General features: G+C 70.1%; 99 protein-coding genes and 2 pseudogenes (1 of these 101 running past the window's edge). 30 read left to right on the top strand and 71 right to left on the bottom strand.

The window, feature by feature from the left end; translation table 11 throughout:
• Together ACYVLQ_RS08365 and gap are read right to left on the bottom strand one after the other, a co-directional pair.
• A protein-coding gene (locus ACYVLQ_RS08365) for a phosphoglycerate kinase (RefSeq protein ID WP_460696816.1) crosses the window boundary here: on the bottom strand, positions 1 to 1,145 show its 5' portion. The gene continues 67 nt to the left of window position 1, outside the view; the window shows 1,145 of its 1,212 coding nt (coding positions 1-1,145); its start codon is at positions 1,143 to 1,145; its stop codon lies off the left edge, out of view.
• A gap of 4 nt (positions 1,146 to 1,149) precedes the next feature.
• Positions 1,150 to 2,169 (bottom strand): type I glyceraldehyde-3-phosphate dehydrogenase, encoded by a 1,020-nt coding sequence (gene gap / locus ACYVLQ_RS08360; RefSeq protein WP_460696815.1) that lies wholly within the window; start codon positions 2,167 to 2,169, stop codon positions 1,150 to 1,152.
• A gap of 272 nt (positions 2,170 to 2,441) precedes the next feature.
• Between gap and ACYVLQ_RS08355 the strand changes: the two genes are divergently transcribed.
• Complete coding sequence (locus ACYVLQ_RS08355; RefSeq protein ID WP_460696814.1) at positions 2,442 to 3,044, top strand: GNAT family N-acetyltransferase; 603 nt, start codon at positions 2,442 to 2,444, stop codon at positions 3,042 to 3,044.
• Between the two features lie 144 nt (positions 3,045 to 3,188).
• Here the strand turns inward: ACYVLQ_RS08355 and whiA are convergent, their stop codons facing one another.
• The 4 genes from whiA to uvrC form a co-directional block, all read right to left on the bottom strand.
• Positions 3,189 to 4,172 carry a DNA-binding protein WhiA gene (whiA, locus tag ACYVLQ_RS08350; protein WP_068018539.1) on the bottom strand — a complete coding sequence of 328 codons (984 nt, stop codon included), beginning with the start codon at positions 4,170 to 4,172 and terminating at the stop codon, positions 3,189 to 3,191.
• On the bottom strand, positions 4,163 to 5,257 hold the full coding sequence (locus ACYVLQ_RS08345) for a gluconeogenesis factor YvcK family protein (protein ID WP_460696813.1): 1,095 nt from the start codon (positions 5,255 to 5,257) through the stop codon (positions 4,163 to 4,165). The genes whiA and ACYVLQ_RS08345 overlap by 10 nt, the downstream gene beginning before the upstream one ends.
• Positions 5,254 to 6,231 carry an RNase adapter RapZ gene (rapZ, locus tag ACYVLQ_RS08340; RefSeq protein WP_460696812.1) on the bottom strand — a complete coding sequence of 326 codons (978 nt, stop codon included), beginning with the start codon at positions 6,229 to 6,231 and terminating at the stop codon, positions 5,254 to 5,256. Before rapZ ends, ACYVLQ_RS08345 begins: the two co-directional genes overlap by 4 nt.
• Before the next feature lie 132 nt (positions 6,232 to 6,363).
• Complete coding sequence (uvrC, locus tag ACYVLQ_RS08335; protein WP_460696811.1) at positions 6,364 to 8,433, bottom strand: excinuclease ABC subunit UvrC; 2,070 nt, start codon at positions 8,431 to 8,433, stop codon at positions 6,364 to 6,366.
• 180 nt (positions 8,434 to 8,613) lie between these two features.
• On the opposite strand from uvrC, the gene ACYVLQ_RS08330 reads away from it, so the two are divergent.
• A complete protein-coding gene (locus tag ACYVLQ_RS08330) occupies positions 8,614 to 9,516 on the top strand; it encodes a sigma factor (RefSeq protein ID WP_460696810.1) in 903 nt (300 codons plus the stop codon).
• A 13-nt stretch (positions 9,517 to 9,529) separates the two neighbouring features.
• On the opposite strand, the gene ACYVLQ_RS08325 is transcribed toward ACYVLQ_RS08330, so the two are convergent.
• A complete protein-coding gene (locus ACYVLQ_RS08325) occupies positions 9,530 to 10,387 on the bottom strand; it encodes a LysR substrate-binding domain-containing protein (RefSeq protein WP_460696809.1) in 858 nt (285 codons plus the stop codon).
• A 71-nt stretch (positions 10,388 to 10,458) separates the two neighbouring features.
• Here ACYVLQ_RS08325 and ACYVLQ_RS08320 point away from each other — a divergent pair.
• Positions 10,459 to 11,418: pseudogene (locus ACYVLQ_RS08320) on the top strand (bile acid:sodium symporter family protein); the annotation flags it as partial.
• Between the two features lie 5 nt (positions 11,419 to 11,423).
• Here the strand turns inward: ACYVLQ_RS08320 and ACYVLQ_RS08315 are convergent.
• The 3 genes from ACYVLQ_RS08315 to ACYVLQ_RS08305 form a co-directional block, all read right to left on the bottom strand.
• A complete protein-coding gene (locus ACYVLQ_RS08315) occupies positions 11,424 to 11,870 on the bottom strand; it encodes a hypothetical protein (RefSeq protein ID WP_460696808.1) in 447 nt (148 codons plus the stop codon).
• 49 nt (positions 11,871 to 11,919) lie between these two features.
• On the bottom strand, positions 11,920 to 13,857 hold the full coding sequence (locus ACYVLQ_RS08310; protein WP_460696807.1) for a CocE/NonD family hydrolase: 1,938 nt from the start codon (positions 13,855 to 13,857) through the stop codon (positions 11,920 to 11,922).
• A gap of 83 nt (positions 13,858 to 13,940) precedes the next feature.
• On the bottom strand, positions 13,941 to 15,188 hold the full coding sequence (locus ACYVLQ_RS08305) for a winged helix-turn-helix domain-containing protein (RefSeq protein ID WP_460696806.1): 1,248 nt from the start codon (positions 15,186 to 15,188) through the stop codon (positions 13,941 to 13,943).
• A 126-nt stretch (positions 15,189 to 15,314) separates the two neighbouring features.
• Between ACYVLQ_RS08305 and ACYVLQ_RS08300 the strand changes: the two genes are divergently transcribed.
• Positions 15,315 to 16,985 carry an FAD-binding dehydrogenase gene (locus ACYVLQ_RS08300; RefSeq protein WP_460696805.1) on the top strand — a complete coding sequence of 557 codons (1,671 nt, stop codon included), beginning with the start codon at positions 15,315 to 15,317 and terminating at the stop codon, positions 16,983 to 16,985.
• 26 nt (positions 16,986 to 17,011) lie between these two features.
• On the opposite strand, the gene ACYVLQ_RS08295 is transcribed toward ACYVLQ_RS08300, so the two are convergent.
• Complete coding sequence (locus ACYVLQ_RS08295; RefSeq protein WP_460696804.1) at positions 17,012 to 17,698, bottom strand: HAD family hydrolase; 687 nt, start codon at positions 17,696 to 17,698, stop codon at positions 17,012 to 17,014.
• Positions 17,699 to 17,774: 76 nt separating this feature from the next.
• On the opposite strand from ACYVLQ_RS08295, the gene ACYVLQ_RS08290 reads away from it, so the two are divergent.
• Positions 17,775 to 18,575, top strand: a complete 801-nt coding sequence (locus ACYVLQ_RS08290; protein WP_460696803.1) for an ABC transporter ATP-binding protein — start codon at positions 17,775 to 17,777, stop codon at positions 18,573 to 18,575.
• Between the two features lie 34 nt (positions 18,576 to 18,609).
• On the opposite strand, the gene ACYVLQ_RS08285 is transcribed toward ACYVLQ_RS08290, so the two are convergent.
• Positions 18,610 to 20,073 carry an amino acid permease gene (locus tag ACYVLQ_RS08285; protein WP_460696802.1) on the bottom strand — a complete coding sequence of 488 codons (1,464 nt, stop codon included), beginning with the start codon at positions 20,071 to 20,073 and terminating at the stop codon, positions 18,610 to 18,612.
• Between the two features lie 223 nt (positions 20,074 to 20,296).
• Here ACYVLQ_RS08285 and ggt point away from each other — a divergent pair, with 223 nt between their 5' ends.
• The gene (gene ggt, locus ACYVLQ_RS08280) at positions 20,297 to 22,234 is read left to right on the top strand and encodes a gamma-glutamyltransferase (RefSeq protein ID WP_460696801.1); all 1,938 of its coding nucleotides are present in this window, start codon (positions 20,297 to 20,299) and stop codon (positions 22,232 to 22,234) included.
• Positions 22,235 to 22,255: 21 nt separating this feature from the next.
• Here ggt and ACYVLQ_RS08275 read toward each other — a convergent pair whose 3' ends face one another.
• From ACYVLQ_RS08275 to ACYVLQ_RS08260, 4 genes are all read right to left on the bottom strand, one after another.
• Positions 22,256 to 22,786 carry a PH domain-containing protein gene (locus ACYVLQ_RS08275; RefSeq protein WP_460696800.1) on the bottom strand — a complete coding sequence of 177 codons (531 nt, stop codon included), beginning with the start codon at positions 22,784 to 22,786 and terminating at the stop codon, positions 22,256 to 22,258.
• 4 nt (positions 22,787 to 22,790) lie between these two features.
• Positions 22,791 to 23,276, bottom strand: coding sequence for a 6,7-dimethyl-8-ribityllumazine synthase (gene ribH / locus ACYVLQ_RS08270; RefSeq protein WP_460696799.1), 486 nt, complete (start codon positions 23,274 to 23,276; stop codon positions 22,791 to 22,793).
• 46 nt (positions 23,277 to 23,322) lie between these two features.
• Positions 23,323 to 24,573 carry a bifunctional 3,4-dihydroxy-2-butanone-4-phosphate synthase/GTP cyclohydrolase II gene (locus ACYVLQ_RS08265; protein ID WP_460696798.1) on the bottom strand — a complete coding sequence of 417 codons (1,251 nt, stop codon included), beginning with the start codon at positions 24,571 to 24,573 and terminating at the stop codon, positions 23,323 to 23,325.
• A gap of 81 nt (positions 24,574 to 24,654) precedes the next feature.
• Positions 24,655 to 25,263, bottom strand: coding sequence for a riboflavin synthase (locus ACYVLQ_RS08260; RefSeq protein ID WP_460696797.1), 609 nt, complete (start codon positions 25,261 to 25,263; stop codon positions 24,655 to 24,657).
• A 676-nt stretch (positions 25,264 to 25,939) separates the two neighbouring features.
• On the opposite strand from ACYVLQ_RS08260, the gene ACYVLQ_RS08255 reads away from it, so the two are divergent.
• Entirely contained in the window at positions 25,940 to 26,308 is a 369-nt protein-coding gene (locus ACYVLQ_RS08255) for a hypothetical protein (RefSeq protein WP_460696796.1), read from the top strand.
• 70 nt (positions 26,309 to 26,378) lie between these two features.
• Here the strand turns inward: ACYVLQ_RS08255 and rpe are convergent, their stop codons facing one another.
• Complete coding sequence (rpe, locus tag ACYVLQ_RS08250; RefSeq protein ID WP_460697008.1) at positions 26,379 to 27,038, bottom strand: ribulose-phosphate 3-epimerase; 660 nt, start codon at positions 27,036 to 27,038, stop codon at positions 26,379 to 26,381.
• 129 nt (positions 27,039 to 27,167) lie between these two features.
• Between rpe and ACYVLQ_RS08245 the strand changes: the two genes are divergently transcribed.
• The 3 genes from ACYVLQ_RS08245 to ACYVLQ_RS08235 all read left to right on the top strand — a co-directional run bounded on the left by ACYVLQ_RS08245 (position 27,168) and on the right by ACYVLQ_RS08235 (position 30,657).
• Positions 27,168 to 27,590, top strand: a complete 423-nt coding sequence (locus tag ACYVLQ_RS08245; RefSeq protein WP_460696795.1) for an ATP-binding protein — start codon at positions 27,168 to 27,170, stop codon at positions 27,588 to 27,590.
• 191 nt (positions 27,591 to 27,781) lie between these two features.
• Positions 27,782 to 28,558, top strand: coding sequence for a SigB/SigF/SigG family RNA polymerase sigma factor (locus ACYVLQ_RS08240; protein WP_460697007.1), 777 nt, complete (start codon positions 27,782 to 27,784; stop codon positions 28,556 to 28,558).
• A 26-nt stretch (positions 28,559 to 28,584) separates the two neighbouring features.
• Positions 28,585 to 30,657, top strand: a complete 2,073-nt coding sequence (locus tag ACYVLQ_RS08235) for an NAD(+) synthase (protein ID WP_460696794.1) — start codon at positions 28,585 to 28,587, stop codon at positions 30,655 to 30,657.
• 146 nt (positions 30,658 to 30,803) lie between these two features.
• Here the strand turns inward: ACYVLQ_RS08235 and ACYVLQ_RS08230 are convergent, their stop codons facing one another.
• From ACYVLQ_RS08230 to ACYVLQ_RS08195, 8 genes are all read right to left on the bottom strand, one after another.
• Entirely contained in the window at positions 30,804 to 32,150 is a 1,347-nt protein-coding gene (locus ACYVLQ_RS08230; protein ID WP_460696793.1) for a M1 family metallopeptidase, read from the bottom strand.
• A complete protein-coding gene (locus ACYVLQ_RS08225; RefSeq protein WP_460697006.1) occupies positions 32,150 to 36,019 on the bottom strand; it encodes a Pls/PosA family non-ribosomal peptide synthetase in 3,870 nt (1,289 codons plus the stop codon). Before ACYVLQ_RS08225 ends, ACYVLQ_RS08230 begins: the two co-directional genes overlap by 1 nt.
• Before the next feature lie 344 nt (positions 36,020 to 36,363).
• Positions 36,364 to 37,920, bottom strand: a complete 1,557-nt coding sequence (locus tag ACYVLQ_RS08220; protein ID WP_460696792.1) for an RsmB/NOP family class I SAM-dependent RNA methyltransferase — start codon at positions 37,918 to 37,920, stop codon at positions 36,364 to 36,366.
• A gap of 199 nt (positions 37,921 to 38,119) precedes the next feature.
• Entirely contained in the window at positions 38,120 to 39,043 is a 924-nt protein-coding gene (fmt, locus tag ACYVLQ_RS08215) for a methionyl-tRNA formyltransferase (protein WP_460696791.1), read from the bottom strand.
• Positions 39,043 to 39,633, bottom strand: coding sequence for a peptide deformylase (gene def, locus ACYVLQ_RS08210; RefSeq protein ID WP_460696790.1), 591 nt, complete (start codon positions 39,631 to 39,633; stop codon positions 39,043 to 39,045). Before def ends, fmt begins: the two co-directional genes overlap by 1 nt.
• Before the next feature lie 77 nt (positions 39,634 to 39,710).
• On the bottom strand, positions 39,711 to 40,751 hold the full coding sequence (locus ACYVLQ_RS08205; RefSeq protein ID WP_460696789.1) for an esterase/lipase family protein: 1,041 nt from the start codon (positions 40,749 to 40,751) through the stop codon (positions 39,711 to 39,713).
• A gap of 81 nt (positions 40,752 to 40,832) precedes the next feature.
• Positions 40,833 to 41,489, bottom strand: a complete 657-nt coding sequence (locus ACYVLQ_RS08200) for a PadR family transcriptional regulator (protein WP_460696788.1) — start codon at positions 41,487 to 41,489, stop codon at positions 40,833 to 40,835.
• Between the two features lie 122 nt (positions 41,490 to 41,611).
• Complete coding sequence (locus ACYVLQ_RS08195; protein ID WP_460696787.1) at positions 41,612 to 43,039, bottom strand: carotenoid oxygenase family protein; 1,428 nt, start codon at positions 43,037 to 43,039, stop codon at positions 41,612 to 41,614.
• A gap of 70 nt (positions 43,040 to 43,109) precedes the next feature.
• Here ACYVLQ_RS08195 and ACYVLQ_RS08190 point away from each other — a divergent pair, with 70 nt between their 5' ends.
• Positions 43,110 to 43,805, top strand: coding sequence for a TetR/AcrR family transcriptional regulator (locus tag ACYVLQ_RS08190; RefSeq protein ID WP_460696786.1), 696 nt, complete (start codon positions 43,110 to 43,112; stop codon positions 43,803 to 43,805).
• 28 nt (positions 43,806 to 43,833) lie between these two features.
• Here ACYVLQ_RS08190 and ACYVLQ_RS08185 read toward each other — a convergent pair whose 3' ends face one another.
• Both ACYVLQ_RS08185 and ACYVLQ_RS08180 read right to left on the bottom strand, forming a co-directional pair.
• Positions 43,834 to 44,511 carry a response regulator gene (locus ACYVLQ_RS08185; protein ID WP_460696785.1) on the bottom strand — a complete coding sequence of 226 codons (678 nt, stop codon included), beginning with the start codon at positions 44,509 to 44,511 and terminating at the stop codon, positions 43,834 to 43,836.
• Positions 44,508 to 45,662, bottom strand: coding sequence for a sensor histidine kinase (locus tag ACYVLQ_RS08180; protein ID WP_460696784.1), 1,155 nt, complete (start codon positions 45,660 to 45,662; stop codon positions 44,508 to 44,510). Before ACYVLQ_RS08180 ends, ACYVLQ_RS08185 begins: the two co-directional genes overlap by 4 nt.
• 163 nt (positions 45,663 to 45,825) lie before the next feature.
• On the opposite strand from ACYVLQ_RS08180, the gene ACYVLQ_RS08175 reads away from it, so the two are divergent.
• Positions 45,826 to 46,509 (top strand): VC0807 family protein, encoded by a 684-nt coding sequence (locus ACYVLQ_RS08175; RefSeq protein WP_460696783.1) that lies wholly within the window; start codon positions 45,826 to 45,828, stop codon positions 46,507 to 46,509.
• 175 nt (positions 46,510 to 46,684) lie between these two features.
• Here ACYVLQ_RS08175 and ACYVLQ_RS08170 read toward each other — a convergent pair whose 3' ends face one another.
• The 15 genes from ACYVLQ_RS08170 to pyrR all read right to left on the bottom strand — a co-directional run bounded on the left by ACYVLQ_RS08170 (position 46,685) and on the right by pyrR (position 63,112).
• Complete coding sequence (locus tag ACYVLQ_RS08170) at positions 46,685 to 47,122, bottom strand: DoxX family protein (protein WP_460696782.1); 438 nt, start codon at positions 47,120 to 47,122, stop codon at positions 46,685 to 46,687.
• 125 nt (positions 47,123 to 47,247) lie between these two features.
• Positions 47,248 to 49,422 (bottom strand): primosomal protein N', encoded by a 2,175-nt coding sequence (locus ACYVLQ_RS08165; RefSeq protein WP_460696781.1) that lies wholly within the window; start codon positions 49,420 to 49,422, stop codon positions 47,248 to 47,250.
• Between the two features lie 79 nt (positions 49,423 to 49,501).
• Complete coding sequence (gene metK, locus ACYVLQ_RS08160; protein ID WP_460696780.1) at positions 49,502 to 50,716, bottom strand: methionine adenosyltransferase; 1,215 nt, start codon at positions 50,714 to 50,716, stop codon at positions 49,502 to 49,504.
• Between the two features lie 268 nt (positions 50,717 to 50,984).
• On the bottom strand, positions 50,985 to 52,202 hold the full coding sequence (gene coaBC, locus ACYVLQ_RS08155; RefSeq protein ID WP_460696779.1) for a bifunctional phosphopantothenoylcysteine decarboxylase/phosphopantothenate--cysteine ligase CoaBC: 1,218 nt from the start codon (positions 52,200 to 52,202) through the stop codon (positions 50,985 to 50,987).
• 50 nt (positions 52,203 to 52,252) lie between these two features.
• Entirely contained in the window at positions 52,253 to 52,528 is a 276-nt protein-coding gene (gene rpoZ, locus ACYVLQ_RS08150; protein ID WP_040708326.1) for a DNA-directed RNA polymerase subunit omega, read from the bottom strand.
• A gap of 135 nt (positions 52,529 to 52,663) precedes the next feature.
• Positions 52,664 to 53,245, bottom strand: coding sequence for a guanylate kinase (gene gmk, locus ACYVLQ_RS08145; protein WP_460696778.1), 582 nt, complete (start codon positions 53,243 to 53,245; stop codon positions 52,664 to 52,666).
• A gap of 7 nt (positions 53,246 to 53,252) precedes the next feature.
• Positions 53,253 to 53,570, bottom strand: a complete 318-nt coding sequence (gene mihF, locus ACYVLQ_RS08140; protein WP_068018717.1) for an integration host factor, actinobacterial type — start codon at positions 53,568 to 53,570, stop codon at positions 53,253 to 53,255.
• Positions 53,571 to 54,091: 521 nt separating this feature from the next.
• Positions 54,092 to 54,916 (bottom strand): orotidine-5'-phosphate decarboxylase, encoded by an 825-nt coding sequence (gene pyrF / locus ACYVLQ_RS08135; RefSeq protein ID WP_460696777.1) that lies wholly within the window; start codon positions 54,914 to 54,916, stop codon positions 54,092 to 54,094.
• Entirely contained in the window at positions 54,913 to 55,164 is a 252-nt protein-coding gene (locus ACYVLQ_RS08130) for a hypothetical protein (RefSeq protein WP_460696776.1), read from the bottom strand. The genes pyrF and ACYVLQ_RS08130 overlap by 4 nt, the downstream gene beginning before the upstream one ends.
• 98 nt (positions 55,165 to 55,262) lie before the next feature.
• Positions 55,263 to 58,592 (bottom strand): carbamoyl-phosphate synthase large subunit, encoded by a 3,330-nt coding sequence (carB, locus tag ACYVLQ_RS08125; protein WP_460696775.1) that lies wholly within the window; start codon positions 58,590 to 58,592, stop codon positions 55,263 to 55,265.
• Positions 58,592 to 59,689 (bottom strand): glutamine-hydrolyzing carbamoyl-phosphate synthase small subunit, encoded by a 1,098-nt coding sequence (carA, locus tag ACYVLQ_RS08120; protein WP_460697005.1) that lies wholly within the window; start codon positions 59,687 to 59,689, stop codon positions 58,592 to 58,594. The genes carB and carA overlap by 1 nt, the downstream gene beginning before the upstream one ends.
• A gap of 11 nt (positions 59,690 to 59,700) precedes the next feature.
• Entirely contained in the window at positions 59,701 to 60,210 is a 510-nt protein-coding gene (locus ACYVLQ_RS08115) for a PH-like domain-containing protein (RefSeq protein ID WP_460696774.1), read from the bottom strand.
• The gene (locus tag ACYVLQ_RS08110) at positions 60,211 to 61,512 is read right to left on the bottom strand and encodes a dihydroorotase (RefSeq protein ID WP_460696773.1); all 1,302 of its coding nucleotides are present in this window, start codon (positions 61,510 to 61,512) and stop codon (positions 60,211 to 60,213) included.
• Positions 61,509 to 62,474, bottom strand: a complete 966-nt coding sequence (locus ACYVLQ_RS08105) for an aspartate carbamoyltransferase catalytic subunit (RefSeq protein ID WP_460696772.1) — start codon at positions 62,472 to 62,474, stop codon at positions 61,509 to 61,511. The genes ACYVLQ_RS08110 and ACYVLQ_RS08105 overlap by 4 nt, the downstream gene beginning before the upstream one ends.
• Positions 62,471 to 63,112: a bifunctional pyr operon transcriptional regulator/uracil phosphoribosyltransferase PyrR gene (gene pyrR / locus ACYVLQ_RS08100; RefSeq protein WP_460696771.1), complete on the bottom strand. Its 642-nt coding sequence runs from the start codon at positions 63,110 to 63,112 to the stop codon at positions 62,471 to 62,473. Before pyrR ends, ACYVLQ_RS08105 begins: the two co-directional genes overlap by 4 nt.
• A gap of 241 nt (positions 63,113 to 63,353) precedes the next feature.
• Here pyrR and ACYVLQ_RS08095 point away from each other — a divergent pair, with 241 nt between their 5' ends.
• The 3 genes from ACYVLQ_RS08095 to ACYVLQ_RS08085 all read left to right on the top strand — a co-directional run bounded on the left by ACYVLQ_RS08095 (position 63,354) and on the right by ACYVLQ_RS08085 (position 65,723).
• Complete coding sequence (locus tag ACYVLQ_RS08095) at positions 63,354 to 64,268, top strand: alpha/beta fold hydrolase (RefSeq protein ID WP_460696770.1); 915 nt, start codon at positions 63,354 to 63,356, stop codon at positions 64,266 to 64,268.
• 32 nt (positions 64,269 to 64,300) lie between these two features.
• Positions 64,301 to 64,927 carry an alpha-ketoglutarate-dependent dioxygenase AlkB gene (locus tag ACYVLQ_RS08090; RefSeq protein WP_460696769.1) on the top strand — a complete coding sequence of 209 codons (627 nt, stop codon included), beginning with the start codon at positions 64,301 to 64,303 and terminating at the stop codon, positions 64,925 to 64,927.
• An 82-nt stretch (positions 64,928 to 65,009) separates the two neighbouring features.
• Positions 65,010 to 65,723, top strand: a complete 714-nt coding sequence (locus ACYVLQ_RS08085) for an HD domain-containing protein (RefSeq protein WP_460696768.1) — start codon at positions 65,010 to 65,012, stop codon at positions 65,721 to 65,723.
• Between the two features lie 230 nt (positions 65,724 to 65,953).
• On the opposite strand, the gene ACYVLQ_RS08080 is transcribed toward ACYVLQ_RS08085, so the two are convergent.
• On the bottom strand, positions 65,954 to 66,511 hold the full coding sequence (locus ACYVLQ_RS08080) for a DUF4334 domain-containing protein (RefSeq protein WP_460696767.1): 558 nt from the start codon (positions 66,509 to 66,511) through the stop codon (positions 65,954 to 65,956).
• Between the two features lie 136 nt (positions 66,512 to 66,647).
• Here ACYVLQ_RS08080 and ACYVLQ_RS08075 point away from each other — a divergent pair, with 136 nt between their 5' ends.
• From ACYVLQ_RS08075 to ACYVLQ_RS08065, 3 genes are all read left to right on the top strand, one after another.
• The gene (locus ACYVLQ_RS08075) at positions 66,648 to 67,097 is read left to right on the top strand and encodes an SgcJ/EcaC family oxidoreductase (protein ID WP_460696766.1); all 450 of its coding nucleotides are present in this window, start codon (positions 66,648 to 66,650) and stop codon (positions 67,095 to 67,097) included.
• Between the two features lie 94 nt (positions 67,098 to 67,191).
• Complete coding sequence (locus ACYVLQ_RS08070; protein WP_460696765.1) at positions 67,192 to 68,331, top strand: serpin family protein; 1,140 nt, start codon at positions 67,192 to 67,194, stop codon at positions 68,329 to 68,331.
• A gap of 47 nt (positions 68,332 to 68,378) precedes the next feature.
• Positions 68,379 to 68,561, top strand: coding sequence for a nuclear transport factor 2 family protein (locus ACYVLQ_RS08065; RefSeq protein ID WP_460696764.1), 183 nt, complete (start codon positions 68,379 to 68,381; stop codon positions 68,559 to 68,561).
• A 196-nt stretch (positions 68,562 to 68,757) separates the two neighbouring features.
• Here ACYVLQ_RS08065 and ACYVLQ_RS08060 read toward each other — a convergent pair whose 3' ends face one another.
• From ACYVLQ_RS08060 to ACYVLQ_RS08045, 4 genes are read right to left on the bottom strand one after another with little or no spacing between them, the layout of a single operon-like run.
• Positions 68,758 to 69,015, bottom strand: coding sequence for a YciI family protein (locus tag ACYVLQ_RS08060; protein WP_460696763.1), 258 nt, complete (start codon positions 69,013 to 69,015; stop codon positions 68,758 to 68,760).
• Positions 69,015 to 69,521, bottom strand: a complete 507-nt coding sequence (gene nusB, locus ACYVLQ_RS08055) for a transcription antitermination factor NusB (protein WP_460696762.1) — start codon at positions 69,519 to 69,521, stop codon at positions 69,015 to 69,017. Before nusB ends, ACYVLQ_RS08060 begins: the two co-directional genes overlap by 1 nt.
• Positions 69,522 to 69,531: 10 nt before the next feature.
• Positions 69,532 to 70,095, bottom strand: a complete 564-nt coding sequence (gene efp / locus ACYVLQ_RS08050; protein ID WP_068018782.1) for an elongation factor P — start codon at positions 70,093 to 70,095, stop codon at positions 69,532 to 69,534.
• A gap of 48 nt (positions 70,096 to 70,143) precedes the next feature.
• The gene (locus ACYVLQ_RS08045; protein ID WP_460696761.1) at positions 70,144 to 71,265 is read right to left on the bottom strand and encodes a M24 family metallopeptidase; all 1,122 of its coding nucleotides are present in this window, start codon (positions 71,263 to 71,265) and stop codon (positions 70,144 to 70,146) included.
• A gap of 198 nt (positions 71,266 to 71,463) precedes the next feature.
• On the opposite strand from ACYVLQ_RS08045, the gene ACYVLQ_RS08040 reads away from it, so the two are divergent.
• From ACYVLQ_RS08040 to aroB, 4 genes and pseudogenes are all read left to right on the top strand, one after another.
• Complete coding sequence (locus tag ACYVLQ_RS08040; RefSeq protein ID WP_460696760.1) at positions 71,464 to 71,907, top strand: prepilin peptidase; 444 nt, start codon at positions 71,464 to 71,466, stop codon at positions 71,905 to 71,907.
• 93 nt (positions 71,908 to 72,000) lie between these two features.
• The gene (gene aroC, locus ACYVLQ_RS08035; protein WP_460696759.1) at positions 72,001 to 73,206 is read left to right on the top strand and encodes a chorismate synthase; all 1,206 of its coding nucleotides are present in this window, start codon (positions 72,001 to 72,003) and stop codon (positions 73,204 to 73,206) included.
• A pseudogene (locus ACYVLQ_RS08030) lies at positions 73,203 to 73,721 on the top strand (shikimate kinase); the annotation flags it as partial. The gene aroC and the pseudogene ACYVLQ_RS08030, both read left to right, overlap by 4 nt.
• Before the next feature lie 1,004 nt (positions 73,722 to 74,725).
• Positions 74,726 to 75,862, top strand: coding sequence for a 3-dehydroquinate synthase (gene aroB / locus ACYVLQ_RS08025; RefSeq protein ID WP_460696758.1), 1,137 nt, complete (start codon positions 74,726 to 74,728; stop codon positions 75,860 to 75,862).
• An 11-nt stretch (positions 75,863 to 75,873) separates the two neighbouring features.
• Here the strand turns inward: aroB and ACYVLQ_RS08020 are convergent, their stop codons facing one another.
• The 8 genes from ACYVLQ_RS08020 to ACYVLQ_RS07985 all read right to left on the bottom strand — a co-directional run bounded on the left by ACYVLQ_RS08020 (position 75,874) and on the right by ACYVLQ_RS07985 (position 84,988).
• Positions 75,874 to 76,347, bottom strand: coding sequence for a B-4DMT family transporter (locus ACYVLQ_RS08020; protein WP_460696757.1), 474 nt, complete (start codon positions 76,345 to 76,347; stop codon positions 75,874 to 75,876).
• 100 nt (positions 76,348 to 76,447) lie between these two features.
• Entirely contained in the window at positions 76,448 to 76,570 is a 123-nt protein-coding gene (locus ACYVLQ_RS08015) for a hypothetical protein (RefSeq protein ID WP_460696756.1), read from the bottom strand.
• A 48-nt stretch (positions 76,571 to 76,618) separates the two neighbouring features.
• Positions 76,619 to 77,449 carry a shikimate dehydrogenase gene (locus tag ACYVLQ_RS08010; RefSeq protein ID WP_460696755.1) on the bottom strand — a complete coding sequence of 277 codons (831 nt, stop codon included), beginning with the start codon at positions 77,447 to 77,449 and terminating at the stop codon, positions 76,619 to 76,621.
• On the bottom strand, positions 77,439 to 78,980 hold the full coding sequence (locus ACYVLQ_RS08005) for an endolytic transglycosylase MltG (RefSeq protein ID WP_460696754.1): 1,542 nt from the start codon (positions 78,978 to 78,980) through the stop codon (positions 77,439 to 77,441). The genes ACYVLQ_RS08010 and ACYVLQ_RS08005 overlap by 11 nt, the downstream gene beginning before the upstream one ends.
• Positions 78,973 to 79,587, bottom strand: a complete 615-nt coding sequence (gene ruvX / locus ACYVLQ_RS08000) for a Holliday junction resolvase RuvX (protein ID WP_460696753.1) — start codon at positions 79,585 to 79,587, stop codon at positions 78,973 to 78,975. Before ruvX ends, ACYVLQ_RS08005 begins: the two co-directional genes overlap by 8 nt.
• On the bottom strand, positions 79,587 to 82,253 hold the full coding sequence (alaS, locus tag ACYVLQ_RS07995; RefSeq protein ID WP_460696752.1) for an alanine--tRNA ligase: 2,667 nt from the start codon (positions 82,251 to 82,253) through the stop codon (positions 79,587 to 79,589). The genes ruvX and alaS overlap by 1 nt, the downstream gene beginning before the upstream one ends.
• Before the next feature lie 112 nt (positions 82,254 to 82,365).
• The gene (locus tag ACYVLQ_RS07990; protein ID WP_460696751.1) at positions 82,366 to 83,712 is read right to left on the bottom strand and encodes a replication-associated recombination protein A; all 1,347 of its coding nucleotides are present in this window, start codon (positions 83,710 to 83,712) and stop codon (positions 82,366 to 82,368) included.
• Positions 83,713 to 83,818: 106 nt separating this feature from the next.
• Complete coding sequence (locus ACYVLQ_RS07985) at positions 83,819 to 84,988, bottom strand: phosphotransferase family protein (RefSeq protein ID WP_460696750.1); 1,170 nt, start codon at positions 84,986 to 84,988, stop codon at positions 83,819 to 83,821.
• A 228-nt stretch (positions 84,989 to 85,216) separates the two neighbouring features.
• Between ACYVLQ_RS07985 and ACYVLQ_RS07980 the strand changes: the two genes are divergently transcribed.
• Positions 85,217 to 86,464: a DUF2189 domain-containing protein gene (locus ACYVLQ_RS07980; RefSeq protein WP_460696749.1), complete on the top strand. Its 1,248-nt coding sequence runs from the start codon at positions 85,217 to 85,219 to the stop codon at positions 86,462 to 86,464.
• A 133-nt stretch (positions 86,465 to 86,597) separates the two neighbouring features.
• Here ACYVLQ_RS07980 and aspS read toward each other — a convergent pair whose 3' ends face one another.
• Positions 86,598 to 88,388 (bottom strand): aspartate--tRNA ligase, encoded by a 1,791-nt coding sequence (gene aspS, locus ACYVLQ_RS07975; protein WP_460696748.1) that lies wholly within the window; start codon positions 88,386 to 88,388, stop codon positions 86,598 to 86,600.
• 165 nt (positions 88,389 to 88,553) lie between these two features.
• On the opposite strand from aspS, the gene ypfJ reads away from it, so the two are divergent.
• Both ypfJ and ACYVLQ_RS07965 read left to right on the top strand, forming a co-directional pair.
• Positions 88,554 to 89,471: a KPN_02809 family neutral zinc metallopeptidase gene (gene ypfJ, locus ACYVLQ_RS07970; RefSeq protein ID WP_460696747.1), complete on the top strand. Its 918-nt coding sequence runs from the start codon at positions 88,554 to 88,556 to the stop codon at positions 89,469 to 89,471.
• A 270-nt stretch (positions 89,472 to 89,741) separates the two neighbouring features.
• A complete protein-coding gene (locus ACYVLQ_RS07965) occupies positions 89,742 to 90,338 on the top strand; it encodes a hypothetical protein (protein WP_460696746.1) in 597 nt (198 codons plus the stop codon).
• 128 nt (positions 90,339 to 90,466) lie between these two features.
• Here the strand turns inward: ACYVLQ_RS07965 and ACYVLQ_RS07960 are convergent, their stop codons facing one another.
• The 4 genes from ACYVLQ_RS07960 to ACYVLQ_RS07945 all read right to left on the bottom strand — a co-directional run bounded on the left by ACYVLQ_RS07960 (position 90,467) and on the right by ACYVLQ_RS07945 (position 95,626).
• Positions 90,467 to 91,546, bottom strand: a complete 1,080-nt coding sequence (locus ACYVLQ_RS07960) for a 2-oxoacid:ferredoxin oxidoreductase subunit beta (RefSeq protein WP_460696745.1) — start codon at positions 91,544 to 91,546, stop codon at positions 90,467 to 90,469.
• Positions 91,546 to 93,456: a 2-oxoacid:acceptor oxidoreductase subunit alpha gene (locus ACYVLQ_RS07955; protein ID WP_460696744.1), complete on the bottom strand. Its 1,911-nt coding sequence runs from the start codon at positions 93,454 to 93,456 to the stop codon at positions 91,546 to 91,548. Before ACYVLQ_RS07955 ends, ACYVLQ_RS07960 begins: the two co-directional genes overlap by 1 nt.
• A 120-nt stretch (positions 93,457 to 93,576) precedes the next feature.
• On the bottom strand, positions 93,577 to 94,602 hold the full coding sequence (locus ACYVLQ_RS07950) for an Rv2578c family radical SAM protein (protein ID WP_460696743.1): 1,026 nt from the start codon (positions 94,600 to 94,602) through the stop codon (positions 93,577 to 93,579).
• Between the two features lie 31 nt (positions 94,603 to 94,633).
• Entirely contained in the window at positions 94,634 to 95,626 is a 993-nt protein-coding gene (locus ACYVLQ_RS07945) for an NAD-dependent epimerase/dehydratase family protein (protein WP_460696742.1), read from the bottom strand.
• Positions 95,627 to 95,838: 212 nt separating this feature from the next.
• Between ACYVLQ_RS07945 and ACYVLQ_RS07940 the strand changes: the two genes are divergently transcribed.
• From ACYVLQ_RS07940 to ACYVLQ_RS07930, 3 genes are all read left to right on the top strand, one after another.
• Positions 95,839 to 96,165, top strand: coding sequence for a type VII secretion target (locus tag ACYVLQ_RS07940; RefSeq protein WP_068018833.1), 327 nt, complete (start codon positions 95,839 to 95,841; stop codon positions 96,163 to 96,165).
• A gap of 3 nt (positions 96,166 to 96,168) precedes the next feature.
• Positions 96,169 to 97,815: a hypothetical protein gene (locus ACYVLQ_RS07935; protein ID WP_460696741.1), complete on the top strand. Its 1,647-nt coding sequence runs from the start codon at positions 96,169 to 96,171 to the stop codon at positions 97,813 to 97,815.
• 295 nt (positions 97,816 to 98,110) lie between these two features.
• Positions 98,111 to 98,983 carry a TIGR03619 family F420-dependent LLM class oxidoreductase gene (locus tag ACYVLQ_RS07930; RefSeq protein ID WP_460696740.1) on the top strand — a complete coding sequence of 291 codons (873 nt, stop codon included), beginning with the start codon at positions 98,111 to 98,113 and terminating at the stop codon, positions 98,981 to 98,983.
• 2 nt (positions 98,984 to 98,985) lie between these two features.
• Here the strand turns inward: ACYVLQ_RS07930 and ACYVLQ_RS07925 are convergent, their stop codons facing one another.
• The 3 genes from ACYVLQ_RS07925 to hisS form a co-directional block, all read right to left on the bottom strand.
• Positions 98,986 to 99,993, bottom strand: coding sequence for a malate dehydrogenase (locus ACYVLQ_RS07925; RefSeq protein WP_460696739.1), 1,008 nt, complete (start codon positions 99,991 to 99,993; stop codon positions 98,986 to 98,988).
• A gap of 318 nt (positions 99,994 to 100,311) precedes the next feature.
• Entirely contained in the window at positions 100,312 to 100,956 is a 645-nt protein-coding gene (locus tag ACYVLQ_RS07920) for a hypothetical protein (RefSeq protein ID WP_460696738.1), read from the bottom strand.
• Between the two features lie 97 nt (positions 100,957 to 101,053).
• Complete coding sequence (gene hisS / locus ACYVLQ_RS07915) at positions 101,054 to 102,331, bottom strand: histidine--tRNA ligase (RefSeq protein ID WP_460696737.1); 1,278 nt, start codon at positions 102,329 to 102,331, stop codon at positions 101,054 to 101,056.
• Between the two features lie 171 nt (positions 102,332 to 102,502).
• Between hisS and ACYVLQ_RS07910 the strand changes: the two genes are divergently transcribed.
• Entirely contained in the window at positions 102,503 to 103,372 is an 870-nt protein-coding gene (locus tag ACYVLQ_RS07910) for a peptidylprolyl isomerase (protein ID WP_460696736.1), read from the top strand.
• A gap of 428 nt (positions 103,373 to 103,800) precedes the next feature.
• Positions 103,801 to 104,367: a hypothetical protein gene (locus tag ACYVLQ_RS07905; RefSeq protein ID WP_460696735.1), complete on the top strand. Its 567-nt coding sequence runs from the start codon at positions 103,801 to 103,803 to the stop codon at positions 104,365 to 104,367.
• A gap of 109 nt (positions 104,368 to 104,476) precedes the next feature.
• Here the strand turns inward: ACYVLQ_RS07905 and ACYVLQ_RS07900 are convergent, their stop codons facing one another.
• The 8 genes from ACYVLQ_RS07900 to ACYVLQ_RS07865 form a co-directional block, all read right to left on the bottom strand.
• A complete protein-coding gene (locus ACYVLQ_RS07900) occupies positions 104,477 to 104,875 on the bottom strand; it encodes a DUF4913 domain-containing protein (RefSeq protein WP_460696734.1) in 399 nt (132 codons plus the stop codon).
• Complete coding sequence (locus tag ACYVLQ_RS07895; protein ID WP_460696733.1) at positions 104,872 to 106,716, bottom strand: type IV secretory system conjugative DNA transfer family protein; 1,845 nt, start codon at positions 106,714 to 106,716, stop codon at positions 104,872 to 104,874. The genes ACYVLQ_RS07900 and ACYVLQ_RS07895 overlap by 4 nt, the downstream gene beginning before the upstream one ends.
• Before the next feature lie 39 nt (positions 106,717 to 106,755).
• Positions 106,756 to 107,400 carry a hypothetical protein gene (locus tag ACYVLQ_RS07890; RefSeq protein WP_460696732.1) on the bottom strand — a complete coding sequence of 215 codons (645 nt, stop codon included), beginning with the start codon at positions 107,398 to 107,400 and terminating at the stop codon, positions 106,756 to 106,758.
• The gene (locus tag ACYVLQ_RS07885) at positions 107,400 to 109,112 is read right to left on the bottom strand and encodes a peptidoglycan DD-metalloendopeptidase family protein (RefSeq protein WP_460696731.1); all 1,713 of its coding nucleotides are present in this window, start codon (positions 109,110 to 109,112) and stop codon (positions 107,400 to 107,402) included. Before ACYVLQ_RS07885 ends, ACYVLQ_RS07890 begins: the two co-directional genes overlap by 1 nt.
• A 288-nt stretch (positions 109,113 to 109,400) precedes the next feature.
• Positions 109,401 to 109,709, bottom strand: a complete 309-nt coding sequence (locus ACYVLQ_RS07880) for a transposase (RefSeq protein WP_068032680.1) — start codon at positions 109,707 to 109,709, stop codon at positions 109,401 to 109,403.
• 118 nt (positions 109,710 to 109,827) lie between these two features.
• A complete protein-coding gene (locus ACYVLQ_RS07875; protein ID WP_460696730.1) occupies positions 109,828 to 111,642 on the bottom strand; it encodes a hypothetical protein in 1,815 nt (604 codons plus the stop codon).
• Between the two features lie 1,328 nt (positions 111,643 to 112,970).
• On the bottom strand, positions 112,971 to 113,132 hold the full coding sequence (locus tag ACYVLQ_RS07870) for a hypothetical protein (protein ID WP_460696729.1): 162 nt from the start codon (positions 113,130 to 113,132) through the stop codon (positions 112,971 to 112,973).
• A 445-nt stretch (positions 113,133 to 113,577) separates the two neighbouring features.
• Complete coding sequence (locus tag ACYVLQ_RS07865) at positions 113,578 to 115,071, bottom strand: SCO6880 family protein (protein ID WP_460696728.1); 1,494 nt, start codon at positions 115,069 to 115,071, stop codon at positions 113,578 to 113,580.
• Positions 115,072 to 115,343: the final 272 nt, after the last annotated feature.

The following is a 115,343-nucleotide window of genomic DNA, read 5'->3' as shown; positions in this document are numbered from 1 at the left end:
CCGGTGGAGATGTGCGAGAAGCCGTCCTCGGGCAGACCCAGGATACGGACCGCCGCCGCCGAATCTCCACCGCCCACAACGGAGAACGCGCCCTTACCGGTGGCCGCGACGATCGACTCGGCGACGCTGCGGGTGCCCGCGGCGAAGTTCTCGAACTCGAAGACGCCCATGGGGCCGTTCCAGAAGATCGTCTTCGCCTCGGTCAGCAGCGCCGCGAACCGCTTCGCCGACTCCGGGCCCACGTCCAGGCCCATCCAGCCGTCGGGAATCTCGTTGTCGGGCACCACCTTCGAGTCCGCGTCCGCCGCGAACCCATGGGCCACCACGATGTCGACCGGCAGGTGTATGACGTCGGCGTAGCGGTCCAGCAGCTCCTGGCAGGTGGCCACCATCTCCTGCTGCAACAGCGAGGTGCCCACCGAAAGACCCTGTGCCGCAAGGAAGGTGAAGCACATGCCGCCGCCGATCACCAGCGTGTCGACCTTCGGGGCCAGCGCCTCGATGACGGCCAGCTTGTCCGAGACCTTCGACCCGCCCAGCACGACCGCGTAGGGCCGCTCCGGATCGGCCGTCAGCTTCCGCAGCACCTCGACCTCGGCCGCCACCAGGGTGCCCGCGTAATGCGGCAGCAGCTCGGCGACGTCGTAGACCGACGCCTGCTTGCGGTGCACCACACCGAAGCCGTCGGAGACGAACGCGCCGTCGTCGCCGACCAGTTCGACCAGGGCGCGCGCCAGCTTGCCGCGCTCGGCGTCGTCCTTGCTGGTCTCGCGCGGATCGAAGCGGATGTTCTCCAGCAGCAGCACATCGCCGTCGGTCAGGCCCTCCGAACGCGCCAGCGCGTCCTGGCCCACCACGTCACCGGCGAGCTGAACGTTGCGGCCCAGTTCCTCGGCCAGCCGCGTGGCCACGGGGGCCAGCGACAGCGCCGGATCCGGTTCGCCCTTCGGGCGGCCCAGGTGCGCGGTGACGACCACCTTGGCACCGGCCTCGGCCAGCGCCTTGATCGTCGGCGCCGACGCGATGATGCGGCCCGGGTCGGTGATCCTGCCGTTGTCGAGGGGGACGTTCAGGTCGGAGCGCACCAGCACGCCCCGGCCCTCGACACCCTCCGCCAGCAGATCCTGAAGTGTCTTGACCGCCATGGGTTTACAGCGACTTGCCGACGAGGCCGATGAGGTCGGCGAGGCGGTTGGAGTAGCCCCACTCGTTGTCGTACCAGGAGCTGACCTTGACCTGGCCGTCGATCACCTTGGTCAGCGGCGCGTCGTAGATCGACGAGTGCGGATCGGTGACGATGTCGCTGGAGACGATCGGGTCGACGTTGTACTTCAGGATGCCCTGCAGCGGCCCCTCGGCGGCGGCCTTGAACGCGGCGTTGATCTCGTCGACCGAGGCCTGCTTGCGCAGGTCGGCGGTCAGGTCGGTGATCGAGCCCGTCGGGACCGGGACGCGCAGGGCGTAGCCGTCCAGCTTGCCGTTGAGCTCGGGCAGCACCAGGCCGATGGCCTTGGCCGCGCCGGTGCCGGTGGGCACGATGTTCAGAGCGGCGGCGCGGGCGCGGCGCAGATCCTTGTGCGGCGCGTCCTGCAGGTTCTGGTCCTGGGTGTAGGCGTGGATGGTGGTCATCAGGCCACGCTCGATGCCGAAGTTGTCGTGCAGCACCTTGGCCAGGGGGCCGAGGCAGTTGGTGGTGCACGACGCGTTGGAGATGATGTTCTGGCTGCCGTCGTACTTGTCGTCGTTGACGCCCATCACCACGGTCAGGTCCTCGCCTTTGGCGGGCGCGGAGATGATCACCTTCTTGGCGCCGGCGGCCAGGTGGCCCTTCGCCTTGGTGGCGTCGGTGAAGATACCGGTCGACTCGACGACCACGTCGACGCCCAGATCGCCCCAGGGCAGTGCGGCCGGGCCCTCCTTGATGGCCAGCGCCTTGATCCGCTGGTCGCCGACCACGATGGTGTCGTCGCCGTCGAGCGAGACGTCCTTCGGCAGGCGGCCGAGGATGGAGTCGTACTTGAGCAGGGTCGCCAGCGTGGCGTTGTCGGTGAGGTCGTTGACCGCGACGATCTCGATATCCGTGGTGCCGAGCGCCTTCTGCGCCTCGACCGCCCTGAAGAAGTTACGTCCGATGCGGCCGAAGCCGTTGATGCCTACCCGGACAGTCACGTTATCGCTCCTCAGCTTTCAAGCGGATTCGTTCCGTTGCAGGTCCACCCTAATGCCCGCGTGTTGCATCACGGACATGCCCCTCCCACGGTGAGCATCGGTGTGGACCGCGTCGACCGACTATGTCATTGCGCGGCTCCCGGGGCACTCCGGCAGCTATGCCTGCCGCGGGGCGACGTGGGTTCGGTCGATCGCGTTGCGGTGCAGGGCAAGTCGGACAGACCTGCGAAATCGGTAGCATCGGTGGCGCGATAACAGACTAGGAGGTTCGAGTGACCGACAACGGTGTCAGGGTGCGGGCGGCCACGGCGGCGGATGTGCCGAGGGCGGTGCGGACGCTGGGGCGGGCGTTCGCCGACTACCCGTGGACGCGGCACACCGTGGCGGCCGACGACCACCGGGGGCGGGTGGAGCGGTTTCAGCGGCTGTTCGTCACGCGGATCGGGTTGCCGCACGGGCGGGTCTGGATCGCGGGCGAGGCCGACGCCGTGGCCGTGTGGACCACACCCGAGACCGATGCCGGGCCGGTGTTCGGCGAGCTGGCTGCGCTGTTCGCCGAGCTGGCCGGTGATCGCCTGGCCGCGAGCGAAGCCGCCGAGCACGCCATGGCGCCGCACCGCCCGGTGGAACCGGTGTGGTTCCTGGGCACGGTCGGCGTGGACCCCGACCGGCAGGGCCGCGGCCTCGGCCGCGCGGTGATCGAGCCGGGACTGCAAGCGGCACAACAGGATCGAGTGCCGGCCTTTCTCGAGACCTCGGACGAAGGCAACGTCCGCTTCTACGAACGCCTCGGCTTCACGGTGACCGCCGAGGTCGACCTGCCGGACAACGGACCCCGCACCTGGTCCATGCTCCGCCGCCCCACGGACGACTGACGGTCGGCTGGCCTCGTCGCCTCGGCGCGCCAACCGGGCGTACCCAATCCTGTAGGCGTGCCCGACCGTGTACTACCGGCGCGCCCCAACCTGGTATCCCCGGCGGGAGAGAACCGGAAGGGCCGGTCGTGCGACCGGCCCCCTTCACGCGTCTTCGAGCAGCTCCGCCGTGACCGCCGACTCCGTATCCGGAATGCCCAGTTCCTTCGCCCGCCGGTCGGCCATCGACAGCAGGCGCCGGATGCGGCCCGCCACCGCGTCTTTCGTCATCGGCGGGTCGGCCAGTTGGCCCAGTTCCTCGAGCGACGCCTGGCGGTGCTGGACGCGCAACTGACCGGCGGCGGCCAAATGGTCGGGCACATCGTCGCCGAGGATCTCCAGGGCACGCTCCACCCGCGCGGCGGCGGCCACCGCGGCGCGCGCCGAGCGGCGCAGATTGGCGTCGTCGAAGTTGGCCAGGCGGTTCGCCGTCGCCCGGACCTCGCGGCGCATGCGGCGCTCTTCCCACGTCAGCCGCGTGTCCTGGGCGCCCATCCGGGTCAGCAGCGCGCCGATGGCCTCGCCGTCGCGCACCACCACCCGATCGGTGCCGCGCACCTCGCGGGCCTTGGCCGAGATGCCCATCCGGCGGGCGGCGCCCACCAGTGCCAGGGCCGCCTCGGGACCGGGGCAGCTCACCTCGAGCGCCGAGGATCGGCCGGGCTCGGTGAGCGAGCCGTGCGCGAGAAACGCACCGCGCCACGCGGCTTCGGCATCGGGAATGCTGCCACCGACCACCTGGGCGGGCAGGCCCCGCACCGGACGGCCGCGCACATCCAGCAGCCCGGTCTGGCGGGCGAGCGCCTCGCCCTCCTTCGACACCCGCACGACATACCGGGAGGTCTTGCGTAGCCCGCCCGCACCGAGCACATGCACATCGGAGCCGTAGCCGTACAGCTCGAAGATCTCCCGGCGCAGCCGGCGCGCGATGGACCCCATGTCCACCTCGGCCTCGACGATCACCCGGCCACCGACGATATGCAGGCCGCCCGCGAACCGGAGTAGCGCCGACAGTTCCGCCTTGCGTGAACTCACCTGCGAGACCGACAGACGGCTAAGCTCGTCCTTGACCTCGGCTGTCATCGCCACGAGACCCGCTCCTTTCCACCCAACGCGGACCGCACCTGCTGGCCCATGTGCCGTCCTTCGACTCGAAGCCTTGCTGATTCCGGCCGAGGTTGCCGGATCACCTGATCCAGTGCGGCGGCTAGCTTTCCAGGGTGGTGCCGGTCCGTCCCTGCCTCGGCGACATCAGCGAAGGTTACTCGTGCACGCAGCTGTTCGGCAGCTCTTGCCACATGTTCGCGTTCTCTGCCCTCCGGAACGGACCCGGAATCCACCACCACATCCTCGACCGCGAAATCCGGTGCGTGCTGGGACAATACATGCAGGTGCCGCTCGGCGGAGAATCCGGCCGTCTCACCCGGCTCGGCAGCGAGATTGAGCACCAGCACTTTTCGTGCCCTGGTATGTACCAGTGCCTCGCGCAGGTCGGGCACCAGGACATGCGGAATCACGCTGGTGAACCAGGATCCGGGCCCCAGCACGACCACGTCGGCATGCTCGATCGCGGAGGTCGCCTCCGGGCTGGCGGGCGGGTCGGACGGGATCAGCCGCACCCGGCGCACCTTGCCGGGCGTGGTCGCGACCGCCACCTGCCCGCGGATGCAACGGCTCACTCGGGGATCGGCCTCCAGGCCCGACACGTCGGCCTCGATGGTCAGCGCGGTCGGCGACATGGGCAGCACCCGGCCGGTGGCGCCCAGAATCCGGCCCACCTCCTCCAGCGCCGCCACCGGGTCGCCCAGCACCTCGGCCAGGCCCGCCACGATCAGGTTGCCGACCGAATGCCCGGCCAGCGCCCCGGTGCCGCCGAATCGGTGCTGTACGGCGCGCGCCCACAGCCCGTCGGTGTCCTCGGCCAGCGCGGCCAGCGCCATGCGCAGATCGCCCGGCGGCAGCATACCCAGCTCGGCCCGCAGCCGCCCGGAGGATCCGCCGTCGTCGGCCACGGTCACCACGGCGGTGATGGTGCGGGTCAGCCGCCGCGCCGCCGTCAGGGTCGCGTACAGCCCGTGCCCGCCGCCGAGGGCGACGATCGCGGGACCGGATTCGCGGCCGTCCGCCGCGGTGTCCGGTGCACGGTCGGCCGCGGTGTCCTCGCCTGCGCTCATTCGCGCCCCAGATCCCGGTGCACCACCCGCACGACGTCGCTGGGGTCGGGTTCTCTGTCACGGAGCAGCTCGCCCAGCGCCTCCGCTATCGCCACGCTGCGGTGCTTGCCACCGGTGCAGCCCACGGCCACGGTCATGTATCGCTTCCCCTCTTGGCGGTACCCGTTCGTCGTCAGATCGATCAGATGGCAACAGGTCCGCAAGTAGTCCTCGGCGCCCGGACGGGACAACACATACTCGCTGACCACCGCGTCCTGTCCAGTGTGTTCGCGTAGTTCCGGCACCCAATGCGGATTGGGTAGGAAACGCAAATCAAACACCATGTCGGCGTCCAGCGGTACTCCGTACTTGAAACCGAACGATTGGATTGTGATCTGCAGGGCGGCCGCCGCGCCGCTGCCGTAGGCCTCCTCGAGCTTGCGGTGCAGCTGGTGCACCGACAGCGCCGTGGTGTCGATGACCAGGTCGGCGGCCGTCTTCATCTTCGACAGCCGGTTCCGCTCGGCGGCGATGCCCGCGGTGAGGGTACCGTCGGCGCTCTCGCTCTGCAGGGGGTGACGGCGGCGGGCGAAACCGAACCGGCGGATCAGCACGTCGTCGGAGGCCTCGAGGAACAGCACCCGGGTGCGGACCCCGGCGCCCCGCAGCTGCTCGGTCACCCCGGACAGATCGCCGGTGAAGAATCGGCTGCGCACGTCCATCACGAGGGCGAGCTTGCGGATGGGCGGATCCGCCGATCCGCCCAGCTCGACCATCCGCCCGATCAGCTCGGGCGGCAGGTTGTCCGCGACGTACCAGCCCAGGTCCTCGAGCACCCGGGCCGCGGTGCCGCGCCCGGCGCCGGACAGGCCGGTCACGATGACCACCTCGACCCGTCCGCCGTCGCCGGACGGCGCTGTGGGCGTGGCCTCGGCGCTGCCCGGCTGTGGCGGCGTGGAGGTCGCCGCGTTGCTGTTCGATTCGACGCTGGTCATGTCCTACCGGATCCGTGTCTGCCTGTCGTCCGATCATTCCGTCCCGCGGCCGGGCGTGTCGCCCGACACGCGGCGGGCGAAACCGAGCCGTGACCGTTTCCGTGCACCGGCGCCCCGGGCCCCGGGCGCCGGTCACCCACCGTTCGCCTCGCTCGCGTTCAGGGCCGCCAGCACGGCCTTCGCCGTGGCCACCCCGATCCCCGGGACCTCCGTGATCTCCTCCACCGTAGCGTCCTTGAGCCGCGCCACCGACCCGAAGTGGGTGACGAGGGCGGTGCGCCGGGACTCCCCGAGACCGCGCACCGAGTCCAGTGCGGACGCGGTCATGCGGCGCGAACGCTTGCTGCGGTGGAAGGTGATCGCGAAGCGGTGCGCCTCGTCGCGGACTCGCTGCAGCAGGTACAGCGACTCGCTGTTGCGCGGCATGATCACCGGGTCCGGCTCGCCCGGGACCCAAACCTCCTCCAGGCGTTTGGCCAGCCCGATCACGGCGACGTCGGTGATGCCCAACTCGTCGAGCACCTCGGCGGCGGCGTTCACCTGGGGTGCGCCGCCGTCGACGACGTAGAGGTTGGGCGGATAGGAGAATCTGCGCGGCTTGCCGGTCCTGGGGTCGATGCCGGGCGGGGTATTCGGTTCGGAATCGCCGGGAGTGTCGCCGTCGGACTCGGCCGGTGCGTCCGTGAGCGCCGCACCCGCGACCTCCCGGCCGCTCAGCTCCGCGGCCTCCATCGCGTCCAGATCGCGCCGCAGCCGCTGGAACCGGCGCCTGGTCACCTCGGCGATGCTGCCCACATCGTCGGAGCGGCCCTCCCCCGCGGCCTCCCTGATCGTGTAGTGGCGATACTCGGACTTGCGCGCCAGCCCGTCCTCGAACACCACCAGCGAGGCCACCACATCGGTGCCCTGCACGTGGCTGATGTCGACGCACTCGATGCGCAGGGGCGCGCTGTCCAGCTCCAGCGCGTCCTGAATCCCTTGCAGCGCGGCCGATCTCGCGGTCAGGTCGCCCGCGCGTTTGAGCTTGTGCTGGGCCAGGGCCTCGCCCGCGTTGCGCTGTACGGTCTCCATCAGCGCCTTCTTGTCGCCGCGCTGCGGCACCCGCAGCTGCACCGCGGAGCCGCGCAGCTCCGACAGCCAGCTCTGGACCTGCTCAGGATCGCCCGGCAGCGCGGGCACCAGCACCTCGCGCGGCACCACGGTCGCCGCGGTCTCGGTATCGGTGTGCTCGGCGAAGGCGGCCTGCTCGCCGTAGAACTGGGTGAGGAACTGCTCGACCAGGGCGGGCAACTCGCCCCCGGCCTCGACCACGTCGGCCGCGTCGCCGGATTTGTCGACCACCCAGCCGCGCTGGCCGCGCACCCGGCCGTCGCGCACGTGGAAGATCTGCACCGCGGCCTCCAGCTCGTCGGTGGCGAAGGCGATCACGTCGGCGTCGGTGCCGGTGCCCAGCACCACCGCCTGCTTCTCCAGCGCGCGCTCCAGCGCTTGGACGTCATCGCGCAGCCGGGCCGCGGCCTCGAAGTCCAAATCCTCTGCCGCCGACTGCATCTGGCGCTTGAGCTCGCGCACCATGCGGTCGGTCTTGCCGGAGAGGAAGTCGCAGAAGTCCTCGGCGACGCGGCGGTGCTCCTCGGCGCTCACCCGGCCGATGCACGGCGCGGAGCATTTGTCGATGTAGCCGAGCAGGCACGGGCGCCCGATCTGCCGGTGCCGCTTGAAGACTCCGGCCGAGCACGTGCGCACCGGGAAGACGCGCAGCAGCAGGTCGACCGTCTCGCGGATGGCCCAGGCATGGGCGTAGGGACCGAAGTAGCGCACCCCCTTCTTGCGCGCGCCGCGGTAGACGAACACCCGCGGATACTCCTCGTTCATGCTCACCGCGAGCATCGGGTAGGTTTTGTCGTCGCGGTAGCGGACGTTGAACCGCGGATCGAACTCCTTGATCCAGTTGTATTCCAGCTGCAGGGCTTCCACCTCGGTGGTCACCACCGTCCACTCCACGCTGGCGGCGGTGGTGACCATCTGCCGGGTGCGCGGATGCAGCGCGGCGACATCGGCGAAGTAGGAGTTCAACCGGTTGCGCAGGCTCTTGGCCTTGCCGACGTAGATGACCTGCCCGTACGAGTCCCGGAATTTGTAGACACCCGGTTCGAGGGGAATGGTGCCCGGCGCGGGCCGGTACGTCGCTGGATCTGCCACCCGACAAGCCTATCGACCGGCCCCGACATCCCCGGGAAAGCCGGGCCCCGCCCGCCCGCCGAGGCGGACAATCGGAGGCGAGGCCGCCGCGCGGCGACGACTTTCGGCGGCCGCGACGGTCGTAGATGTCGAAGGCGTTCCCTGTGCCGCAGCGGCACGCGACCCTCGAGGAGCCACCGCATGAATCCGACCCCCGCCCTCGCCCGCCCGTCACTGGAGCGGGAACTCGCCGAACTGCGGCAGCCGCTGCTGGCCTACTGCTATCGCATGCTCGGCTCGGTGCTCGAGGCCGAAGACGCGGTGCAGGAGACCATGATGCGCGCGTGGCGGTCCGCGGGGCGCCTGGCGGGCCCGGACGGACTGCGGCCGTGGATGTACCGCATCGCGACGAACGTCTGCGTCGACGCGGCGTCCGACCGCAAGCGCCGGGCACTGCCGATGGACCTGGTGACCGCCGCCGACCCGCGCGCCGGGCTGGGCGCGCCGCTGCCGGAATCGACCTGGGTACAACCGTTTCCGACCGCCGCCGGGACCGACCCCTCGGCTACTCGGCGCTGCGCACGGGCGTGGCGTACCTGGCCATCGCCGCGACCGCCGTGGTGGCGGCCGCCGGTCTCGCGCCCGCCGTCCTGTCCCGGCTCGGCGCCGGATGGGCGATCGTGCTGGCGCAGGTCTGCGCGGCGGCCGGACTGCTCTGGCTCGCCCGAGTTCCCGTGCGCGCCGCGTACTGGCCGGATCTGTTTCCGGGCTGGGTGGGCGTGGGACTGTCCCTGGTCTCCATCCAGGTGGCGGCGTTCATCGGCATCCCCGAGCGGGTCAGCGGCCTCGCGGGCGGCATGGTGGAAACCGCCCGCGAGATCGGTGGCGCGCTCGGCACCGCCGTCGTCGCGGCGGGTCGCCATCGCGGTCGCCCGGGGCGCCTCCGGCGGGGCGGCCACCGCGCTGACCGAGGGGTTCCGGCGTGGCTCCCTGATTGCGGCAGCGTTCAGCGTGGTCGCGGCGGTCACGGCACTCACGGTGGTGCGCCGCGCCGAACGGTCGGCGCGTGCGGTGGCGTCGGCGGGCGCGGAGGCGGGTCGATGACCTGCGGACCGAATCAGCCTCGTCGGAGGCGGCGGGCGCTGGCCGTGATCGCCTCGCAGAGAGCGCGTTCGGGTTCCGAGAGGCGGGTGCGGCGGCGCAGCAGGACGAATTCGAGGTCGCCCAGTTCCGGGAGGCTGGCGTCTTCGACGGTGAAAAGCCCTGCGGGCAGCAGGTTCTCGGCGTGCGCGATCACACCCAGGCCAGCGAGCACGGCGGCGCGCAGGCCGAGCTGGCTGTCGCTGGTGCAGGCGATGCGGCAGGCCCGGCCCTCGCGTTCCAATGCGCGCAGGGCAATGTGGCGGGTGAGGCTGGGTGGCGGATAGGTGACGAGCGGGACCGGATCGTCGAAAACCGTTGCGCCCGAACGGCCCGCCCACACCAGCCGGTCCCGCCACAGCAGTTCGCCGTGCCGCTCGCCCGGGAGCCGTTTGCCGACCACGAGATCCAGTTCGCCCGCGGCCATGCGCGTCTTCAGATTCTCGCTGAGCCCGACCGTCAGCTCCAGATCCACGCCCGGATGGCTGCGCTGGAACTCGAGCAGCACATCGGGCAGCTCACGGGCCATGACGTCGTCGGAGGCGCCGAGCCGGATCAGCCCCGACAGCCGCGAATCGGAGAAGTAGCGCTGCGCCCGCGCCTGCGCGTCGAGGATGGTGCGCGCGAAGCCGACCATGGCGGCGCCGTCCGCGGTGAGGGCGAGGTTGCGGGTGTCGCGGCGGAACAGCTCGCGGCCCGCCGCCTGCTCCAGCCGCGCGACGTGGCCGCTGACGGTCGACTGCCGCAGCCCGACAATGCGGCCCGCGGCGGTGAATCCGCCCGCGCGTTCGACGGCGAGGAAGGTGCGCAAGAGCTCCGGATCGAACACATTCATCACGATACGCGTTCGGAGATATCGCCTCCAACGGCTTCCGTGATCAGTTTGCCGGCCCGTACCGTGCACTGGTGAGGTTGTTCGCCAAACTCCGCATCGACGGTTTCATGCTCGGCATCCTGGCCAGCGTGCTGCTCGCCGTGGCGTTGCCCGCGCGCGGCACCGCCGCCGACGTCCTGGACTGGGCGACCAAGATCGCCATCGGGGTCTTGTTCCTGCTCTACGGCGCGCGCCTGGAGCCGCGGGAGGCGCTGGCCGGGTTGCGACACTGGCGCCTGCACGCGAGCGTGCTCGCCGTGACCTTCGTGGCCTTTCCGCTGATCGGCCTGGCACTGCGGCTGCTGGTCCCGTCGGTACTCTCCGACGAGCTGTATACCGGGATGCTGTTCCTGTGTCTGCTGCCGTCGACGGTGCAGTCGTCGATCGCGTTCACCTCGATCGCGCGGGGCAATGTGGCCGGTGCGGTCGTCAGCGCGTCGCTGTCGAATCTGGTCGGAGTGTTCGCGACGCCCCTGCTGGTCATGCTGCTCCTGCACACCGCGGGCGGCGCCGCGGTGTCACCCGGCGCCATCGTGATGATCGTGGTGCAGTTGCTGCTGCCGTTCCTGGCCGGGCAATTGCTCCGGCCGTGGCTGCGCGGGCTGCTGCGGCACGCCGCGATCACCCGGGTCGTGGACCGGGGGTCGGTGTACCTGGTGGTGTACGCGGCGTTCAGCGCCGGGATGTTGGAACACATCTGGAACGGCCTGTCGCCCTGGGCATTGCTGGCCGTGGCGGTCGTGTGCGCCGCCGTGCTGGGCGTGGTGCTCGGGCTGACCTCGGCCACCGGCAGACTGCTCGGCTTCGATCGCGCCGACCGGATCGTGATGATCTTCTGCGGATCGAAGAAGAGCCTGGCCACCGGCCTGCCGATGGCGACGGTGCTGTTCGCCGGGCATCCCGTGGGGCTGATCGTGCTGCCGCTGATGATCTTCCACCAGATTCAGCTGTTCACCTGCGCCGCCCTGGCCGGACGCTGGGGACGGACCGCCCGGGCTCAGAGCCCTCGCGCGTATCGGATCGATTCCTCGACCGCCGCCATGTCGACATCGAGGCTCGGATCGCGGTCCACCATCTCCCGGAGCTCCAGCATCTGTTCCTCGATCGTGCTGCGGCGCGCCAACGTGATCAACTCCTGGCGGACGTAGTCGCCGAGGGCGACCCCGGTCGCTCCGGCGCGGCGGCTCAGAACGCTCCAGGCGTCGGCCGGGAGATTGTAGGTGTCGATCAGGGTCATGGCGCCCTCATCGATCGACGGCGCCGGATAGTCCGGGCGCTCGGACTCCAGGAATTCCACCACCGAGTCGATGGGGACCCGCTTGGTCGTCAACGTTGTCAGTTCCCGGCGCACATAGTCGACCACCGGCAGTCCGGCATAGCGAGCGCGGCGGGACAGCACCTCGGCGGTATCGGCGGGTAGATCCTCGATCTCGATGCGCGACATGATCGCAACGGTAGGCGCGCGGTGATCGGTCGGCAAGCGTGCGGGGCGCTCACCGCGTCAACGGGAACCGGGGGCTCCCCTCGTCGCCCGCCGGGATGATCGGCAGCACCACCGACGACGGATGTTCGGGATCGTGGAAGATCGTCTGCGTGGCGCCCTGCGCGGCGGCGCTCGCGCCGAACGGTTCACCGGTGTTCGGATTCGGCGCGTACTGCGGATAGTCGCTGCTCGAGATCTCCAGGCGCAGACGAGATCCCGCCTTCACCTGGTAGCTGGTCGGCCAGATCTTGATCGTGTACTGGTACGGCCGCCCGGGCACGATGGGCGTCGGGTGCTCGAGCGAATCCCGGAACGCGGCACGAATGATGCCGTTGTTGAGGTTGACCGTGGACCCGTCTGGGGCGACGACCACCAGTTTCGCCGTGAAATCGGTGTCGGGGGCCGTCGAGGCCGCCCACAGTCGCACCTCGGTCGGCCCCGTGATCTCGGTATCGGACGGCATCGGAGCGGTGGTGTAGGTCAGCACGTCCGAGCGCTGTTCGACCACGCCCTGATCGAACGGTCCCTGCGGGCCACTCGACGCGCCGCAGCACGAATGCCCGCCCGCGCTGGGCACCGGGTTCAGCGGGTCGTAGTAGTACCGGTCCGGCGGTTGCGGATCCTTCGGGGCGTCCGCGACCAGCGCGCCCTTGCGGCCGCCGAGCCCGACGCCGCCCGGCCCGGACAGGTGGTAGGTGGTCCAGCGGGTATCGGGCAGCGGCCAGGCGGAGGCTGTCTTCCAGCGGTTGGCGCCCATCACGAAGTAGTCGACCGCGGGTAGCCCGGACACCTTGTTGTCGGCGCCCTTCAGGAAGTGGTCGAACCATTTCAGCATGAGTTCGTTGACCGGGCTGTTCCCCTCGGGACCGGCGGCGAGCAGCGGCGCCGTGATGCCCGTCCCGGGGCGGCCCCACCCCACGTGGTCCCACGGCCCGATCACCAGCCGCTGATTGCGGCGCGCGTGCTCCGATCCGCCCCGGCTGACCATGCCGGTGAAGTTCTCGATACCGCCGGAGAGGAAGGCGTCGTACCAGCCCTCGATACCGAGCACCGGCACCTCGACGTCCGGGTATCGGTCGCGGATGCTCCACTGCTTCCAGTAGTCGTCGCGCGTCGAATGCCGAATCCAGTCGTAGAACCACGGTGCGACCACCGGATCGTCCGGGTGCAATGGCGGGAACTGCTGGTACGGCCGATAGGTCAGCCAGCGGGTGTATTCCGCGCCGTCGGCCAGGAGTTGCTTGGCGGTCGCGGTGTCGCCGCGGTTCTCGGCGGCCGTGCGGCCGATCGTCTCCATCGCCCACGGTTCGACGAAGGCCAGCCGGAAGGCGCCACCCTCGTAGGTCCAGCCGTCGTAGTAGTCCGAGGAGGTGTTGGCCGGGACGATCGTGGCGAGGTGCGGCGGCGTGCGGACCGCCGCGAGCCACTGGGTCGCACCGACATACGACGAGCCGTACATGCCGACCTTGCCGTTCGTGCCGGGCAGCGCCGCGGCCCATTCCACCGAGTCGTACCCGTCGTCCAGGTCGGGGCCGAATTCGGTGAAGGTGCCGCCCGACTTCCCCTGTCCCCGAATGTCTTGTACGACAACCAGATAGCAGTGCGAGGCGAACCAGTCCGGCGACCGGTACCGGTAGGGCTGGATCTGCGCGGCCGCCTTACCGTACTGGGTGCGCATCAGGATCACCGGCACCGGATCGGCGGTCTGCGGACGGTACACATCGGACCGCAGCACCACGCCGTCGCGCATGGCGGCGGGCACGTTCTCCTGCTTGCTCACCGCGCAGTCGCCGCGGCCGTCGGCGGGCGGCCAGGGACCGGCCGACGGTTGCCCGCCCGCGGTGTCGCCGCTGCCGGATCCGCCGCAGCCGGACGCGATCAGCACCGCCGTGGCGACCAGCGCACAGACCCGGACAATTCGACTGCGCCGCAGACGATTCGACGACATCGGCCGAAGGTAGCACCGAACAGCGGCGGGCGCGACGCGATGTCCTGGGTACCCCTCGAACACGTTACCGCCCCCGTCCGGCTCTACCGCAAGGAATTTCGTGGTCCGCGTGCACCGCATGCGGCGCGCAGCGCGGCGGCGAGATCACCGCGGCGTCCCACCTCGATCGTGTCCAGCTCCAGCCAGTCGGCCATCTCTCGCAGCGAACGGGCCAATTCGGAGACGACATGGCTGCTCTCCCAACCGGTTTCGGCGAAGGCGCCGGGGGCCAGGAGGCGCCCGGTGGCGCGTTCCGCCCGCAGATCCACCCGCGCCACCAGCTCGCCGTCGAGCAGGAACGGGAACACGTAGTAGCCGTGCACCCGCTTGGGTTCGGGGGTGTAGATCTCGATGCGGTAATGGAAGTCGAAGATCCGCTCGGTGCGCGTGCGGAAGAAGATCAGCGGGTCGAACGGGCAGAGCAGGGCGGCGCCCTCGACCCGGCGCGGGGTGCGGGCCCCGGCGCGCAGGTAGGCGGGCCGGTCCCAGCCTGACACCTGTATCTGCTCCAGCTCGCCCGCATCGACCAGGTCGGCGATGGCGGGCTCGGTCTGGCTGCGGTGCAGCCGGTAGTAGTCGCGCAGATCCGGTTCGGTGGCGATGCCGAGCGCGGTCGACGCCCGGCGCACCAACTCCCGCACCGCATCCGGTTCCTCGATCTCGCGAGCGCGGACCTCGGGCGGGAGTACCCGCTCGGTCAAGTCGTAGTGGCGTTGGAAGCCGACCCGCTTGTCCACCGACAGCTCCCCGGTGGCGAACAGCACCTCGCACACCACCTTGGTGTCGCTGTAGTTCCAGCCCCAGTGATCCTTGCGGCGGGGACGGTCGAGCTCGAGATGCTTCTCCACCTCCCCCGCCGTGCACGCGCCGAACTCCCCGATCACCTCGAGCACATCCTTGGGCAGGGTGGGATTGCGCTCGAGCACCGATCGCGAACCACCCCAGCGCCCTTCGCGATAGCGGGCCATCCGCCAGCGCATCAGCGGCCAGTCCTCCACCGGGAGCAGCGCCGCCTCGTGCGCCCAGTACTCCACCAGCCGCCGCGGGCGACGGGCGTTGTGGCTCCACGCCATCTCGTCCAGCAGTGCGCGGTCGTAGCCGCCGATCCGGCTGAACACAGGAGCGTAGTGCGCCCGGACCACGGCCGACACCGAGTCCAGCTGCAGCAGCTGGGTCTTCTCCAGAACACGCTGCAGGGAGCGGCGGGTAGCGGGGGACGCCGGGCGCGGCGCGGCGAACCCCTGGGCGGCGAGCGCGGTCCGGCGGGCCGCGGCGGCGGTCATCGTACGCACACCCGAACCATGCCAGAACCCACCGACAAGTTTCGGCGTCACCGTCCCCGCACGTCGCCGATCTGCTACCTTGACAACCACCCGATACACTCGTGTATCCGAACGACCGAGCGCGAAGGAGTCCCCGTGGCGCCGTCCCAGCAGCCGGATGTCATCGTCGTCGGAGCCGGGCTGGCCGGACTGGTGGCCGCCTATGAACTCACCCGGGCCGGACGGCGGGTACTGGTCGTGGACCAGGAGAACCGCAACAACCTCGGCGGACAGGCGTTCTGGTCGCTGGGCGGGCTGTTCTTCGTGGACAGCCCGGAGCAGCGGCGCCTGGGGGTGAAGGACTCCTTCGAACTGGCCTGGCAGGACTGGCAGGGGTCGGCCGGATTCGATCGCGACGACGAGGATCACTGGGCGCGGCGGTGGGCGCGCGCCTACGTCGAGTTCGCCGCCACCGAGAAGCGGCGATACCTGCACGACCTCGGCCTGCGGGTGACGCCGCTGGTGGGCTGGGCGGAACGCGGCGGCGCCACCGCCGACGGGCACGGCAATTCGGTGCCCCGCTTCCACCTGACGTGGGGCACCGGGCCGGAGGTGCTGCGGGTGTTCCTGGACCCGGTCCTCGCCGCCGAGCGGCGCGGCCTGGTCGAATTCGCCTTCCGGCACCGTGTGGACGACCTGATCGTCGAGGACGATGCCGTGGTGGGTGTCCGCGGCGGCGTGCTGGAGCCCACCGATCTCGAACGCGGCCGGGCCTCGTCGCGGAATACGGTGGGCGAGTTCGAGTTCCGCGCCCCGGCCGTGATCGTGTCCTCCGGCGGCATCGGCCACGACCACGACCTGATCCGCCGCAACTGGCCCACCGATCGGCTGGGCCCGTGCCCGCGGACGATGATCTCCGGTGTGCCCGCGCACGTGGACGGGCGCATGCTCGCGATCACCGAGGCCGCCGGCGGCCGGATCGTGAACCGCGACCGCATGTGGCACTACACCGAGGGCATCCACAACTGGGACCCGATCTGGCCCGACCATGCCATCCGCATCATCCCGGGCCCGTCGTCGCTGTGGTTCGACGCCAACGGAAAACGTTTGCCCGCACCGTGTTTCCCGGGTTTCGACACCAACGCCACCATGAAGGCGATCCTCGGCACCGGCTACGATTACTCGTGGTTCGTACTCACCCAGTCCATCATCGAGAAGGAGTTCGCGCTCTCGGGGTCCGAGCAGAATCCCGACATCACGGGCAAGGATCTGAAGCTGACGCTCAAGAGCCGCGTCGCCAAGGGCGCCCCGGGCCCAGTGGAGGCGTTCAAGAAGCACGGCGTCGACTTCGTGGTCGCGAACACGCTGGGCGAGCTGGTGCAAGGCATGAACAAGATCTCGCGCGGCCCGCAGCTCGACCTCGCCGATCTCGAGCGTCAGATCGTGGCCCGCGACCGCGAGCTGGCCAATAACTACAGCAAGGACGCGCAGCTGATGGCGGTCGCCAACGCACGCCGCTCGCGCGGCGACAAGCTCGGCCGGGTCGCCACCCCGCACCGTATCCTGGATCCCGCGCACGGGCCGCTGATCGCCGTCCGGCTCAACGTGCTCACCCGAAAGACGCTGGGCGGCCTGCAGACGAACCTGGATTCCCAGGTGATCCGGCCCGACGGGACGCCGTTCCCGGGGCTCTACGCCGCCGGTGAGGTGGCGGGCTTCGGCGGCGGCGGGGTGCACGGCTACAACGCCCTGGAGGGCACCTTTCTCGGCGGCTGCATCTTCTCCGGCCGCGCCGCCGGTCGGGCGCTGGCCCGCACTCCGCGCTGACGGCACGGCGGGCCCGCTGGATTGGCTCAGACGCTCACACCGTGCTCGCGCAGCGCCGCGAGCAGCGCATCCGGTCGCTGGGCCGTGGGAAGCGGGTCCACCCAGGCGAAGCCGCAGCCGAGAACCGTTGCGCCGCCGTCGGCTTCGCGGCTGTCGCCTACCATCAACGCGGCCTCGGGGCGGACGCCGAGGCGGTCGAGCGCCCACTGGAAGATCCGCGCGTCCGGCTTCATCGCGCCGACCTCGTAGGACAGCGCGAACGCCGCGACGTCACGCTCCCAGCCGTGCGCGGCGAACGCCGGGCGCACGTCGAACGCGATATTGCTGACGATGGCGACCGGAATCCCCTGTGCCTCCAAGGATTTCAAGACCGCGCCGGTATCCGGATAGGGCGTCCACGCCAGCGCGTCCATCACGCGCGCGTAGAACCGCTCCGCGTTCGGCAGCGGCAGCCCGGATCGGCGCAGCACCTCCATGTACGCCTCGCGGTGCAGTTCCGGGCTCAGGTCGCGGTGCCGCCACGCGTAGAGTCCGCGCTCGTCGAACTGCACGACCTGTTCGACCGGTGTGGTCATCCGCCGCTGAATCTCGGCGGTCTCGTCCGCGTCCAGGGGTCGCCCGTCGGCGGTCACCAGATCCGCGGCCCAGCTCTCGTCGTCCTCGAGCCGAAACAGGGTTCCGGAGAAATCGAAAAGCACCGCCTCGATGGTCACCCGGCCAGGGTACACAGATCATCCCATGACATAGATCACCCATCAGCTTGTCTGAGGAGTTTGCTACCGTGGGCGCATGTCCGACACCCCCATCATCCAGGTAGCCGCCGTCGATTTCGTGCGCAACGGCAACCCGATCCTCGACGCGGTGTCGCTGTCGGTGCGCCCCGGCGAGCACTGGGCGCTGCTGGGTCCCAACGGCGCGGGCAAGTCCACGCTGCTGAAGATGCTGGGCGCCTTCGAACATCCCACCCGCGGCGCCGTCGAGGTGCTGGGCCATCGCCTCGGCCGCGTCGACATGCGGGAACTGCGCACCGCGATCGGTCACGTCGATCCGCGTCACGCCCCGCCCTATCCGCTCACCGCGCACGAGGTCGTGCTCACCGGCCTGACCAACACCGCCGATGTGAAGCAGCGCTGGAACCCCACCGCCGCCGAGATCGCGGAGGCCGACCGGCTGATCGAACTGCTGGGCCTGGCGCACCGCCGCGACGCCCGCTGGCCCACCATGTCCCAGGGCGAGCGCGGCCGGGCGCTGATCGCCCGCGCGCTGATGCCGAACCCGCGGCTGCTCCTGCTCGACGAGCCCACCACCGGCCTGGACATGGCCGGGCGCGAACAGCTCATCGACCGCATCGACCGGCTGCGGTCCACCCATCCGGAGCTGTCGTCGGTGCTGGTGACCCACCACCTGGAGGAACTGCCGCCGGGCACCACCCACGTCATGCTGCTGCGCGAGGGCCGCTGTGTCGCAGCGGGTTCCGTCGACGAGGTGCTCAGCAGCGAGAACATCAGCGCCTGCTTCGACCACCCGGTCCGGCTCACCCGCACCGACGGCCGCTGGCAGGTCCGCACCGATCACACCGTGCCCGCCTGAGCGCTACCGCGGAATCATTGCGGCGCAGGGCATCTCACTCGTCGAGCGGAATGTTGGCCACCACGGGGAATTCCCCGGTATACCCCGCCCGCTCACGGGCGATTGCCAGCACCCGCTTGCGCGCGGCGAACCAGCCGATGATCAACGCGGGGACGAGGACCGCGAGACTCGCCACCGTCCAGGTCCCGACCGGATAGTCGAAGCCCATCAGCACCACCACCACGAACAGGAAGACGAGCGTGGCGATGCCGGTGTAGGGCGCACCGAACATCCGGAACGCCGGGCGCTCGATCTCGCCCCGCCGCCACCAGCGCCACATCTGCAACTGGCACAGGACGATCGTGGCCCACGACGACAGGATGCCCAGCGACGCCACGCTCAGCACGATCTCGAACGCCCGCTCCGGCACGATGTAGTTGAGCCAGATGCCGAACAACGCGACCACACTGGTCAGCAGGATGCCGCCGTAGGGCACCCCACGCTTGTTCATCCGGCTGGTGAACTTGGGCGCGCTGCCGTTCATCGACATCGACCGCAGAATCCGCCCGGTGGAGTACAGCCCGGCGTTGAGACTCGAGAAGGCGGCGGTCAGCACCACGAAGTTCATGATCGAACCCGCGTTGCCCACACCGAGTTTCGCGAAGAACGTGACGAAGGGGCTCTGCGAGGCCGAGTAGGCCGTGTAGGGCAGCAGCAGCGCGAGCAGCACCAGGGAGCCGACGTAGAACACCGCGATCCGGAAGATCACCGAGTTGATCGCCCGCGGCATGATCTTCTGCGGATTCTCCGTCTCCCCCGCCGCGGTGCCGACCATCTCGACGGCCGCGTACGCGAACACCACGCCCGAGGTCACGGTGACCAGCGGCAGCACACCGGTCGGGAACCAGCCGCCCGCGTCGGCGACCATGCCGAACCCTGTCCGGTGCCCGTCGACGGTGAAGCGGCCCGCCAGGAAGAACGTGCCGATGCCGAGGAACGAGACCAGCGCGACGACCTTGATCAGCGCCGCCCAGAACTCCAGCTCGCCGAACCACTTCACCGAGATCAGGTTGATCCCGAGCACCAGCAGCAGCGCGATCAGCGCCAGCAACCACTGTGCGATCGATTGGAACCCGCCCCAGTAGTGCAGGTAGGTGGCGATGGCGGTGGTGTCGACGATGCCCGTCATCGACCAGTTCAGGAAGTACATCCACCCGGCGACGAAAGCGGCCTTCTCCCCGAAGAACTCGCGGGCGTAGGAGACGAACGAGCCCGACGACGGCCGGTGCAGCACCAGTTCCCCGAGCGCCCGCAGGATGAAGAACACGAAGACGCCGCACACCCCGTAGACCAGGAACAGCCCCGGCCCGGCGCTGAGCAGGCGGCCGCCGGCACCGAGGAACAATCCGGTCCCGATGGCGCCGCCGATGGCGATCATCTGCAGCTGGCGCGGTTTCAGGCTCTTGTGGTAGCCGCTGTCCTCCGCGCCGAGGAATGTTTGTCCCCGCACCTGGGTCATCTGCTGGTTGATCCTTCACACTCGGTCGGTGAACGTCCGACGTTACCTGGTCGATAGCCACCACCCGGACATCGGGCCGCCGTCACCTCGACCACGTGGAATGCACTGGTCCGTGCCGTCCTATATGTCCGCATAGAAGTAGCTGTGTGGATGCTTTCTGTCCTTCCCAGTCGCGGTACCCGAAAGCCCTGCCGGTGTCGGACTCGGGCGATAAGGTCCGATCATGAGGCGCACGCGACACATCTGGGCCGGGGCCACGGCCGCCCTGCTCGCCGCCGGGGTGATCACCGGCTGCTCTTCGGGGTCGGATCAACCGGCGCAGGCGTGCGCGGACATCCCGAACGGCACGGCGATCAAGGCCACGGGCCCCGCCGCGACCGGAACCGATATCGCGACCAATCCCGAGATCTCGTCGGGCTACCGCGGCGATATGACCCCGGTCCGCACCGGCGGCTACGCGGTGTCGGCCGCCAATCCCATTGCGACACAGGCGGCCTGCCGCGTGCTGGCCGACGGCGGCACCGCGGCCGACGCGCTCGTCGCGGCCCAGACGGTGCTGGGTCTGGTGGAGCCGCAGGCGTCCGGCATCGGCGGCGGCGCATTCCTGATGTACTACGACGCGGCGACCAAAACGCTGGACTCCTACGACGGCCGCGAGACCGCGCCCGCCGCCGCCACCGAGAACTACCTGCGCTGGGTCAGCGACACCGATCAGACCGCCCCGCAACCGAGTGCGCGCGCCAGCGGCCGCGCCATCGGCGTCCCCGGCGCACTGCGGCTGCTCGAGCTCGCTCACCGCGAGCACGGCAAGCAGTCCTGGCGCGAGCTGTTCGACCCGGCCATCACGCTGGCCGATCAAGGCTTCGCGATCAGCCCGCGACTGGCCGGGCAGATCGCCGAATCCGCCCCCGATCTCGCGCGCGACGAGAACGCCAAGGCGTACTTCCTGCAGCCCGACGGATCGCCCAAACCGGCGGGCACCAACCTCACCAACCCGGCCATGTCGAAGACGTTGAGCGCCATCGCCTCCGACGGTCCCGACGCGTTCTACAAGGGCGCCATCGCCCAGGACATCGTGGACGCCACCGCCAGCACCGCGGGCGGGCGCACGCCGGGGCAGCTCACCCTGGCGGACCTGGCCGGTTATCAGGCCAAGAAGCGCACCGCGCTGTGCACCAGCTACCGCGGCCACGAGATCTGCGGCATGCCGAACCCGTCGTCGGGCGGTATCGCGGTCGCGGCCACGCTGGGCATTCTGGAGAATTTCGACCTGGCCGCCCTGGCGCCCGAGGGCGTCGACAAGAACGGCGGCAAGCCGAGACCCGAAGCGGTGCACCTGATCTCGGAGGCCGAACGGCTCGCCTACGCCGACCGCGACAAGTACGTCGGCGACTCCGATTTCATTCCGCTGCCGGGCAATTCACCGGAGACCCTGCTGAACGACGACTATCTGAAACAGCGTGCGGCCCAGATCAAGCCGGACCGCAGCATGGGCGCCGCGCAGCCGGGCGACTTCGGCCCGGTCCCGCTCGGCACGGGCCCGCAGCAGCCCGAGCACGGCACGAGCCACGTCTCGGTGGTGGACAAGTACGGCAACGCCGCGGCGCTCACCACCACGGTGGAGTCGGCGTTCGGATCGTTCCACGTCGTCGACGGGTTCGTCCTCAACAACCAGCTCACCGACTTCAGCGCCGACCCCACCGCCGCGGACGGCGCCCCGCTGGCCAATCGGCTGCAGCCGGGCAAGCGGCCGCGCAGTTCGATGAGCCCCACGCTGGTGTTCGACAAGGCCGCCGACGGGTCGCGCGGACAACTGGCCTACGTCACCGGCTCCCCCGGTGGTTCGGTGATCATCCAGTTCGTGGTGAAAACCCTGGTGAATATGCTGGATTGGAAGCTCGACCCGCAGCAGTCCGTCTCCGGAGTGGCCTTCGGCGCCGCCAACACGCCGGTAACCGGTGTCGGCGGCGAGCACCCCGCGATCAACGCCGCCGACAAGGGCAACAACGACCCGCTGGTGCAGAAGCTGCGCGAGCTGGGCCACCAGGTCTCGGTGGACGCGCAGACCAGCGGCCTCAGCGCCTTGCAGCGCGACGGCAGCGGCTGGATCGGCGGTGCGGACCCGCGCCGCGAGGGCGCGGTGATGGGCGACACCAAGTAGGCAGCCCCGAAGTATTCCCGCCTACTCGCCCTGCGCCGCGGTGTATTTCGCGCCCAGTTCGCGGAAGCGGTCCATGGACTGCGCCGCGTACTCCTTGTCGTTGACCCTGATGGCCAGCATGGGCACGTATTCGTCGTCGACGAGTTCGAGGCGGGCCCAGGCCCGCTTGTCCGGGATCGACACGCCGCGAATGTCCCGCCACGGAAAGTCGTTGTCGCCCAGGATATTGCGCACCGAGACGCCCCGCGGCCCCACCCGCACCCGCGGGCGGGTGAGCAGCAGTACCGCCCCGGCGAGCAACCACCCGAAGCAGATGATCGCCACCTGGTCGGCGCCGCGGAAGTTCACCCCGGTCGTACTGTGCGACGACGCGACACCCGCGATGGTGAACAGCACCGCGAGAACCGCCGCAACGATCCGAGCGGTGCGCACCGCACGCCGCGGCCGCACCTCCAGATCCCATTCGGCCCCTTCGCTTCCCCGCTCGGCCCCTTTACTCCCCCGCGCCGGAGGCTGGGGGGCGCGCTTCCAGATCCGGACGACGGGCGACATCGGCTCAGACCGTCTGGGTCTGCGCGAGGGCACGCAGCGTCAGCGCGGTGTCCAGCGCCGCGGCGCACGCCTGCTCGCCCTTGTCCTCCACCGAATCCGGCAGCCCCGCCCGATCCAGGGCCTGGTGCTCGGTGTTCACGGTGAGCACGCCGTTGGTCACCGGGGTGCTCTCGTCCAGCGAGACCCGCGTCAGACCGGCGGTCACCGCATCGCAGACGTACTCGAAATGCGGTGTCTCGCCGCGGATCACGACGCCCAGCGCCACCACCGCGTCGTGGTCGCGGGCCAACGCCTGCGCCACCACCGGCAGCTCCATCGCGCCGGCACAGCGCACCACGGTGATCTCCTCGACACCGGCCGCCCGCGCCACCCGCTCGGCATTGGCCACCAGCGTGTCGCAGATCCTGGCATGCCACCGCGACGCGACGATGCCGAGCCTGAGCTCCTTGGCTTCCGCGAGCTCGAAGTCCGGGACGCCGGTACCGCTCATCTGTGAAGGCCCGCCTCTCTTGGTCTCATCTCGTTGCCCGCCGGAATCACCGCGCGGTCTCGCCCAGGTCCAGATCGTCCAGCCCGACCAGGTCGTGGCCCATGCGGTCGCGCTTGGTGCGCAGATAGCGCAGGTTCTCGGGGGTGGCGCGCACCGGCATCGGCACCCGCTCGGTGATGGACAGCCCGTAGCCGTCCAGGCCCACCCGCTTGGCCGGGTTGTTGGTCAGCAGCCGCATCGAGGAGATGCCGAGGTCGACCAGGATCTGTGCGCCGGTGCCGTAGTCGCGGGCGTCGGCGGGCAGGCCCAACTCGATATTGGCGTCGACGGTGTCGTGGCCGCTGTCCTGCAGTTGGTAGGCCTGCAGCTTGTGCATGAGCCCGATGCCGCGGCCCTCGTGCCCGCGCATATACAGCACCACGCCCCGGCCCTCGGTGGCCACCATCTCGAGAGCGGCCTCCAGCTGCGGGCCGCAGTCGCAGCGCAGCGAGCCGAACACGTCCCCGGTCAGGCATTCGGAATGCACTCGCACCAGCACATCCTCGCCGCCGTCGACCCCGATGTCGCCGCGCACCAGCGCGACGTGCTCGACATCGTCGTAGATGCTCTTGTAGCCGACCGCCCGGAACTCACCGAACCGGGTGGGAATGCGCGCCTCCGCGACGCGCTCCACCTGCTTCTCGTTCTTGCGCCGCCACGCGATCATGTCGGCGATGGAGATCAAAGCCAACTCGTGCTCGTCGGCGAAGACGCGTAACTCCTCGGTGCGGGCCATATCGCCCTCGTTCTTCTGGCTGACGATCTCGCAGATCACACCGGCCGGACCCAGACCGGCCAGCCGCGCCAGATCGACCGCGGCCTCGGTGTGCCCGGGGCGACGCAGCACGCCACCGTCCTTGGCGCGCAACGGAACCACGTGCCCGGGCCGGGTGAAGTCCTCGGGCTTGGCGGCCCGGTCGGCGAGCATGCGCATGGTGGTGGCGCGGTCGGCGGCGGAGATGCCGGTGCTGACGCCCTCGCGCGCGTCGACCGAGACGGTGTAGGCGGTGCCGTGCTTGTCCTGGTTCACCGCGTACATCGGCGGGAGGCCCAGCCGGTCGCAGTCGGCGCCGGTCAGCGGCACACAGATGTAGCCGGAGGTGTAGCGGATCATGAAGGCCACCAGTTCGGGCGTTGCCTTCTCCGCGGCGAAGATGAGATCACCCTCGTTCTCGCGGCCCTCGTCGTCGACGACGACAACCGCCTTACCGGCGGCGATGTCGGCGACTGCGCGCTCGATGGTGTCGAACCTGGTCACGTGTGCTGCGCTCCATCTCGATTAGGTGCCACTAACAGTACTGTGTCGGCGGCCCGCGGCCGCCGCGCGCCAGCGGGACGGCTATCCGCGCTGCCGCAGCCGCTCCACGTACTTGGCGATGATGTCGACCTCGAGGTTGACGGTGGTGCCGACCGGCGCGGTACCGAGGGTGGTGAGCTCGCGGGTGGTGGGGATCAGCGACACCTCGAGCCAGTCGCCGATCTCCGCGTCGCGGTCGAGCCCGGAGACCGTCAGTGAGATCCCGTCGATGGTGATCGAACCCTTCTGCACGACGTAGCGGGCCAGCTCGTCGGGCAGCGAGACGCGCACGACCTCCCAGTTCTCCTGCGGATCGCGCGACACGATGCTGCCCGTCCCGTCCACATGGCCCTGCACGATATGCCCGCCCAGCCTGCTGTTCACCGCGGCCGCGCGTTCCAGGTTGACCAGCGAGCCGACGCCGAGCCCGCCCAGGCTGGAGCGGTGCAGCGTCTCCCCCATGACATCGGTCGTGAAGCTGTCGCCGTCGACGATCTCGACGACCGTCAGGCAGACACCGTTCACCGCGATCGAATCGCCGTGCCCGGCATCGGAGGTCACCAGCTTGCCGCGGATGGTGAGCCGGGCCGCGTCGGCGAGCTGCTCGACCGCGACGATCTCGCCGAGTTCCTCGACGATGCCTGTGAACATGTCCTTCTTCTCCTGTCACCCGGTACCCGCTCGAGCCAACAGTCCGGACCGCGGGCGCTATTCCCGGGTCGGCCTGCCGTGGCCACCAGCGTAACGACGCCGGGTCGTAGGCGGCGCCAGCGGTCCCATGGACCGGATAGGAGACCAATGCTCAGCGAATCGGGGGACAAACCGACGATTCGATCTGCCCACACGCGAGAATCGGAAATACATTCCTGTAATTTCCGACGATTTCCTGATATGAATAATGAAATTGCGGGGTCCGGATTTCCGCTCCGGCCGTTCACACATCGCTCGGCCGCGATTCCCCCGTCTGTGATCAACCCGAATAGACGTTTGTACCCGGTCAGCGACGCGCATACACATAAAGCTTGCGTTCGACGGAGATCGGAAGCAATATTGTTATGCAGTTGATTCCCAGTGTTCAACTTTCGACGCGAGCAGTGCAACGCGGAACAGTTCCACCTCGCACCCACGGGTGTGAGCACGCAGGAACCGGTCAAACCGACGGAAGGTAGCGGCCCTCACGGGTCGGATCCAGGTTGGACAACAACACCACAGATGGGGGTGCGGCGTGACCACGCTTCTCGATTCGACACTCGAAGCTCGCTGCGTTCGATATCGTCGCGAATTTCACCTGGCCGCATCGATAGATCCCACGTCACGACACATCCTGTTGGAAATAGGCTCCCGCTACGGCGCGATCACGATGCCCGCGGATCTCGGCGAACGCGTCCAGCAGCGGCTGGAGCAGACCGATCTCGCCGGGCCCGTCGTCCATCACCCCCGCGCCCGGCGCTGGACCTTCATCACGGGCCCGGCGCGTGCGGGGAGTATGACCAAATCCCTGTCGGCCGAGTTGTTCCGGCTCTACGCCACCGTCGCGTGCACCGGCAGCCAGGTCGTGCTGCCATCGGCCGACGACGAGCGCACCGGGTATCGCACCTGGGTGCGGGCGCCGGAAACCGCCGACGCCGTGCCGCCGCTCGAGGTGGTCATCGAGGCGACCCGGGCGGTGTGCACACGAAAAGTACCGGCCCGCTGAGGGTTCCGGCCAAAGCACGCGCCGCAATGGCGGGGTCGCTACTACGCCGCGTCTTCCGGAACAACGAGGCCTACTGTGCCGCCTCGACCGCGATCGCCTTGTCGCGCAACCTCTCCACGGTCGCGCCCGGGTCGTCGGTGCCGTACACCGCCGACCCCGCGACGAAGCAGTCGATACCGGCCTCGGCGGCCTGTTCGATGGTGCTCATGTTGATGCCGCCGTCGATCTCGACGATCAGGCGCAGTTCGCCCGAGTCCACCAGGCGGCGGACCGTGCGCGCCTTGTCGAGCACATGCGCGATGAACGACTGGCCGCCGAACCCGGGTTCGACGCTCATCACCAGCAGCGTGTCGAAGTGGCGCAGCATCTCCAGGTACGGCTCGATCGGGGTGTTCGGCTTCACCGACAGGCCCGCCTTGGCCCCGGCGGCGCGGATATCGCGGGCCACCGCGACCGGATCGTCGGTGGCCTCGGCGTGGAAGGTGACGTTGTAGGCGCCCGCCTCCGCGTACGGCGGCGCCCAGCGGCCCGGATCCTCGATCATCAGGTGGCAGTCCAGCGGGATGTCGGTGGTCTTCAGCAGGCTCTCCACCACCGGCAGGCCGAGGGTCAGATTCGGCACGAAGTGGTTGTCCATCACATCGACGTGCAGCCAGTCGGCGCCCTCGACGGCCCGCACCTCCCGCGCGAGGTTCGCGAAGTCGGCGGAGAGGATGGACGGCGCGATCATCGGTGACGGGCGATGAAAATGGGAGTTGGAGGTGGCCACAGCGCGAAGTGTAGCGGTCGACGACACCCCGGCGTCTCGAAGCAGGCACAGATCCGGTTAGTCCCGGTGGACTTGGGTAGCCTTCTCAGGGTGATCAATATTTCGGCGGAACAGGGACTGCGCAGTACCCCGGTGGAGATCGGCGTCGCCGCCACCGTGTCACAGTTGCCGATCGTGCGCGGGCTTGCCGAAACGCTGGTCCTGCTCAGCGATTTCACGCTCGACGAGGTGGCCGACATCCGGTTGGCGGTCGACGAGGCCTGCTCGACGCTCATCGCGATAGCCACCCCGGGCAGCGCGCTGCGCTGCCGGTTCACCGTCGGCGACGACGATCTGCTGGTGCACGTCACCGGGATCGCCGCCACCGAGGGACTGCCCGATCAGCGCAGCTTCGGCTGGCACGTGCTGCGGACGCTCACCGACGAGGTGACCGTCACCCAGGAGCCTTTCGACCAGGCGGCCTCCGGACATCCGACCATTGTGGAGTTCCGGCGGGTCCGGGGGAAGGCGTAGTGGCTGACGAGGACACCGTGTTCGGCTCCGGCGACGCCGCCGCTTCCGACCACACCGCATCCACGGATGCCGAAAGACACGGCGCCGCGTCCGCCGGATCCGGCGGCACCGACGACCTTGCCGCCCCGCCCGACAGCGCCGAGGCCCCGACCTCCGACGCCGAGGCGCCCGACGCCGAGACCGCCGACGAGATGGATGAGGTCGCCGAATCCGTCTCCGGATACGACGACGTCACAACGCTTTTCGAGGAATTGGCCGCGGCCGCCGACGACTCCGATCGGCGGGCGCAACTGCGCTCCCAGCTGATCAACCGCTGTATTCCGCTGGCCGACCATATCGCGCGCAAATTCAGCGGGCGCGGTGAGCCTTTCGACGATCTGACGCAGGTGGCCCGGGTGGGGCTGGTGCACGCGGTGGACCGCTTCGACATCACCCGCGGCTCGAACTTCCTGTCCTTCGCGGTGCCGACGATCATGGGCGAGGTGCGGCGCTACTTCCGCGACAACACCTGGGCGATGCGAGTTCCGCGCCGCGTCAAGGAGACTCACCTGCGCATCGGCGCGGCCATCGACTCGCTCTCGCAGTCGCTGGGCCGCTCCCCCACCGTCAAGGAGATCGCCTCCGAGCTCGAGATCAATCCGGACGAGGTCACGCAGGCGGTCATCGCGGGCAACGCCTATCAGCCCAGTTCGATCGACGCGGTGTCGGTCGGCCGGGATACCGAGGCGTCGCTGCTGGACACCCTCGGTGAGGAGGAGTCGCAGTTCGACCGCGTCGAGGAGTACGTGGCGATCCGTCCCCTGCTCGCGGGCCTGCCCGAGCGCGAGCGCCGCATTCTCACCATGCGGTTCTTCGAATCCATGACGCAGACCCAGATCGCCCAGCGCATGGGCATCTCGCAGATGCACGTCTCGCGCATTCTCGCCAAAACCCTTGCCCGCCTCCGGGAGCAGTCGGCGCGGGAATGACGCGGGAGGCGAGCGGAGGGGTCGATATGGTGGAGCTACCGTTCGATTCGCTCTATCGGCACGGGTTCGCGCGTGTCGCCGTGGCCGTGCCGCCGGTACGAGTGGCCGATCCGGCCCACAACGCCGAGCAGACGCTGGTGTTGGCGCGGCAAGCCGCCGCCGACGGCGCGGTCCTGACGGTCTTTCCCGAACTGGGCCTGTCGTCCTACACCGCCGACGACCTCTTCCATCAGGATGCGCTGCAGCATGCCGTCGAATCGGCGCTCGCGCGGGTGGTCGCCGAGAGCGCCGATATCGACTCGGTACTGGTGGTCGGCGCGCCGATCCGGGCACAGGGCCGGTTGTTCAACTGCGGCATCGTGGTCGACCGCGGCCGGGTGCTGGGCGCGGTGCCCAAGAGCTACCTGCCGAACTACCGGGAGTTCTACGAGAAGCGGCAGTTCGCCGCGGCGCGGGAGAACCTCGAGGAGCACGTGGTCATCGCCGGGCAGCGGGTGCCGTTCGGCGCGGATCTGCTGTTCGCCGCCGCGAACCTGGACGGCTTCGTCTTTCACCTCGAGATCTGCGAGGACGGCTGGGTTCCGATGCCGCCCAGTGGTTTCGCCGCGCTGGCCGGGGCGACCGTGCTGGTGAACCTGTCCGCCAGCAATATCGTCGTCGGCAAGGCCGACTTCCGGCGGCAGCTGTGTGCCTCGCACTCCGCGCGTTATATCGCCGCCTACCTGTATTCGGCTGCGGGACACGGCGAGTCGACGACCGATATGGCCTGGGACGGCCAGGCGCTGGTGTGCGAGAACGGTGAACTGCTCGACGAGGGTGAGCGTTTCGCCGACCATCCGCGACTGGTGACCGCCGACGTCGACCTGCTGCGGCTGGCGGCCGACCGGCTGCGGATGACCAGCTTCGCCGACAATGTGCACGACCATCGGGAGCGGCTGGCGCGGCTGCGGCGCATCGAGATCGAACTGCCGATACCGTCGGGCGCCGTCGCGCTGCGACGCGAGATTCCGCGCTTCCCTTACGTTCCGGCGAATCCGGCGGTGCGCAACGAGCGCTGTGCGGAGGTGCACCGCATCCAGGTGGAGGGGCTGAGCACGCGACTGGCGGCGACCGGGTCGCAGCGGGTGGTGATCGGCGTGTCGGGCGGGCTGGATTCGACGGTCGCGCTGATCGTCGCCGCCAAGACCATGGACCGTCTCGGCCTGCCGCGCTCGAATGTGCTGGCCTACACCATGCCCGGATTCGCGACCGGCTCGCGGACCCGGCGCGACGCGCATCGGCTGATGCGGGCGTTGGGCGTGTCGGCGCACGAGATCGACATCCGGCCGTCCGCCACGCAGATGTTGCGGGATCTGAATCACCCTGCCGCCGAAGGGGTTCCGCGGTACGACGTCACCTTCGAGAACGTGCAGGCGGGCGAGCGCACCTCGCACCTGTTCCGGCTGGCCAACCAGCAGCACGGACTCGTGATCGGCACCGGCGACCTGAGCGAGCTGGCGCTGGGCTGGTGCACCTTCGGCGTCGGCGACCACATGGCGCACTACAGCGTCAACGCCTCGGTGCCGAAGACGCTGATCAGGTACCTGATCGCCTGGGCGGTCGACACCGGAGAGCTGGGCCCCGAGGCCGACGAGGTACTGACCTCGATCCTCGCCACCGAGATCTCTCCGGAGCTGATTCCCGTCGGAGACCCTGCGGCGGAGGGTGATTCGTCCCAGCCCGGACAGAGTTCGGAGGCCACCGTCGGCCCCTACGAACTGCAGGACTTCCACCTGTACTACCTGCTGCGCTTCGGCTATCTCCCGAGCCGCATCGCCTACCTGGCCCACCACGCCTGGTCCGACCCCTCCCGCGGCCGCTGGCCCGACCTCATCCCCGAACCCGACCGCCACACCTACGACCTCCCCACCATCAAACACTGGCTGGCCGAATTCCTCCGCCGCTTCATTCGAACCAGCCAGTTCAAACGCTCCACCCTCCCCAACACCCCGAAGATCGGCTCGGGCGGTTCCCTCTCCCCCCGCGGCGACTGGCGCGCCCCCAGCGACGCGGTGGCCACCGCCTGGCTCGATGAACTCGAGCGCAACGTCCCGGGCTGAAAACCTGTCGCACAATAGATCCCGGCCAAAAGCATGCCGGGAATACGGACAGGCCATGCCACACAGCAGCACGCCGGGAACACGGACAGAGCGTGCCATACAGCAGCATGCCGGGAACACGGACAGGGCATGCCACACAGCCGGGATCAGCCGACTGCGCCGTGTTGGGGTGGGAGCTGCGGGAGCGTTGGGTCGTAGAGCCAGGTGTCCCAGAGGGGGCGAAGGGAGACGGTGCTGTAATGGCTTGCTAGGTCGGCGAATTCCTCGGTGCTGACCGAGGAGTGGCGGTACCGGGCGGTCCATTCGTGCAGGAGGCCGAAGAATCGGCCGTCGCCGAGTTCGAGCCGCAGGGAGTGCAGGGTGAGGGCGCCGCGTTTGTACACCCGGTCGTCGAACATCACCGCCGGGCCGGGGTCGCCGACCACGATGTCCTGGGGGCCGCGGGAGAGGGTGTGGCGGGCGGCGCGGGCCAGCTGGTCGGCCGTGGGGCCGCCGGACGCCTCCGACCAGATCCATTCGGCGTAGCAGGCGAATCCCTCGTGCAGCCAGATGTCGCGCCACTGCCGCACGGTGAGACTGTTGCCGAACCACTGGTGCGCGAGTTCGTGCGCGATGAGCCGCTCCGCGCCGCGGCGGCCGTCGCAATGATTGGCGCCGAAGATCGACAACCCCTGCGCCTCGATCGGGATCTCCAGGTCGTCGTCGGTCACCACCACCGTGTAGCTCTCGAACGGGTAGGGCCCGAAACGATCCTGGAACTCCGACATCATCTGCGGCTGCCGCGCAAAGTCGTGGTCGAACGCGGTCCGCAGTCGCGCCGGAAGCAGTGCGTGCATCGGCACCGATGCATCGTGCGACGTGCCGACGCGATACTTGCGATAAGGCCCGATCTGCACGGTCGCCAGGTAGCTCGCCATCGGCTCGGACTGCTCGTACACCCACGTCGTCTGGCTCGCCTTGGTCTGCTTGTGCGTCAGCACCCCGTTGGCGACGGCGTAGTAGGGCGAGTCGGTGGTGATCGAGATCCGGTAGCTGGCCTTGGAACTGGGGTGGTCGTCGCACGGAAACCAGGAGGCGGCGCCGTTGGGCTGACTGGCCACCAGCGCCCCCTCGCTCAGCTCCTCCCAGCCCACCTCGCCCCACGGCCCGCGCACCGGCCGCGGCGTCCCGGCGTACTGGATCACGATGGCCAGCACGCCACCGGCCGGAATCTTGCGGGCCGGGGTGACGGTCAGCTTGCCGTGCTGGTGCGAATACTTCGCGGCCTTCGAGCCGTTGACGAAAACCTTGGCGACACCGAGCGATGGGGACAGGTCCAGGGCGAAGCGCGGGCGCACGGCAGTTGTCACGGCGGTGATCGACGCCTTACCCGCGAGCCGGTTGCTGGCCACCTTGTAGACCAGCTCCAGCTCGTACCGCGACACCCGGTACCCGCGATTGCCGTTCTGCGGCAGGTACTCGTCGATCGGCTCCTCGTAGAACTTGTCCCTCATCACGCCCCGTCCCCCGGCCAGGGCGCGATCGGATTGCCCTGCCACCGGGTCGACGGCGGCACGGTATCGCCGCGCATCACCAGCGAGGCCGGGCCGACCGTGGCGCCCGCGCCGATCCGTGCCGCGGGCAGCGCGACGCAATGCGGTCCGAGGGTCGCCCCGTCCTCCAAGGTCACCGTGTCCATGGCCATGATCCGATCATGGAACAGGTGGGTCTGTACAACACATCCGCGTTCGACCGTCGCCCCGTCGCCGAGGCTCACCAGGTCGGCCTCGGGCAGCCAGTACGACTCGCACCACACGCCGCGGCCGATCCGCGCGCCCAGCCCGCGCAGCCAGAGATTCATCACCGCGGTGCCGGTCGCCGCGCGCGCGAACCACGGCGCTGCAACGGTTTCCACGAAAGCGTCCGAGACCTCGTTGCGCCACACGAACGAACTCCACAGGGGGTGCTCGACCTTCTCGATACGCCCGACCACGAGCCACTTCGCCGCCACCGCGCACCCACCGGCCGATACCCCGGCGGCGAGCAGCACCACGCCGGAAAGCAGTGCGGCGAACCAGTATCCGGGCCCCTGCGCCAGCGCGGCCAGCGCGAACAGCACCCCGAGCCCGATACCGAACGTCACCATCACCGGCAGCAGGCGGCAGGTCTCGACCAGGCCGCGGGCCACCTTCAGCCGCTGCGGCGGATCGAAGGTCCGCGCCGTGTCGGAGTCACCGGCCGTGCGGCGCAACCGAACCGGCGGACTGCCCAGCCACGACGAGCCCGCCTTCGCCTTCTCCGGCGCCGCCGACAACACCGCCACCAGACCATTCTTCGGCACGCGGCGGCCCGGCGCGGTCATACCGGAATTGCCGAGGAACGCCCGCTTGCCGACCTTGGCCCCGCCGATATGCAGCCAGCCGCCGCCGAGTTCGTAACTGGCGACCATGGTGTCGTCGGCCAGGAACGCCCCGTCGGCGACGGTGGTGAACTTCGGCAGCAGCAGCACCGTCGAGGCCTCGACGCCCTTGCCGATGGTGGCGCCGAGCAGCCGCAGCCACAGCGGCGTCAGCAGGCTGGCGTAGAGCGGGAACAGGAAGGTGCGCGCCGAATCCATCAGACGCTCGGTCGACCACGCCTGCCAGCCGACGCGACTGCGTACCGGGTGGTAGCCCTCGGTCAACCCGATGCTGAGCAGCCGGACCGACAGCACGGTCGCGACGGCGAAAACCGCCAGACTCAGCAGCGTCGCGACCGGCAGGATCAAGAAGGCGTCGCCGAGCGCGCCCGGCAGGGTCCGGTCATCGCGAATCCACCACGCGATCAGGGCCCCGCCCGCGGCGAGACCGAGAATCGGCATGGCGGCCAGCGCCATGGAGGTCAGGCCGAAGATCGCGACCCAGTGCACCGCGCGCGGCGGCGTGGCCGAAGGCCAGGGATGGTCGGCCTTGCCCACCTTCACCGCGGGCGATCCGGCCCACTCCTGTCCCGCTTTCACCTTGCCGAACACCGCGGATCCCGGCGCCACCACGGCGTTCTTGCCGATCACCGCGCCGGGCAGCAGCGTCGACCGCGAGCCCACGACCGCGCCCGCCCCGATCCGGAGGGCGCCGATGTGGACCCGGTCGCCGTCGATCCAGTATCCGGCCAGATCCACCTCGGGTTCGACGCTGCAGCCGTCGCCGAGTTCGAGCAGCCCGGTCACCGGCGGCAGGGTGTGCAGGTCCACCCCCTTGCCTACCCGGGCGCCCAGCGCCCGCGCGAACGGCACCATCCACGGTGCGCCCGAAAGGTTTTCGGCCCCGCTGGCCTCCGACAGGCGCACCGCGGCCCACAGCCGCAGATGTACGGAGCCGCCGCGCGGATAGACTCCGGGGCCGACGCCGCGCAGCAGCAGCCGCGCCCCGGCGACGCAGATCGCCATCCGGCCCGGCGGGGAGATGAAGAGCACGAAGCCGAGCAGTGCCCACCACCACGACAGCCCGGGCATCCACGGGATGGCGCCGGACCAGCTCGCGATATTGGTGACGATCCCCAGCCAGGTCAGCCACTGCAGGCCGGTCAGCGTCGTCAACGGGACCAGGACCAGCACCTGCGCCCACTGCGCGAACCGCGGCGTGGGGGCGACCGTGCGCGTTTCGACGGCGGCGACCGGCGCGGCGGCGTCCAAGAGGTCCGCGAGCGCGCCCAGGCGCGGACGGTCGTACAGATCGGCGACGGTGACCTGCGGGAAGCGTTCACGCAGCGCGGTGACCAACTGCGCCGCCGCCAGCGATCCACCGCCGAGGTCGAAGAAGTCCGCGTCGGGGCCGGTGACCTCGGCGCCGAGGATCGAATTCCACAGTCCCGCAACCCAATGCGCGGTTCCGGCCAGCCCGGCGTCGGATTCGGGGTCGGCGGCCGGACCCGGCAGCGGCCACGGCAGTGCGTCGCGATCCACCTTTCCCGATGTCCGCGTGGGCAATTCGCCGACCACGGCGAGCCGCGGCACGAGCGCGGCAGGGAGTTCCTCGGCGAGCAGTTTGCGGGCGTGCCCGACGTCGAATCCCGGATCGGTGGTCGCGAGGTAGCCGACCAGAATTCGGTTGCCCGCCTCGGTGGTTCGCACGGCGGCCGCGGCACCGCTGACACCGGGCAGGTGCTGCAGCGCGTTGTCCAGCTCGCCCAGTTCGATGCGGCGGCCGCCGATCTTCACCTGGTCGTCGGCGCGGCCGAGGAACACCAGCCCCGCGCTGTCGTTGCGGACCAGATCGCCGCTGCGGTAGGCGCGCTCCCACCCCAGCGACGCCATGGGCGCGTACTTCTCGGCATCCTTGGCGGGGTCGAGATAGCGGGCCAGGCCGACGCCGCCGATCACCAACTCCCCGGATTCGCCCTCCCCCACCGGTTTTCCCTCGCCGTCGACGACGGCGAGGTCCCAGCCGTCCAGCGGCAGCCCGATGCGCACCGGCGGTTCCCCGGTCAGCCGGGCGGCGCAGGCGACCACGGTGGCCTCGGTGGGGCCGTAGGTGTTCCACACCTCGCGGTCGCCCGTTCCCGCCAGTCGTTCCGCGAGTTCGGGCGGCACGGCCTCGCCGCCGAAGATCAACAGCCGCACCGCGTCCAGCGCCTCGGCGGGCCACATGGCGGCCAGGGTGGGGACCGTCGAGACGACGGTGATGCGCCGCCGCACCAGCCACGGCCCCAGATCCATCCCGCTGCGCACCAGCGCCCGGGGCGCGGGCACCAGGCAGGCGCCGTGCCGCCACGCCAGCCACATCTCCTCGCACGAGGCGTCGAAGGCGACCGACAGCCCGGCCAGTACGCGGTCGTCCGGGCCGATCGGCGCATCCCGCAGAAATAACCGGGCCTCGGCATCGACGAAAGCGGCGGCGTTGCGGTGGGTCACCGCGACGCCCTTCGGGGTGCCGGTGGATCCCGAGGTGAAGATGATCCACGCGTCGTCGTGCGGTGCGGGCAGGGCGGTGGTCCCCGGCCGGTCCGGACCGGTCGCGGCCTGGCGCGGCGCGATCCCAGCCGCGGTGACGACGGCGCTGACCCCCGCCTCGTCGAAGACCAGCCGGGCCCGCTCGTCCGGATCGTCGGCGTCGACCGGCACGTAGGCGGCCCCCGCCTGCAATACCGCGAGGATGGTCACATACAGCTCGCTGGTCCCGGACGGGATGCGGACGCCGACCCGGTCACCCGCGCGCACGCCCGCCTCCCGCAGCCGGTCGGCGGTGTCGTCGACCTCGGCGAGGAGTTCGGCGTAGGTGAGGGCGTCGCCGCCGTCGTCGAGAGCCGCGGCGTCGGGATGGTCGCGCGCGGTCTCGGTCAGGATGTCCAGCAGCGTGCGGGGCGGGGCGGCCGAGGCGGACCGCGACAGCGGCGACAGCCCTGCGATCGCCGCGGATCCAGCGTCCGCCGCGATCTCCGAGACCTCCGGAGGGAGCGTCACGTTCTGTCCACCTTTCCGATCGGCCCCCGCGTGCGCCGTACGTTGTCTCACGCCAGGGTTACCGATTCGCAAACTTCATGCTTACGGCGTCCCACGCTTCGCCGGGCAGGACGCGCCCCGACCCCTATGCGGCCGGTTTGCCCGTCTATTCTTCCAGGCTCGGGTTCACCGGGAGTCCGGGGCAGGACCCCCTGCATTACGACGCTCGAAACCGACCGCCCGTTACAGCCGCTGCAGACGGTGCGGGAACGAAGGAGGGGTCCGGGAACCTCGGGGTCCGTTCGCCGCCGTCACTCGGGCTTGCGGAGGGCGGCCATGAACATGGCGTCGGTGCCGTGGCGATGCGGCCACAGCTGGGTGGCCGGGCCGTCGCCGAGGGCGGTGACGCCGGGCAGCAGTTCGCGGGTGTCGAGTTGTTCGGCTCCGGTGCGCCGGACCAGGTCGCCGACCACGGCGATGGTCTCGGGCAGGTGCGGGGAGCAGGTGGCGTAGACGATCACACCGCCGGGACGCAGCAGGTCCCATGCCGCGCTGAGCAATTCGCGCTGGAGCACCGTCAGCTCCCGGACATCGGCCGGGGTGCGGCGCCAGCGCGCCTCCGGGCGGCGGCGCAGCGCGCCCAGGCCCGTGCACGGCGCGTCGACGAGGATGCGGTCGTAACCGGGCACCAAGCCGCTGTCGCGGCCGTCCGTGACGTGCACGGTGACCGGCAGCCCCGCGGTCGCCTTGCGTACCAGGTCGGCGCGGTGCTCGGCGGGTTCGACGGCGTCGACGCGGCAGCCGTCGATACCGGCGAGGGCGCCCAGCAGCGCCGCCTTACCGCCCGGCCCGGCGCACAGATCGAGCCAGCGGCCGGTGTCGGGACCGAGCAGCGGGGCACGGGTCAGCGACAGCGCCACGAGCTGGCTGCCCTCGTCCTGGACCGCAGCCATGCCCTCGCGCACGGGTTCCAGCTTGCCGGGATCGCCGCCGTCGAGATACACCGCGTACGGCGACCAGCGGCCCTCCTCGCCGCCGGTGACCAGGGCCAGTTCCTCGGCGGTGATATCGCCGGGCCGGGCCACCAGGTGCACCGCCGGGCGCTCGTCGTCGGCGGCCAGCAGCTCGCGCAGTTCGTCGGCGTGGGCGCCGAGGGCATCCGCGAACGCCTGCGCGATCCAGGCCGGATGCGCGTACTCGAAGGCCAAGCGCCCCACGGGGTCTCGCGGCGCCAGCCGGTCGATCCACTCCTGCGGGGTGCGCTCTCCGGCGCGGCGGAGTACGGCATTGACGAAACCGGCCTTGCCGCTGCCGAATTCGGCTCGCACCAGATCCACCGAGGTGTCCACCGCCGCGTGCGCCCCGACGCGGGTGCGCAGCAACTGATACACGCCGAGCCGCAACACATCCAGCAGCGGGCCGTCGACATCGGCGACCGCCCGCCCCGCGCAGTCCGCGATCACCGCATCCAGCAGCCCCAGCGACCGACAGGACCCGTACGCCAGCTCGGTCGCGAACGCCGCATCCCGCGCCCCCAGCCGCCGTTCCCGGAGCAACGACGGCAGCACGAGATTCGCGTACGCATCCCGCTCCCGCACGGCCCGCAGGACATCCCGCGCCACCTCACGCGGGGCGTCGACACCGGAGTGCCGTGCGCCCTGCCGGCCCGCCCGGGCGCCTCCACCGCCGCGACGCTGCCCACTCTCGGACCGACCGCCCCCGGCCCGGTGTTCCGCTCCACGGGACTGGGAAAGACGTTGTCCCGCATCGTCACCCGCCCGACCGTCACCCCCGGACCGCGCACGGTCCCCGCGCCGCCCGCGTCCGGATCCGGAGTCGCCGGGGCCCCGCGCCGCACTACGCGACACCGACCGCTCTTGTCCCGCACTGTCACCCGACCTCGCACGATCATCACCGGCGCCTGGTTTCCGAGTGGCCGCATTACGCCCCGCCCGCCCACCGCGGCGGCTGTCCGAATTCGATTGCCCCGCACCGCTGTCCGGTTTGCTCATGACGTCACCTCCCGGGGGCTCGGCGCTCCCGCGCGCTGTCCCCACGCGGGGCGGCTCACTCGACCACCGCGCCGGGCCGCAGGCGGGCGCCGCGGGCCCAGTCGAGGGCGGACATCATGCGTTTGCCTTGGGGCTGTACCTGGTTCAGGCGCACGGCCGTGGTGGCGGTGCCGATGTAGACGCCCGTCTTGCGCACCTCGACCGTCCGGGGCGGCAGCGATTCCTCGACCAGTTCGACCGGGCCCAGCTTGAGGCGTTTGCCGTCCACCTCGGTCCAGGCGCCGGGGGCGGGCGTGACCGCCCGGATCCGACGGCCGATCGCCAGCGCCGGTTGATCCCACCGGACGTGCCCCGCCTCCGCGTCGATCTTCGGCGCGTACGACACGCCCTCGGCGGCCTGCGGAACCGCCTGCACGGTGCCGTCCTCGATGCCGTCGAGCGTCGATCCCAGCAGGCGCGCACCGGATTCCGCGAGTCTGCCCAGCAGCGCACCGGCGGTATCGGTGACCGCGATCTTCTCGGTGACCACGCCGTACACCGGCCCGGTGTCGAGGCCCTCCTCGATGCGGAAGGTGGCGGCGCCGGTGATCTCGTCGCCCGACAGGATCGCCGCCTGCACGGGCGCCGCGCCACGCCACGCGGGCAGCAGCGAGAAGTGCAGATTCACCCAGCCGTGCCGCGGAATGTCGAGCACCCGCCGGGGCAGCAGCGCACCGTAGGCCACCACGGGGCAGCAGTCCGGCGCCAGCGCGGTGAGCCGCTCGACGAAATCGGGCTCCGACGGTTTGGCGGGCGTCAGCACCTCGACGCCGGTCTCCTCGGCCAGCAGGGCGATGGGCGACCTGGTCACCTTGCGGCCGCGCCCGGCGACGGCATCGGGCCGGGTCACCACCGCGACCACCTCGTGCCGCGGCGATTCGATCAGACGGCGCAGCGACGGCACGGCGGGCTCGGGCGTGCCCGCGAAGACCAGGCGCATCAGTGGCCCCGCCCCGCCGCCGCGGTCCGGGCGGTGGCCACTTCCGCCGCCGACATGACCGTCTTCCCGGCGGCGAACCACTCCGACTCGCGCACCGCGCGCATCGCCTCCTTGCGGGTCGCCGCGTCCAGCCGGTCCAGGTACAGCACGCCGTCGAGATGGTCGGTCTCGTGCTGCACACAGCGCGCCAGCAGGCCCTCGGCCTCGAATTCGACCGGGGCGCCGTCGATGTCGACGCCGCGCGCCACCACCCGCAGCGCGCGGGTGACGTCGTAGCGCAGCCCCGGGATCGACAGACAGCCCTCCGTCCCGGTCTGCTCCTCCTCGCCGAGAACCTCATAGGTCGGATTCACCAGGTGCCCGGCCCGGCGGGTGCCGGGTCGATCGCGCCCGGCGGCGTTCGTGTCGTAGACGAACACCCGCAGACCGACCCCGATCTGCGGCCCCGCCATCCCGACGCCACCGCTGCCGCGCATGGTGTCGGTCAGGTCGGTCACGAGCTGGCGCAGTTCCCTGTCGAAGGTGGTGACCTCGTCGGCGCGGGCGCGCAGGACGGGATCGCCGAACAGGCGAACAGGCTGGATGGTCACGAGCAACTCCCGGGCGTGAAGGTACGGTCGCCTCATTTTACGGAGCGGCGGGCGCGGATCCGCCCGGGTCGGCCCGATCACGAATGCGCCCCCAGGATCACCTCGGGAATTCCGGTCCCGAGCGGCACGAACCGGCATTCCGGAGCGACCGCGCGATCGGGATCGAGGACATTGAGCAGGAGTTGCCACACGAGCGGGTCGTACACCAGATGGAAGTGGCCGGTGAGGTCGACCGGGCACACGTCCTGCAGCACGATGTTCTCCGCGCCGGGACCGCGCAGCGCGATATTGGTGAACGGCTGGATCATCTCGTCGACCCGGCTCCCGATCGTGGTGTAGCGCACGCCGGGCACCGTGTCGCCGCCCGCGTTCAGCTCGACCATGAACGGCGAGCCCGCCGCCTGCTGCACCGCCGCCCGCGAGGTGACCTGCTCGAACGCCCACCACAGCCCCGGGATCGAATTCGCTAGCGGCACCAGCCCGAACATCACCCCGCCGTAGCTGGGCGAGGCCAGCCCCACCCACTGCCCCACCCGGTCGGCGCCGCCGAGCTTGTTGACGAAATATCGAGTCACGTTGGCGCCCTGCGAGAAACCGACGAGGTCCACGCGGGCCGCGCCGGTCGCCGCCAGCACCCGGTCGACGAAGTCGCCGATCTGCCGGGCCGACAGCCACAGATCCTCGGTGCCGAAGCTGCGCACCGCGTCCGGTTTACCGCCGTAGTTCAGGGCGAAGACGCAGAACCCCGCACGCACGAGGGCGGGTCCTATTGCCGACCAGTCCGTATAGGCCGAGGCGTCGGTTCCGTGCGCCAGCACCACCGGACGCGGATGCCTGGAACCGGGACGGCAGCCGAAGTCGTTGGTGCCCTCCGGGGTTGCCCCCGGATGGGCCTCGAGGTACCAGGACGCCGACAGATGCTCCTCCTGCGGCGGGGCCGGCTCGGTGGGCACCACCGGCGGCCGGTACCCGGGAGGCGGAACCGGTTCGGCGACGGCCGATGCCGCGCCCACCACGGTCCCCCCGCCCAGCACCAGCGCACAGGCCAGCGCACCCGCCACCCCGGCATACCGCCGTTGTGAAACGTCCCGAGGTCGTCGACCTCTCCGTTGTCCCATGCCACGAATCATTCCCCGAACAGGCGGGAATTATCCGACCTTTCGCGGCTTCTCGTCGCGCGATCGGGACCACGGCCGCCGCTACTTCCCGGGAGCCTCGTCGTCGGCGAGGATCCGGTAGAGCGAGCGACGCGCCTCGGTGAGCACCTCGGCGGCCTTGCCCGCCTGCTCCGGCGTCCCGGCGCGCGCCACCTGCGCGACCGCGCCCATCAGCTGACCTACCAGTTCGCGCAGGTCCAGCGCCTGGTCGCCGACGCCGTCGCGGACCTCCTGCCAGGGGTCGCCGAGTTCGTCGCGTTGCGATGCCACGTACTCGGTCCCGGCGTCGGTCAGCTTGGCGGTCTTGCGACCGGCGACCTTCTCGATGAGTACCAGACCCTCGTCCTCGAGCTGCGAGAGCGCGGGGTAGATCGACCCCGGGCTGGGGCGCCAGACGTCCTCACTGCGCTCGCGGATCTGCTGGATCAGCTCGTAGCCGTGCATCGGCCGCTCCTGTAGCAGCAGCAGGATCGCCGCGCGGACATCGCCGCGCCGCCCGCGGCCGCCGCGTCCCCGACCGCGGCCGAACGGTCCGCCGAAACCGCCGAACCCCGGCCCGAAATCCGGGCCGAACGGGCCGAAGCCGGGGCCGAAGCCATGCGGACCGTGCCCGCCCCGCGGGTGCCGACGGAACTGTTCGCGGCCTCCGGGCCGCGGGCCACGCCGGAATCCCCGGCCGCCCATCTCCACGTCTTCCATGACTGTGCCTCCTTCAGGCTTGTCTTCGGTTGACGTCATCAACGATATATCGGCAATGCATCTTCGACAACTGTGAGGGCCGACACAAGCCAACCGACCCCCGGCCGGTACCCGCGCTTCCGCTAGGTCGACCGAATCCAGTTGCCGTGGAAACCCGCGGGCACGCGATGCGGCAGGTGGATGCTCGCGGCCGTCTCCAGGGTCTGGGCATCGAGGATGACCAGGTCGCTTCGGTCGGTCGGGGCGTCGTAGACGAAACCCATCAGGACCCCCTCGTCCTCGGCGGCATCGGGCGCCGACGGCTCGAACACGAACTCCCCCAGGCTCTTTCCGGCACCGAACGAGCGGGTGGCGGTGGTTCCGGAGAGCAGGTCGTGCTTGTACAGCGTCGCGGCCCCGCCCCCGTGCGCCCCGACCGCGGGCACGTATCCGTAACGGTGCCGCTTGCCGGTGCGGCGCTCGTCCATCCGCGGAAACTCCTGGCTCCGATCGTCGAAGCGGCACTGTCGGACCTTGCCCGCGTTCAGGTCCACCTCCCAGCGCTCCAACGTGGGCGGGCCCTCGTTGGGGCCGAGCCGGTCGGCGTCGAACATCTTCGGGTGCCGCACCACGTCCAGCACGATGGTGTCGCCGTCGTCGTAGGCGTTGAGGGGATGGAAGACGTAGCAGGGCTCGATATCGAACCAGCGCATATCGGCACTGCCACCCGCACGGGGCATGACGCCGACGCGGGCCTGATACTTCGGGTTCCAGGCGTAGGGCAGTCGCCGGTCCTTGGCGGGCGAGACTTGTTTCGCCGCCGGCGGATTCGGCAGCCGGAGGCGGCCGATCACGGCCGACAGCAGCAGCCGCACCGGCAGCCGGAGCCCGCGCGGCACCGCCATCTCGGCGGTGACCCGGGGGTCGACGGTGACGGGAAGGTCGTAGAGGATCACGTAGTTCTCGGTCAGCGAGAAGTCGTGCATCATGGGCGCGCCGCGGACCTCGATGTCGACCGTGCGTTTCGCCCGGCCGTCCACGCCGATCACCGAGTACTGCACCCGGTTGCCGCCCCGGAACGAGTACGACACCGCATGCAGCTCACCGGTGTCGGGGTCGCGTTTGGGATGGGCGGTGTATCCGCCGCTGATCGTGCCGTCGAAATCGCAGATGCCGACCGTATCGAGTTCGTCGGTCAGTTCATAGTTCGGCAGTCCGGCCTCGACCAGCGCCAGCGTGCGGCCCGCGTGGCCGATGACGTTGGTGTTGGCGCCGACGCCCCGCGCGCGCACCAGCGGCTGCTCGCCCAGCGCCGCGGAGGTGGCCGGGCCCCGGACCCAGCGATTGCGGTACCACTCGGCGGCGCCGTCGCGGATGCGCACGCCGTGCACCATGCCGTCGCCGGAAAACCAGTGGTATAGAGCGGGATCCAGCTCGCCGACCGGATTGGGTCCGTTGCGCAGATAGCGACCGTCGAGGTGGTCCGGGATGGCCCCGGTGACCGGGAGATCGGTGAGCGTGTGCTCCTGCTGGACAGGGGAGAACACCCCCGCGAGGTAGCGATTGTCCATAAGGACTCCCCAGATAGGCATAACCAAGTTATGTTTCATACAATAACCGGGTTATGCAGAGGAGACAATGGTGAGTTCCCGGCAGCAGAGCACCGCGCGACGCCGCGGCGCGGCCACCCGCGAGCAACTGCTGGAGACCGGCCTGGCGATGCTGGAGGAGGCCGGCCCCGAGGCGCTGCAGGCCCGGCGGGTGGCCGCGGCCGCCGGGGCCTCGACGATGACGGTCTATACCCACTTCGGCGGGATGACGGGACTGCTGGAAGCCCTTGCGGCCGAGGCGTTCACGCGGTTCGGCACGGCACTGGCGAGCATCGCGCACACCGATGACCCGGTCGCCGACTTCTTCGCGCTGGGCTACGCGTATCACAGTTACGCGCTCGCCAGCCCGCAGCGGTACCGGCTGATGTTCGGCCTGACCGCACAGCACACCCGGCAACCCCTCGCCTGCGATTTCACCGCCGGTCCGGTCTCGGAGGCGGTCGGCGCGGAAACCTTCGAACACCTCGTCGACGCGGTGCAGCGGATGATCGACGGCGGACAGCTGCGCCAGGACCCCGCGCGGCCGGTGGCCGCACGCGTGTGGGCGTTGATGCACGGTGCGGTGATGCTGGAGGTGAGCAAGTATCTGGGCCCCGAAGGCAACGGCGTCGCAACGGTGCTCGTCCCGGCGACGGTGGATCTGCTCGTCGGGATGGGGGCGGATCGGGCCGAGGTCGATCGGTCCCTGCAGCGGACGATCGAGCGGATCACCGGCAGTCAGCCCTAGTCGGGGGCGTCGAGATGCGGAGCGCCCGTTACGGTTCCGCGAGGCCGTGGCGGTAGGCGTACCGGACGGCATCGGCGCGGTTGCGAGCGCCGATCTTGGCGAACGCGTTGTTGATATGGGTTTTCACCGTGGTCTCCCCGACATACAGCGCGGCCGCGATCTCGGCGTTGCTCAGACCCTGCCCGATCAAGCCGATCACCTCGGCCTCACGGCCGGTCAGGCCGTCGGGCCGTTCCGGCGGCTTCCGCCCGGCGGACTCGTCAGATCGCGACAGCGCGGCCACCAGGCGCTGCGACACCGTGGCATCGAAGGTGGACTGCCCGGCGGCCGCCGCCCGAATCGCCGCCGCGATCTCCACCCGGCCCGCGTCCTTGGTCAGATAACCCCGCGCACCCGCCCGGAGCGCCGCCACGATGGACTCGTCGTCGGAATAGGTGGTCAGCACCAGAACCGCGGTGGCAGAACGTGTTTCGGTGATGCGCCGAGTCGCCTCGACGCCGTCCAGCACAGGCATCCGCAGATCCATCAGCACCACGTCGGGGCGCGACTCGGCCACGACCGCGAGCGCCTGTGCACCGTCGCCGACCGCGCCGACGACGTGCACCTCGTCGACGAGCCCGAGCAGCGCGACCAGGCCTTCTCGCATCACCTGCTGGTCGTCGACCACCAGCACCCGGATCGGGTCGCCGGGCTGCTGCCCGCTCATTGCGGCACCTCCGCCGTCACCAGCCAGCCGCGTTCGTCCGGACCCGCGGACAGCGTGCCACCGACCAGCGCGATTCGCTCTCCCATACCGATCAGGCCATATCCGCCGGACTGCTCGTCGCGGGTCGCCGTGCCGTCCAAGGGGTTCCGCACCGACAGCCGCACCCGCTCCGGCAGGAATGCCAGCGTCACGGCGACCGGTTGGCCGGGCGCGTGTCTGCCCGCGTTGGTCAACGCCTCCCGCGCGGCCCGCAGCAGCGATACCGTCGCCGCCGGGCCCACCGCCCGCGGCGCACCATCGATCCGGCACTCCGCATCCAGGTGATGGTCGCGCCGGTAGGACTCGGCCAGCCGGCGCACCGCGTCGGGCAGCGGCGGGACGTCGTCGCGCAGCGCGGCCACCGCGCCGCGCGCCTCGGCGAGCCCATCGACGGCCAGCCGCCGCGACTGCCGTACTCGAGCGAGCGCTCCGTCGAGATCCCCCTTCTCGCTCAGCAGCGCCTCGGCCACCTCCAACTGCACGCTGAGCGCGCCGAGCGAGTGCGCCAGGACGTCGTGCATCTCGCGGGCGATCCGGGCCCGCTCGTCCAGCGCGGCCGCGCGGGTGTGCTCGTGCTGCGCGCGCCGGGTCTGCTCCAGCAACTGTTCGGTCTGCCGGACCCGGATCCGGTATTGGCGCCGAGACAACCCGAGCAGCAGGACGATCAGCAGGATTCCCGCGTATGCAGCCAGTGTCGTCGCCGTTCGCCCGGCCAGCAGCAGGCTTCCGGCGAGGACGGCGACGGTGGCGACGAAGACACCCGCGATGACCGCGACACGCAGGACCACGTGCTCCGCGACGACGCTCGTCGCCGCGCACAGCAAGACCAGCGCCGACGAGTCCGGCGCGGGTCCGCACGCGGCGGCCGCCACCACCGTGCAGACCGCCATCGCGGCCAGCGACAACCGCGGGCGCCGACGGCGGTAGACGGCGTAGACCATCCAGCAGGCGTACGCCGCCCCGAGCATCACCCACAGCCACACCGCGACCGGGGAATGGTGGTTGAACACCACGTTCACCCCGAGCAGCGCCGTGCCCACGATCCGCATGAGCGGGCCGGATTCCGGATCCCCGCCCAGCAGCGATCGACCGACCCGCCGCAGCCGCTCCATCGCACTCCTCCTCTCCGGTACCTCAGCATTCTTGCCTGCTCCGTGGCGGGGCGAGTCGGCCCCCGGGTGGAGATCGTCTTCTCCACCCGGGCGCCGAAGTGGACGGGCGGGGTGCGTGACTACCGTTTCCGACGACCACCCGCAGCCCCACGGAGAGTGTCCGATGACCGAAACCGCAGTACTGCCAAGCCCTTCCGCATCCCGGCCGCGCTCGCGCAGGGCAGGGAACCTCTTGTTCACGGTGGCCGCCATCGGGCTGTCGCCCGCGGTCTTCTACGTGCTCCTCGCACTCGGCCGCACCGAGTTCGTCGCCCTGGTGTGGTCGACGATCGCGGCCGGGCTGTGGGTGATCGTCGTCGCGGGATTCCAGCGCCGGATCGATGGGCTCGCCGCCTTCGCCTTCTGTCTCAACGCGCTCGGGCTCGCCCTGGCCCTGCTGGGTGGCGACGACCGCATGATGCTGATCAAGGAACCCGTGACGTCCGCGGTGATCAGCGTCCTGCTGCTGGCCAGTTGCGTGGTCGGCCGCCCCGCCCTGTTCGGCATGGCGCAACGCCTGCACGCGCCCGGACGGAACCGGGACCAGCTGTGGAACACGCTGTGGCACAGCGATTCCGAGGTCAGGCAGGCATTCCGGCGATCGACCGCCGTGTGGGCCACCGGGCTCGCCGTCGACGCGGTCGTGCGGCTGCTGCTGATCTTCGCCCTGCCGGTCTCGGTCGCCGTCGGCCTGATGAACCCGGTGCAGTGGGCCATCATCGGCCTACTGGTGCTCTACACCCTGCGCGGCCGCCGCCGCCTCGATATCAAGGCCCGGCTGGCGCGGCTGGCCGCACCGGCGGCTTGACCCGTCGCCCTCCGAGCGCGACGGCGGCCACCTGGCGCGGCGCCCGAATCCTGGCGTCGCGGACCAGATGGCCGCCGGACCGATCGCTGCCAACCCGACGAGCGATCGATCCCGGAACGCACGAACCGGCGATCGGTGGGTGGTCCACCGATCGCCGGTCGTGCTCAGGAATGTGTCATCGCGACAGCGACTTGCGCAGATCGGTGACGGTGGCACGGCGCTCGTAGGCGATCCAGCCGAAGATCGCGGCGAGCACCAGCGGGAAGATCGCCATCGCGGGCTTGTCGGCGATGAACGCCTGCGTCCCGGCGGCGAGCACGGTGAGAACCGACAGTCCCGCGGCGGCCAGGGCGCTCAACCGCGGCACCATCAAACCGATGCCCCCGGCGACCTCCACCACTCCGATGAAGATGAGCAGCCCGAACGGGAAAGTCAAATTCTCCGGAGCGCTGTCGATCAAGGCGTTCGGCATCACGAGCTTCGGGCCGCCGGAGGCGATGACGAAGAAGAGCCCGAGCAGGATCTGCAGGGTCCACAGCACGCGGTTGCGCACCTTGCCCGGACGGTAGGTGGCGTCGTCGGAGAAGTGGGCGGCGGGGTTGGCGGTAGTCATTTCCGGTCCTCCTGGTCGGTCGCGCCGGGTTGGTAGCGCGTTCAACGGATAGGACGGAGCATCCTCCGAGAACTCATCGCTGTCCCCGAAAATTGCCGAAACCGAGGGAAGCGGATGCTCACCGCTCAGCCGATATCGACGGGATCGATCTGTACTCGCAGCGGCGCGTCGGAGCGGTGCGTGCTGCGGACGGCCTGGGCGGCGGTGAGGGCGCGTGACAGGGCCGCGCCCGAGCGGCGGTCCGCGCGCAGGATCATGCGCTCGACCTCGGCGGGGGAATCGCCGGAGGAGAACGGTTTCCGGACTCCCGGGGGCAGCGGCACCGGGCCGAGGACCTCGATGTCCGCGGGAAGCTTTGCCTCGCCGAGCAATTCGGCGATGGAGTCGGTGGTGCCGTCGATCGCGGCGAACCGGACGGCGGGCGGGAAGCGGACCTCGGTGCGAGCCTCCAGCTCGAACACCGCGTGAGTCACCGGATCCCAGCGCACCAGGGCTTGGACGGTGGGCAGCGACGGCTCCGCCATCACGATCACCCGGCCGCTGGAGCGGACCAGCGTGGCCGCGGACATCCAGCGGCGCAGCGCGTCCTCGGCCGCGCGCAGGTCCGCGCGGCCCAGCAGGGCCCAGCCGTCGAGCAGCAGGGCCACGCCGTAGCCGCCCGGCGCCGCCGGTTCGGCTCCGATGGTCGCGACCACGACCTGCGGCTCGTCGGGCACGTGGTCCAGCACCGACGCACCGCCGGACCCCCGTATCGGCACGCCCGGGAAGGCCCGGCCCAGTTCCTCCGCCGTCCGCGCCGCCCCGATCACCACCGCCCGCAATGCCCTCGAACCACATGACGAGCACCGGAACACCGGCTCGGTCCTAGCGCACCACCGACAGCTCGGACTGTGCGCGACCTCCCCGGAAGCACTGCGCGACAAGGCAACTCCGAGGTCGCGAGCGGAGCCCGAACGCGTGGGACCGGTTTCGCCCGATTCCGGCACACCAGCCTGTGCCGCGCCGGCTGCGGCGCCGTTTCCATCCGGCAAGGCCAGTGGTCCGTTGCAGTGGCGGCAACGGGCCGGGGTACGGCATTTCGCGCAGGACAGGGCGGGGACGTAGCCGCGGCGCGGCACCTGGACCAGTACCGACTCCCCCGCCGCCAATGCCTTACGGGCCGCGGTGAAGGCCACCGCGGGAATCCGCACAGCGCGCGCGACCGGATCTCGTTCCAGCGCAACATCACTGTCGCCGGGAGCGCTGATCCGGGGCGCGCACTGTCGCACCACTGCCCGATCGGCGAGCAGATCGTGCGCCCAACCGGATTCGACGACAGCCTGGATCTCGGCGGTCCGCGAGAAGCCCCCGGCGACGAACGCCGCACCCGTCTCGTGCGCCCGCAGCATCGCCACCTCCCGCGAATGCGGGTACGGCGATCGTGGCTCGGCGTACATATCGTCCCCGTCGTCCCAGATCGCGATGAGCCCCAGATCCTGCGCGGGCACGAAAACCGCGCTGCGCGTGCCGATCACGACGCGTGCCGTGCCCCGCAGCGCCGCCAGCCAGCGCCGGTAGCGAGCCGCCGGACCCAGTCCGGCCGCCAGACCGACGGCCGCCTCCCCCACCAGCTCCGCACAGGCCGCCGACACCCGATCCAGATCTCGCTGATCGGGGACGATCAGCACCGCACTGCGCCCACTCCCCACCACCACGGCCGCCAGCTCCGCCAGCCGCCGCGCCCAATCCTCCCCCGGGACCGCCTGCCACGCCGCCCGGGGGCCCTTGCCCTGCGCCAGCGCACGCAGGAACGAGGAGCCGTGCCGGTACCTCCCCCAGGCTTGGTCCTTCAAGAGATCAACGGGCACAACAAAATTCGCCCCGGAGTCACCGACCGCACCCCCCGCGCCACGAGTGCCGGGCGCACCGTCGTCGGCGAGCATCCCGGGAGACATCGCACCGTCCGAGCCGCCGCTGTCGACCGAATCCTTCTGCGCGCGTGGCTTTTCCGCCTCCACCTTTGCGTGTCGGGGTGGGATGGCCAGGCGCAGGACATCGGCTCGGGTCCCCGCGTAGCGGGCCGCGACCGCGGTGACCAGACGCAGGATTTCCGGGGTCAGGACGCGTTCGCCGGAGACCACGCGCTCCAGCTTCATCAATCGGCCGGTGTGGTCGGTCTTTTCGAGGCGGTCCAGGACGAACCCGTCGATCAAACGGCCCGAGAAACGCACACGGACGCGCACACCCGGTTGGGCGAGCGCGTCCATGTCCGCGGGGACCAGGTAGTCGAAATCCCGATCCAGATGTGCCGGTTCCAGCATCGGCAGCACCCGTGCGATGGGGCGCGCCACCGGTGCGTCGGCTGGCGCTTCGGGCCCGGCCTCGGTCAATGGCAGCCGATCACAACCCTGCCGCGGCGCGCAGCTTGTCGGCCCGATCGGTGTTCTCCCAGGGCAGGTCGACGTCGGTGCGGCCGAAGTGGCCGTAGGCGGCGGTGGGCGCGTAGATCGGGCGCAGCAGGTCCAGATCGCGGATGATCGCGCCCGGGCGCAGGTCGAACACCTCGGCGATGGCCGCCGAGATCCTGGTCGGATCGATCGTCTCGGTGCCGAAGGTCTCCACGAACAGGCCGACCGGGGCGGCCTTGCCGATGGCGTAGGCGACCTGCACCTCGACCCGCTCGGCCAGTTCGGCGGCGACGACGTTCTTGGCGACCCAGCGCATGGCGTAGGCGGCCGAGCGGTCCACCTTCGACGGATCCTTACCGGAGAAGGCACCGCCGCCGTGGCGGGCCATGCCGCCGTAGGTGTCGACGATGATCTTGCGGCCGGTCAGCCCGGCGTCGCCCATCGGGCCGCCGAGCACGAACTTGCCGGTCGGGTTCACCAGCAGCCGGAAATCGGAGGTGTCGAACGGTTCGGGCAGCTCCAGATCGGCCAGTACCGCGTCCACGACCTTCTCGCGGATATCGGGGGACAGCAGATTGTCCAGGTCGATATCGGCGGCGTGCTGGGTGGAGACCACCACCGTGTCCAGCCGCGCGGGCTTGGCGCCGTCGTATTCGATGGTGACCTGGGTCTTGCCGTCGGGCCGCAGGTAGGGCAGCACGCCGGACTTGCGGACCTCGGTCAGCCGCCGCGACAGCCGGTGCGCCAGCGCGATCGGCAGCGGCATCAGCTCCGGGGTCTCCTTGGTGGCGAAGCCGAACATCAGGCCCTGGTCGCCCGCGCCCTGGCGCTCGATCTCGTCGTCGGAGCCGCCGACCCGGGCCTCGTGCGAGGTGTCCACGCCTTGGGCGATATCGGGCGACTGCGCGCCGATCGCGATGTTCACGCCGCAGGAGTTTCCGTCGAAACCCTTTGCGGACGAGTCGTATCCGATCTCGAGCACCTTCTCGCGGACGATCTTCGGGATATCCGCGTAGGCCGAGGTGGTCACTTCACCGGCGACGTGCACCTGGCCCGTCGTCACCAAGGTCTCGACCGCGACACGGCTGCGGGGGTCCTGCGCGAGCAGCGCGTCGAGGACGGAATCGCTGATGGCATCACAGATCTTGTCCGGATGACCCTCGGTCACGGACTCGCTCGTGAATAGCCGGCTACCGGACGTGCGCACAGTTCTTCCCTCTCCCTCAACGGGTCTTCGTACCGGGTTGCGACAGTAACGAACTCGCGTCACCGCGCAACCCTTTGTCTCAGACTATTCCAAACCACCGACGCGGTGCGGTTCCGGTGCCCGCGCGGCGCCGCTACCAGCGGCTACCGCCCGTCACTACCCGCTACCGCCTCCACAGGGCCCCGTTTTGGCAGTCGGTGCAACTTCGCGCGTAATGCCATTGTGCACTGCGCGCGTCTTTGCATACTAGGCCGAAACCATTTGCGCCTCAGCGCAACAGCGGTCCCAGCGCATCCAGTACGCGGCTGGCCAGCAACAACTTCGACCCGTGGTCGAGCGACTGTTCGGTGCCGTCGGCGCCGAGCAGCCAGCCGTCGTTGTTGTCCACCTCGAACGCCTTACCCTCGCCGACCGCGTTGACCACGAGCAGATCGCAGCCCTTGCGCTCGAGCTTGGCGCGCGCGTGGGTGAGCACATCGCCGTGCTCGTCCCCGGTCTCCGCGGCGAATCCGACGATCGCCAGCCCGGGCAGGCGGCCGTCGCGCCGGGCCTGCACGAGGCCCGCCAGGATGTCGCGGTTCTTGGTAAGATCGATCCGGTCGGGTTCGCCCGCACCCTTCTTGATCTTGGCTGCGGCGACGTTGGTGGGCCGGAAGTCGGCCACCGCGGCCGCCATGATCACCGCATCGGCCCCGACGGCGTGCTTATCGACCGCGACACCGAGCTGCTCGGCGGTGGTCACGTGCTCCAACTCGACCGAGGCCGGTGGCTCCAGAGCGATGGTGTTGCCGACGACCAGCGTGACGTGGGCGCCGCGCTGGGCGGCCAGCCGGGCCAGTGCGAAACCCTGCTTGCCCGAGCTGCGGTTGCCCAGGAATCGCACCGGGTCCAGCGGTTCGCGCGTGCCGCCCGCCGACACCACGATGCGGCGGCCCTCCAGGTCGCGCGGGATGGCATCGGCGCGCTCGAGCAGCAGCGACGCCAGCGCGAAGATCTCCTCGGGCTCGGGCAGGCGCCCCGGGCCGGTGTCGGCGCCGGTCAACCGGCCCGCGGCCGGCTCCATGACGATGGCGCCGTGCGAGCGCAGGGTCGCGACGTTCGCGGCCGTCGCCGGGTGCTCCCACATCTCGGTATGCATGGCCGGGGCGAACAGCACCGGACATCGCGCGGTGAGCAGCGTGGCCGTGAGCAGGTCGTCGGCGCGGCCCATGGCCGAACGCGCCATCAGGTCGGCCGTCGCCGGGGCGATCACCACCAGGTCGGCCTCCTGACCGAGGCGCACGTGGGGCACCTCCGGGACGTCGGCGAACACGCCCGTATTCACCGGGTTGCCCGACAGCGCCTCGAACGTGGCCTTGCCGACGAACTGCAACGCCGACTCGGTGGGGATCACCCGGACGTCATGCCCGGTCTCGGTGAATTTGCGAACGAGCGAGCATGCCTTGTAGGCGGCGATTCCGCCGCCCACGCCGACAACGATCCGCATATGTCTAGCCTCTTCGGTCCGGTGGAGGTGGGCGGCGGTAAGCCCCTACGTCACTCGCCTTCGGAGTGCTCGAGCAGGTCGGAGTGGATCTCGCGCATCGCCACCGACAGCGGCTTCTCCTGCAGGCCCGGCTCGACCAGCGGGCCCACGTACTCGAGGATGCCGTCGCCGAGCTGGTTGTAGTAATCGTTGATCTGGCGCGCCCGCTTGGCCGCGTAGATGACCAGCGCGTACTTCGACGACGTGCGCTCGAGCAGCTCGTCGATCGGCGGGTTGGTCAGGCCCACCGGGGTGTCGTACGCGGGCACGGTCTTGGTGTCGCTCACTGGTGAGGCTCCTGCGGGTCGTGGTGGAAATCCAGCCGGTTGCGAGCATGGGGGCGGTCCCGGCAGTCGCCGAGACGACGAATGCCATCGGACCCATGGCCCGATAACGAGGGCCGTCGGCCCGATCGGCCGCCCTTATCTCGAATTTGTGCTAACGAACAACGATACCAACTGCTCACAGGCACTGGTCAGGTCGTCGTTCACGATCACGGTGTCGAACTCGTCACACGCCGCGAGTTCGGTTCTCGCGGTCTGCAGGCGACGCTCTATCACCTCGGGCGATTCTGTGCCACGCCCGGTCAGCCGCGCCACCAGCTCGTCCCAGCTGGGCGGGGCCAGAAAGACCAGCACGGCCTCCGACGTCGCCGCTCGGATCTGCCGCGCCCCCGCCAAGTCCACCTCCACGAGCACCGGTTTACCGGCGGCGACCGCCGCGCGGACCGGTGCGGCCGGGGTGCCCGACCGCTGCAGGCCGCCGTGGATATCGGCCCACTCCAGCAATTCCCCCTGTTCGATCATGGCGTCGAACTCGGCCCTCGTCACGAACCGGTAGTCGCGGCCGTCGACCTCCCCGGGCCGCGGGGCCCGGGTGGTGGCCGACACACTGAAGACCAGGTCCGGCAGCCGCTCGCGGACACACCGGACCACAGTGGACTTGCCGACGGCCGAGGGGCCGACCAGTACTACCAGCCGACCCTTCTGCGTGTGCTCGACCACCCTCGGATCAGGCTTGGTCGAACTTCGCCAGCAACGCCTTGCGCTGGCGATCGCCCAGGCCCCGCAGACGGCGGGTCGGTGCGATCTCCAGCTCGCTCATGATCTCCGCCGCCTTGACCTTGCCGACCTTGGGCAGGGCCTCCAGCAACGCCGACACCTTCATCTTGCCCAGGACCTCATCGGTCTCGGCATCCTTCAGGACCGTCTTCAGGTCGGTGCCGCCACGCTTCAGGCGCTCCTTGAGCTCTGCCCGAGCGCGGCGAGCGGCAGCCGCCTTCTCCAAAGCAGCGGCGCGCTGCTCGTCAGTCAGCTGGGGAAGGGCCACGGTTCCTCCGTCTCATCGTTCATTGCTTCATCTCCCGCCGGTAACCCGGCGGTCTGTGCGACCGTACCCACGCGGCGTGCCGATTGCGAACCCACCCCCCAGGTCAGCGCCGGATTCGGGCACGGTAGCGGCCGTGCGGACGCCCCCTCACCCACGATTCCGCCGGTTGCGCAGATCCTACCGCCGAATTCGCCCGCAGCCTCGTGGCCTGCGGTTTTCACCGCCGTAACCGGGCAAATGACCGGTTCGGCGACGGACTCGAGGCGTCGTAATCCACCCGTTATCCCGCGACCAGGACTTTTCTGGATTTTTCGGCGTGTCGCACGTTTTCGACCCCGCGTGTCGCTTTAGGAGACCTCCCCGGAGTCGCGAGCGAGAACTGCTCGGCCGCCCACAGACACCCCTCTCGGGCCCCGAAAGGGCCGCCTACAGCGGTAAACACAGGCATGTAGTTTCCCGGACGGGCGCGGCGGACGGGACGCGCAGCGGGGCTCCGGCGCCCACCCCGGGCGCCGGATCGCTCAGTTCTGCAGAAACGCGAACGAGTCGGTGAGTTCCTTGGTCCGTGAGCGCAATGCCTCGACGGAGGGCCCCGCGGCGAGCACCTCGCGGGAGGCGGCGGGAACGGCCGCGGCGAAGCTGTCGCGCGGCACCAGCGCCCGGACGGATTCGGGCCCGCCGCCCTGCGCACCGACGCCGGGCATCAGGATCGGGCCGTTGAGCAGGCGCAGGTTCGGCACCTCCGCCACGGTGGCGCCGACGACCACGCCCACCGAACCGAAGGCGGAGCCGACATTGCGGACGGCCGCGTCGTCGACGACGGACTGGGCGATCGTGCGCCCATCGGCCGCCGTGATCCGCTGCAACTGCGCGGCTTCCGGGTTCGAGGTGGCCGCGAGCACGAAAATTCCGCGGTCGTTGGCCGCCGCTAGCTCCAAAGCCGGTGCGAGCGAACCGAATCCGAGATAAGGCGAGGCCGTCACCGCATCGCAGCCGAGCGGGCCGTCACCGAGCCATGCCGCGGCGTAGGCGGCCATCGTGGAGCCGATATCGCCGCGTTTGGCGTCGGCGAGCACCAGGGTGCCCGCCTCGCGCAGCGCGGCGATGGTGTCCTCGAGGACCATGAAACCGCCCGAACCGTAGGCCTCGAAAAACGCCACCTGTGGTTTGACCAGGGCCACCTCGCCGGCGAAGGCGTCGACGCAGGTGTCGGCGAAGCGCTTCAGGCCGTCGAGGTCCTCGGTCAGGTCCCAGGCGCGCAGTAGCGACGGATGGGGGTCGATGCCGACGCACAGCGGGCCGCAGCGGCCCATCGCCTCGCGCAGCCGAACGCCGAACGAGGTCACCGCGTCACCGCGGCGGGCCGCGCGTCCGCGGCAGCACCGGCGGCCGCCAGTTCCCGATCGGCGTCCGCCAGTTCCTGATCGATGATCGCCAGTTCCCGATCTATGGCCGCGAGGTCCCGTTCCGCGACGGCCGGTTCCCGCTCGGCGGGTTCACGGTCGATCCGCGGCGTGGAGCGGAAGCCGACGGTGCTGTACCCGCCGACGTTGCGCATACCCCGGATGTCGCCCCCGCCCGCTGGGGCCTGCATCTCGACCGATCGCCGCCGCGGTTTCACTCGCCCGGCGCCGACCGGCCGAGCTCCCGCGCCAAACCCGATGGTTCCCACCGCTGTCTCCTGTCAGCTTGTCAGCCTCGCAGTACGGCGTGCAGCTCCTGCAGCGAGCGCACCCCGATTCCGCCGTTGATCGTTGCCTCGATGCCCTGCACGGCCGCGGCCGCGCCCTGCACCGTCGTAATACACGGAATATTGGCCCCCACTGCGGCGGTGCGGATCTCGTAGCCATCCACCCGCGGTCCCGAGTTGCCGTAGGGAGTATTGAACACGATGTCGATCTCGCCATCCTTGATCTGGTCGACAATCGACGGTCCGGGCGGCGCCGCGTCGCCGCCCGGGACCGGCTGCGGGTCCGAGTGCTTGCGCACCGTCTCGCACGGAATCCCGTTGCGGCGCAGCATTTCCGACGTGCCCTCGGTGGCCACGATGCGGAACCCCAGATCGTGCAGCCGCTTGACCGGGAACACCATCGCCCGCTTGTCCCGGTTGGCGATGGAGACGAAAACCGTGCCCTCGGTGGGCAGCGATCCGTAGGCGGCGGTCTGACTCTTGGCGAAGGCCGTGCCGAAATCGGCGTCGATGCCCATCACCTCGCCGGTGGACTTCATCTCCGGCGACAGCAGCGAGTCGATACCGGCGCCGTCGGGGCGGCGGAAGCGGTGGAACTGCAGCACCGCCTCCTTGACCGCGACCGGCGCGTCCAGCGGCGCGTGACCGCCGTCGCCCTCGGCGGGCAGCATGCCCTCCTTGCGGAGCTCGGCGATGGTGGCGCCCAGCATGATTCGCGCCGCCGCTTTGGCCAGCGGCACCGCCGTGGCCTTGGAGACGAACGGAACCGTCCGGCTGGCACGGGGATTGGCCTCGAGCACGTAGAGCACGTCGTCCTTCAGCGCGTACTGCACGTTCAGCAGCCCGCGCACGCCGATGCCCTTGGCCAGCGCCGCCGTGGACCGGCGCACCGCCTCGATATCGCTGCGGCCCAGGGTGATCGGCGGCAGCGCGCACGCCGAGTCGCCGGAGTGGATACCGGCCTCCTCGATATGCTCCATCACGCCGCCCAGATAGACCTCGTCGCCGTCGCACAGCGCGTCGACGTCGATCTCGATGGCGTCCTCGAGGAAGCGGTCGACCAGCACCGGGTGCTCGGGGCTCAGCTCGGTGGCCCGAGAGATGTAGCCCTCCAGGGACTGCTCGTCGTAGACGATCTCCATGCCGCGCCCGCCGAGCACGTACGACGGCCGCACCAGCACCGGATAGCCGATATCGGCGGCGATCTTCTCGGCCTGCTCGAAGGTGGTGGCGGTGCCGTACTTCGGCGCCGGGAGCCCGGCCGCGAGCAGCACGTCCCCGAATTCGCCGCGGTCCTCGGCCAGGTCGATGGCCGCCGCGGAGGTGCCCACGACCGGGACGCCCGCCTCGGTCAGCCGCTGCGCCAGGCCCAGCGGCGTCTGCCCGCCGAGCTGCACGATCACGCCAGCGACCGTGCCGGACTCGCGCTCGGCGCGGTACACCTCGAGCACGTCCTCGAAGGTGAGCGGCTCGAAGTAGAGCCGGTCGGCGGTGTCGTAGTCGGTGGAGACGGTCTCCGGGTTGCAGTTGACCATCACCGTCTCGTACCCGGCGGACGACAGCGTCTGCGCCGCGTGCACACACGAGTAGTCGAATTCGATGCCCTGACCGATGCGGTTCGGGCCCGAGCCGAGGATGATCACCTTCGCGCGCTCGCGCTGCGGCGCCACCTCCGACTCCGCGCCCGGGTCGAGTTCGTAGCTCGAGTAGTGGTACGGCGTCTTGGCCTCGAACTCGGCCGCGCAGGTGTCGACGGTCTTGTACACCGGGCGGATGCCGAGCCGGTGGCGCAGCTCGCGCACGCCGTTCTCGCCCGCCAGTTCCGGTCGCAGCGCGGCGATCTGGCGATCGGACAGCCCGTAGTGCTTCGACCGGCGCAGCAGCGACTCGTCCAGCACCGGAGCGTCGAGGACCTCGGTGCGCAGCTCGACCAGCCCGGCGACCTCGGCGACGAACCACGGGTCGATGCCCGAGGCGGCGGCGACGTCCTCGATGCTCGCGCCCAGTCGCAGCGCCCGCTCCACCTGGTAGATGCGCCCCTCGGTGGGGACGCGCAGGTCGTCGAGAATCGCGGGGACATCGGTCCATTCGCCGTCCGGCCCGGTCCAGAAGCCGGTGGCCTTGGTCTCCAGTGAGCGCAGCACCTTGCCCAGGGCCTCGGCGAAGTTGCGGCCCAGGCTCATCGCCTCGCCGACCGACTTCATGGTGGTGGTCAGCGTCGGGTCGGCGCCGGGGAACTTCTCGAACGCGAACCGCGGCGCCTTGACGACCACGTAGTCGAGCGTGGGCTCGAAGCAGGCCGGGGTCTCCTTGGTGATGTCGTTGACGATCTCGTCGAGGGTGTAGCCGATGGCCAGCTTGGCGGCGATCTTGGCGATCGGGAAACCGGTCGCCTTGGAGGCCAATGCGGACGAGCGCGAGACGCGCGGGTTCATCTCGATCACGATCAGGCGGCCGTCGGCCGGATTCACCGCGAACTGGATATTGCAGCCACCGGTGTCGACGCCGACCTCGCGCAGGATGGCGATGCCGAGATCGCGCATCTTCTGATATTCGCGGTCGGTGAGAGTCATTGCGGGAGCGACGGTTACGGAATCGCCGGTGTGCACGCCCATCGGGTCGACGTTCTCGATCGAGCACACGACGACCACGTTGTCGCGGCCGTCGCGCATCAGCTCGAGCTCGAATTCCTTCCAGCCCAGGATGGATTCCTCGATGAGCACGTTGGCAGTCGGCGACGCCGCGAGGCCGCCGCCCGCGATCCGGTCGAGATCGTTGTCGTTGTAGGCCATTCCGGAGCCCAGCCCGCCCATGGTGAAGGAGGGTCGCACGACGACCGGGAAGCCCAGCTCCGCGACGGTTTCGCGCACCTCCTCCATCGTATAGCAGACCTTGGAACGGGCCGACTCGCCACCGACCTTCGCGACGATGTCCTTGAACTTCTGCCGGTCCTCACCGCGCTGGATGGCCTCGAAATCGGCGCCGATCAGCTCGACCCCGTACTTCTCCAGCACCCCGCGCTCGTGCAGCGCGACGGCGGTGTTCAGCGCGGTCTGGCCGCCCAGCGTCGCGAGAATCGCGTCCGGGCGCTCCTTGTCGATGACCTTCTCGACGAATTCCGCCGTGATGGGCTCCACATAGGTGGAATCGGCGAACTCCGGGTCGGTCATGATCGTGGCCGGATTGGAGTTCACCAGCGAGACCCGCAGGCCCTCCGACCGCAGCACCCGGCACGCCTGGGTGCCGGAGTAGTCGAACTCGCAGGCCTGGCCGATCACGATCGGTCCCGAGCCGATCACCAGGATGTGGCGCAGATCCTCGCGGCGTGGCATCAGGCTCCTTCCATGAGACCGGCGAAACGGTCGAAGAGATAGGCGGCGTCATGGGGCCCGGCGGCCGCCTCCGGGTGGTACTGCACCGAGAACGCGCGGCCGTCGACCAGGTGCACACCCTCGACCGTGCCGTCGTTGGCGCAGGTGTGGCTGACCTCCGCGGCGCCGAACGGGGTGTCGAAGCGCTGCCCGGCCTCGCCCTCGAGCGCGAAGCCGTGGTTCTGCGCGGTGATGGAGATCTGCCCGGTGGCGTGGTCGACGACCGGCACGTTGATGCCGCGGTGGCCGAACTTCATCTTGTAGGTCTTCAAACCCAGTGCGCGGCCGAGAATCTGGTTGCCGAAGCAGATCCCGAACAGCGGAAGTCCTTCGCCCAGAACGGCTTTCGTGAGATCGACGGCGTCGTCCTGAGTGGCCGGGTCGCCCGGGCCGTTGGACAGGAACACCCCGTCGGGGTTCAGCTCCCTGATCCGGTCGAGCGTGACGCTCGAGGGCACCACGTGCACCCGCATGCCGCGCTCGGCGAACATCCGCGGGGTGTTGGTCTTGATGCCGAGATCGACCGCCACCACGGTGAATCGGCGCTCGCCGGTCGGCTCGATGGTGTAGACGTCGTCCGTGCTGACCTCACCGGCCAGGTCGGCGCCGAGCATCGACGGCTGGCCGTTCACCCGGGCCAGCAGTTCGTCGGCGGGCGCGGCGGCGAGGTCGCCGGAGAAGATGCCCGCCTTCATCGACCCGCGCGTGCGCAGATGGCGAACCAGCGCGCGGGTGTCGATGCCCGCGATGCCGACCACGTGCTGGCGCTCCAGTTCCTCCTGCAGCGTGGTGGTGGCGCGCCAGTTCGAGGCCCGGCGCGCCGGATCGCGCACCGCGTACCCGGCCACCCAGATCTTCTGCGACTCGTCGTCCTCGTCGTTCCAGCCGGTGTTGCCGATCTGCGGGGCCGTGGCCACCACGATCTGCCGGTGGTAGCTCGGATCGGTCAGCGTCTCCTGGTATCCGGTCATCGCGGTGCAGAACACCGCCTCGCCCAGCGTCTCGCCCACCGCGCCGTACGGCGCGCCGCGGAACATCCGGCCGTCCTCCAGCACCATCACCGCGTCGTTCACGTCTTGTCGTCTCCCGTCATCGTGCCGGTCGCGCCCTTCGTCCAGGCCGGATACACCGTCTTGTCGTCACCGCGGAACCCGGTATCCACCTCGGTCCCGGTCGGCAACGTCCAGCGAATCACCAGCACACCGTCTTCCGTCATCACCTTGCCCGCATGACCACGCTCGGTGCGCACCGCCGAGATCGCCTCCTGCGGAATCCAGATCGCGGCCGCCCCGCCGCGCTCGAGCAGGATGCCGCGCTCGAAGCGGGTCAGCTCCGCCGTGGCCCGGAAACCCAGGTCGCCCACCGTGATCCGCTGGATCCAGCTCGGCGCCAGGGTGCTGCCCAGGTACATCCCCGTGGTCGGCTCCAGCAGTTGCGCGCCGAGTTCGGCGGGCACCGGCGGCAGTTCGCCGATCGAGGACGCCTGCCGCAGCGCCCGCTTCTGCCACGCCCGGTACATGAGCCACAGGCACAGCGCGAACAGCGCCAGGAATGCGACCACCCACAGCGTTCGCTCCATCTAACGTCTCTCTTTCCCCACCGCTTTGCCGTCGCGGGCGGTGACCCGACCGCGCAGGAACGTCGCCGTCACCCGCGCGGGCAGGGTCATCGCCTCGAACGGCGTGTTGTCGGAAATGCTCGCGAGCTCCTTCGCCCGCACCGTCCACGAGGTGTCCGGCTCGACCAGCACCAGATTGGCCGGTTCGCCGACCGCGAGCGGACGGCCCTGATCGTCGAGTCCCGCGATCCGCGCGGGGTTCTCGCTCATCACGCGGGCGACGCCGCGCCAGTCCAGCAGTCCGGGCTCGACCATCGTCCGCACGATGATCGACAGCGCGGTCTCCAGGCCCAGCATGCCGGGGCGCGCCGCGGCGAATTCGCAGCACTTGTCCTGTTCGGCGTGCGGCGCGTGATCGGTTGCCACGCAGTCGATCACGCCGTCGGCCAGCGCCCGGCGCAGCGCCCGCGCGTCGGAGGCCTCGCGCAGCGGCGGGTTCACCCGGTTCACCGCGTCGTAGGTCTCGAGCCGCGAGTCGTCGAGCAGCAGATGATGCGGCGTGACCTCGGCGGTGATCGAGATCCCTTGCCCCTTGGCCCATTTCACGAGTTCCACGGTGCCCGCGGTGGAGGCATGGCAGATGTGCACGCGCGCCCCCGCGTCGCGGGCCAACAGCGCGTCGCGGGCCACGATCGACTCCTCCGCGGCGCGCGGCCATCCGGCCAGGCCCAGCCGTGCGGCCGTCGGTCCCTCGTGCGCCACGGCGCCGCCGGTCAGGCGGGGCTCCTCCGCGTGCTGGGCGATCAGCACGCCCAGCGAGTTCGCGTACTCCAGCGCGCGGCGCATGATCAGCGGGTCGTAGACGCAGTGCCCGTCGTCGGAGAACAGCCGCACCCCGGCCTCGCCCGCGGCCATGGTGCCCATCTCCGCCAGTTGCTTGCCCGCCAGCCCGACCGTGACCGCGCCCACCGGGTGCACGTCGACCAGGCCGACCTCCTGCCCGCGCCGCCACACGTGATCGGTGACCACGGCGGTGTCGGCGACCGGGCTGGTGTTCGCCATCGCGAACACCGCCGTGAATCCGCCCAATGCCGCCGCGGCGGAGCCGGATTCGATGGTCTCGGTGTCCTCGCGGCCGGGTTCGCGCAGGTGCGTGTGCAGGTCCACGAAGCCCGGCAGCAGGATCTGCCCGGTGCCGTCGACGGTCTCGGTGTCGACGATGCCCAGATCGGTCCCGATCTGGCGGATCTCGCCGTCGTCGAGCAGCACGTCGACCGGATCGCCCTCGCCGTAGAGGCGGACATTCTTGATCAGCACCCTCATGCCACCGCCTCCCCGGTTCCGATCAGCAGGCGGAACAGCACCGCCATGCGCATATGCACTCCATTGGTCACCTGCTGCAGCACAGCGGTTTTCGGAGAATCGGCCACCGATGCCGCGATCTCCATCCCGCGCAGCATCGGCCCCGGATGCAGCACCACCGCGTGGTCATCGAGCAGCGCCAGGCGCCGCTCGTTCAGCCCGTAGCTGATCGAGTACTCGCGCGCCGAGGGAAAGAAGCCGCCGTTCATGCGCTCGGCCTGGACCCGCAGCATCATCACCGCGTCCGCGCCGGGCAGCTCGGCGTCCAGCGCGTGCGACACCCGCACCGGCCACTGGTCGACGCCGACCGGCAGCAGCGTGCGCGGGGCGACCAGCACCACCTCGGCGCCGAGGATGCTCAGCAGGAAGGCATTCGAGCGGGCGACCCGGCTGTGCAGGATGTCGCCGACGATCACCACGCGCTTGCCGTCCAGCTCACCGAGCCGCTGCCGCAGCGTGAGCGCATCCAGCAGCGCCTGGGTCGGGTGCTCGTGAGTACCGTCGCCGGCGTTGATCACCGCCGGGCCCGGACCCGCGAAACCGCCCGCGCCGGCGTCGATCTCGCCGAACCAGCGGGCGATCTGATGCGCCGCGCCGGAGGCCGGATGCCGCACGATCAGCGCGTCCGCGCCCGCGGCGTGCAGGGTGAGCGCGGTGTCGCGCAGCGACTCCCCCTTCGACACCGACGAACTCGACGCGCTGACGTTGATCACGTCCGCGCTCATCCACTTGCCCGCCACCTCGAACGACACCCGGGTGCGGGTGGAGTTCTCGAAGAACACCGTCATCACCGTGCGGCCCCGCAGCGTCGGCAGCTTGCGCACCTCGCGCCCGAGCAGCGCCTGCTCGAAACGCTGTGCGTCGTTCAGCAGTTCGTCCGCGCCCGCACGATCCAGATCGGTCACCGACAGCAGATGTTTCACGCGTCGGCCTCCCCTTGATGCAGGTAGACGCCGTCGCGGCCGTCGTGTTCGGTCAAGAGCACGGAGATGTCCTCGCTGCGGGAAGTGGGCACGTTCTTTCCCACGTAGTCGGCACGGATGGGTAGTTCGCGGTGGCCTCGGTCGATCAGCACCGCCAGCTGCACCGCGCGGGGGCGGCCCAGATCGCGCAGGCCGTCCAGCGCCGACCGCACGCTGCGGCCGGAGAACAGCACGTCGTCGACCAGCACCACCAGGGCATCCTCGACACCGCCCTCGGGCACCGAGGTCCGCTCCAGCGGGCGGTGCGGGCGGTTGCGCAGATCGTCGCGATACAGCGTGATGTCCAGCGAGCCCAGGGCGGGCCGCACGCCGGAGAACTCCTCGATCCGCTCGGCGAGCCGGGCGGCGAGTGACGTTCCGCGCGTGGGGATTCCGATCAGCACGACCCGGGGGGCATCGGGATCGGCGGAATCGAGGGCGGTCTTCTCGATGATCTGGTGCGCCATGCGCGCGATGGTGCGGGCGACATCCTGCGCCGACAGCAACTCGCGCCCGGCCCGCACGAATTCGGGATCGTGGCGCTGCGAACTGCCGCCGTCGGGCCTGACGCGGCCGCCGCGGTCTTCGGGCACAGCCATGCCGACCTCCTTCCCCGCCTCGCCGGACGGTCCGTTAAAGGATGTCTTTCGAGCAGTGAGCCTAGCAGCGCTCCCGCAAACACCCGGCATCGGGGGTGCGCCTGTGAGCGCCGCCACCTGCGCGGATGTCCGAGCATCAGGCGATCGGTCCGACCGGGCGGCCGAGGTGTGGCGACGCCGGAGCACGGGCGATCGTTCATACGGCGTATACCAGAAATAGAACCTGTGTCATGCTCATGTCGTGAGCAACGAAGCCGATTTCACCGAACCGCGTCGCCTCACCTTCCGCGGATACGGCGGGATCCAGCTCGCCGGAGAGAGCTGGGGACCCGATGACGGTCCACTGGCGGTATTCCTGCACGGCGGCGGCCAGACCCGCCATTCCTGGAAGGACTCCGGCGCGGCGCTGGCCAAGGTCGGACTGCGGGCCGTGCTGCTCGACGCGCGCGGGCACGGCGAGAGCGACTGGGCGCCCGACGGCGACTACACCCGCGAGGCGATGACCGCCGACCTGCTCGGCATCCTCGCCGAGCTGGGCAGGCCCGCGATCCTCGTCGGCGCCAGCATGGGCGGACTGACCAGCCTGCTCGCGACCGCCCGGCCTGGCAGCGAGCTGATCGCGGGCGTGGTCCTGGTGGATGTGGTGCCGCGCCCGGAGCACAAGGGCGTCGAGCGGGTGCTGAAGTTCCTGGGCGGCCACCCGGAGGGCTTCGCCACCCTCGACGAAGCCGCCGACGCGGTGGCCGAGTACCTGCCGCATCGCAAGCGCCCGCGCACCACCGAGGGATTGCGCCGCAACCTGCGGCAGCGGGCGGACGGCCGCTGGTACTGGCATTGGGATCCGGCGATGATGTCCGGGCGCGGGGAGGACATAGAACTGCACAGCGCGGTCCTCGAGGATGCCGCCCGGCGGCTCACCATGCCCGTCCTGCTGGTGCGGGGACGGCTGTCGGACGTGGTGAGCGAACAGGGCGTCGCCGACTTCCGGCGCCTGGTCCCGCACCTCGAGTACGTCGAGATCGGCGGGGCGGCGCACACTGCCGCGAGCGATGTCAACGACGAATTCTCCGACGCCGTGGTCGATTTCGTGCGCGCCCACCAGCCTGCCGCCGGTCAGCCCGGACACACGGGATCGCCACGTCCGAAATACGCTTGAACATATGTTCGATAGAACGTAGATTCGAACTCATGTCGACACCGCTGCAGGGTTCGCTGCTGGACGGGTTCGGGGAGCTGGCGCTCGAGCCGCTGGACGGGATACGGCGCACGGCCCTCGGCGACGGCGCTTGGGTGGATGTGCTGCCGGGCTGGCTGTCCGGGGCGGATCTGCTGTTCGAACGGCTCGCCGCGCAGGTCCCGTGGCGGGCGGACCGGCGGCAGATGTACGACCGGGTGGTGGACGTGCCGCGGCTGCTGCGCTTCTACGACGAGCGGGAGATGCTGCCGGATCCGGTGCTGGACGAGGCGCGCGAGGCGTTGAGCGCACACTACCGCGGCGAGCTCGGCGAGCCGTTCCGCACGGCGGGCCTGTGCTACTACCGCGACGGGAACGACAGCGTCGCCTGGCACGGCGACACCTCCGGCCGCGGCGCGACACACGACACCATGGTCGCGATCGTATCGGTCGGCGCGCCCCGCCCGCTGCTGCTGCGCCCGCGCGGCGGCGGCGCGAACCTCCGCTACCCGCTCGGCCACGGCGACCTGATCGTCATGGGCGGTTCCTGCCAGCGCACCTGGGAGCACGCGGTCCCGAAGACGCGCCGGCCGGTCGGCCCGCGGATCAGCATCCAGTTCCGGCCCCGGGGCGTGCGATAGCCACGCACTGTTCAGGCCCCGGCCGCCGGACCGCAAGCGAACCATAAGCGTTCTCGTTGTACCGGCCGGTTAAATTGGCTTCATGAGTACAGTTGGGGCGGGAATCCTCTCGGTGATGCCGCTGCACACGATCTCCGACGTGCACGGGGAACACGGGTTGCGGCGGCGCCTCGAGCTGGAGACGGAGAAGCTGCCGGAGCCGGAAAGGGTCGGGGCCGCCTTGGAGCTCGCCTCCGACCTGCACCGCGAGGACCGATACGGGCGGGAACCGTACGTCAATCACCTGCTGCGCGTGGCGATCCGCATCGTCAGCCACTACGAGGTCCGCGATACCGACGTGGTGATGGCGGGCCTGCTGCACGACGCGGTGGAGGACCACGCCCCCGAACTGGCCGGTGCGCGAACGGGCCCGGCCACCGACGAAGCGCTGACGGAGATGGCCGCGCGGTTCGGCGACCGGGTCGCGACGCTGGTCGCCGCCGTCACCAACCCCCCGCCGGATCCGGCGCTGGACCGGCACGCCCAGTACCGCGAGCACGTCTCCACCAGCCTCGACCGCGATCCGTGGGCGCGCGTGGTGAAGATCTCCGACTTCACCGACAACGGCGTGGGCATCCTGTACGCGACCGGTCCGGTCATGCACAAACTGGCCACCAAGTACCGCCCGCTCACCGACGTCTACCGCGACCTGGTGACCCGCACCGACACCCCCCTGGCCGACCACGTGAAGGACCATATCCTCGACCAGCTCGACCGGGCCGACGAACGGTTCGAGGCGATTCTCGACCGCGGCTGACGACGCGAGTCGAGAGTGGTGTGGCTAGGGACGGCGGGCTAGGTTCAGGAATTCGCCGTGCTTCTCCAGCACGGTCACCTCGACACACGACCGAGCCAGCAACAGCCCCGGACGATTCCCGCCGGTGACGAGACAGGTCCGTTCGCTCCGTCGGACAATCCTCCGCGATGCGTCGGAAATACCGTCGCCTCGATATCAGGCCGCAATCCAGGTCCGATGTGCCGATCCGCTCAGGCGCGGGTGCGGCGCAGGATGAAGAAGTAGGGGTCGGCCATGCCGCGCAGGTCCATCACGCCGAGCAGGGTCTCGTCGTCGACCAGGCGGAAGATGTCGATGATCGGCAGGTGGTCGTAAACCATTGCGGCGCTGACCTTTCCCCGGAATTCCAGATTGCGCAGCCGGGCCCGCGGCGTCCGCGTCCGCAGCAGGGGGCGCAGCGCGGGCAGTAACCGGCGCGCCAACCGCACGCCCGCGCGCGGGACCCGGCCCGCGAGCGCCAACGGCACGCGGCGCGGGTCCACCGGGAACACCGCCTCGTCCGGCCCCGCGAACAGCAGCGGCTGCACGCTGTCGGGATCGTCGAACTGCTTTCCGTACCAACCGGACTCGACCAGCACACCGGCCCACGGGTGCCCGGTGTCCAGTTCGTCGCCGTGCCAGCGGCCGGTGGTGATCTCGTCGACACGCACGGCGGGCAGGCCGTCGAACAGTTCCCAGGCCTGCCGCGGCGTGCAGCCCTCCTGCCGGAGTGCGCGCAATCGGGCCGCGGGCGTGTCGATGCCGGTCATAACGTCCTCCTCGACGATGAGAGCAGTTGACTCATTGGCCCTCACATTATCTCAGCACCTGCGAGCGGGCGAGTGACCGAGGCCACGGACCCGGGGACTAGACCTGAAGCTTCATTCAGGTAGCAGCATGAACGGCATGAACGCCGCACCCGCCGAGGCCCCCACCGTCGACGACACCGCCACCGACCACACCGACGACGCCGTCGCGATCCGGCAACTCGTCGCGGACGTCGAGGCGGGCTACAACACCAACGACGCCGAGCTCATGATCTCGGGTTTCACGGGCAACGCCACCGTGGTCAACGCGGTCGGAATGCTGCTCACCGGACGGGACGACCTGCTCACCAGCAGCCGGGCCGGGCTGGCCGGATTCCTGAAGGACGAGTACGTCCGCTACGACGTCACCGGCATCACCTTCCTGCGCCCGGATGTGGCGATCGCGCACAAGGTCGCGCGGGCCACCACCGCCGACGGCGAGCTGATCGATACCGATCCCGCGATGATCGCCCTCTACGTCCTGGTCGAGCAGGACGGTCGCTGGTGGGCCGAGGCCCGCCAGAACACCCCGATCCCCCGGACTGCCTGAGGTCCGGGAGCGCCCCCGCCGGCCCACGTACACCCGCGGCGGGGGCGCACTCACCTTCACGGCCGCACCTGCGCGGCGGCGCTAGGCTGGCGGTGTGCAGACCAGTCTCCTGCCGCACGTGGCCGCCGCCAACGATCTGACGGGGCGGTGGTGCGCGGTCGCGGGCACCGGCGATTTCGTGCTGTCGGGATGCGGCGTATGGCCGCTGCTCGGGGTGCTGACGACCGCCGCCGACGAACCGGCACGCTCGGAACTGGCTGCGGCCGTGGGGCTTTCCGCCGACGACGCACAGACCGCCGCGCTGCGGCTGCTGTCCGAGCTGGCCGGGGCGGAGACCGTCGCGGGCGCGCTGGGCGTCTGGGTCCGCGAAGACATCGTGCTGCGCGATCAATGGGCGCGGTCGCTGCCGGACGGGGTCGTGGAGAAGATCACCGGGCAGGCGGCGCTCGACGCCTGGGCCGACCGGCACACCGCGGGCCTGCTCGAGCGGTTTCCACTCGCGATCACCGGCGACACGCTGCTCGTACTCGCCACCGCGATAGTCGCGCGCACCGCGTGGCTGCAGCCCTTCCACGACGATGTGCTGGAACCGGCGGCCGGGCCGTGGCGCGGGCATCGCGGCCCGGGGCTGTCCCGCGATTCGCAGCACCTGCGGGACGCGGCGATCCTGTCCGGAGCGGAGCCCGTCACGCGGGTGGTGGTGCGCGGGACCGGCGATCTCGACGTGCACCTGCTGCTCGGCGACGGCTCGCCGGGCGAAGTGCTCGCCACCGGACTCGGTGCGCTGGACGGTTCGGTCGAGGCGTATACCGACCTGCCGATCGGGACCGAGGGGCCGGGCCTGGCCGTGCGCGAGACCCGTGCCGTCGCCGATACGCTGCGAATCCAACTGCCGCCGTTCGCGATCCGGTCGTCGCACGACCTGTGCGAACATCCGGATCTGTTCGGTCTGCGCACCGCCACCGACGCCCGGCAGGGCCGCTTCCCCGCGATCTCAGCGACACCGCTCTCCGTCGACAGCGCCGCCCAGGACGCGCTGGCCCGATTCACTCGCGACGGGTTCGAGGCGGCCGCCGTCACCGCGATAGCGCTCGTACGCGCCGCCGCCGCGTTCCGTCCGCGCCCCGCCGTCGAGATCGCGGCGACGTTCGACCGCCCGTTCGGATTCCTCGCCGTGCACCGCCCGACCGGCCTGGTGATCGTCGCGGGCTGGGTCGCCCGGCCGCCGGCGTAGTTCGGACGAACCACCCCGTGCCGGTGCCGATCGATCTACCGTCAGGCATGACAGAGTCGAACGCCGAATTACTCGCGCAGGCCTTCGCGGGCTTCCGCACCGGTGATCCGACGGCACTCGGCGCGCTTCTGCACCCGGATTGTGAACTGGTGGTACCGGATTCGATCCCCTACGCCGCATCCTTCCGCGGTGCCGAGCAGGTGCGCGATCGGTTCACGCGGCAGCTGTGACGCTGGTTCGATGAATTCTCCTCGACGCCTACGGGTTTCATCGATGCGGGAGCCAGATCGTGGTGCCCGTGCGGGTCGTCGCCCGCGCCGAGAACGGCACCGCGGTCGAGGTGGACAACGTCTGGATCTATGAGTTCGCCGATTCGAAAGCCGGTGCGTGGCCCGGTCGAGGGTGTGGTGCCGGACTGAGCGGCCCTCAGCCCGTGATCTCCCATTCGTACACAGTGACCTCCGAGGCGCCCGTGGTGTGGATCGGGTCGGTGTGGACCAGATCCCGTGCGGCGCCCAGGCTTTCGGCGAGGATCACATACGCCCCGCCGGTGTCGTCGGTGAATCGGCCCGTGCAGTCCAGCTGCCCTCGGGAGCGGACATCGGTCAGCCAGTCGCGGTGTGGTTCGATGACGGCGTCGTCCCAGTGCGGGGTGCGCAGGGCCAGGACCAGATACTTGCGCATCAGGCCTCGCCGTCGGGGCGCGGCGCGCGAGTGGCCGCGGCGGCGGCGCGGACCTGCGGCGCCACCTGCACCACCTGGCCGAGCACGCCGTTGACGAAGCTCGGCGAATCGTCGGTGGACAGCTCCTTGGCCAGCTCCACGGCCTCGTCGACGGCCACCACCGGCGGCACCTCGGCCGCGTGGAACAGCTCCCACACGGCCACCCGCAGGATGGCGCGGTCCACGGCCGGGAGCCGCTCCAGCGTCCAATCCTGCAGGTAGGACTCGATGCTGCCGTCGACCCGGTCGAGGTCGTCCGCGACGCCCTCGACCAGGGTGCGGGTGTAGGGGTTCACCGGCGCCACCGCCTCGTCCCCGGTCAGCTGCTCGCGCTCGGCGAGCAGGTCGGCCGGGTCGATATCGCGGGCCTCGGCCTCGAACAGCAGGTCCACCGCGCGGCGGCGGGCCTTGTGCCGGGCACCCAGTTTCTTGTACGAGGAGCGCTTTCCCTCGGGCTGATCGGCCACAGTCACCAGATTAGGCGTTGACGCGGCCGAGGTAGCCGCCGTCACGCGTATCGATCTTCAGCTTGTCGCCGGTGTTGATGAACAGCGGCACCTGCACCTCGGCGCCGGTCTCCATCGTCGCGGGCTTGGTGCCCGCGCTGGAACGGTCGCCCTGCAGGCCCGGCTCGGTGTTCTGGACGACGAGTTCGACGGTGACGGGCAGCTCCACGTACAGCACCTCGCCCTCGTGCACGGCAACCTGCACGAGCATGTTCTCCAGCAGGAATTTCGCGCTCTTGCCGAGGATCTGCTCGCCGATGTGGATCTGGTCGAAGGTGTCGCTGTCCATGAAGATGTAGTCCGACCCGTCGTGGTACAGGTAGGTCATATCGCGCCGGTCCACGGTGGCGACCTCGACCTTGACCCCCGCGTTCCAGGTCTTGTCGACGACCTTGCCGGAGACGACGTTCTTCAGCTTCGTTCGCACGAACGCCGGCCCCTTGCCCGGCTTGACGTGCTGGAATTCGACAATCTGCTGGAGATTGCCGTCGACCTTCAGCACGAGGCCGTTCTTGAAGTCGCTGGTGTCCGCCACTGTCCTCGGGTCTCCTTGTTTCGTTCGAACGCAGTCGGCCGACCGTGATCAGTCGACCACGGTCAGGTCCTTGGTGGTCAGGGTGAGCAGTTCGGGACCCCCCTCGCGAACCACGAGCGTATCCTCGATCCGGACACCGCCGCGGCCGGGGAAGTACACACCTGGCTCGACGGTCACCGTCATGCCATCGAGCAGTGTACCCGTGCCCGTTTTGGCGATTCCGGGTGCTTCGTGGATCTGTAGGCCGACGCCGTGCCCCAGCCCGTGCACGAAAAGCTCGCCGTGGCCCGCGGCCTCGATCACCGAACGGGCCGCGGCGTCGACCTCCGCGCATCCCGCACCCGGCTTCAACGCCTCTCCTCCCGCCCGCTGTGCGGCGTGGACCAACTCGTACACCTCGCGCTGCCAGTCGGCGGGCTCCCCCAGCACCAGCGTGCGGGTCATGTCCGAGTGGTAGCCGCCCACTACCGCGCCGAAATCGAACTTCACGAAATCGCCCGCCGCCAGCACCGCGTCGGCCGGACGGTGGTGCGGCACGGCCGAATTCGGGCCCGCCGCGACGATCGTCTCGAAGGCGACGGCGGCGGCGCCGTGCTCGAACATCAGCCATTCGAGCTCGCGCGCGACCTGCCGCTCGGTGCGGCCCGGGCGCAGCGCGCCCCGCTCGAGCAGCGACCCCAGCGCGGAATCGGCCGCCGCGCAGGCCGCCCGCAGCTGCTCGATCTCGTAGTCGTCCTTGACCATACGCAGCTGTTCGACCAGGCCGCGGGTCGGCACCAGCTGCAGGCCGCTGCCCTGCTCGACGAAGCCGCGATGCTGGTCGACGGTCACGATATGGCTCTCGAAGCCGACCCGGCCGGTCTGCCACTCCCCGGCCAGTTCGATGATGCGGCGCGCGCTGGCACGGGCGATCTCGGCGCGCAGATCCGGCACCTGCTCGCCGACCTGGGTGGCATAGCGGCCGTCGGTGCAGATCACGGTGCGGTCCTCGGCACCGTCCCAGGAGAAGACCAGCAGCACCGCGTTGGAGCCGGTGAAACCCGTCAGGTACCGGATATTGATCAGATCGGTCACCAGCAGGGCGTCGACGCCGTTCTCCACCAACAGGTTCCGCAACGCCGCCCGGCGGGCCGCGTGGTCGGGGCGTCGCGCGCCGTGATCAGCAGACATGAACCCAACGCTACCGCTGCCGCGCCGCGACATCGCCACAACACCCGCACGCGGCCCGATCGCGGCGGCCGCGCGGCACCTGCGCGAACGCCTGCGGCAGCGCCGAAGTTGGCCACGGGTTGTTCACATGTGTTGGAGTTGTCCACATTTCGCGATCGGCGGCCCCACGAGCCCGCGATCCGGGCAACGATAGGCCGCATGACACCTGTCGCGTTCGGATTGCTGACCGTGTGGTGCGCGGTGCTGAGCGCCGTCGACCTCCGCGAGCGGCGGCTGCCGAATCCGCTCACGGGGGCGGGCGCCTTGGCGGTCTTCGGTTACGCGCTGACCGACGGCCGGCTGGTCGCGGCGGTGACGGGAGCGCTGCTGCTGTCCGTGCCCTACCTCGTCGTCCATCTCGCCTCCCCCGCGGCGTTCGGCGCGGGAGACGTGAAGCTGTCCGTCGGCTTGGGCGCGGCCGCGGCCTGCGGCGGCGGTCCGGCATGGGCGTGGGCGGCCATCGCAGCCCCGCTGCTCACCGCCGCCGCGGGCCTCATCGCGCTCGCCCTGCCCCCGGCCCGCGCCGGTCCCGGGAGTCGCACGGTGCCGCACGGGCCCTCGATGTGCGTGTCGACGCTGCTCGCCCTACTGCTGGCGGGGTGAGGAACCGGACCCGACCGCTCCGTCGGCCCGGCGACCGAGGTCGCGGCCCACCGGATGTCCGGCCGACGGCGTTCGCGTGGAAAGATGGATGGCGTGTTGCGCTGGATTACCGCTGGTGAGTCTCATGGTCCTGCCCTCGTCGCGATCCTCGAGGGGATGGTGGCCGGGGTGGAGGTGACCTCCGCCGATATCGCCGCGCAACTGGCGCGCCGCCGGCTCGGGTACGGACGCGGGGCCCGGATGAAGTTCGAGGCCGACAAGGTCACCGTGATCGGGGGGGTGCGGCACGGGCACACCATGGGCGGCCCGGTCGCGATCGAGATCGCCAATTCCGAGTGGCCCAAGTGGACGCAGGTCATGGCCTCCGATCCGGTGGACGAGGCGGAACTGGCCGAGCTGGCGCGCAATGCGCCGCTGACCCGGCCACGGCCCGGCCACGCCGACTATTCGGGCATGCTCAAGTACGGCTTCGAAGACGCCCGCAACGTGCTCGAGCGGGCCAGTGCCCGCGAGACCGCCGCCCGGGTGGCCGCGGGCACCGTCGCCCGGCAGTTCCTGCGCCAGGCGTTCGGCGTCGAGGTCGTCTCGCACGTGGTGTCGATCGGCGCCGCACGGGCCGCAGACGGCGTGATCCCGACGGCCGCGGATCTCGCCGCTGTCGACGAGAGCCCGGTGCGCGCCTTCGACAAGGAGGCGGAGGCGGCGATGATCGCCGAGATCGAGGCCGCCAAGAAGGACGGGGACACGCTCGGCGGTGTCGTGGAGGTCGTGGTCGAGGGCCTGCCGGTCGGGTTGGGCTCGTTCACCAGCGGTGAGAACCGCTTGGACTCGCGGCTGGCCGCGGCCCTGATGGGCATCCAGGCCATCAAGGGCGTCGAGGTCGGCGACGGATTCGAGACCGCGCGCCGGCGCGGCAGCCAGGCCCACGACGAGATGCGGCCCGGCCCGGACGGCGTGCTGCGCTCCACCAACCGCGCGGGCGGCCTCGAGGGTGGCATGACCAACGGCGAGCCGCTGCGGGTCCGCGCGGCCATGAAGCCGATCTCCACCGTGCCGCGGGCGCTGGCGACGGTGGACATGGCCACCGGCGACGAGGCCGTGGCCATCCATCAGCGCTCGGACGTCTGCGCGGTGCCCGCCGCCGGTGTCGTCGCCGAGGCGATGGTGGCGCTGGTCGTGGCGCAGGCCGCGCTGGAGAAGTTCGGCGGCGATTCGCTGCCCGAGACCGTCGGCAACCTCACCGGCTACCTGAAGCGGATCACCGCGCGCCCGCACCTGCCGGGCGCCGACGGTTCATGATCGTGCAGACCGACCCGCGCCGGCCGGGCGTGGTGCTGGTCGGGCCGCCCGGAGCGGGAAAGTCGACGATCGGCCGCAAGCTGGCCCGCGAACTCGGGGTCGACCTGTACGACACCGACGCCGGGATCGAGGAGGAGGCCGGGCGCAGCATCCCGGAGATCTTCGCGGCCGAGGGCGAGCCGGAATTCCGGCGCATGGAGGAGCGCGTGGTGCGCCGCGCGATCCTCGAGCACAAGGGCGTGGTGTCCCTCGGCGGCGGCGCGGTGCTGTCGGCCGCCACCCGCGAGCTGTTGCGCGGGCGCACCGTGGTGTACCTGGAAATCAGTGTCGCCGAAGGACTTCGGCGCACCGGCGCCAGCACCAACCGCCCGCTGCTGGCCGGTGACGACCCGGGCGCGAAGTACCGCGCCCTGATGCGCGAACGCCGCCCGCTCTACCGCGAGGTGGCCAGCATCCGGGTGCGTACCGACGGCCGCAGCCCCGGTCGCGTGGTGCGCAATATCCTGGGCAAACTGGGCGTCGAGCCGGTGGAACGGGAACCGGCCCCCGCCGCACCGCCCGACGACGAAAACGCCGTTCGGCGGTCTCGCTCACGCCGCCGCCGACGCCGGGGACGCGGCGGCAAGCCTTCTAACGAGGCCGCGACAGCAGCGGACTCGGCCCAGGGCCCGAGGGCCACACGGCAGGACTCCGACTCGACCCCGACTTCCGCTGCACCGGAAGCGAATTCGACAGGCACCGACGACACCGCACCGAAGCGCCGCTCCCGCCGCTCGCGCCGCGGAGGTCGACGCCGCCGCAGCACTGCCGAACCCGCCGCAGCCGCCGAGGGGACGTCCGCCGAGCCCCTCTCCCCACCGCGGAACTCGTCCGGTGGCAACGACGCCTCGAAACCACGGGCGGCCACGGCAACATCCGCGACACCCCAGACGACCACGGCAACATTCGCGACACCCCAAACGGCCACGGCAACATCGGCGGCGCCACGGACCGCCGGCGCGAACGAGGGCCGCCCCACCGGATCTGACGACGGACCCGCTGGCGCGACACGCACCGCCAACCGTACGCGGCGCAGCGCCCGGCGGGCGACGGGCGCTCCCGGTTCCGCACGGAAAACCGAAGCGGCGCACAGTGATTCGACGCCCTCGACCGGAGCAGGGACCGAGGGCTCGCCGACCGGACCTGCCGACCCCGCCTCGACCGCACGCACCGACCGCCGCGCGGGACGCCGACGCGGCGCTCGCCGCGCATCGGGCGCTCCGGGCGCCGTTCGTGAATCGGACACCACTGCCAGCTCGACACCCAGCGCCGCCGTGCCACCGGCGCCGGATTCGGCCGCGATCACGGTGCCCGGCGCGGAAACGGGTCGTCATGCGGGAGGCTGGAACTCTCTCGGAGCAGAGGCGAGAACCGAGACCCCTGAGCAAACCCCACCTTCGGCGGCCGATGCGACGCAGAATTCGGCGAACGCCCGGCAATCCCGAGTACACACGTCACGAGCAGAATCGGAGCAGCAAGTATGACCGAGCCCAGCCGTATCGAGGTCCGCACGGCCGATCCGTACCCGGTGATCATCGGGCGCGGGCTGCTGGGTGACCTGGTCGAGCAGGTGGCGGGCCGGTCCGGCGTGCGGACCGTCGCGATCTTCCACCAGCCACCGCTGGCCGAGACGGCGGAGGCGGTACGGCAAGCGCTGCACGATGCCGAGCCGGGCCCGGCCGGAGAGAAGATCGACGCGCACCGTATCGAGATTCCCGACGCCGAGGCGGGCAAGGACCTGCCGGTGGCCGGATTCTGCTGGGAGGTGCTCGGCCGCATCGGGCTGACCCGGCAGGACGTGGTGATCAGCCTCGGCGGCGGCGCGGCCACCGACCTGGCCGGTTTCGTGGCCGCCACCTGGATGCGCGGGGTGCGGATCGTGCACATCCCGACCACCCTGCTGGCCATGGTCGACGCGGCGGTCGGCGGCAAGACGGGCATCAACACCGAGGCGGGCAAGAATCTGGTCGGCAGTTTCCACGAACCGGCGGCGGTGCTGGTAGACCTGGCGACGCTGGAAACGGTGCCGCGCAACGAGATCGTGGCCGGTATGGCCGAGATCATCAAGGCGGGTTTCATCGCCGACCCGGTGATCCTGGACCTGATCGAGCGCGACCCGCAGGCCGCGCTCGATCCGACCGGCGAGGTGCTGCCGGAGCTGGTGCGCCGCGCGATCCAGGTCAAAGCCGATGTGGTGGCCGCGGACCTGAAGGAGGCCAGCCTGCGCGAGATCCTGAACTACGGTCACACCCTCGGCCACGCCATCGAGCGCCGCGAGCGCTACCGCTGGCGGCACGGCGCGGCCGTCTCGGTGGGCCTGGTGTTCGCCGCCGAACTGGGTCGGCTGGCCGGTCGGCTGGACGACGCCACCGCCGACCGCCACCGCACCGTGCTGGAGAGCGTCGGCCTGCCCACCACCTACGACGCCGACGCCCTCCCCCACCTGCTCGAGACCATGCAGACCGATAAGAAGACCCGCTCCGGCGTCCTGCGCTTCGTCGTCTTGGACGGACTGGCCAAGCCGGGTCGCCTCGAGGGCCCGGACCCCAGCCTGCTCGCCGCCGCCTACGCCACGATCGCCCGCGAGGACGCGCCGGGCGGCGGAATCCTGCTGTAAACCGGGGCCGCTTACAGCGCCGAGGCGGCCGTGGGCGGCGGGGCGGGCTCGGCCTTCTTGGCCTCGCGGCCGACCAGGAAGCGGCCCAGGGCGACCCCCGCCATGCCGGGTACGAAGATCAGCAGGATGATGAACGACGCTCCGGCGGTGAGCTCGAAGCCCAGGCCGTTGTCGCCGAGGTCGAACTTGGGCAGAAAGTCGAGCACCCACGCCACCACACCGGCGCCGAGACCACCCGCGACACCGGCCTTCAACCAGAGCATGGTGAGGTCGGCGCCGCCCCGCTCGGGGTCGGGATTCGACCGGCGGTCACGGCGGCCGTCGAGCAACCCCCACGTGACCACGGCCGCGATCAGCACGATCAGGCACAGAATCCGCATCCACGAACCGTGCGTCGGCCAATAGATCATCCCGAAACCGAGCACGGTCCGGAGCACCACGGTCAGCGCCCCGAGCGCCACGGCGCGCAACACCCACGCATTCATGCCGATCACCTTAACCTGCCGAACTATTCCGAAAAACAGTAACCGGTTACAGAACCCGGGGCGAGGCACCGGCAGGTGAGGCCGGGGTGCGGACGAACGGTCAGTTGGGGGCCGGAATCCAGATGTCGTACCTACCGCTGCCGTCGTTGCGCTGCACGCACTCCGCCTGCGCGTGCCATTGCGGGGCCTCCTTCAAGCAGAAGCCCAACGCGATATCCGACACGCTCTCCAGACAGACGAACCCCCATCGCAACGCTCGGGCGCCGTGGCATCAGCTTCCGGGTCGAAGCCCGTCGTCCAGCGCCGCCGCCATTTCCGTCCGCGGCGCGGCCCGGCCGGTGAACAGCTCGACCTGCCCGTATGCCTGGTTCAACAGCATCTGCAGGCCGCTGACCACCGTATGCCCGGCCCGTGCCACCGCGTCGGCCAGCGGTGTCGGCCAGGGATCGTAGATCGCGTCGAGGACCAGCGGCGCGAGGGCGGCCGCGTCGGCGACGACGGCCGCCGCGGCGGACGGGACGGTGCTGACGACCACGCCCGCGGTCGAACACGCGGTCCGCACCTGCTCCGGCTCGAATGCCTTGTACGCAGCGGTCATCCCGAGTCGCTCAGCGAGTTCCAGTGCGCTGCTCGCCCTTGCGGCATCGCGAGCCGCGACGGTCACCGAGTTCGCACCGAGTTCCGACAGCGCGTACAACGCCGGACGCGCGGTGCCGCCGGCACCCAGCACCACGGCGTCGGTGACCGAGGTGACCCCGCCGCCGCGCAGCGCGCCCAGCACCCCGTCGATGTCGGTGCAGTCCGCACGCCAGCCGGTGCCGGCGCGCACCAGCGTATTCGCCGATCCCACCAGCACGGCGCGTTCGGTCCGCTCCTGGGCGTAGGCCAATGCGGCTTCCTTGCCGGGCATGGTCACCGAGAGTCCGATCCACTCCGACCCGAGCCTGTCCACCAGCGCGGGCAGCTGCTCGGCCGAGCATTCGAGACGCTGGTAGGTCCATGGCAGTCCGAGTGCCCGATACGCGGCCAGATGCAGCTGGGGAGAACGGGAATGGGCAATCGGCTTTCCCAGCACCGCGGCCTTGCGGACCTCACCGTCCACTGTCGAGAACCCCGTTGTTCTGGGCTTGGGTGATGTTCCGCAAATGGTCGGAATAGCTCTTGGTGAACAGCGTCGTCCCCGAATTGTCGACGGTGACGAAATACAGCCAGTCGCCGGGTGACGGATTCTCCACGGCGTGTAACGCGTCCAGCGACGGCGCCGAGATCGGATTCGCGGGGAGGCCAGCCATGGCATAGGTGTTCCACGGAGTGGCCTTCGCGCGATCGGCGTCGGTGGTGGCGACCTCGATCTCGTTGAGCGCGTAGTTCACCGTCGAATCGAACTGCAGCATCTGACCGACCTTCAGCCGGTTCACGATCACTCGTGCCACCTTGGCCATGTCGGGGGGTTTCGCCTCGCGTTCCACCAGCGATGCGGCGATCAGCGTCTGGTACGGCGACAGCCCGTTCGCCGCACCGGATTGCAGCAGGCCTGTCGATTCGTAGGTGGCGGCGCTCTGGGTGATCAGCTGGTGCAGAATCTGCTGCGGCGTGCCGCTCGGATCGAAATCCAAGGAGCCTGCGGCGATGAGGCCCTCGAGCTGCCGACTGCGGTCGGGCGCCCGCCGCACTTCCTGCTCGGCCCAGGCCGGAACGCCGAGCGCGGCCAGATCGGTGCTGGCGCCTGCCCCGGCAAGCTCCTCAGCGGTCACACACCTGCGCGCGGGCTCGGCGCCCAGGCAACTTGCCTGCGCGACGAGGGAAAAGATTCCCGGCGTAGGGGCCGCGTTCTTTTTCACCTCGGATTGATCGTGCAGCAGCCGCCCTTCGGAGATCACCACATTGCCGACGCGCGAATCCTTGCTCATCAACGCCGTCACCGCGTCGGCGCCCTTGCTGCGCGCGGGCACGGCATAGAAGCCGGGCCGCACCGAGTTCATCTTCGAATTGCGGATCGCGGCCTCGTAGAACGCGCCGGTGCTGGCGACGACACCCTTGTCGAACATGGTCTGGGCGATCTGCTCGGCGGTGTCGCCCGCCTTCACCCGCACCACCACGGGCGGTCCGGCAGGACCCGCGTAATCCTCGGGCCCGCTGAGCTTGCCGATGACCTTGTACCCGGCGTACCCGCCCGCGGCCACGAACAGCAAGATGAATACGCAGCCGAGCAGCCACAGGTTCCGGCGGCGGCGCTTGCGCTCGGCCGCCTTGCGCGAGGCGACGCGGGAACGGCGACTACGCGACTGGCCGCGCCCCGACTCGGCGCGGGTGCTCCGACCGCGCGGCGCCCGGCCGCCCCCGGCCTGGCCGCGGGCGTTCTGGCCCCTCGTCGGCCTGCCGCGCTGCGGCGCCCGCTGGGGCGGCGGCGTGGGAATCGGGTCCTGCTCGTCGTCGGTGTAGCGCGGGATGACGGTGGTGTCGTCCTCGTAGTCGTCCCAGTCGTCACCGACCGGCGCGGCATGTCGGGAACCCCGGCCGCGCACGGCCCGGTTGTCGGCGCCGCCCAACCCGCGGTCGGGGCGCCGCCGGTATCTCCGCTCCTCGACGCTTTGCCGATGACGTTCCTCGGCCCGCGCCCAGCGGTCATTCATCCGACCACCCTGCCGCCTGCTCCCCGGCCGACTTCAATACCGCACTCCGTTCGTCCAACCATCCCTGCAGGATCGATACGGCCGCCGCCTGGTCGATCATCTGCCGCTGGCCACGCGCGCGAACTCCACTGTCCCGCAATGCACGTGCAGCTGTCACCGTAGTCAAACGTTCGTCGGAAAGTCGTATCGGCACTCCGGGAATCAGCGACCGCAAACGTTCGGCGAAGGAGATCGCCAGCTGCGCGGAGGCACCGTTCTCCCCGCGCAAGGTGCGAGGCAGGCCGACGATCACCTCGACGGCCTCGTATTCCCGCACAATCTCGGCAATCCGCGCGAGATCGATTGCCGGATCGCCCTTTCCGCCGGTGCCGCGCCGCGCCTTGGCGCTCGCCCGCGGCACGGTCTCCACCGGGGTCGCCAGGACCCCGTCCGGATCGCAGGCCGCGACGCCGACGCGGACGGTGCCGACGTCGATCGCGATCCGGCGACCGCGACCCGGATCGGTCGCGGGGTCGGGCCGGTCGGCGGTGCCCACCGAGCGGTGACGGGTGGCGGCGTCGCCGGGCCTGGGGGGCTCCGGCGACCGCGGACTCTCGGAGCTGTCCATCAGGCGGCGAGCTCGGCCACCCGCGCCCGCACCGCGGCCAGCCCCGCCTCGATTCCGGACGGGTCGGACCCGGCGCCCTGCGCCATCTCCGGTTTGCCGCCGCCGCGACCCGAGACGCTCGGGCCGAAGCTGCCGACCAGGTCACCGGATCTGAATCCCAGTTCCTGCGCGGGCTTGTTGACCGTGACCACGAACGGCACCTTGCCCTCGGCATTGCCGAGCAGCACCACCACGGCGGGCTCGGAACCGAACCGTCCGCGGATATCGGTGGCGAGTGCGCGCAGGTCGCCCGCGCCCACGCCCTCCGGCGCGGCCGCCGCCACCAGCAGCACCTTGCCGGTGCGCTGGGCCTGCTCGACGAAGGTCCCGGCCTGCGACAGCACGGCCTGGGCCTTGCTGCGCTCGAGCTCCTTCTCGGCGGCCTTCAGGCGCTCCACCAACTGCTCGACGCGGGCGGGCACCTCCTCGCTGGGCACCTTCAGCGACGACGCCACACCGGCCAGCAGCGCGCGCTCCTTGGCCAGGTATCTGTAGGAGTCCAGGCCGACGAAGGCCTCGACGCGGCGCACGCCGGAGCCGACCGACGATTCGCCCAGCACGGTGATCGGGCCGATCTGCGAGGAGTGCTCGACGTGGGTGCCGCCGCACAGCTCCATCGAGAACGGGCCGCCGATCTCCACGACGCGCACCTCCCTGCCGTAGTTCTCGCCGAACAGCGCCAGCGCGCCCATCGCCTTGGCCTTGGGCAGATCGGTGACGAACGTGTTGACCCGGAAGTCGGAGCCGACCGCGTCGTTGGACACGGCCTCGATATCGGCCTTCTGCCGTTCCGACAGCTGGCCCTGCCAGTTGAAGTCGAAACGCAGGTAGCCGGGCTTGTTGAGCGAGCCCGCCTGTACCGCGTTCGGGCCCAGCACCTGCCGCAGCGCGGCGTGCACCATGTGGGTGCCGGAGTGGCCCTGGGTGGCGCCACGCCGCCAGGCCGGGTCGACCTGGGCGAGCACGGTGTCGCCCTCGGTGAGCTGCCCCTGCTCAACGGTGGACTTGTGCACCCACAGCTTCTTGGCGATCTTCTGCACGTCGTTGACCTGCAGCTTCAGCCCGGACGCCGTGATCGTGCCGCGGTCGGCGATCTGGCCGCCCGATTCGGCGTAGAGGGGGCTGCGGTCCAGGATCACCTCGACGTCCTGGCCGGCGGTCACCGTCGGCACCCGGACGCCGTCGGCGATCAGCGCGAGAACGGTGGCCTCGGTGGCGAGTTCGTCGAATCCGGTGAATTCGGTGGCGCCGCGGTCGACCAGTTCCTTGTAGATGGACAGGTCGGCGTGGGCGTGCTTGCGGGCGGCGGCGTCCTCTTTGGCGCGCTGGCGCTGTTCGGCCATCAGCGTGCGGAAGCCCTGCTCATCGACCTCGAGCCCGGACTCGGCGGCCATCTCCAGGGTCAGGTCGATCGGGAAGCCGTAGGTGTCGTGCAGGGTGAAGGCGTCCGAGCCCGCGATCTTCCTGCCGCCACCGGACTTCACCTCGGCGACGGTCTCGTCGAACAACCGGGAACCCGTGGAGAGCGTCTTGAGGAACGCGGTCTCCTCACCGACCGCGACATTCTCTATGCGCTTGAAATCGCTGGCCAGCTCGGGGTACGACGGCGACATGAGCTCGCTGACGATCTTCATGAAGTCGCCCATCACCGGCTGTTCGGCGCCCAGCAACCGGGCCGAGCGCACGATGCGGCGCAGCAGGCGGCGCAGCACGTAGCCGCGGCCGTCGTTGCCGGGGTTGACGCCGTCGGAGATCAGCATGGCCGCGCTGCGCGCATGGTCGGCGATCACCCGGAACCGCACGTCGTCGGCGTGCTCGACGGCGTACTTCCTGCCGGTCAGCTCCTCGGCCTTGGTGATGATCGGGCGCAGCAGGTCGGTCTCGTAGACATTGTCGACGCCCTGCAGCAGCATGGCGACGCGCTCGACGCCCATACCGGTGTCGATGTTCTTCTTGGGCAGCGACCCGATCGGCGGGTGCCCCTCCTTGGGGCTCAGCTCGCCGCGGATGTCCTGCATGAAGACGAGGTTCCAGATCTCGAGGTAGCGGTCCTCGTCGGCGACCGGGCCGCCGTCCTTCCCGTGCTCCGGGCCGCGGTCGAAGTAGATCTCCGAGCACGGGCCGCCGGGGCCGGGCACGCCCATATCCCAGTAGTTGTCCTTGCCGTCGCGGTACTGGATGCGCTCGGCCGGGATTCCGGCGACGCGATGCCAGATCTCGGCGGCCTCCGGGTCCGACTCGTAGGCCGTTACCCAGATCCGCTCGGGATCGAAGCCGAACCCGCCCTCCTCCTGCGACTTGGTGATCAGCTCCCAGGCGAGGGTGATGGCCCTCTCCTTGAAGTAGTCGCCGAAGGAGAAGTTGCCCGCCATCTGGAAGAAGGTGTTGTGCCGGGTGGTGACGCCGACCTCATCGATATCGCCGGTGCGCACGCACTTCTGCACGCTGGTGGCGCGCGCGTAGGGTGCCGCCTCCTGACCCAGGAAGTACGGCTTGAACTGGACCATGCCCGCGTTGACGAACAGCAGGTTGGGGTCCGGCAGGATCAGCGAGGCACTGGGCACCTCGGTATGTCCGGCACGGACGAAATGCTCCAGGAAGCGCCGTCGAATCTCGTGGGTCTGCACAGATATCCAGCCTACCGGGAGCGGTCCAGCGGGTTTCCGGCGGTGGGCGAAGACCACCTCGCCCTCCCGGCACGCTCACCCACTCGTTCCCGGGGCTTCGGCCCGGCGGAACTCAGCTGCCCCGCACGATCCGGCGGAGTTTGGTCACCCGGGGGCCGACCTCGCGTTCGTAGCCGTGGTCGGTCGGGTCATAGTAGTCCTTGCCGACGAGTTCGTCGGGCGGGTACTGCTGTGCCAAGACGCCGTCCGGGTGGTCGTGCGGGTATTTGTAGCCCTGGGCGTTGCCGAGTTTCGCGGCGCCCGCGTAGTGACCGTCACGCAGGTGCGGCGGGACCAGGCCCGCCTTGCCCTGACCGATATCGGACATCGCCGCACCGAGGGCGGCGGCCACCGCGCCCGACTTCGGGGCGGTGGCGATGTGGATCGTGGCGTGGGTCAGGGCCAGCTGCGCCTCCGGCATGCCGACCAGCTGTACCACCTGGGCGGCGGCGACCGCGGTCTGCAGGGCGGTGGGGTCGGCCATGCCGACGTCCTCGCTGGCCTGGATCATCAAGCGGCGGGCGATGAATCGCGGATCCTCGCCCGCGCTGATCATGCGGGCCAGATAGTGCAGGGCGGCGTCGACGTCGGAGCCGCGCAGCGACTTGATGAACGCGCTGATCACGTCGTAGTGCTGGTCGCCCGCGCGGTCGTAGCGCACCGCCGCCTTGTCGACGCTGGCCTCCACGAGGTCCACGTCGACCGTGCCGTCCAGCGACGATTCCGCCGACGCCTCCAGCGCGGTGAGCGATCTGCGCGCGTCGCCGCCCGCGATCCGGACGATGTGGTCCAGCGCCGCCTCGGTGACCGTGTACTGCCCCGCCAGCCCGCGCGGGTCCTCGATCGCGCGCCGCAGCACCGCGCGAATGTCGTTGTCCGACAACGATTGCAGCTGCAGCACGAGCGAGCGCGAGAGCAGCGGCGACACCACCGAGAACGACGGGTTCTCCGTGGTCGCGCCGACCAGCAGCACCACCCGGTTCTCCACCGCCGCGAGCAGCGCGTCCTGCTGGGTCTTGGAGAAGCGGTGCACCTCGTCGATGAACAGCACCGTCTGCTCCCCCGACAGCAGCCGCCGCCGCGCGAGTTCGATGACGCCCCGGACCTCCTTCACCCCCGCCGACAGCGCCGACAGCGCCTCGAAGCGACGGCCGGTGGCGTGCGAGATCAGCGACGCCAGCGTCGTCTTGCCCGTACCGGGCGGCCCGAACAGCAGCACCGACGCCGCCCCCGACCCCTCGACCAACCGGCGCAGCGGCGATCCGGGCCCCAGCAGATGCTGCTGCCCCACCACCTCGTCCAGGCTCGCCGGACGCATCCGCACCGCCAGCGGGACATGCTCACCCGCCCCGCGGAACTCGACCGCGGTACCGCCGATCGGAGCGTCCGCGCCGGGAGCCTCGAAAAGTCCCTCGCTCACGACTGTCCCTCGCTGGCGCGCCGCACCGTCGGATCGCTCGCAGGCCTACTCACATCTGCTGACGGTACCGCCGAGGTCCGACAGAACACCGCACGCCCGCGCGGCCCTACTCCTCCCAGTACTCCTCGAGGGTGGCCGAGACGTGTTCGGCGAAATCGCCCAGGGTGTCGTCGCCGGTGCAGCGGGCATCCTCGGCCAGGGCTGCCCAGCGGTTGATGAGGGCGGCCGAGCGCGGGACGGAGAGGCCGTGTTCACGGGCGGCGGCGATGCGGGTGTGGTCGGCGGGCAGGAACCAGTAGGTGGTCAGCCACACCCAGATCAGGCGGGCCTCCAGGATCCGCTCGGCCAGCAGCGCGTCGTCGGCGAGGGCGGGCCAGACGCCGACCACCTCCGACCGCCACGCCTCCACCATCTGGCGCCCGCGCTCCCGCGACAGCTCGAAATCGCACAGGCAGCCCGGGAACGACACCAGCGCGTAGGCGATGTCGAGGGTGGCGTCGCGGAAACCGCCCCACTCGTAGTCCAGGAACCGCGCGCCCTCGTCGTTGAGTATCACGTTGTCGGGGCACAGGTCGGACGGGCTGAAGGCGCGGAACCGCCCGGCCGCGAACAGCCGGTTGCCGCGCACGATGCGCTCGGCGATCTCGCCCGGCACCTCGATGCCCAGCTCGCGGGCGAGCATGCCAGGCACCTCGCCGATGGCCGCCTCCGCCTGCTCGGCTATGCCGTCGACGCGGTGCACCACGTCGACCCGGCGCAGCAGGGCCACGAAATCGGGCTCGCGGCCGACGGTCGCGGCGTGCATGCGGCCCAGCGCCTGCGCGAAGGCCATCAGCGCGTTGCGCGTGGCGGGTTCGGCGCCGGACTGCAGCACCGACGTCATCGAGGCGTTCTCGCCGAGATCGCTGAGGATCAGCACCCGCTCGGCCAGGTTGTGCGCCAGCAAATACGCGCCGGGGCGATGCTCGCTGCTCAGGGCGGTGGTGAACTGATAGGACACCGCCTCGCGCAGGAAGGCGGAGTCGATGCTGGCCACACCCGGCGCCAGGCCGCCGATGCGACGATCTTGCGCGGCGCCGCGGACCTGCTTCACGATCAAGGTCCGTGGAAGTGAAAAGGCGTTCTCCGCAACACGCACACGCAGTACCGTTGTCCTGCCACTGCCGCTGAGTTCGATCGGATCGCTCAGCTTTACCGGAGCACCCATTCGCTTGGTGAGCAACTGTTGTGCCGCGGACACGACTTCGGCGGCGCGTTCGGCCAATAGTGCGGTCATCGCGATCCAAGTTACTCGCTCCAGGTCACTTTCAGCGAGCGGTTCGACAACCTTTCGCGCGTCGCTCGGCGTGTCATTGTGAAGCGATTGCTACCGGTGCCGGATTGTGGTCAGGCACCACGGGACACCCGGGCCGCGGTTGCTTGACACATCCTGGCGGGTCCGGTTGTCTCATCGTCAACTGCTGTGTGCCACACCGTAACCCAGGTGATTCGAAAGGTCCTCACGATGACCGACACCCCGCGCTCAGGGCCGACGCGCCGAGGGGCGGCGTCCGGCGACACACCGGCGGAGGGTGGTGACCAGCGGCCCGCAGCAGATTCCGGGCAGCATCAGAACCCCGAGCCCGCACCCGTTCCCGGCGCCGAACCACCTCGCGAACACGGCCGCCACGAGATGCCGGGCGCGGCGGGCTATCCGCGGTTCGAGGGTCCGGGCGCCGCGCGGTACGGCAGCGAGGCGGTGGCGGCGCCGCCCGCGGTGCCGTCGCAACCGGCCCCGGGCGGGGCGCCCATACCGCCGCCGCAGCCGGGCCGCCACGCCGACGCATCGGGCAATCAGCCCGCTGCCGAGCGGCCCGCGGGCCCGACGTCGGGGGCGCCTGCGGGTACCGCGTACGGGGCCGCGCCCGGCGGGCAGTCCTACGCCGCGCCGCCGGAGACCTCGCCCAGCCAGGGTGGTCCCGCCTACGGGCAACCAACGCAACCGATGCCGGGCTACGGCAATCCTTCCTCCGGCTCGCCCGGGCAGGCACCGCCCGAATACGGCCAGCCGCCGCCTGGTTACGGCGCGCCGCCGGGATATGGCGAGGCACCGCCGGGATACGGCCAGCCGCAGGGCGCCGCACCCGTCCCGCCGCCCGCCGGGCTCAATGTGGGTGACGCGCTGGGCTACGGCTGGCACAAGTTCCGCGACAACCCGATTCCCTGGATCGCCATCACCCTCGTGGGGTTCGTCGCGTATCTCGCCGTCACGCTGGTGATCAATGTCGGCGACGTGAACTCGCTGCTGCCGCTACTGCTCATCTTCCTGGTGGTCGCGCTGGTGGTGTGGCTGTTGCAGGCGGCCATGATTCGCGGCGGCCTCTACGAATGCGACGGCACCCCACCGGATTTCCAGGCGTACTTCGGATTCGTCAACGCGGGCAACGTCCTGCTCACCGCGCTGCTCGTCTTCGTGGCCGCGACCGTCGGCATCGCGCTGTTCGTCGTCCCGGGCATCATCGTCGGATTTCTGTGCATGTTCGCGCTGCACTTCGTGATCGATCGGGACCTGGACCCCTTCTCGGCGATCAAGGCCAGCGCGGAACTGGTGATCGCGAACCTGGGACCTGTCCTGCTGCTGGCGCTGGCGGTCGTGGTGATGACCTTCTTCTCGATGCTGCTGTGCGGGATTCCGCTGCTGGTGACGGGTCCGCTCACCGCCATCGCGGTCACCTACTCCTACCGCGTCCTCACCGACGGGCTGATCGCGTGACCACGGTCAGGCGCCCGCGGCCAGCCACCAGCGCTTGAATCATGCGGATTGCCGGCGCCGATTCGGCCACGTGCTCGGCGGCGTCGGATAGGGCCGTCTCGACCGGGTCGAGCACGATGCCGCCGTCCGGCAGCTACTTCTTCGCCGGGACCGGGTTGCCGTGCTCGTCGAGCACCACGTCCAGGCCCGCCTCCTTGCGCTGCTGCGCGGTGATCGGCGCGGGCGCCTCGGTGAGCGGGTCCACGCCGCCGCCCGACTTCGGGAACGCGATGACGTCACGGATCGAGTCCATCCCGGACAGCAGCGCGGTGATGCGGTCCCAGCCGAAGGCGATGCCGCCGTGCGGCGGGGCGCCGAAGGCGAAGGCGTCGAGCAGGAAGCCGAACTTCTCCTGCGCCTCGTCGTGGCCGATGCCCATCACCTCGAACACCCGCTCCTGCACGTCGCGGCGGTGGATGCGGATGCTGCCGCCGCCGATCTCGTGGCCGTTGCAGACGATGTCGTAGGCGTAGGCCAGCGCCGATCCGGGATCGGTGTCGAAGGTGTCCAGCGACTCCGGCTTCGGCGAGGTGAACGCGTGGTGCACGGCGGTCCAAGCCGAATGGCCCAGGGCCACATCGCCGCTCGCGGTCGCGTCGGCGGCGGGCTCGAACATCGGGGCGTCCACGATCCACACGAACGCCCAGGCGTTCTCATCGATCAGGCCGCACTTGCGCGCGATCTCGGCGCGCGCGGCGCCCAGCAGCGCCCGGCTCGACTTGGCCTCGCCCGCGCCGAAGAAGATGCAGTCGCCCGGCTCGGCGCCGACGTGCTTGGCCAGCCCCTCGCGCTCGGCCTCGCTCAGGTTCTTCGCGACCGGACCGCCCAGCGTGCCGTCCTCGCCGACCAGGATGTAGCCCAGGCCCTTGGCGCCGCGCTGCTTGGCCCACTCTTGCCAGGCGTCGAGCTGGCGCCGCGGCTGGCTCGCGCCGCCCGGCATCACGACCGCGCCTACGTACGGCGCCTGGAACACCCGGAACGGCGTGTCCTTGAAGAACTCCGCGCATTCGGTGATCTCCACGCCGAAGCGCAGGTCCGGCTTGTCCGAGCCGTAGCGCCGCATGGCCTCGGCGTAGGTCAGGTGCGGGATCGGCGTGGTGATCTCGTGGCCGATCAGCTTCCACAGCGCGACCAAAATATCCTCGGCCAGCAGGATCACGTCCTCCTGGGTCACGAAGCTCATCTCGAGGTCGAGCTGGGTGAATTCGGGCTGGCGGTCGGCGCGGAAGTCCTCGTCGCGGTAGCAGCGGGCGATCTGGTAATAGCGCTCCACCCCCGACACCATCAGCAGCTGCTTGAACAGCTGCGGGCTCTGCGGCAGCGCGTAGAACTTGCCGGGCTGCAGGCGCGCCGGGACCAGGAAGTCGCGGGCGCCCTCCGGCGTGGAACGGGTCATGGTCGGGGTCTCGACCTCGACGAAGGCATGCTTGTCCAGCACGGCGCGAGCGGCGGCGTTGGCCTTGGAGCGCAGCCGGATGGCGTGCGCGGGACCCTCGCGGCGCAGGTCCAGATAGCGGTACTTGAGCCGGGTCTCCTCGCCGGGCTGCTCGTCCAGCTGGAACGGCAGCGGCGCGGACTCGTTGAGCACCTCCAGCTCGGTCGCGTTGACCTCGATGGCGCCGGTCGGCAGGTTCGGGTTCTCGCTGCCGTCCGGGCGCTGCTCGACCACGCCCGTGACCTGGACGCAGTACTCGGCACGCAGCCGGTGCGACTGCTCGGCGGGCGCGCCCTCGCGGAACACCACCTGCGACACACCCGACGCATCGCGCAGATCGATGAAGATCACGCCACCGTGGTCGCGCCGCCGGGCCACCCAGCCGGTGAGGGTGACGGTCAGACCGGCGTGTTCGCTTCGCAGCGAACCAGCCAAGTGGGTGCGCAGCACGGGATTCCTTTCGACGACTCGGTGCACCGGCGCGATGTGACCAGGCGCGAGCCAATACTAGTTAGACACGTTCAGCGACCGGAAACCGATATCCGCGCGGCCGTGTCAAGCTTTACATCGGATCCGTGCCTACACCCAGCCGACACCTGCGAGAGGGCGACGAGGATGACCTTCAACGAAGGTATGCAGATCGATCCGGACCGGGTCTCCTCCGGCGGTCCCGGCATGGGCGGCAAGCTGGCGCTGGGCGGCGGCGCGGGCGGGATCGTGGTGCTGGTGCTGGCGCTGCTGTTCGGCGGGGATCCCGGATCGCTGCTCGGGCAGTTCACCGGCGCGGGGGCCGACTCGTCCCAGCAGGGCACGGCCAAGACGCCCGAGCACTGCAGGACCGGCGCGGACGCCAACCGCTACGTCGACTGCCGCGTGGTCCTGACCGCCCAGAGCCTGGACAACGTGTGGGGCGCGCAGTTGCCCGAGCAGACCGGGCGGCGGTACGTGCCGCCGAAGGTGACCCTGTTCAGCGGCGCGGTGAACACCGGGTGCGGCCGGGCGACCAGCGCGGTGGGGCCGTTCTACTGCCCCGCCGACCGCACCGCCTACTTCGACACCAGCTTCTTCCAGGAGCTGACCGACCGGTTCGGCGCCAGCGGCGGTCCGCTGGCGCAGGAGTACGTGGTGGCGCACGAGGTCGGCCATCACATCCAGAACCTGCTCGGCGACTCCGGGCGCGCGCAGCGGGACCCGAAGGGGCCGGAGTCCGGGTCGGTGCGCCTGGAACTGCAGGCCGACTGCTACGCCGGGCTGTGGGCGTCCTTCGCCGACAAGCAGCCCGCGCCCGGCAGCGATCAGCCGTTCCTGAAGCCGCTGACCGACAAGGACATTCGCGACGCCCTCTCGGCGGCGGCCGCGGTCGGCGACGACCGCATCCAGAAGGCGTCGACCGGTCGGGTCAATCCCGAGGGCTGGACGCACGGCTCCTCCGAGCAGCGGCAGAAGTGGTTCCTCACCGGCTACCGCACCGGCCGGGTCAAGTCCTGCGACACATTCACCGCGCCGGATCTGGACAATCCCCCGGCGCGCTGACGGGCGGGCGTGGCGCCGTGAATCGTGCTGTGACCTAGGAGCTTTGCGAGCCTACGGCGCTGCGGGAGGCGCCGCCACCTACGTGGTCCGCGTCCGGGTCGGCGGTGGCCGGTCGATCACCGCCACGCTGTGGACGAATTACCGTGGGGCGCATCGGCTGTGATCGCGCCGACTCGTAGTCTTCGGGCGCGTCGCCGATGATTCTCGCTCGCGACGGTCCACAATCACGGGCGGGGTTTCGCCCCGACCTGATGAGGAGGATGTCGGTTCATGCAGAGATTCGGTGCGACAAGGCGATTCGGGATGCCGCGCGCGGCCGCCGCGGCGGCCGTTCTGACCACCGCGCTCCTCGGCCAGGGCGCTGCCGCAGTCGCCGACCAGCCGCCGCCCGGACCGGGCGCTCCGGCTCCCGCCCAGGCCGCTCCGCCCGCACCGGCACCCGCGTCGACGGCGGGGTCCTTGACGCTCACCACGATTCCCGCGGGCTGGCAGGTTCGCACGGATCTTGCGCCCACGCTTCAGGTGCAGCCGGACGGACGGGCGGTAGCCAGCCTCGATGCCGCCAGCCCGGACCGCCCGGTGGGCGCCGCGCCCAAGTCGGCGACCGGCCGCGTGGCGCCGGAGGTGGTGAATTCGGCTCTCGCCGAGGCCAAGTCGCTGGCCGACGCCGATATGGGAATGCCGTCGGACGCCGACGGCAGTAGCACCATGCTCGACTTCCTCGGCGCCGCCCCCGACCAGGACATCCACCTCATCGTCTACGCACAGGGCAAGCAGGAGGGCCTGTCCCCCGAGCAGCAGTCCCAGCGCAAACGCTTCGACGACCTCTGCAAGAAGCTGTTGTCCGCCTTCGTCCAGGACCGCTGATTCCGGCCAAGAGAGTGCCGGAAATGTGGTGGGGCGCGTACCGGAAATATAGGGGCGCATACCGGAAGCGTGGCGGGGCGCGTACCCGAAATGTGGTGGGCGATAGCTTAACGGGACGGCGTCAGCCGTCAGCCGACCGTCCAGGTCTCCTTGCCGGTCAGCAACTCCTGCAGTGAACCGTCTCCCACCGGCTTGCGCTCCCGGGCCATCGTGGTCTGGGCGCGGACGCCGTCGTCATACGTCGGGCGGGAGACGCTGCGGAAGATGCCGACGGGGACGTGGGACAGGTCCTGGTCGGACAGGCGGGACAGGGCGTAGGCGTACTCCGGGTCGTCGGTGTAGGCGTCGTGGACGACGATCTCGGATTCGGCGACCGTCTCGGCCCGCACCACCCTGAGACCGAAACCCTTTCGCACGACCGCGAATTCGCCGTCGGCGCCGAAGCGGACGGGTTGCGCGTGCCGGAGCCTGATCAGGTGGGATTCGGCGTTCTCCTTGCGCAGCGCGTCGAACGAGCCGTCGTTGAAGATCGGGCAGTCCTGCAGGATCTCTACGAAGGAGGCGCCGCGGTGCTCGGCGGCGGCGCGCAGCACCTCGGTCAGCCCCGTGCGGTCCGAATCCAGCGCCCGCGCCGCGAACGTGGCCTCGGCGCCCAACGCCACCGACAGCGTGTTGAACGGATGGTCCACCGAACCCATCGGCGTCGACTTGGTGACCTTGCCCGGTTCCGAGGTCGGCGAGTACTGCCCCTTGGTCAGCCCGTAGATCCGGTTGTTGAACAGCAGGATCGTCATGTTCACGTTGCGGCGCAGCGCGTGGATGAGATGGTTGCCGCCGATGGACAGCGCGTCGCCGTCGCCGGTCACCACCCACACCGACAGATCGGGTCGGGTCACGGCCAGTCCGGTGGCGATGGCGGGCGCGCGGCCGTGGATCGAGTGGATCCCGTAGGCGTCCAGGTAGTAGGGGAACCGGCTCGAGCACCCGATACCGGAGACGAACATGAGATTCTCGCGACGCAGCCCGAGTTCGGCGAGGAAGCCGCGCACGGTGGCGAGGATGACGTAGTCGCCACAGCCGGGGCACCAGCGCACCTCCTGGTCGGAGGTGAAGTCCTTGGCCTTCTGCGGCCCGTCCGCGCCGGGCACCCCGGACAGTCCGGTCAGGCCGAGATCGGTGCCCACGAGCGAGGTTTCGACAATGGTCATCACTTGCCCCCTGGGGTGCGATACGTGGCCCGCGCACGCGCGGCGAAGGCCTTGTCGTGTTCCATTTCCGCGATGGAGCCGTCGAGCGCGGCGTCGATGACACCGACCAGTTCCTGGGCCGAGAAGGCGGTTCCGGCGATCTTCGTCCACGGCTGCACGTCCACCAGGTAACGGGCGCGCAGCAGGGTGGCCAGCTGGCCGCCGTTCATCTCCGGGCACACCACCGTGCGGTAGCGGCGCAACACCTCTTCGGTGTTGGCGGGCAACGGGTTCAGATTCCGCAGGTGCGCCTGCGCCACCGGCACCCCGCGCCGCCGCGCCCGGCGGCACGCCTCGCCGATCGGGCCGAACGAACTCCCCCAGCCGATCAGCAGCAGTTCGGCGCCGCCTTCCGGATCGTCGACCTCCAGGTCGGGAACCGCTATGCCGTCGATCTTGGCCTGCCGCAACCGCACCATCAGCTCGTGGTTGGCCGGGTCGTAGGAGATGTTGCCGCTGCCGTCCGCCTTCTCGAGGCCGCCGATGCGGTGCGCCAGGCCGGCCGTGCCGGGTATCGCGAGCGCGCGGGCGAGCGTCTCCGGGTCGCGCGCGTACGGCTGGAACGAATCCGCCTCCGCCTCGGATTCGAAGCCCGGATCGATCGGCGCCAGCGCGGCGACATCCGGAATGGCCCACGGCTCCGACCCGTTGGCGATCGCCCCGTCGGACAGCAGCAGCACGGGCGTGCGGTAGGTCAGCGCGATGCGGGCCGCCTCCACCGCGGCCGCGAAACAGTCCGCGGGCGAACGCGGTGCGACGATCGCCACCGGCGACTCACCGTTGCGGCCGTACAGCGCCTGCAGCAGGTCGGCCTGCTCGGTCTTGGTCGGCAGGCCGGTGGAGGGGCCGCCGCGCTGCACGTCGACGATCAGCAGCGGCAGTTCGGTCATGACGGCCAGGCCGATGGTCTCGCTCTTGAGCGCCAGGCCCGGGCCGGAAGTGCTGGTGACGCCCAGTGCCCCACCGAGCGAAGCACCCAGTGCCGCACCGATTCCCGCGATCTCGTCCTCGGCCTGGAAGGTGGTGACGCCGAAGCTCTTGTGCTTGCTCAGCTCGTGCAGGATGTCCGACGCCGGAGTGATCGGGTAGGTGCCCAGGAACACCTCCAGACCCGACAGCTGCCCGGCGGCCACGATGCCGTACGCCAGCGCCGTATTGCCGGTGATCTGCCGATAGGTGCCCGGCGCCAGGGTCGCCGGGGCGACTTCGTATGTGGTGGCGAAGGTTTCGGTGGTCTCGCCGTAGTTCCAGCCGGTGCGCAGGGCGATCAGGTTCGCCTCGGCGATAGCCGGTTCGGCCGCGAACTTCTCCCGCACGAACTGCTCGGTCCCCGCGATCGGCCGCCCGTACATCCATGACAGCAGCCCGAGGGCGAACATGTTCTTCGCGCGCTGGGCGTCCTTCTTGCCGATGCCGGTGGATCCGGTGGCGGCCAGCGTCAGCGATGTCATCGGCACCCGGTGCACGACGAAATCCGACAGCGTGTCGTCGGCGAGCGGATCGGTCGCGTACCCCACCTTGGTCAGCGTGCGCTTGGTGAACTCGTCGGTGTTCACGATCACCGTGGCACCGCGGGCCAGATCTTCCAGATTCGCCTCGAGCGCAGCCGGATTCATCGCCACCAGCACGTCGGGCTGGTCACCCGCGGTGAGGATGTCGTGGTCGGCAATCTGGATCTGGAACGAGGAGACGCCGGGCAGCGTGCCCTGCGGCGCCCGGATCTCGGCCGGGAAGTTCGGCATGGTGGCGAGGTCGTTGCCGAAGGCCGCCGCCTCGTGCGTGAAACGGTCGCCCGTCAGCTGCATTCCGTCGCCGGAGTCACCGGCGAAGCGGATAACGACCTTTTCGAGTCGACGCGTTTCGTCAGCCATGCGCCTGCATCACTTCCTCGTCGGTATGAGGTACCACTGGCCAAGTTACTCCCCCGCACCTCGGACACACCCGAGTTATGTGCGGTCCAACAAGATTGAGCAGATTCAGCCCGGACTGCGTCAGGCGAACAGCGCCAGCTGCGGATCGGGCTCCCGCGAGCCGGTATCCGGCTCCCGGGGCGGCGCGGTGTCGCCCGGCCGCTCGCGGTGCAGTCCGTGCCGCGCGAGCAGCGGATCGACCCGGCCGCGTAGCCACGCAGAATACTCCGGTGTGACGTACGCCCCACGACCGTACAGCTGCCGGTACCGCCGCAGCAGCGCTGGGTGGTGGGTGGTCAGCCATTCCAGGAACCAGCCGCGCGTGCTGCCGCGCAGATGCATCGGGAACGCCACCGCGCTCGCGGCGCCGGCGGCGGCGATCTCGCCGAACAGCGCGTCCAGGTGGGCGCTGCCGTCGGAGAGACAGGGAATCACCGGGGCGACCATGACGTGCACGGCGAACCCGGCATCGGCCAGCGCGCGCACCAGATCCAGCCGGGCGCGCGGCGACGGCGTCCCCGACTCCAGGCTGCGGTGCAGGTCCTCGTCGAGGATCGCGATCGAGACCGCGAGGCTGACCGGCACCACCCGCGACGCCTGCACCAGCAGCGGCAGATCGCGACGCAGCAGCGTGCCCTTGGTGAGAACGGAGAACGGCGTGCCCGAATCGGCCAGTGCGCCGATGATGCCCGGCATCAGCCGGTAGCGCCCCTCGGCGCGCTGATACGGATCGGTATTGGTGCCCAGCGCCACGCCTTCGCGCCGCCACGAGCGCCGGTGCAGTTCGCGGCGCAGCACGGCGGCGACGTTCGTCTTCACCACGATCTGGGTGTCGAAGTCGCGGCCCGCGTCCAGCTCCAGGTATTCGTGGCTGCCGCGGGCGAAGCAGTACCGGCAGGCGTGCGAGCAGCCGCGCATCGGGTTGATCGTCCAGTTGAACGGCAACCCCGAACCCCGCGGCATCTTGTTCAGCGCGCTCTTGCACAGCACCTCGTGGAACGTGACGCCCTCGAAGTCGGGAGTCCGGACGCTGCGGACGAAACCCGCGCGCTCGAGCCCCGGCAACGCCCCGTCATCGACGTCGAGGGTCTGCTTCTGCCACCGCACACCTCCAGTCGAACATCTGTTCTAATCGCTGTCAAGCGACGCTGGGCGCCTCGGGCCGCGGCGACGCGCCCTTGTAGAACGCGATCAGATCGCGCAGCGTCTCGGCCGTCGGGCGGGGCCGGTAGCCCAGTTCCACCCGCGCCTTGTTGCCGTCCACCAGCGGCGCCGACAGCAGCGCGCCCATCGCCGCCTTCGACACCCGGTCGCTGCCCAGCAGCTTGGCCGCGGGCTCCAGCACCGGCAGCACCGCCGAGATCACCTTGAGTGGAATCGCGAACGACGGGCCCCGCTTGCCGTTGGCGGACGCGGCCATCCGGCTCACCTCCAGCATGGTCAGCATCTCGCCGGTCAGCAGGTAGTTCTCGCCGGTGCGGCCGTGCTCACCGGCCAGGATCAGCCCGGCCGCCACGTCGCGCACGTCGACCAGGTCGAAGCCGCCGCCGATCATCACCGGGACGCGGCCGCGCGCACAGTCCCACAGCGTGGTGTTGATCCGGGAGTCGGAGTGGTCGATCGGGCCGTAGACGCCGGTCGGATTGCAGATCACCGCGTCCAGCCCCGCGTCGATGACCTTGCGCAACTCGATCTCGCCCTGCCACTTGGAGCGGTCGTAGACCGGCAGGTGCTCCTCGACCGAACGCGCCGACCGCTCATCGATCCGGCCGCCGCAGGTGTACTGGTTGAAGGCGTGGATGGAGCTGGCGTGCACCATGCGGCGGACGCCGACCTCCAGCGCCGCCTCGGCGACCACCCGCACGCCCTCGGTGTTCACCCGCCAGGCCAGATCGTCGCGATGGGCCAGGGTGATCACCGCGACCAGGTGGTAGAGCATCTCGGCGCCCTCGAGGGCCGCGCGCATGGACGCCGGATCCAGCACGTCGCCGGTCACCCAGGTGACACCCGCCGCGGCGGCGCCGGAGGGCCGAACCCGGTCGATGGCGGTCACCTCGTGACCTTGCTCCACCAACTGGCGGAGCAGATTCGTGCCAAGGAAGCCGGCGGCGCCGGTGACTGCGACCTTCATGGCACAGAGGATATAGAACCCGTTCTAATTTGCAACAAGTTCTAGTTTGCTTCCGTTTGTTCCGCCCGGGCGTCGCGTCCGCTCGAAACCTGTCCCGCAGGTCGGCTATATTGAGGCCGAGCCGTTGCCGGGAGTCACGCGGCGACGCAGCAGATCACGAGCACCGACGTTTCACGAAAGCTGATGATCATGATGATTGGGGGGCAGATTCGATGAGTGAACCACTCTCGATCGAGAGCGACGCGGTTCGCACGTTCGCGGCGACGCAGGAGGGTGTCGCGGGTCAGATCGCCGCGGCGGGGGATATGGACACGGTCACGCACGTCGCCGCGATGACCCCGGTGTTCGGCGTCATCGGCGCGGACTATCTGGCCATGTTCGCCGCCGCGCAGGTGTTGCACGCCAAGGACATCAACGAGCTCTCGGGCAAGGTCGACAATCTCGGAAAGCACGCATTCGGCACGGCCGCGGTGATCGACGACTCCGACTCGTCGTTCTCGAACCTCCTGGGGTCCCTCGGCAATCAGATCGGGGGATAACTCGTGCGCACACTCGATTCCGGACACGACAGCGGCGTCATCGACGCGCCCGCGGCCGCCCCGGCAGCCTCCTCGGAGGCGGCGGCGCCCGCTCCGGCCGGCGATCCGGTCCTGACCTCCGCGGCCCAGCAGGGCCCGATCCAGGACGTCCCGGTGGGTCAGCTGCCCGCCGATATGCCGCCCCCCGAACCGCCCGAATTCGTGCCCTCCCGCAAGGAGTTCGAGGACGAGGGCGCACCGCTGACGGCCGTTCCGCACGCGCCCGGGCTGGGTGGCGGCGGTGGCGCCCCCGACGCCGCGGCGGCCGTCGCCCCGGCCGCGGCCGTCGACCCGGCCTCTCCCCTGCTCGGCGCCGCGCACAGCGCGATCGACAGCGCGCGGGGCGCCCTCGGCGGCGATCCGTCCGGCGTCCTCGGCGGCGCACACAACGCGGTGAACAGCGCGGCCGGTGGCGCCGCCGCGGCGGCGCAGCAGGCGGCCGTCCCGGCCGTCGCCGCGAACGCCGCGCTCCCGGCCGATCCGGCCGCCGCCCTGATGAACGGCCTCGCGCTGCCCGCGCTGCCGGGCGTCGACATGCTGTTCAAGCCGATCCTGGACCTGCTGTCCTCCTTCGGCACCGGTGTCATGGGCTCGCTCAACCCGGCGAATCTGCTCAGCCAGTCCTCACAGGTCATCCAGAGCGCGATGTCGGTCGGCCAGGGCGCGTTGAAGAGTGTCGGCGAGGTGTGGGAGGGCCAGTCGTCGAACAGCGCGCAGGCCGCGGGCCAGCAGACCCAGGTCCAGGGCGAGGACGCCGCCCAGCGCGGCTTCGACATCTCCAAGCTCACCGAGGAGGCCGCGGCGGTCGTCCAGCGCGGCAATGTCCAGCTCACCGCCGTCGCGAATACCTTTGCGGCGCAGGCCTCCACGCTGGCTCCATTGATCTTCACGCCACCGGCCCAGGCCACGCTGATCGGTCTCGCCACCGAGCATCTGGGCCAGGCGGTCGCGATCACCAATGCCACCCGCGGTGAGCTGGGCGGCTACACCGGCCAGCTGGCCGGTGTCGTCCAGCAGGTGCTGGGCGCCAACGGCCCGCAGGCCGCCCAGGCGGCACAGTCGGTGGCGGAGAGCGTAGGCCAGCCGATCATGGAGCAGGCGCAGCAGCTGATCTCGAGCGGCGCCTCGGACACCATGGCCGCGGGCCTCGGCGATTCGGCTACCGGCGGCACCTCCACGTATTCGTCCTCCTTCGACGGCAACGGCGCGCACGCCGGTTCCGGCGGCAGCGGGATGGGAGGCGGCGGCGGAACGGCCGCTGGCCTCGGCGGGGTCGGCGGCCTCGGCGGCGGCGTGGGCGCCACCCCCGGTGGTCCCGGCGCCTCGGTCACGGGCGCGCGGCCCGGCCTGGGCGGCATCCCGGGCATGCCGTTCGGCCCCGGAATGTCCGGTGTGGCCGGACAGGGCATGGGCTCGGGATTCATGGGCGCTCCCGCCGCTGCCGCCGGTCAGCGCGGCAACGAGGAGGAGCACGACCGCAACGTGCAGCCCTACCAGAGCCCCACGGGCAATACCGATCTCACCGGCGCGCTGGGCGAGACCGCACCCGAGGTCATCGGCCAGACCCATCACGACGAGATCATCAACGATTACGAGATGGATCAGCTGTAGGTTCACGCGCACCGCGACCGGCCCGGGCCCGCTTCGGCCCGGGCCGGTCGCGTTCCGCTCGAACATAGACACATAGAACGCGTTACATAATCGAGCCCGCGAGTGCGCTACCGCGGAACCGTGGCGACAACGCGAACACGGGCACCCACTCACCGATAATCCGTGCCCACCAGGCGGATACGCGGGTCAGCGGGACGCATTCACCGATCTACTGACAGCTTTGCCCGGCTCGGGCTACTATCTCGAGAGCTATTAGAATCTGTTCTAGTTTGCAGCGAGCCGAGAGGATGCCTCGATGCGCTTCACTTACGCGGAGGCGATGACCGATCCCGCCTACTACATCCCGCTGGCGCAGGCCGCGGAGGCCGCGGGATTCCACGGTATGTCGATCGCCGACAGCATCGCGTATCCGGCGGAATCGGATTCGACGTACCCGTACACGCCCGACGGCTCCCGCGAGTTTCTCGACGGCAAGCCCTTCATCGAGACCTTCGTGCTGTCCGCGGCCTTGGCGGCGGCCACGAAGACGCTGCGGTTCAACCCGTTCGTGATCAAACTGCCGATCCGCCCGCCGGTCCTGGTCGCCAAGCAGACCGCCTCACTGGCGTATCTCAGCGACAACCGGTTCGCCCTCGGTGTCGGGATCAGCCCGTGGCCGGAGGACTTCGACATCATGGGCGTGCCGTTCGAGCGCCGCGGCAAGCGGATGGACGAATGCATCGAGGTGGTCCGCGGGCTGTGCACCGGTGAGTACTTCGAGTATCACGGCGAGTTCTACGACATCCAGAAGATCAAGATCACGCCCGCGCCGACGGAGCCCGTGCCGATCCTGGTGGGCGGGCACAGCGACGCGGCCCTGCGCCGCGCGGTGCGGCTGTGCGACGGCTGGATGCACGCGGGCGGCGACGCCGGGGATCTGGACAGGATGCTGGCCCGGCTGACCGAATTGCGCGCGCAGAGCGACCGTTCCGGCCCGTTCGAGATCCACGTCGCCTCGATCGACGCCTATACCCCCGATGGCATCAAGCGCCTCGAGGACAAGGGCGTCACCGACGTCATCGTCGGCTTCCGCTACCCCTACACCCCCGGCCCCGACACCGAGCCCCTGGAAACCAAGATCGCCAATCTGGAGCGCTACGCCGAATCGGTCATCGCCAAGACCTCCTGAACTCAGCGCTTCTTGGCGAAACCGAGGTCCATGACGGCGTCGCGCTCGGATTCGAGCTCGGCGACGCTGAGATCGATGCGCTCGCGGGAGAATTCGCTGATCGAGAGGCCGGGGACCATGGTGTAGCGGCCGTCTGCGCAGGTGACCGGGAACGAGCTGATCAGGCCCTCGGGGACGCCGTAGGAACCGTCGGACGGCACCGCCATGGACACCCAGTCCCCGGCCGCGGTGCCCAGCACCCAGTCGTGGATGTGGTCGATGGCGGCGCTGGCCGCGCTGGCGGCGGACGACGCGCCGCGGGCCTTGATGATCGCGGTGCCGCGCTGCTGCACGGTCGGGATGAAATCCTCGCGGATCCAGGCCTCATCGGCGACGACCTCGGGAGCGGGGCGGCCCGCGATGGTGGCGTGCTCGATATCCGGATACTGCGTGGCGGAGTGGTTGCCCCACACACTTACCCGGTGGATCTCGGCGGCGGCCGTGCCGGTCCGGCGGGCCAGCTGGGCGATGGCGCGGTTGTGGTCGAGCCGGGTCAGCGCGGTGAAGCGCGCGGCCGGGACATCGGGCGCGTTGCTCATCGCTATGAAGGCGTTCGTATTGGCCGGGTTGCCGACCACGAGCACCTTCACGTCCTCGGCGGCGCTGGCGTTGATGGCCGCGCCCTGGTCGGTGAAGATCGGGCCGTTGGCGGCCAGCAGATCCGCGCGCTCCATACCGGTGGTCCGGGGTCGCGCACCGACCAGCAGCGCCACGTTGGCGCCGTCGAATCCGACCCACGGGTCGTCGCTGATATCGACCGACTCCAGGAGCGGGAACGCGCCGTCCTCCAGCTCCATCGCCACCCCCTCCAGCGCGCCGACCGCCGCCGGAACCTCCAGCAGCCGCAGCCGCACGGGAGTGCCGGAGCCCAGCATCGCACCGGAGGCGATCCGGAACAGCAACCCATAGGCGATCTGACCGGCGCCACCGGTCACGGTGACGGTCACGGGCGTGCGGGTTGCGGTGCTCACGACAACTCCTCTTGATCGACGGCCTCCCCCAACCCTAACGACCCTCACTCGCCCGCAGCGCGCACCGTGAGCAACGCGACATTCCCACCCCGCAAACCCTCGGCGAACCACTAGGCAGACGAACTAACTTGCGCCCCAGCCCACTTCGCACGCAGGACCACCGTCGCAAGCGGCCTGAGCCCGGCCTGCCCTCTCCGCGAACCTCTCGCCGCGACTGCCTCCCCGGCGCCGCCGACCGCGGGCCACGCGGCCGCCACGCACCACCGCATCGCTCTCTCTCGCTACCCGCGGCACCTGTCCGACCATGTCGTGCGGACCTCACTCCAGCGTGGCGATCTCGCTATCGCTGAGCACGACCGGTTGTACGGCATCCTTGGCGCGCACCAACTGCACCGCGCGGTAGAGCGGCCGCTCCTCCAGCCCCGTGTCGCGGGCCTCGGCGCGCAGCTGGCCGATCAGGAGATCCGAAACCGACAGGGCCGCAGCGAGTTTACTGGACGCCAGGGCGTCGGCGAGCTTGCGCAGGCCCAGGATATGCAGTTCCCGGCCACTCCCGGCGTCGGTGTACATCGCCAGCGGGACCGCCTGGGTGCCGCCCCCGGCGGTGATCCGCAGCGCGATGCGGCTGAGCCTGCCCGGATAGACCAGGATCTCGACACCCTCGGCGGCGGCGATATCCACCCGCCGCACACCGAACAGCCTCCGAGCCTCGACCACGGTGCCCGCCAGCCAGATTCGCCGCCGCTGCACCGCCGCGGCGTACAGCGCGGTGGGCGCGCCGAGCAGCGACCCGGCCAGCAGCCCCACCGACCAGCCCACCAGCAGGCCCAGCAGCAGCGCGGTGAGGACACCGAGGGCGAGCGCCGCCAGTAGCAGTCGCCGCAGCATCGGCGCGTACAGCTCGGGGGCGATCAGATCCAGGCCGACCCGTTGCGGCCCTTCGGGATCGGTTTGTTCAGTCACTCGTCCACATTCGTCCGGTCGGTCGAACGCCCGCCCGTTCACCGAATCATCCAGGGGTGACTCGCCATCGGGGGCGGGCGCCGTATCCGTGACGCTACTACCGATCCGCCGCCAGGGCGGCGGTGACGGCGGCGACGGTGTCATCGATCCGGATCTGCTGCTGGTCGCCGGTGGACAGGTCCTTCAGCCCGATCTCACCCTCGGCCAGATCGCGATCGCCCAGCACCAGAGCGTATTTCGCGCCCGACCGGTCGGCGGACTTCATCGCGCCCTTGACGCCCCGGCCGCCATAGGAGAGATCCACCCGGATACCGGCGGCACGCAACCGGCCCGCCAGCTCCACCAGCCTGCTCTTGGCGGCCTCGCCCAGCGGCACTCCGAACACGTCCACCCGGGCCGGATCGGCAGCGGCCTTGCCCTCGGCCTCCAGCGCCAGGATCGCGCGATCGACGCCGAGCCCGAAGCCGATGCCGGACAGTGGCTGCCCGCCCAACTCGGCCATCAGGCCGTCGTAGCGGCCGCCCCCGCCGATGCCGGACTGCGCCCCCAGTCCGTCGTGCACGAATTCGAAGGTGGTCTTGGTGTAGTAGTCGAGCCCGCGGACCATGCGCGGATTGACCACGTACGGCACACCGAGCGCGTCCAGATACCCGAGCACCTGGTCGAAATGCGTCTTCGCGGACTCCGAGAGGTGGTCGAGCATGAGCGGTGCGTCGGCGGTCAGTTCCCGCACCTCCGGCCGCTTGTCGTCGAGCACTCGCAGCGGGTTGATCCGCACCCGGCGCTCGGTCTCCTCGTCCAGCGGCAGCCCGAGCAGATACTGCTGCAGCAGCTCCCGGTACTGCGGGCGGCAGGTGTCGTCGCCGAGCGAGGTGATCTCGAGCCGGAACCCGTCGAGCCCGAGCGACCGGAATCCGGTGTCGGCGATGGCGATCACCTCGGCGTCCAGCGCCGGATCGTCCACTCCGATGGCCTCCACACCCACCTGCTGCAGCTGCCGGTAGCGCCCGGCCTGCACGTTCTCGTATCGGAAGAACGGACCGACGTAGCACAGCTTCACCGGCAGCGGGCCGCGGTCGAGCCCGTGCTCGATCACCGCCCGCATGACGGAGGCAGTCCCCTCCGGGCGCAGCGTCATGCTGCGGTTCTTGCGGTCGGGGAAGGTCCACATCTCCTTGCTGACCACGTCGGTGGACTCGCCGACGCCGCGCGCGAACAGCCCGGTCTCCTCGAAGATCGGCAGCTCCACATGCCCGTACCCGGCCAGCCGCGCCGCGTGCACGAGCGCGTCGCGGACGGCGACGAACTGTGCGGAGGCGGGCGGCAGGTAGTCCGGGAAACCCTTCGGGGCGGCAAAGCTGCTGGTCTTGGTCACGATCGTCCAGTCTCCCCCACGCCCCCACGAATAGTCCAACCGGTTCCCGCCGCGGCCGAGCGGAGCCGACGAACACGGTTCTCAGCAACTGATGGCACACTCTATTGCCGGAAGCTCAGGGTTCACCCGCCGGAGGCGGTGCAGACGAACACAGCACGGGAGGAATAGGGAGTGCCGAGCAACGAACAGCGGCGAGCGGCGGCCAAACGCAAGCTGGAGCGACGACTGGCCCGCCAGGCCGAGCGAGCCCGCAAGCGCAAGCGGCTCGCCATCGCCGGATCAGCGCTCGGTGTGGTCGTCGTGGTCGCGGCCGGTGTCGGGATCTACTATCTGACCCGCGGCGACGATCAGGATGCCGCGGCGGCGAACCCGGACACCTCGCAGACCGAGACCCCGCAGGCCGCGCCGCCGCCGCAGGCCAAGCCCAAACCGGCGACGGTCGGCTGCGCCTACAACGACGGCGGCGAGGCCGCCAAGCCCGTGCACAAGCCGGAGAAGACCGAGGTCTCCACCGCCGAGGCGCAGACGGTCCGTATCCAGAGCAGCCAGGGCCCGATCGATATCAAGCTGAACTCGGGCGAATCGCCCTGCACCACCAACAGTTTCGTCAGCCTGGTAAACCAGGGTTACTTCAACGGCACGCCGTGCCATCGGCTCAGCACCAAGGGCCTGAAGATGCTGCAGTGCGGCGATCCGACCGGCAGCGGCAAGGGCGGCCCGGGCTACGCCTTCGACAACGAGTACCCGACAGACCAGTTCTCGCCGGAGCAGCTGGCCGCCGATCCGACGCCGGTCCAGTACAAGCGCGGCGTGGTGGCGATGGCCAACGCCGGACCCGGCACCAACGGCAGCCAGTTCTTCCTCATCTACGGCGATTCGCAGCTGCCGCCGCAGTACACCATCTTCGGCACGGTCGACGAGGCCGGGTTGCAGACGCTGGACAAGATCGCGGCGGCGGGCGACGACGGCTCGATGGACCCGCGCCCGGGCGGCGGCAAACCGAACCTACCGGTCACCTTCGATTCGGTGACGGTGGCCTGATTCCCTACGGCCACGGCGATTTTGGGCACGGCGTCGGCTCTCGGCGCCGTGCCCGTCGCGGATCGGGGCGGGCGCGGAAACCTACCGGTAGGGACCCCGCATGTCGCACTGGCACAGGTCATTCGGTTAGGGCATTCTGAATCTGGAGAACATTCGGCGCTTCGGGTTCCTTGCCGGAAATGTGCGATATATGCTTTTGTTGCACGGTCTGAGTAAGGTAACCCTGCTTTTTGACTGGTAACCTCGAAGAACGGAGTACGAAGCGACGTAGTATCCGCCCCACCAGGTGGTGCCCTCGTCGAAAAGTGCTCCCGGTGTCCGCGTTTGCAGGCGGGGCATCGTCACGCGAACCACCGTTCGGGTGGCGTTGTCCATGACGAAGCACCACAATCATCCACAGTGATCACTGCAGCATCGGGGAGCAGGCTATGGCCGAGGAACTCGACGACATCGGTCGCGAAACAGCGGCACTGATGAGGCAAATGTTGCAGCTTGCGACATTGGTCGCACTGCGCACCCGGGAACGTGGCCAACGTGAAGCCGAGGCCCGCGTCAAGATGACGCAGGAGCGGGTCAAGGAAGCCCGGGAGCGCATGCTCCGGGACGCGCGCGAAGCCAAGTCCAAGGACCCACGCAACCTCGAGCTGGCGCGGATGCTGGAAAAGCCCGTGCTCGAGAAGGGCGTCTCCCTGGAGAAGGACCGCTTCGCCGCACAGGCCACGGCCGCGCGCAGCGCCGCACAGGCCGCGGCGGCGAAGACCAAGGTGCGCGAGCTGGACCGGTACGACTCCGTGGAGCGGCGGCAGGCCCTGGCAGGCCACCTCGCCCGGATCGGGGTTGCCCCCGAACTGGCCGCCGTACGGATGCTCATGGAGGTCAGCCAGGCGCATCCGCCGCAGGCGGCGGTACGCACCCGGCCAGACGATCCGGCACGCATCCCCCGCACCCGGGAGGTCGAGGAGCGCGGCCGCGAGCGCGAGCGCACCCGGCAGTAGAGCTCCGGCGTCGACGACAGTCGTCCCGCCCGAATCGGAAATTCGGTCGTGATCCCGTCCGCGGGATCCGGCGGCCGACATTCCGGGATCGAGTGCGGGGCTTCGCTTTTCAGGAGCGGAAGTCCCCCGCGGACGGGTCGACGGCCGGATCGGCGAACATGCCGTGCTGCGGAGATTTCAACGGCAGCGGGTTGAGCATTTCCTTATGCCCATGGCGCACGCTGCAGTACTTGAAGGGCCCGCGCGGATCCAGCAGCTTGGCCATATGTTTGTCGGCGTGGTCCAGGAACCAGATGCTCATCCCCACGGTCTCGTCCTGACGCAGATACTCCCACGCGCGCCACAACGCCTGCAGTCGCACCACGGCCTCCGCGTGCTTCCACCATTCCGGGCACCACACCGTATCGGTGAGATCGGTGACCTGACGCCGGTACACGAGACTCAGATAGTTCTCCACGAACTCGACAACGTCCTTATAGATCGTGTCATGTGGCTGGTCAGGATTCACAGTGGCCGGACCTCCTCGGGCTGTCCGTAGGTCGTGGGGGGCGGCGCGATATCGGTTGCGCCACGGGACTCGATCAAGTCGTTCACGGTGCTCGCCCGCTGCGGATCGTGCTGCTCGATCGAGCGCTTCACCTCGGCAGCGTACTCGCCCTCCCACCACGGCACGGTGCGAACCATCGTCGCCGGTGCGCCCGAGGAGAATACGATCGCGCGACCGCGGGGAAATGTCACGAGAGCGTTCACGTTGAGCGTGCGCGAGGATCCCAGCGACCGCGAATAGCTCTTGCTGCCCTTGGACTCCGATACCGAGGCCGAGATCGAATCGTAGTCACCGATCGCCTCCGAGCGCTGGGTCAGGAACTTGATGTCGTCCACGCCGCTGCCGAGCACCTTGATGTTGGCGGCGGCCCACAGCGCCTCCATACCAGCCTCGCCCCAGCAGCGAGCGCCCTGTGCCCAGGACTGCAGCACCGTCATGACGACGATGCCGCGAGAGCCGAAGTGGCTGTACTGTTTCGGCAGATCCTTCCAACGGACGATGTTGGCCGCTTCGTCCAGCACGGCGAGCAGCGGGATGGGCAGGCGGCCGCCGCGAGACTGGGACGCCTTGTACATGGCCCTTTCGATCACCGCCTCGGTCAGCGCGCTCACCAGCGGACCCGCCGAACCTCGGCCTTCCAGGGAGAGGCAGTAGAGGGTCCAGTTTCCGTCCAGGAACTCCAGTTCGTCGAACTCGTAACGTGATTCGGCGCCCGCGGTGACCCACTTGTGCACATTCGACAGCTTCAGGCAGCGAGCCATCTTCTTCGCGGTGCCGAAAATGCCGCTTCTGGTGCGGGCTTCGGCGTTGTACTGCTGCGCCAGACCGGATGCCGCGAAGTTGAGTCCGGGCGCCCCGTAGTACGGGGCCGCGCGGCGCAGTATCTCGACCGGTTCGCCGTTGTTGGGATCGGTAACCCACTCCCAGACCTGGGTGATCGGAAGATTCGCCACCGATGCGGCGAGGAACAGACCCGCCAGCAGGTCCTCGGCCTCGGGGTCGAAGTAGGTGTCGCGAGTCTCGTCCGAGCCGTCGTCGCCGTCGGCGAAGTGACCGGCGAGACGGGCAGCACGCATCTCACAGCCGTCGCGCGGCGCGTCCACCCAAGCCAGCGGATTCCAATACCAGGTCGGATGCTCCCCCGCCACGCCCTGCGGATCGAAGATGAACGTCCGAGAACCCTTGGCCTCGCGTACATCTCGCGTCGCGTCGACCACGTCGCGCTTGTTCGAGGTGGCCAGTACCGGCCCGATGGCGGTGAGGATCGCGGGGATCACGCGGGAGGTGGTCTTGCCCTGGCGAGGGCCCCAGATGTCCAGGTGCAGGTCCTCATACGAGCCGTACAGCGGAACCCCGTCGGCCACCGAGATGCCGATCGGAACGCCGGGCGGATCGTCGTAGCCCAGCCGCACGCCGATCTGCTCGGCCTTCGCCCGCGCGCCCGATTCGGTCAGCGAGGCGATGGCGCCGCCGCTGCCCATGTACTGCGCCTTGGCGTCGACCGGCAGCGCGCCCTTGCCCTGCTTCTTCTTCAGCCGCTTGCGTACGATCACGGCCGCCACGACCAGCACCACGACCAGCAGCAGGATCACGGTGGCGGGCGTGGGCCACTCGATCTTGCCGCGCACCAGGCGCGCCACCACCTCGATCGGATTGATCGGGATGTCCTGTCTCGTCGCCGAGAGCCGGTTACCCAGGTGCAGCGCGGCCCAGACCGTTCCGACCAGCCCGAAACCGATGAAGATCAGATACGTGGATACGTCCGGACCCGGATCGGCCGGGTCCCGTACCTTCTTCGCCATCTCCGCCTCCTGGGGGTGACCGTTATTCGTGGGTGCGGCTCAACGGAATCCGTCGAGCCGCCAGCCGTCGGGGGTGTGCACGACGGTGGCGATGACCGTCGCCGGCGGCAGCGGTTCGCGCCGGCCGTCCGGATAGACGACGGTCTGCTCTATCCCGATCTTGTACTGCTGGTTGTTCGGATCGCCTGCGTTGGGGGCCTTCTCCCCCGACGCGAAGGTGAACGCCTCCACCTTGGCGTCCGCCTTACCCCAATCCGCCCAGCGCAGTGTCGGTTTCGGGGTCTCGGCGGCGCCGGGTGGCGTATCCAGAATACGGATCAGGCTGGGACCCAGCCACTTCCGGGCCCGCAACAGCGAGGCATCCTGGCTCTCCGTCCTCGGATACCAGGTGTAGATCTCCTTGATCGCGGCGACGGCCACGCCGTCGGGGGTGGTCGGATCGGGCGCGGGAACCGCCTCGAGTTGCCGGAGGGTGGACGTGGGTGTGCGCCCGGCGGCCGCATCCGCATCGTCACCGCCGCTGCCGCCACAGGCGGCGGCCAGCATCGCGACGCCCACCACCAGCATCACCACCAGATTCGCCTGTTTCATCGTATTCTTCCAGGTTATCCGGCCCGGGCGGCGAATCGGCAGCACCCGCGCGGATCCGGTCCCGGCGTGTCCCTTTCGTGCGCGTGTGTCCATCACATCACCCTCCGCAACCGGCCGTCGCCGGGGATCGGGGCCTCACGCACGCCGGAGGGGTCCTCGGCCTTGATCATCGTGCTGTCGCCGATGTAGACGCCCACCTCCGCCGGGCCGCGGCGGCCGAATTCGGAGAACACCAGATCGCCCGGCCGGGCCTTGCTCACCGGGATCTCCGCGCCGATCTCCCACTGCTGTTCGGCCGTGCGCGGCAGGTTCACCCGGCCGGAGGAGGCGGCGAAGACCGCCGCCGAGGTGAGACCCGGGCCGTCCAGGCCGCCGCCGGTGGGTCCGGACGGACCGCCGCCGCCCCACACGTACGGCGTACCGAGCCACTGCTCGGCGGCCTCGACGACATCGCTGCCGTCGCCGTCGCCCTCCGGCTGGAACCGGCCCATCGACCCCGGCGCCCGGTACTGGCCCTCCATCGCCAGGATGTTGGCGACGTACGGCTGGGTCTCGGAGAAGTGCGCGGCGTACTGGTTGGGCATGCCGCCCGACGCCAGCACCGCGCCCTCCCCCGCGTTGTACGCCGCCAGGGACAGCGGTACGACGTCGCCGCGCACCTTGCCCTCGCCGATCCAGCCCTCGACCTTGTGGGCGATCGCGCACATGTAGCGGCCCTGGGCCATGATCGCGTCGCCGTCGTCCCAGATGCTCGCCGCGCCATTGCCGTCGGCGTCGATCAGATACGGCTGACCGTCGTCGGGATTGGTGGCGCGCGCGGTGCCGGGCAGGAACTGCGACAAGCCCTGGGCGCCCGCCGGGGAGGTCAGACCACGCCGGAAGCCGGACTCCTGGCGGCCCTGCGCGGCGAGGATCGACGGAGTCATCTCCGGGCACAGCGAACCCGCGCGCCGGTACCAGACCTCGAGTTCCGGCGGCACCTTCCCGTCGGCGAGCGCGCCACCCGCGGTGCCGAAGCCGCGCAGGCAGTTCGGGTTGGTGGAATACGGCCACGCCCCACCGGCGTTCGGGGTCGGGGCGCCGTCGAGCCAAGGCAGCGGGTCGATCTGGCGGCCGCCCGTGAACCGGCCACCGGGCACGATCTCGAAATGCAGGTGCGGGCCGGAGGATTCGCCCGCCGAGCCGACGGCGCCGATCTCCTGCCCGGCGCGCACGGTCTGGCCCACGCGCACCTTGACCCCGCTCTCCCACTCGTGCCCGTACACCGCCGAGAACGGGCGGCCGTTGACGTCGATGGAGTCCACGACGATCCAGTTGCCGAAGCCCGACGCCGGGCCCGCGGCCACGACCACGCCGTCGGCGACGGAGAAGATCGGGGTCCCGTCGGCGGCGGCCAGGTCGACGCCGAGATGACCGCCGTTGCGGGCGCCGAAGGTGTCGGAGACATAGAAGGATCCGCCCGGCAGCGGCCAGGTCCGGCGGATCGGCGCGTTCCCGGCCGCCAGTGAGGGCGCACCCGTCGCGGTCGTCTTCATCGCCGCGGGCGCGTTCGTCACACCCGGCATATTCGGCCGCGTCGACGAATCCGGGGTCGGGCGCGCCTGACTACCCGACGTGCCGGCCGCCGATGTCCCCGCCGCTCGCGGGTCCCCGGGTGCGTAGCCGCCGAGCGGCGGGGCGACGGACGACGGCACGGTCGTCGTATCGCACTCGTCCTCCGAGGCGGGCACTACCACCACCAGCACGAGCGTGACCAGCGCGATCACGCTCCCCAGCCCCATCCACGCCAGGGTCTTAGCGCTCACCCCGCACCCTTCCCACACCCCTCACACGCCGACCCTCGACCCGCGCACCACTGGTTGCCGCACCCCTCGCACGCTCACGCACCCCCTGCATGCTCATGAAGGGGGTGCGCGATCCGACAAACCGTGCGGGAGTCTGCCCATCGAGGCGGGCACACGCCCCGGGGCGCGGAACCTCCACCGGAGCATCACTTTTCGCCGCACCCTTTGCGTGCTCACGCACCCCTGGCAGAGGCCTGGAAGGGGTGCGGGAACCGGCGAAACGTGCGGAGGACGATGTGGTGGCTGGGGTCATGTGGTGCGTTTGGCGTCGTTGAGGGTTTCGGCGAGGGTGCGGTTCATTTCGGCCGCGGCGGCCAGCTGCTGCTGCAGCAGGGCGACCTTGCGGCGCAGCGCGCCCGCGTCCATTCGCTCGAGACCGGGTCCCTCGGCGGCGCGGACCCAGTTGCGCACCGAGTTGGTGTGCACGCCGATCTGCTCGGCGACCACCCGGCAGGCCTCCGATTCGCTGCGCAGCTTCCCGGTCAGCGCGATCACCTGCTCGACCGCGGCCTGGCGCACCTCCGGCGACACTCTTCGATAGGACCTGTGCGGCATCATCCGACGAACCTCCCGATGCTCAGCAGCCGACTGCGCGAATCATGGTGCGGCACAACCCGATCGCGACTCGAGTCGGCCCTTCTCCGACTGAACGCCTGTGCGGCGATCGGCCCGCGCCTCACGCGGCGCTCCCCTCGTCCCCGTGCTTCGACGTGGACTCGGTGAACTCGCTGAAACGCTGGTTGGTCTCGTGGATGCCGCTTTCCTTCTCCGACATCGTGAACTCCATGTGGAACGGAATCCCGGGGCGGCGATCCTCGCCGATCTTGAGCAGGAACTTGCCGGTGCCCGGCGCCGGAGGCCGGGCCTGCCCGGGCTTGAGCGCCTCGCCCGTGAGTGCCTGCGGCGCCGACCAACTCGTCACCATCTCCTCCTCGGCCGAGGTGAACGGCACCGTCGAATCCAGGCGCTTGATCTCCTCGGGCGGCAGCGCGCCGAAGATCTTGGCGCGCGCGCGTTCGAGGAAGCCGAGCGCCTTGGCGATGGCGGCCTCAGAACCCAGCGACTGCAGGTCCTTGATGGTGTGGCTGATCATGATCAGCGAGGTGGCCAGGCCGCGCTGCAGGCGGGTCAGCTCGTCGACGCGGTCGACCATGAAGTCGCCGAGCCCGAGCACCTGCCACAGCTCGTCCATCACGACCTGGAAGTAGCGCTGCGGGCCGATTTTGGCGTCGGCGAGCACGTGCGCGGCCTCGACCGAGGCGAAGCCGTCCGCCCAGCAGGACAGCATCACGGCGGCCTTGAGTTTCTTGTCGCCGTTGGGGATATGCGACACGTCGACGCATACCGCGACCGCGGAGGTGTCGATCGGCGTGGTGGTCTGCCCGTTGAACACCGCACCGAACGGGCCCTGGGTCAGCGCGCGCAGCGACCGGCGCAGGCCCTTGGTGGCCTCGTGGTACTCGTCCATGGTCTCGGCGCCGGCGTCGAGCTTGAGTTCCTCGCTCCCGCCACCGATCACGTTCGCCAGATCCTCCATGATCGGCGGGTTGTCCGGGGTGTAGCCGCTGCCCTCGCGGTACAGGATGCGCAGGGCCGTGGAGATCAGCGTCTCCTCGTAGTCGCGCACGCGCGCGCCGCGCACCAGCTCGACCAGACCGGCGATCAGGGTGACCTGGCGCGCGCGGAGCTCCTGCGTCACCTGCAGTTGCAGCGCGGGCATATCCTCCAATATCGGCACGATCGAGCCGAGCACGCCGCCCGCGAGCGGGTTCAGCACGCCGTGGCCGTATCCCAGGTCGATGACCTGGCCGCCGACCATCTCCACCATCTTGCGGTAGTCCGGTTTGACATCGGCCAGGATCAGCGGCGTGATGCCCTGGGCGACGCCGCCGAGCACGATGCGCCGCACCAGCGAGGATTTGCCGAAACCGTTGAGCCCCAGCACGAACAGGCTCGGCGCGGTGATGAAGCTGCCGCGCATGAACCAGTTCATCGGGTCGAAGCAGACCGGCGCGCCGGTGTGCAGATGGGATCCGAGCGGGGTGCCGATCAGCGGCGCGCCCGCGCCGACCGACCAGGGCCACAGCCCCGCCACCTGCGCCGTGGTGGCACGGTACTCCACCGGCCGTCCGACGACGTTCATGCGGCCGCCGCCGGGACCGGCGTAGCCCCGATCGGTGAGGGGCTGGGTATCGCGGTCGAATCCGTCCTCGACGAAGGCCTCGATCCGGGCCGACGCGTTGGCCCGACGCAGATCGTCGGTGCGGATGCGGAATGCCGCCCACGCCGCCCGCAGGCCGTTGCGCTCGCGGGCGATGGCCTCGTAGCGCGCCCGGGCGTGGTCGTCGAGCAGCGGCGGGCCCTGCTTCTTCTGCTTGCCCGCCTTGGCATTCCGGGGCCCACCGCGCGGGCTCGCGGGCCGGGGCGGGGCGGACTGCCGGTCCGGCCGGGGACGGGCGGCGCCGTCCGGAGATGGGGCTCGCAGCGACATTTCGGGCCCCCCGTATTCTCGTGTCGGCCGCTCCGGTCGCGCGGCGTTGTCCTGTGCTCGTGATGCGCCGCGGCGATCATCCAGGCCGCGGCGGCGCTGTCCGGATCGTCCTGCGGTGGAACGGGATTCGCCGCGCGGCCGCTCGACACGCCGGTCGGCATCAGCTGCGTATCCTCGTTCGGACCTGCCGTCGCGAGATTGGGCGGAGCGCGATCGCCCACTGCCGGAACGGGATTCGGGCCCGCCCCGAGCCTTGCGATCCGGGCGATTCCCCGGCGAGGCCTGGGATCTCGATGCCGCGGCCTGCTCGGCGACGGGATCATCCGGGCCCTCGTACGGACCCTCGGGCGCGCCTGTGGCTGGGCCGTCGGAGGTGCCGGCCGCGCCGCTAGGACCACCTCGACCGCGTCCGCCTCGTCCTGCGGGCGTGCTCCCGGCGCCACGGGATTCGTTCCCGCGCGCGATATCCGCCGAGGGCGTGGCGCCTCGCTCCGGATGATCTGCACCGGTGTGCCCGGGGCCGCCCGTTTCGCCACGCGGCGTACCCGTTTCGATGTACTCCGCCCACTCGCCGCCATCCCGGCCCGCGTCGCGGCGTTCCGCCTCCGTCACACGCGATCGCGCCTGCCCGTCGGCCTCGCGGTCCGCCGAGTAGAACTCCGCATGCCCAGCACGAGACTCGGCACTGTCCCCCAGCTCGACACCCTCTCCACCGGCAGAATCGAACTCACCGCGCCCAGCGCCAACTTCGACACGGCCTGCCGGCGCGGCACCCCCACCCTCCGCGGAGTGGAACTCCACACGCGCAGCACCAGATTCGGCACGACCCGCCCGCCCGAGACCCTCGCCACCCACGGAGTCGAACTCTGTGCGCGCAGCACCAGACTCGGCACGACCCGACCGCTCGAGGCCCTCGCCACCCGCAGAGTCGAACTCTGTGCGCGCGGCACCAGATTCGGTGTGGTTCGCCGGTATGGCGTCGTCCCCACTCGCGGAATAGAACTCCGCATGTGCGGCACGAGACTCGGCACGGCCCGCTTGGTCGACGCCCTCTCCACCCGCGGCATCGAACTGCACCCGGTCCGCCGGTACGACACCCGCTCCTCGCGCGGAGTGGAACTCCGCATGTGCGGTACGCGATTCGGTGTGGTCCGCCTGTGGGGCGCCGTCTCCGCTCGCGCTGTAGAACTCGGCGTGCGCGGCGCCATGGTCGGACGCGCGGCCCGCCGGGCCGCCCTCGGATCGGTCCGACGCACGCAGTTCCGAACGCGCGGTGGGCGATTCGGCCGCGTTCTCCGGTTCGGCGCCCGCGCCTCCGGCACCCATGTTCAGGCGAGCAGGCTCGGGCGGGGCGGCCCCGCCACGCAGCTCTGGGCCATCCGCACGCTCGACACCTCGTCCGGCGCGCGAGTCTCCAGCGCCTCCGGAGCCGGGCTCGCCACGATGCCCGATACGAGACGATTCGTCGCGGCGGCCGGTGTCGGCGGCACGACGCATCTTTCCCCGCGCGGCACGCGGTTCGCGGTCGTCCTCGGGGTCGGCGGTCCCACGCCGTGGATCGCGTTGGGGGCCGTGGGCGATGCGCGATTCGGCGGTGCGTCCCGCGGCCGGGTGGTCGTCGTGGTGCGGGGCGCGCGGTTCCGTACGCGCGGTGTCGGATTCGTGCTCGGGCTGGGTGGGCGCACGGCGGTCGGAGTCCTGGCCCGGTTCGCCCGGGGCGCGGCGGCGCACGGGGCGCAAGGGCACCTCGTCCCAGTCGGCAGGCCACTCGCCCACGTGAGGCTCGCCGGGCGTGTACGCCTCGAGCTCCCACTCCTCGCCGCGCCGCGCGCGGCGCACGGGCACCGGATTCTCCGGGTCCACCACCCGTTCGCTGTACCGCGGCGGCTCGCCGCGGTACCGAACCGGAGGCTCGTGCTCACCTGCCATGAAGACTCACCCCGCCAATGCTTTCGGAATGGTCGCGTGTTCCGGCAGGATCACGCCGCAGCCGAGGGAGGCCGCGAAGGCCGCCGCCTGGTAGCGGTAGCACCGCCGGATCTTCAAACGCGCCTGCGTGGACAGGTCGCGGGTTATGGCTTCGATACGCGGCAGGTCGCCGCGCAGGGGCTCGGTGATGGTCACCAGGGCCCCGAAGCGGGTCACACCGTGACCCCGGGCCTGCTCCTCACGGGCCTGCTGGGTGGCGCCCACCCGCAGCGTCGCGGCCGCCGAGACGACCCCGCGCTCGCTCTGCTGCGCGACCAGGGCGTTCTTGTAGTCGTCGTCGACGATCTCCGCGGCGTCGGCCGCCGAGTGCGGACGGTACACGATGGCGATGCGCTTGCGCGGAACCTCCGGATTCGGCGCCAGCAGCCGCTGCAGCACCCGCTCGTCGACCGCGCCCTCCGGCGCCGAGTCCATCTCCCAGGTGACCGAGCGGCCGCCGTCGTGCAGGAAGTGGTCCCAGCGCTCCTCGTGCGAAATCGGGCCCGCGTCAGCCCAATCCAGGCCGTGGCCGCCCGGCTCGCCGACCGCCACCTCCAGATCCGCCTGCGACGCCGGGTCGTAGCTGCGGCGGATGAACGAGATCACCTCGTCGGCCGACATCGGCTGAGCACGCACGCCCGCCTCGGCCAGCGCGGCGCAGATCCCGGGCAGTCGGCGGCCGATCTCGACCGCCTCCTCGGCCGGATTCTTGCGGCGCTCGGCGGTGGTGGCCTTGAACGTGATCGCCACGCGGGGCAGCAATTGCACACGCTCCTGGGGCAATTCGGTCGCCAGCTCGAACATCACCTGCTGCGCCAGCTCCGGCGCCTCCGCGCGGGTGATCGTGGAAACCTCGGTGAGCAAACGGTTTCCGGTCTCGGGCACGGTATCGATGACGGGCACGACGGCGACGATGTCGGAGGTCTGGCCGAGCGAGGCCAGGAAGGTGCCCCACGCCGAGACCCAGCGGTCGATCACCGGCTGGTCCACCGCCTCGTGCCCCTGCGGCCAGGCCCGCAGCACCACGGTGTACTGGGCGAACTGCGGCAGGTGGATCATGCCGAAGCTGTAGCCGCCCGCGTCGATGCCCTCGTACAGCTTCGACGGCGCCATCAGCCCGGGCAGTCGCGCCACCCCGCCGGGGACCCGGGAGAACCGGCCGCCGCGGTACACGTGCTCACCCTTGCTGCGCCCGCGCAACCAATGGAACATCATCAATCCCGTCTCGTAACCGGAGCGGCCGCCCGACCGCCAGACCAGTGGAATCATCACGACCGCGCCGACACCGGCGACGAAGAACGCTGGCTTCGGCCCCGCCACCAGCGCGGTCAGCAGCGCGGTGATGACGACCCCGAAGCCCAGTACGGTCTCCCCCCAGCGCAGACCGAAAAGGCCTGCGCTGCGGGGCTTCTGCCACAGCCCGTACGAGCGGTGCTCGTAGGTGGATTCGGTCGTCGTCATCGCGGGATGGTGCTCCTGCCGAGGTTGGGTTCGCGGTTGGCCCAGCGGTCACCGGCGACGTCTCCCATGGCGGCGTCGGCTCGGTTCAGACCGGCGCCCGCCGAGCGAGCCGTGGCGATGCGGTTCATCGCGCGGGACGCGCCGCCGCCGGATGCTACTGCGCCGGAGCCCTGCGGACCGGCAGGACGCGCGGCGCCGCCACCCCCGCGGCCGCCGCGGCCGCCGCCACCGCACCGGGGCGGGGTCGGGCGCGGGCCGCCGCCGCGGCCACC

The organism is Nocardia thraciensis (assembly GCF_054782435.1).
Note: the sequence above shows the minus strand (reverse complement) of the source record. Positions and strands in the feature narration are given on the sequence as shown.

Coding starts and splice junctions, on each gene's coding strand:
- ACYVLQ_RS08205 (WP_460696789.1), bottom strand. CDS start 40,751: ATGGGACAACGGAGAGGTCGACGACCTCGGGACGTTTCACAACGGCGG.
- ACYVLQ_RS08115 (WP_460696774.1), bottom strand. CDS start 60,210: ATGGAGCGAACGCTGTGGGTGGTCGCATTCCTGGCGCTGTTCGCGCTG.
- ACYVLQ_RS08130 (WP_460696776.1), bottom strand. CDS start 55,164: ATGCAGGCCCCAGCGGGCGGGGGCGACATCCGGGGTATGCGCAACGTC.
- rapZ (WP_460696812.1), bottom strand. CDS start 6,231: ATGACCAGCGTCGAATCGAACAGCAACGCGGCGACCTCCACGCCGCCA.
- ACYVLQ_RS08040 (WP_460696760.1), top strand. CDS start 71,464: ATGACACCTGTCGCGTTCGGATTGCTGACCGTGTGGTGCGCGGTGCTG.
- ACYVLQ_RS07960 (WP_460696745.1), bottom strand. CDS start 91,546: ATGACCATTGTCGAAACCTCGCTCGTGGGCACCGATCTCGGCCTGACC.
- carB (WP_460696775.1), bottom strand. CDS start 58,592: ATGCCACGCCGCGAGGATCTGCGCCACATCCTGGTGATCGGCTCGGGA.
- ACYVLQ_RS08325 (WP_460696809.1), bottom strand. CDS start 10,387: ATGAATGTGTTCGATCCGGAGCTCTTGCGCACCTTCCTCGCCGTCGAA.
- ACYVLQ_RS08330 (WP_460696810.1), top strand. CDS start 8,614: ATGAATCCGACCCCCGCCCTCGCCCGCCCGTCACTGGAGCGGGAACTC.
- ACYVLQ_RS08230 (WP_460696793.1), bottom strand. CDS start 32,150: ATGAGGGACAAGTTCTACGAGGAGCCGATCGACGAGTACCTGCCGCAG.
- ACYVLQ_RS07875 (WP_460696730.1), bottom strand. CDS start 111,642: ATGTCGCTGCGAGCCCCATCTCCGGACGGCGCCGCCCGTCCCCGGCCG.
- ACYVLQ_RS07880 (WP_068032680.1), bottom strand. CDS start 109,709: ATGATGCCGCACAGGTCCTATCGAAGAGTGTCGCCGGAGGTGCGCCAG.
- ACYVLQ_RS08345 (WP_460696813.1), bottom strand. CDS start 5,257: ATGAGCGCAGGCGAGGACACCGCGGCCGACCGTGCACCGGACACCGCG.
- ACYVLQ_RS08165 (WP_460696781.1), bottom strand. CDS start 49,422: ATGCTGGAACCGGCACATCTGGATCGGGATTTCGACTACCTGGTCCCC.
- ACYVLQ_RS08185 (WP_460696785.1), bottom strand. CDS start 44,511: ATGAGCGGGCAGCAGCCCGGCGACCCGATCCGGGTGCTGGTGGTCGAC.
- fmt (WP_460696791.1), bottom strand. CDS start 39,043: ATGCGCCTGGTCTTCGCGGGCACGCCCGAGCCCGCCGTGCCGTCGCTG.
- ACYVLQ_RS07890 (WP_460696732.1), bottom strand. CDS start 107,400: ATGGACACACGCGCACGAAAGGGACACGCCGGGACCGGATCCGCGCGG.
- ACYVLQ_RS08315 (WP_460696808.1), bottom strand. CDS start 11,870: ATGTCGCGCATCGAGATCGAGGATCTACCCGCCGATACCGCCGAGGTG.
- ACYVLQ_RS08005 (WP_460696754.1), bottom strand. CDS start 78,980: ATGAATGACCGCTGGGCGCGGGCCGAGGAACGTCATCGGCAAAGCGTC.
- ACYVLQ_RS08085 (WP_460696768.1), top strand. CDS start 65,010: ATGAGTACAGTTGGGGCGGGAATCCTCTCGGTGATGCCGCTGCACACG.
- ACYVLQ_RS07980 (WP_460696749.1), top strand. CDS start 85,217: ATGACCGACACCCCGCGCTCAGGGCCGACGCGCCGAGGGGCGGCGTCC.
- ACYVLQ_RS07965 (WP_460696746.1), top strand. CDS start 89,742: ATGCAGAGATTCGGTGCGACAAGGCGATTCGGGATGCCGCGCGCGGCC.
- ACYVLQ_RS08065 (WP_460696764.1), top strand. CDS start 68,379: ATGACAGAGTCGAACGCCGAATTACTCGCGCAGGCCTTCGCGGGCTTC.
- ACYVLQ_RS08060 (WP_460696763.1), bottom strand. CDS start 69,015: ATGCGCAAGTATCTGGTCCTGGCCCTGCGCACCCCGCACTGGGACGAC.
- ggt (WP_460696801.1), top strand. CDS start 20,297: ATGAGGCGCACGCGACACATCTGGGCCGGGGCCACGGCCGCCCTGCTC.
- ACYVLQ_RS08180 (WP_460696784.1), bottom strand. CDS start 45,662: ATGGAGCGGCTGCGGCGGGTCGGTCGATCGCTGCTGGGCGGGGATCCG.
- ypfJ (WP_460696747.1), top strand. CDS start 88,554: ATGACCTTCAACGAAGGTATGCAGATCGATCCGGACCGGGTCTCCTCC.
- ACYVLQ_RS08090 (WP_460696769.1), top strand. CDS start 64,301: ATGTCGACACCGCTGCAGGGTTCGCTGCTGGACGGGTTCGGGGAGCTG.
- ACYVLQ_RS08235 (WP_460696794.1), top strand. CDS start 28,585: ATGGTGGAGCTACCGTTCGATTCGCTCTATCGGCACGGGTTCGCGCGT.
- ACYVLQ_RS07895 (WP_460696733.1), bottom strand. CDS start 106,716: ATGGCGAAGAAGGTACGGGACCCGGCCGATCCGGGTCCGGACGTATCC.
- ACYVLQ_RS08045 (WP_460696761.1), bottom strand. CDS start 71,265: ATGTCTGCTGATCACGGCGCGCGACGCCCCGACCACGCGGCCCGCCGG.
- ACYVLQ_RS07945 (WP_460696742.1), bottom strand. CDS start 95,626: ATGAAGGTCGCAGTCACCGGCGCCGCCGGCTTCCTTGGCACGAATCTG.
- ACYVLQ_RS08195 (WP_460696787.1), bottom strand. CDS start 43,039: ATGGACAATCGCTACCTCGCGGGGGTGTTCTCCCCTGTCCAGCAGGAG.
- ACYVLQ_RS08075 (WP_460696766.1), top strand. CDS start 66,648: ATGAACGCCGCACCCGCCGAGGCCCCCACCGTCGACGACACCGCCACC.
- aroB (WP_460696758.1), top strand. CDS start 74,726: ATGACCGAGCCCAGCCGTATCGAGGTCCGCACGGCCGATCCGTACCCG.
- ACYVLQ_RS08260 (WP_460696797.1), bottom strand. CDS start 25,263: ATGTTCACAGGCATCGTCGAGGAACTCGGCGAGATCGTCGCGGTCGAG.
- ruvX (WP_460696753.1), bottom strand. CDS start 79,587: ATGGACAGCTCCGAGAGTCCGCGGTCGCCGGAGCCCCCCAGGCCCGGC.
- carA (WP_460697005.1), bottom strand. CDS start 59,689: ATGGTGCTGGAGGACGGCCGGATGTTCCGCGGCGCGCCGTACGGCGCG.
- ACYVLQ_RS07955 (WP_460696744.1), bottom strand. CDS start 93,456: ATGGCTGACGAAACGCGTCGACTCGAAAAGGTCGTTATCCGCTTCGCC.
- ACYVLQ_RS07940 (WP_068018833.1), top strand. CDS start 95,839: ATGAGTGAACCACTCTCGATCGAGAGCGACGCGGTTCGCACGTTCGCG.
- ribH (WP_460696799.1), bottom strand. CDS start 23,276: ATGAGCGGTACCGGCGTCCCGGACTTCGAGCTCGCGGAAGCCAAGGAG.
- ACYVLQ_RS08020 (WP_460696757.1), bottom strand. CDS start 76,347: ATGAATGCGTGGGTGTTGCGCGCCGTGGCGCTCGGGGCGCTGACCGTG.
- ACYVLQ_RS08240 (WP_460697007.1), top strand. CDS start 27,782: ATGGATGAGGTCGCCGAATCCGTCTCCGGATACGACGACGTCACAACG.
- ACYVLQ_RS08200 (WP_460696788.1), bottom strand. CDS start 41,489: ATGGAAGACGTGGAGATGGGCGGCCGGGGATTCCGGCGTGGCCCGCGG.
- ACYVLQ_RS08285 (WP_460696802.1), bottom strand. CDS start 20,073: ATGACCCAGGTGCGGGGACAAACATTCCTCGGCGCGGAGGACAGCGGC.
- ACYVLQ_RS08310 (WP_460696807.1), bottom strand. CDS start 13,857: ATGTCGTCGAATCGTCTGCGGCGCAGTCGAATTGTCCGGGTCTGTGCG.
- rpe (WP_460697008.1), bottom strand. CDS start 27,038: ATGATCGCGCCGTCCATCCTCTCCGCCGACTTCGCGAACCTCGCGCGG.
- ACYVLQ_RS07930 (WP_460696740.1), top strand. CDS start 98,111: ATGCGCTTCACTTACGCGGAGGCGATGACCGATCCCGCCTACTACATC.
- ACYVLQ_RS07905 (WP_460696735.1), top strand. CDS start 103,801: ATGGCCGAGGAACTCGACGACATCGGTCGCGAAACAGCGGCACTGATG.
- ACYVLQ_RS08275 (WP_460696800.1), bottom strand. CDS start 22,786: ATGTCGCCCGTCGTCCGGATCTGGAAGCGCGCCCCCCAGCCTCCGGCG.
- ACYVLQ_RS08080 (WP_460696767.1), bottom strand. CDS start 66,511: ATGACCGGCATCGACACGCCCGCGGCCCGATTGCGCGCACTCCGGCAG.
- ACYVLQ_RS07985 (WP_460696750.1), bottom strand. CDS start 84,988: ATGACCGCACTATTGGCCGAACGCGCCGCCGAAGTCGTGTCCGCGGCA.
- pyrR (WP_460696771.1), bottom strand. CDS start 63,112: ATGGCTGTGCCCGAAGACCGCGGCGGCCGCGTCAGGCCCGACGGCGGC.
- ACYVLQ_RS07865 (WP_460696728.1), bottom strand. CDS start 115,071: ATGACGACGACCGAATCCACCTACGAGCACCGCTCGTACGGGCTGTGG.
- coaBC (WP_460696779.1), bottom strand. CDS start 52,202: ATGCGGATCGTTGTCGGCGTGGGCGGCGGAATCGCCGCCTACAAGGCA.
- ACYVLQ_RS08290 (WP_460696803.1), top strand. CDS start 17,775: ATGTCCGACACCCCCATCATCCAGGTAGCCGCCGTCGATTTCGTGCGC.
- ACYVLQ_RS08175 (WP_460696783.1), top strand. CDS start 45,826: ATGACCGAAACCGCAGTACTGCCAAGCCCTTCCGCATCCCGGCCGCGC.
- ACYVLQ_RS08110 (WP_460696773.1), bottom strand. CDS start 61,512: ATGAGGGTGCTGATCAAGAATGTCCGCCTCTACGGCGAGGGCGATCCG.
- ACYVLQ_RS08170 (WP_460696782.1), bottom strand. CDS start 47,122: ATGACTACCGCCAACCCCGCCGCCCACTTCTCCGACGACGCCACCTAC.